General features: G+C 65.7%; 97 protein-coding genes, 8 pseudogenes and 1 other annotated feature (1 of these 106 running past the window's edge). Of the genes and pseudogenes, 55 read left to right on the top strand and 50 right to left on the bottom strand.

Translation table 11 applies throughout. From position 1 onward, the window contains the following. Positions 1 to 108 precede the first annotated feature (108 nt). From AC6CID_RS15535 to AC6CID_RS15555, 5 genes are all read right to left on the bottom strand, one after another. Entirely contained in the window at positions 109 to 1,065 is a 957-nt protein-coding gene (locus AC6CID_RS15535; protein WP_039957954.1) for a 3-carboxyethylcatechol 2,3-dioxygenase, read from the bottom strand. A gap of 136 nt (positions 1,066 to 1,201) precedes the next feature. Beyond that, positions 1,202 to 2,071: an alpha/beta fold hydrolase gene (locus tag AC6CID_RS15540; protein ID WP_006551096.1), complete on the bottom strand. Its 870-nt coding sequence runs from the start codon at positions 2,069 to 2,071 to the stop codon at positions 1,202 to 1,204. Further along, complete coding sequence (locus AC6CID_RS15545) at positions 2,068 to 3,963, bottom strand: FAD-dependent monooxygenase (protein WP_498354199.1); 1,896 nt, start codon at positions 3,961 to 3,963, stop codon at positions 2,068 to 2,070. Before AC6CID_RS15545 ends, AC6CID_RS15540 begins: the two co-directional genes overlap by 4 nt. Before the next feature lie 10 nt (positions 3,964 to 3,973). After that, positions 3,974 to 5,341: an MFS transporter gene (locus tag AC6CID_RS15550; RefSeq protein ID WP_064060776.1), complete on the bottom strand. Its 1,368-nt coding sequence runs from the start codon at positions 5,339 to 5,341 to the stop codon at positions 3,974 to 3,976. Positions 5,342 to 5,715: 374 nt separating this feature from the next. Beyond that, positions 5,716 to 6,456: a GntR family transcriptional regulator gene (locus tag AC6CID_RS15555; RefSeq protein WP_064060777.1), complete on the bottom strand. Its 741-nt coding sequence runs from the start codon at positions 6,454 to 6,456 to the stop codon at positions 5,716 to 5,718. 265 nt (positions 6,457 to 6,721) lie between these two features. Between AC6CID_RS15555 and AC6CID_RS15560 the strand changes: the two genes are divergently transcribed. The 3 genes from AC6CID_RS15560 (at position 6,722) to AC6CID_RS15570 (ending at position 9,842) form a co-directional block, all read left to right on the top strand. Next, complete coding sequence (locus tag AC6CID_RS15560; RefSeq protein WP_006551092.1) at positions 6,722 to 7,795, top strand: LLM class flavin-dependent oxidoreductase; 1,074 nt, start codon at positions 6,722 to 6,724, stop codon at positions 7,793 to 7,795. Between the two features lie 29 nt (positions 7,796 to 7,824). Next, positions 7,825 to 8,445, top strand: a complete 621-nt coding sequence (locus tag AC6CID_RS15565; RefSeq protein WP_039584661.1) for a cysteine hydrolase family protein — start codon at positions 7,825 to 7,827, stop codon at positions 8,443 to 8,445. A 113-nt stretch (positions 8,446 to 8,558) separates the two neighbouring features. Then, the gene (locus AC6CID_RS15570) at positions 8,559 to 9,842 is read left to right on the top strand and encodes an IS256 family transposase (protein WP_231413185.1); all 1,284 of its coding nucleotides are present in this window, start codon (positions 8,559 to 8,561) and stop codon (positions 9,840 to 9,842) included. A gap of 66 nt (positions 9,843 to 9,908) precedes the next feature. Here AC6CID_RS15570 and AC6CID_RS15575 read toward each other — a convergent pair whose 3' ends face one another. The 12 genes and pseudogenes from AC6CID_RS15575 to AC6CID_RS15630 all read right to left on the bottom strand — a co-directional run. After that, a complete protein-coding gene (locus AC6CID_RS15575; protein WP_174556302.1) occupies positions 9,909 to 10,349 on the bottom strand; it encodes a DUF1931 family protein in 441 nt (146 codons plus the stop codon). 13 nt (positions 10,350 to 10,362) lie between these two features. Then, positions 10,363 to 12,084 carry an FAD-dependent oxidoreductase gene (locus AC6CID_RS15580; protein ID WP_039584658.1) on the bottom strand — a complete coding sequence of 574 codons (1,722 nt, stop codon included), beginning with the start codon at positions 12,082 to 12,084 and terminating at the stop codon, positions 10,363 to 10,365. Beyond that, a complete protein-coding gene (locus tag AC6CID_RS15585; protein ID WP_072740546.1) occupies positions 12,062 to 12,328 on the bottom strand; it encodes a UBP-type zinc finger domain-containing protein in 267 nt (88 codons plus the stop codon). The genes AC6CID_RS15580 and AC6CID_RS15585 overlap by 23 nt, the downstream gene beginning before the upstream one ends. Further along, on the bottom strand, positions 12,325 to 12,777 hold the full coding sequence (gene trxA, locus AC6CID_RS15590; RefSeq protein ID WP_033097415.1) for a thioredoxin: 453 nt from the start codon (positions 12,775 to 12,777) through the stop codon (positions 12,325 to 12,327). The genes AC6CID_RS15585 and trxA overlap by 4 nt, the downstream gene beginning before the upstream one ends. 14 nt (positions 12,778 to 12,791) lie before the next feature. After that, positions 12,792 to 15,422 (bottom strand): ATP-dependent chaperone ClpB, encoded by a 2,631-nt coding sequence (clpB, locus tag AC6CID_RS15595; protein ID WP_498354189.1) that lies wholly within the window; start codon positions 15,420 to 15,422, stop codon positions 12,792 to 12,794. Next, the gene (locus AC6CID_RS15600) at positions 15,404 to 15,733 is read right to left on the bottom strand and encodes a chaperone modulator CbpM (RefSeq protein WP_039584654.1); all 330 of its coding nucleotides are present in this window, start codon (positions 15,731 to 15,733) and stop codon (positions 15,404 to 15,406) included. The genes clpB and AC6CID_RS15600 overlap by 19 nt, the downstream gene beginning before the upstream one ends. After that, complete coding sequence (locus AC6CID_RS15605) at positions 15,730 to 16,662, bottom strand: DnaJ C-terminal domain-containing protein (protein ID WP_039584652.1); 933 nt, start codon at positions 16,660 to 16,662, stop codon at positions 15,730 to 15,732. The genes AC6CID_RS15600 and AC6CID_RS15605 overlap by 4 nt, the downstream gene beginning before the upstream one ends. Positions 16,663 to 16,667: 5 nt before the next feature. Beyond that, the gene (locus tag AC6CID_RS15610) at positions 16,668 to 17,192 is read right to left on the bottom strand and encodes a nucleotide exchange factor GrpE (RefSeq protein ID WP_039584651.1); all 525 of its coding nucleotides are present in this window, start codon (positions 17,190 to 17,192) and stop codon (positions 16,668 to 16,670) included. A gap of 8 nt (positions 17,193 to 17,200) precedes the next feature. After that, entirely contained in the window at positions 17,201 to 19,081 is a 1,881-nt protein-coding gene (dnaK, locus tag AC6CID_RS15615; protein WP_039584650.1) for a molecular chaperone DnaK, read from the bottom strand. 3 nt (positions 19,082 to 19,084) lie between these two features. Beyond that, a pseudogene (locus AC6CID_RS15620) lies at positions 19,085 to 19,605 on the bottom strand (general stress protein). A gap of 441 nt (positions 19,606 to 20,046) precedes the next feature. Then, positions 20,047 to 20,154, bottom strand: a pseudogene (locus AC6CID_RS15625) (ATP-binding protein); the annotation flags it as partial. Beyond that, positions 20,142 to 20,590: pseudogene (locus AC6CID_RS15630) on the bottom strand (IS21 family transposase); the annotation flags it as partial. The pseudogenes AC6CID_RS15630 and AC6CID_RS15625, both read right to left, overlap by 13 nt. A gap of 145 nt (positions 20,591 to 20,735) precedes the next feature. Between AC6CID_RS15630 and AC6CID_RS15635 the strand changes: the two are divergent. The 4 genes and pseudogenes from AC6CID_RS15635 to AC6CID_RS15650 all read left to right on the top strand — a co-directional run. Beyond that, positions 20,736 to 21,023 (top strand): annotated as a pseudogene (locus tag AC6CID_RS15635) (transposase); the annotation flags it as partial. A 210-nt stretch (positions 21,024 to 21,233) separates the two neighbouring features. Beyond that, positions 21,234 to 22,283, top strand: coding sequence for an IS110 family RNA-guided transposase (locus AC6CID_RS15640; protein ID WP_064060056.1), 1,050 nt, complete (start codon positions 21,234 to 21,236; stop codon positions 22,281 to 22,283). Positions 22,284 to 22,289: 6 nt separating this feature from the next. Beyond that, positions 22,290 to 22,411, top strand: a sequence feature (AL1L pseudoknot). Between the two features lie 55 nt (positions 22,412 to 22,466). Beyond that, positions 22,467 to 22,847 carry an IS3 family transposase gene (locus AC6CID_RS15645; protein ID WP_161793619.1) on the top strand — a complete coding sequence of 127 codons (381 nt, stop codon included), beginning with the start codon at positions 22,467 to 22,469 and terminating at the stop codon, positions 22,845 to 22,847. After that, positions 22,844 to 23,323: an integrase core domain-containing protein gene (locus AC6CID_RS15650; protein ID WP_081263344.1), complete on the top strand. Its 480-nt coding sequence runs from the start codon at positions 22,844 to 22,846 to the stop codon at positions 23,321 to 23,323. The genes AC6CID_RS15645 and AC6CID_RS15650 overlap by 4 nt, the downstream gene beginning before the upstream one ends. Before the next feature lie 114 nt (positions 23,324 to 23,437). On the opposite strand, the gene AC6CID_RS15655 is transcribed toward AC6CID_RS15650, so the two are convergent. Next, positions 23,438 to 24,448 (bottom strand): carbon-nitrogen hydrolase family protein, encoded by a 1,011-nt coding sequence (locus AC6CID_RS15655; protein ID WP_039584647.1) that lies wholly within the window; start codon positions 24,446 to 24,448, stop codon positions 23,438 to 23,440. A gap of 391 nt (positions 24,449 to 24,839) precedes the next feature. Then, positions 24,840 to 25,163, bottom strand: coding sequence for a helix-turn-helix domain-containing protein (locus AC6CID_RS15660; RefSeq protein WP_072740548.1), 324 nt, complete (start codon positions 25,161 to 25,163; stop codon positions 24,840 to 24,842). Between the two features lie 141 nt (positions 25,164 to 25,304). Between AC6CID_RS15660 and AC6CID_RS15665 the strand changes: the two are divergent. Together AC6CID_RS15665 and AC6CID_RS15670 are read left to right on the top strand one after the other, a co-directional pair. Next, a pseudogene (locus tag AC6CID_RS15665) lies at positions 25,305 to 26,703 on the top strand (IS1380 family transposase). A 222-nt stretch (positions 26,704 to 26,925) separates the two neighbouring features. Further along, positions 26,926 to 27,273 (top strand): annotated as a pseudogene (locus AC6CID_RS15670) (transposase); the annotation flags it as partial. Positions 27,274 to 27,293: 20 nt separating this feature from the next. On the opposite strand, the pseudogene AC6CID_RS15675 reads toward AC6CID_RS15670, so the two are convergent. Next, a pseudogene (locus tag AC6CID_RS15675) lies at positions 27,294 to 28,519 on the bottom strand (transposase). 247 nt (positions 28,520 to 28,766) lie between these two features. Between AC6CID_RS15675 and AC6CID_RS15680 the strand changes: the two are divergent. Then, a pseudogene (locus tag AC6CID_RS15680) lies at positions 28,767 to 29,231 on the top strand (IS5 family transposase); the annotation flags it as partial. A 188-nt stretch (positions 29,232 to 29,419) separates the two neighbouring features. Here the strand turns inward: AC6CID_RS15680 and AC6CID_RS15685 are convergent. Further along, on the bottom strand, positions 29,420 to 30,409 hold the full coding sequence (locus AC6CID_RS15685) for a hypothetical protein (RefSeq protein ID WP_064060065.1): 990 nt from the start codon (positions 30,407 to 30,409) through the stop codon (positions 29,420 to 29,422). A 440-nt stretch (positions 30,410 to 30,849) separates the two neighbouring features. Here AC6CID_RS15685 and AC6CID_RS15690 point away from each other — a divergent pair, with 440 nt between their 5' ends. Genes AC6CID_RS15690 through AC6CID_RS15705 form a run of 4 tightly spaced genes read left to right on the top strand, consistent with a single transcriptional unit; the run spans position 30,850 to position 33,489 of the window. Beyond that, the gene (locus AC6CID_RS15690; RefSeq protein ID WP_033097545.1) at positions 30,850 to 31,674 is read left to right on the top strand and encodes an IclR family transcriptional regulator; all 825 of its coding nucleotides are present in this window, start codon (positions 30,850 to 30,852) and stop codon (positions 31,672 to 31,674) included. A 35-nt stretch (positions 31,675 to 31,709) separates the two neighbouring features. Then, positions 31,710 to 32,504, top strand: coding sequence for a 2-keto-4-pentenoate hydratase (locus AC6CID_RS15695; RefSeq protein WP_006551054.1), 795 nt, complete (start codon positions 31,710 to 31,712; stop codon positions 32,502 to 32,504). After that, positions 32,501 to 33,289, top strand: a complete 789-nt coding sequence (locus AC6CID_RS15700; RefSeq protein ID WP_037216937.1) for a 2-keto-4-pentenoate hydratase — start codon at positions 32,501 to 32,503, stop codon at positions 33,287 to 33,289. Before AC6CID_RS15695 ends, AC6CID_RS15700 begins: the two co-directional genes overlap by 4 nt. Positions 33,290 to 33,291: 2 nt before the next feature. Next, the gene (locus AC6CID_RS15705) at positions 33,292 to 33,489 is read left to right on the top strand and encodes a tautomerase family protein (RefSeq protein WP_006551052.1); all 198 of its coding nucleotides are present in this window, start codon (positions 33,292 to 33,294) and stop codon (positions 33,487 to 33,489) included. A 414-nt stretch (positions 33,490 to 33,903) separates the two neighbouring features. Here the strand turns inward: AC6CID_RS15705 and AC6CID_RS15710 are convergent, their stop codons facing one another. Both AC6CID_RS15710 and AC6CID_RS15715 read right to left on the bottom strand, forming a co-directional pair. Next, positions 33,904 to 34,929, bottom strand: a complete 1,026-nt coding sequence (locus AC6CID_RS15710; protein ID WP_039586527.1) for a helix-turn-helix domain-containing protein — start codon at positions 34,927 to 34,929, stop codon at positions 33,904 to 33,906. Between the two features lie 367 nt (positions 34,930 to 35,296). Continuing rightward, positions 35,297 to 36,295 (bottom strand): helix-turn-helix domain-containing protein, encoded by a 999-nt coding sequence (locus AC6CID_RS15715; RefSeq protein WP_039586476.1) that lies wholly within the window; start codon positions 36,293 to 36,295, stop codon positions 35,297 to 35,299. A 208-nt stretch (positions 36,296 to 36,503) separates the two neighbouring features. On the opposite strand from AC6CID_RS15715, the gene AC6CID_RS15720 reads away from it, so the two are divergent. Together AC6CID_RS15720 and nphA are read left to right on the top strand one after the other, a co-directional pair. Continuing rightward, entirely contained in the window at positions 36,504 to 38,009 is a 1,506-nt protein-coding gene (locus tag AC6CID_RS15720; RefSeq protein WP_139192999.1) for a 4-hydroxyphenylacetate 3-hydroxylase family protein, read from the top strand. Positions 38,010 to 38,037: 28 nt separating this feature from the next. Then, a complete protein-coding gene (gene nphA / locus AC6CID_RS15725) occupies positions 38,038 to 38,565 on the top strand; it encodes an NADH-dependent flavin reductase (RefSeq protein WP_039586529.1) in 528 nt (175 codons plus the stop codon). Between the two features lie 67 nt (positions 38,566 to 38,632). On the opposite strand, the gene AC6CID_RS15730 is transcribed toward nphA, so the two are convergent. The 5 genes from AC6CID_RS15730 to AC6CID_RS15750 all read right to left on the bottom strand — a co-directional run bounded on the left by AC6CID_RS15730 (position 38,633) and on the right by AC6CID_RS15750 (position 43,347). Then, positions 38,633 to 39,058, bottom strand: a complete 426-nt coding sequence (locus AC6CID_RS15730; RefSeq protein ID WP_064060057.1) for a tautomerase family protein — start codon at positions 39,056 to 39,058, stop codon at positions 38,633 to 38,635. 25 nt (positions 39,059 to 39,083) lie between these two features. Continuing rightward, positions 39,084 to 39,836, bottom strand: coding sequence for an SDR family NAD(P)-dependent oxidoreductase (locus AC6CID_RS15735; RefSeq protein ID WP_039586480.1), 753 nt, complete (start codon positions 39,834 to 39,836; stop codon positions 39,084 to 39,086). A gap of 87 nt (positions 39,837 to 39,923) precedes the next feature. Beyond that, complete coding sequence (locus AC6CID_RS15740; RefSeq protein WP_019290744.1) at positions 39,924 to 41,402, bottom strand: aldehyde dehydrogenase; 1,479 nt, start codon at positions 41,400 to 41,402, stop codon at positions 39,924 to 39,926. Positions 41,403 to 41,416: 14 nt separating this feature from the next. Beyond that, the gene (dmpG, locus tag AC6CID_RS15745; protein ID WP_006551042.1) at positions 41,417 to 42,472 is read right to left on the bottom strand and encodes a 4-hydroxy-2-oxovalerate aldolase; all 1,056 of its coding nucleotides are present in this window, start codon (positions 42,470 to 42,472) and stop codon (positions 41,417 to 41,419) included. Next, a complete protein-coding gene (locus tag AC6CID_RS15750; protein WP_006551041.1) occupies positions 42,469 to 43,347 on the bottom strand; it encodes an acetaldehyde dehydrogenase (acetylating) in 879 nt (292 codons plus the stop codon). Before AC6CID_RS15750 ends, dmpG begins: the two co-directional genes overlap by 4 nt. Before the next feature lie 222 nt (positions 43,348 to 43,569). Between AC6CID_RS15750 and AC6CID_RS15755 the strand changes: the two genes are divergently transcribed. Next, entirely contained in the window at positions 43,570 to 44,664 is a 1,095-nt protein-coding gene (locus AC6CID_RS15755) for a VOC family protein (protein ID WP_039586482.1), read from the top strand. A 399-nt stretch (positions 44,665 to 45,063) separates the two neighbouring features. Next, positions 45,064 to 45,246, top strand: a complete 183-nt coding sequence (locus AC6CID_RS15760) for a hypothetical protein (protein WP_138941515.1) — start codon at positions 45,064 to 45,066, stop codon at positions 45,244 to 45,246. A 602-nt stretch (positions 45,247 to 45,848) separates the two neighbouring features. On the opposite strand, the gene AC6CID_RS15765 is transcribed toward AC6CID_RS15760, so the two are convergent. Continuing rightward, positions 45,849 to 46,889, bottom strand: a complete 1,041-nt coding sequence (locus AC6CID_RS15765; protein ID WP_039586484.1) for an NADH:ubiquinone reductase (Na(+)-transporting) subunit F — start codon at positions 46,887 to 46,889, stop codon at positions 45,849 to 45,851. 97 nt (positions 46,890 to 46,986) lie between these two features. Continuing rightward, positions 46,987 to 48,201, bottom strand: coding sequence for a cytochrome P450 (locus tag AC6CID_RS15770; protein WP_024102186.1), 1,215 nt, complete (start codon positions 48,199 to 48,201; stop codon positions 46,987 to 46,989). Between the two features lie 1,341 nt (positions 48,202 to 49,542). Between AC6CID_RS15770 and AC6CID_RS15775 the strand changes: the two genes are divergently transcribed. Both AC6CID_RS15775 and AC6CID_RS15780 read left to right on the top strand, forming a co-directional pair. Further along, positions 49,543 to 50,514, top strand: a complete 972-nt coding sequence (locus AC6CID_RS15775; protein ID WP_019290753.1) for an LLM class F420-dependent oxidoreductase — start codon at positions 49,543 to 49,545, stop codon at positions 50,512 to 50,514. Positions 50,515 to 50,647: 133 nt separating this feature from the next. Then, the gene (locus tag AC6CID_RS15780) at positions 50,648 to 51,565 is read left to right on the top strand and encodes an alpha/beta fold hydrolase (protein WP_052227354.1); all 918 of its coding nucleotides are present in this window, start codon (positions 50,648 to 50,650) and stop codon (positions 51,563 to 51,565) included. On the opposite strand, the gene AC6CID_RS15785 is transcribed toward AC6CID_RS15780, so the two are convergent. Continuing rightward, positions 51,535 to 52,710, bottom strand: coding sequence for an MFS transporter (locus tag AC6CID_RS15785; RefSeq protein ID WP_039586490.1), 1,176 nt, complete (start codon positions 52,708 to 52,710; stop codon positions 51,535 to 51,537). The two genes, AC6CID_RS15780 and AC6CID_RS15785, sit on opposite strands and share 31 nt — an antisense overlap. 141 nt (positions 52,711 to 52,851) lie before the next feature. On the opposite strand from AC6CID_RS15785, the gene AC6CID_RS15790 reads away from it, so the two are divergent. From AC6CID_RS15790 to AC6CID_RS15855, 14 genes are all read left to right on the top strand, one after another. Next, a complete protein-coding gene (locus tag AC6CID_RS15790; RefSeq protein WP_039586493.1) occupies positions 52,852 to 54,249 on the top strand; it encodes an amidase in 1,398 nt (465 codons plus the stop codon). Positions 54,250 to 54,270: 21 nt separating this feature from the next. Then, complete coding sequence (locus AC6CID_RS15795; RefSeq protein ID WP_006551033.1) at positions 54,271 to 55,374, top strand: XdhC family protein; 1,104 nt, start codon at positions 54,271 to 54,273, stop codon at positions 55,372 to 55,374. Between the two features lie 54 nt (positions 55,375 to 55,428). Then, a complete protein-coding gene (locus tag AC6CID_RS15800; protein WP_033098441.1) occupies positions 55,429 to 57,132 on the top strand; it encodes a helix-turn-helix domain-containing protein in 1,704 nt (567 codons plus the stop codon). A 177-nt stretch (positions 57,133 to 57,309) separates the two neighbouring features. Then, on the top strand, positions 57,310 to 58,758 hold the full coding sequence (locus AC6CID_RS15805) for a uracil-xanthine permease family protein (RefSeq protein ID WP_006551031.1): 1,449 nt from the start codon (positions 57,310 to 57,312) through the stop codon (positions 58,756 to 58,758). An 87-nt stretch (positions 58,759 to 58,845) separates the two neighbouring features. After that, a complete protein-coding gene (locus AC6CID_RS15810; protein WP_019290758.1) occupies positions 58,846 to 59,760 on the top strand; it encodes an FAD binding domain-containing protein in 915 nt (304 codons plus the stop codon). Next, the gene (locus AC6CID_RS15815) at positions 59,757 to 60,428 is read left to right on the top strand and encodes a (2Fe-2S)-binding protein (RefSeq protein ID WP_006551027.1); all 672 of its coding nucleotides are present in this window, start codon (positions 59,757 to 59,759) and stop codon (positions 60,426 to 60,428) included. Before AC6CID_RS15810 ends, AC6CID_RS15815 begins: the two co-directional genes overlap by 4 nt. Next, positions 60,425 to 62,953 (top strand): aerobic carbon-monoxide dehydrogenase large subunit, encoded by a 2,529-nt coding sequence (cutA, locus tag AC6CID_RS15820; protein WP_064060064.1) that lies wholly within the window; start codon positions 60,425 to 60,427, stop codon positions 62,951 to 62,953. Before AC6CID_RS15815 ends, cutA begins: the two co-directional genes overlap by 4 nt. After that, positions 62,950 to 63,627: an SRPBCC family protein gene (locus AC6CID_RS15825; RefSeq protein WP_039586497.1), complete on the top strand. Its 678-nt coding sequence runs from the start codon at positions 62,950 to 62,952 to the stop codon at positions 63,625 to 63,627. The genes cutA and AC6CID_RS15825 overlap by 4 nt, the downstream gene beginning before the upstream one ends. A gap of 196 nt (positions 63,628 to 63,823) precedes the next feature. Then, positions 63,824 to 65,926, top strand: a complete 2,103-nt coding sequence (locus AC6CID_RS15830; RefSeq protein ID WP_039586498.1) for a hydantoinase/oxoprolinase family protein — start codon at positions 63,824 to 63,826, stop codon at positions 65,924 to 65,926. After that, positions 65,923 to 67,875: a hydantoinase B/oxoprolinase family protein gene (locus AC6CID_RS15835; protein ID WP_006551022.1), complete on the top strand. Its 1,953-nt coding sequence runs from the start codon at positions 65,923 to 65,925 to the stop codon at positions 67,873 to 67,875. Before AC6CID_RS15830 ends, AC6CID_RS15835 begins: the two co-directional genes overlap by 4 nt. After that, positions 67,875 to 68,723, top strand: coding sequence for an SDR family oxidoreductase (locus AC6CID_RS15840; RefSeq protein WP_039586499.1), 849 nt, complete (start codon positions 67,875 to 67,877; stop codon positions 68,721 to 68,723). The genes AC6CID_RS15835 and AC6CID_RS15840 overlap by 1 nt, the downstream gene beginning before the upstream one ends. 26 nt (positions 68,724 to 68,749) lie before the next feature. Beyond that, positions 68,750 to 69,565 (top strand): enoyl-CoA hydratase, encoded by an 816-nt coding sequence (locus AC6CID_RS15845; protein WP_498354190.1) that lies wholly within the window; start codon positions 68,750 to 68,752, stop codon positions 69,563 to 69,565. 57 nt (positions 69,566 to 69,622) lie between these two features. Next, positions 69,623 to 71,140 (top strand): acyl-CoA synthetase, encoded by a 1,518-nt coding sequence (locus AC6CID_RS15850; protein ID WP_064851683.1) that lies wholly within the window; start codon positions 69,623 to 69,625, stop codon positions 71,138 to 71,140. A gap of 40 nt (positions 71,141 to 71,180) precedes the next feature. Beyond that, the gene (locus tag AC6CID_RS15855) at positions 71,181 to 72,332 is read left to right on the top strand and encodes an acyl-CoA dehydrogenase family protein (RefSeq protein WP_006551018.1); all 1,152 of its coding nucleotides are present in this window, start codon (positions 71,181 to 71,183) and stop codon (positions 72,330 to 72,332) included. A 30-nt stretch (positions 72,333 to 72,362) separates the two neighbouring features. On the opposite strand, the gene AC6CID_RS15860 is transcribed toward AC6CID_RS15855, so the two are convergent. The 5 genes from AC6CID_RS15860 to AC6CID_RS15880 form a co-directional block, all read right to left on the bottom strand. Next, complete coding sequence (locus AC6CID_RS15860; RefSeq protein WP_033098434.1) at positions 72,363 to 73,202, bottom strand: alpha/beta fold hydrolase; 840 nt, start codon at positions 73,200 to 73,202, stop codon at positions 72,363 to 72,365. 75 nt (positions 73,203 to 73,277) lie between these two features. Continuing rightward, positions 73,278 to 73,877 (bottom strand): class I SAM-dependent methyltransferase, encoded by a 600-nt coding sequence (locus tag AC6CID_RS15865; protein ID WP_498354191.1) that lies wholly within the window; start codon positions 73,875 to 73,877, stop codon positions 73,278 to 73,280. A gap of 475 nt (positions 73,878 to 74,352) precedes the next feature. Continuing rightward, positions 74,353 to 74,862, bottom strand: coding sequence for an acyl-CoA thioesterase (locus tag AC6CID_RS15870; RefSeq protein WP_006551015.1), 510 nt, complete (start codon positions 74,860 to 74,862; stop codon positions 74,353 to 74,355). Positions 74,863 to 74,925: 63 nt separating this feature from the next. Next, complete coding sequence (locus AC6CID_RS15875) at positions 74,926 to 75,405, bottom strand: MarR family winged helix-turn-helix transcriptional regulator (protein WP_019290768.1); 480 nt, start codon at positions 75,403 to 75,405, stop codon at positions 74,926 to 74,928. A 43-nt stretch (positions 75,406 to 75,448) separates the two neighbouring features. Continuing rightward, positions 75,449 to 76,411 (bottom strand): DNA-3-methyladenine glycosylase family protein, encoded by a 963-nt coding sequence (locus AC6CID_RS15880; RefSeq protein WP_094979974.1) that lies wholly within the window; start codon positions 76,409 to 76,411, stop codon positions 75,449 to 75,451. Between the two features lie 125 nt (positions 76,412 to 76,536). On the opposite strand from AC6CID_RS15880, the gene AC6CID_RS15885 reads away from it, so the two are divergent. Next, entirely contained in the window at positions 76,537 to 77,055 is a 519-nt protein-coding gene (locus AC6CID_RS15885; RefSeq protein WP_033098456.1) for a ribonuclease H family protein, read from the top strand. Positions 77,056 to 77,067: 12 nt separating this feature from the next. On the opposite strand, the gene AC6CID_RS15890 is transcribed toward AC6CID_RS15885, so the two are convergent. The 4 genes from AC6CID_RS15890 to AC6CID_RS15905 form a co-directional block, all read right to left on the bottom strand. Beyond that, a complete protein-coding gene (locus AC6CID_RS15890) occupies positions 77,068 to 77,826 on the bottom strand; it encodes an iron ABC transporter ATP-binding protein (RefSeq protein ID WP_033098433.1) in 759 nt (252 codons plus the stop codon). Then, on the bottom strand, positions 77,823 to 78,833 hold the full coding sequence (locus AC6CID_RS15895; RefSeq protein ID WP_228044714.1) for an iron chelate uptake ABC transporter family permease subunit: 1,011 nt from the start codon (positions 78,831 to 78,833) through the stop codon (positions 77,823 to 77,825). Before AC6CID_RS15895 ends, AC6CID_RS15890 begins: the two co-directional genes overlap by 4 nt. Beyond that, a complete protein-coding gene (locus AC6CID_RS15900; RefSeq protein ID WP_033098431.1) occupies positions 78,820 to 79,788 on the bottom strand; it encodes an ABC transporter permease in 969 nt (322 codons plus the stop codon). Before AC6CID_RS15900 ends, AC6CID_RS15895 begins: the two co-directional genes overlap by 14 nt. Positions 79,789 to 79,888: 100 nt before the next feature. Beyond that, positions 79,889 to 80,872 carry an ABC transporter substrate-binding protein gene (locus tag AC6CID_RS15905; protein ID WP_052227353.1) on the bottom strand — a complete coding sequence of 328 codons (984 nt, stop codon included), beginning with the start codon at positions 80,870 to 80,872 and terminating at the stop codon, positions 79,889 to 79,891. A 191-nt stretch (positions 80,873 to 81,063) separates the two neighbouring features. On the opposite strand from AC6CID_RS15905, the gene AC6CID_RS15910 reads away from it, so the two are divergent. Then, positions 81,064 to 81,942, top strand: a complete 879-nt coding sequence (locus tag AC6CID_RS15910; protein ID WP_094979977.1) for an amidohydrolase family protein — start codon at positions 81,064 to 81,066, stop codon at positions 81,940 to 81,942. A 16-nt stretch (positions 81,943 to 81,958) separates the two neighbouring features. Here the strand turns inward: AC6CID_RS15910 and casG are convergent, their stop codons facing one another. Then, complete coding sequence (gene casG / locus AC6CID_RS15915; protein ID WP_183079250.1) at positions 81,959 to 83,596, bottom strand: steroid-24-oyl-CoA synthetase; 1,638 nt, start codon at positions 83,594 to 83,596, stop codon at positions 81,959 to 81,961. 304 nt (positions 83,597 to 83,900) lie between these two features. Here casG and AC6CID_RS15920 point away from each other — a divergent pair, with 304 nt between their 5' ends. The 5 genes from AC6CID_RS15920 (at position 83,901) to AC6CID_RS15940 (ending at position 89,430) form a co-directional block, all read left to right on the top strand. Beyond that, positions 83,901 to 85,295, top strand: coding sequence for an ABC transporter substrate-binding protein (locus tag AC6CID_RS15920; protein ID WP_498354200.1), 1,395 nt, complete (start codon positions 83,901 to 83,903; stop codon positions 85,293 to 85,295). Between the two features lie 65 nt (positions 85,296 to 85,360). Beyond that, positions 85,361 to 87,631, top strand: a complete 2,271-nt coding sequence (locus AC6CID_RS15925) for an ABC transporter permease (RefSeq protein ID WP_217579443.1) — start codon at positions 85,361 to 85,363, stop codon at positions 87,629 to 87,631. Continuing rightward, entirely contained in the window at positions 87,624 to 88,367 is a 744-nt protein-coding gene (locus AC6CID_RS15930) for an ABC transporter ATP-binding protein (protein ID WP_006551003.1), read from the top strand. Before AC6CID_RS15925 ends, AC6CID_RS15930 begins: the two co-directional genes overlap by 8 nt. Next, a complete protein-coding gene (locus AC6CID_RS15935) occupies positions 88,364 to 89,068 on the top strand; it encodes an ABC transporter ATP-binding protein (RefSeq protein ID WP_006551002.1) in 705 nt (234 codons plus the stop codon). Before AC6CID_RS15930 ends, AC6CID_RS15935 begins: the two co-directional genes overlap by 4 nt. Continuing rightward, on the top strand, positions 89,065 to 89,430 hold the full coding sequence (locus AC6CID_RS15940) for a hypothetical protein (protein WP_019290778.1): 366 nt from the start codon (positions 89,065 to 89,067) through the stop codon (positions 89,428 to 89,430). Before AC6CID_RS15935 ends, AC6CID_RS15940 begins: the two co-directional genes overlap by 4 nt. 71 nt (positions 89,431 to 89,501) lie before the next feature. Here the strand turns inward: AC6CID_RS15940 and AC6CID_RS15945 are convergent, their stop codons facing one another. Continuing rightward, a complete protein-coding gene (locus AC6CID_RS15945) occupies positions 89,502 to 90,815 on the bottom strand; it encodes a bifunctional o-acetylhomoserine/o-acetylserine sulfhydrylase (RefSeq protein WP_006551000.1) in 1,314 nt (437 codons plus the stop codon). Positions 90,816 to 91,193: 378 nt separating this feature from the next. On the opposite strand from AC6CID_RS15945, the gene AC6CID_RS15950 reads away from it, so the two are divergent. Continuing rightward, on the top strand, positions 91,194 to 92,033 hold the full coding sequence (locus AC6CID_RS15950; RefSeq protein WP_006550999.1) for an IclR family transcriptional regulator: 840 nt from the start codon (positions 91,194 to 91,196) through the stop codon (positions 92,031 to 92,033). A gap of 106 nt (positions 92,034 to 92,139) precedes the next feature. Here AC6CID_RS15950 and AC6CID_RS15955 read toward each other — a convergent pair whose 3' ends face one another. From AC6CID_RS15955 to AC6CID_RS15965, 3 genes are all read right to left on the bottom strand, one after another. Next, complete coding sequence (locus AC6CID_RS15955; protein ID WP_006550998.1) at positions 92,140 to 93,072, bottom strand: AurF N-oxygenase family protein; 933 nt, start codon at positions 93,070 to 93,072, stop codon at positions 92,140 to 92,142. Positions 93,073 to 93,190: 118 nt separating this feature from the next. Continuing rightward, a complete protein-coding gene (locus tag AC6CID_RS15960; RefSeq protein ID WP_039586521.1) occupies positions 93,191 to 93,619 on the bottom strand; it encodes a hypothetical protein in 429 nt (142 codons plus the stop codon). Then, positions 93,616 to 94,713 carry an adenylate/guanylate cyclase domain-containing protein gene (locus AC6CID_RS15965; RefSeq protein ID WP_039586522.1) on the bottom strand — a complete coding sequence of 366 codons (1,098 nt, stop codon included), beginning with the start codon at positions 94,711 to 94,713 and terminating at the stop codon, positions 93,616 to 93,618. The genes AC6CID_RS15960 and AC6CID_RS15965 overlap by 4 nt, the downstream gene beginning before the upstream one ends. Before the next feature lie 140 nt (positions 94,714 to 94,853). On the opposite strand from AC6CID_RS15965, the gene AC6CID_RS15970 reads away from it, so the two are divergent. Further along, positions 94,854 to 95,690, top strand: coding sequence for a DUF6319 family protein (locus AC6CID_RS15970; protein ID WP_064060875.1), 837 nt, complete (start codon positions 94,854 to 94,856; stop codon positions 95,688 to 95,690). 48 nt (positions 95,691 to 95,738) lie between these two features. Continuing rightward, positions 95,739 to 96,401 (top strand): chymotrypsin family serine protease, encoded by a 663-nt coding sequence (locus tag AC6CID_RS15975; RefSeq protein WP_006550994.1) that lies wholly within the window; start codon positions 95,739 to 95,741, stop codon positions 96,399 to 96,401. Between the two features lie 34 nt (positions 96,402 to 96,435). Here AC6CID_RS15975 and ilvD read toward each other — a convergent pair whose 3' ends face one another. Together ilvD and AC6CID_RS15985 are read right to left on the bottom strand one after the other, a co-directional pair. After that, a complete protein-coding gene (gene ilvD, locus AC6CID_RS15980) occupies positions 96,436 to 98,133 on the bottom strand; it encodes a dihydroxy-acid dehydratase (protein ID WP_064060861.1) in 1,698 nt (565 codons plus the stop codon). Beyond that, a complete protein-coding gene (locus AC6CID_RS15985; RefSeq protein ID WP_064060860.1) occupies positions 98,130 to 98,696 on the bottom strand; it encodes a TIGR03086 family metal-binding protein in 567 nt (188 codons plus the stop codon). The genes ilvD and AC6CID_RS15985 overlap by 4 nt, the downstream gene beginning before the upstream one ends. Positions 98,697 to 98,810: 114 nt before the next feature. On the opposite strand from AC6CID_RS15985, the gene AC6CID_RS15990 reads away from it, so the two are divergent. Together AC6CID_RS15990 and AC6CID_RS15995 are read left to right on the top strand one after the other, a co-directional pair. After that, positions 98,811 to 99,815, top strand: coding sequence for an aldo/keto reductase (locus AC6CID_RS15990; RefSeq protein ID WP_064060874.1), 1,005 nt, complete (start codon positions 98,811 to 98,813; stop codon positions 99,813 to 99,815). A gap of 40 nt (positions 99,816 to 99,855) precedes the next feature. Continuing rightward, positions 99,856 to 101,130 (top strand): MFS transporter, encoded by a 1,275-nt coding sequence (locus AC6CID_RS15995; protein WP_064060859.1) that lies wholly within the window; start codon positions 99,856 to 99,858, stop codon positions 101,128 to 101,130. Positions 101,131 to 101,145: 15 nt separating this feature from the next. On the opposite strand, the gene AC6CID_RS16000 is transcribed toward AC6CID_RS15995, so the two are convergent. Next, positions 101,146 to 101,946 carry a crotonase/enoyl-CoA hydratase family protein gene (locus AC6CID_RS16000; protein ID WP_064060858.1) on the bottom strand — a complete coding sequence of 267 codons (801 nt, stop codon included), beginning with the start codon at positions 101,944 to 101,946 and terminating at the stop codon, positions 101,146 to 101,148. Between the two features lie 181 nt (positions 101,947 to 102,127). Here AC6CID_RS16000 and AC6CID_RS16005 point away from each other — a divergent pair, with 181 nt between their 5' ends. The 7 genes from AC6CID_RS16005 to AC6CID_RS16035 all read left to right on the top strand — a co-directional run bounded on the left by AC6CID_RS16005 (position 102,128) and on the right by AC6CID_RS16035 (position 110,778). Beyond that, entirely contained in the window at positions 102,128 to 103,609 is a 1,482-nt protein-coding gene (locus tag AC6CID_RS16005; RefSeq protein WP_064060857.1) for an acetyl-CoA acetyltransferase, read from the top strand. An 83-nt stretch (positions 103,610 to 103,692) separates the two neighbouring features. Beyond that, entirely contained in the window at positions 103,693 to 104,010 is a 318-nt protein-coding gene (locus AC6CID_RS16010) for a hypothetical protein (RefSeq protein WP_064060856.1), read from the top strand. Continuing rightward, the gene (locus AC6CID_RS16015; protein WP_064060855.1) at positions 104,007 to 104,462 is read left to right on the top strand and encodes a Zn-ribbon domain-containing OB-fold protein; all 456 of its coding nucleotides are present in this window, start codon (positions 104,007 to 104,009) and stop codon (positions 104,460 to 104,462) included. The genes AC6CID_RS16010 and AC6CID_RS16015 overlap by 4 nt, the downstream gene beginning before the upstream one ends. Then, positions 104,459 to 105,652, top strand: coding sequence for a thiolase C-terminal domain-containing protein (locus AC6CID_RS16020; protein WP_064060854.1), 1,194 nt, complete (start codon positions 104,459 to 104,461; stop codon positions 105,650 to 105,652). Before AC6CID_RS16015 ends, AC6CID_RS16020 begins: the two co-directional genes overlap by 4 nt. 23 nt (positions 105,653 to 105,675) lie before the next feature. Then, complete coding sequence (locus tag AC6CID_RS16025; protein ID WP_498354192.1) at positions 105,676 to 107,136, top strand: aldehyde dehydrogenase; 1,461 nt, start codon at positions 105,676 to 105,678, stop codon at positions 107,134 to 107,136. 43 nt (positions 107,137 to 107,179) lie between these two features. After that, positions 107,180 to 109,603 (top strand): CaiB/BaiF CoA transferase family protein, encoded by a 2,424-nt coding sequence (locus AC6CID_RS16030; protein WP_064060853.1) that lies wholly within the window; start codon positions 107,180 to 107,182, stop codon positions 109,601 to 109,603. A 305-nt stretch (positions 109,604 to 109,908) separates the two neighbouring features. Then, complete coding sequence (locus AC6CID_RS16035) at positions 109,909 to 110,778, top strand: SDR family NAD(P)-dependent oxidoreductase (RefSeq protein WP_064060852.1); 870 nt, start codon at positions 109,909 to 109,911, stop codon at positions 110,776 to 110,778. A gap of 54 nt (positions 110,779 to 110,832) precedes the next feature. Here AC6CID_RS16035 and AC6CID_RS16040 read toward each other — a convergent pair whose 3' ends face one another. After that, positions 110,833 to 111,984 (bottom strand): acyl-CoA dehydrogenase family protein, encoded by a 1,152-nt coding sequence (locus AC6CID_RS16040; protein ID WP_064060851.1) that lies wholly within the window; start codon positions 111,982 to 111,984, stop codon positions 110,833 to 110,835. A 50-nt stretch (positions 111,985 to 112,034) separates the two neighbouring features. Beyond that, positions 112,035 to 113,204: an aromatic ring-hydroxylating oxygenase subunit alpha gene (locus AC6CID_RS16045; protein ID WP_064060850.1), complete on the bottom strand. Its 1,170-nt coding sequence runs from the start codon at positions 113,202 to 113,204 to the stop codon at positions 112,035 to 112,037. 203 nt (positions 113,205 to 113,407) lie between these two features. Between AC6CID_RS16045 and AC6CID_RS16050 the strand changes: the two genes are divergently transcribed. Further along, positions 113,408 to 114,400, top strand: coding sequence for a GNAT family N-acetyltransferase (locus AC6CID_RS16050; protein ID WP_064060849.1), 993 nt, complete (start codon positions 113,408 to 113,410; stop codon positions 114,398 to 114,400). A 274-nt stretch (positions 114,401 to 114,674) separates the two neighbouring features. Then, on the top strand, positions 114,675 to 115,343 hold the start of the coding sequence (locus tag AC6CID_RS16055; protein ID WP_064060848.1) for an aldehyde dehydrogenase. Its footprint extends 819 nt past the window's final position; 669 of the gene's 1,488 nt are visible here — the first part of the coding sequence; its start codon is at positions 114,675 to 114,677; the stop codon falls past the right edge of the window.

The raw sequence follows: 115,343 nt of genomic DNA on the forward strand, positions 1-115,343 counted from the left end.
GTGGGCCTGTAGTAGTGCACTGCTTGATAACCGCGGCGGTGCGGTTATGGTCGCGCTCAGTTGGACTTGTCGAAGACGGCAGACCTTTTCTTGGGGTGCAGCTGCCGGTCACTTCATGTGGTTCGAGGATCGAGTGAGGGCTGTCGTGATTCCGAATCCTGCTATCCACTCAGGTATTTCGCGGTAGAAGCTCGACGTGACCTGGTAGGGGCCGTTTGCGTGGAGCGCGGCGTAGGCGGCGATCCAGGTGCGCACCTCATGGGACGAGTGGCCGGCCTGCTCGACGAACCAGTCATTGGTCCACGTGTCGATTTGTTCGAGTTCGCCGGATGCCAGAATTTCGAGAAGATGCTGGTCCCAGTGGGGGTTCAACGGCTGAATGGTGGCGGTACCGGCAGCGAAGTCTCGACCTGCGGTGATGACGCGTTGTTCGCGGGCCTTGCGTTCGGCGTCGCTCGGATTGCGGCCGTCGATCAACCGTTCGCGCACCTGCTCAGGCGAGCTGGTGAACTGCGGAATCGGTGGGTCGTGGGAGAGCCCTCCGGATCCGACGAACAGGACGCGTTTGTCCAGTTTGTTGGCTGCTCGTCCGACAGCTTCGCCGAGCAGCCGAACTCGGCTGACGGGGCCGAGGGGTTCGGCGACGGAGTTGATGAAGATCGGCACGGTCGGTACTGCGATGATCGATCCGACGAGTAGTTGTAGAGCCTGGGCGAAACCGTGGTCGACGTGCATGCGTTCGGAGAACGCGGCGTCGATACCGCTGTCGAGTACTTCGCGCGTAATAGTGCGGGCGGCGTCGCGGTCGACGTCGAGGGGGCCGGCTTCGGTGCCATAGTCGCCGACGGACTGCGCGCCGGCTCCGATGCAGAACGGTGGCAGCAGGTCGTAGAAGACCCCGTTGTAGTGGTCGGGGGCGAAGATCACGATCAGATCTGGGGCGAAATCGGCGATGAATCGGCGCGCGTGGTCGAAGGCGGCGTCGACGGCGTCGATGACTTCTTGATCGGGGTCGTTGCGTCCCATCAGGGGGGAGTGCGACATCGCGCACAGCGCCACAGGCATCGCGGAGCCTCCTTTCTGGTACTTCACGGCCTCTGCCCGGATGGTTCGAGCGAGAGCGGATGAGGTTCGTCGGATGGGTGCGTCCGGCCGGTGCCGCCAGGGGTTTCAGGGGAGGGCGGCACCGGCTGCATCTGTGTCAACTGCGATCGAGGAGAAAATCCAGGTGCAGTTTGTTGAAGGTGTCGGGGTCTTCGTACTGGGGCCAGTGTCCGCAGTTCTCCATGACCGCCAGCTTGGCGCCAGGGATGTGGGAGGCGATGCGCTCTGCTTCGTCGACCGGACCGGAGGGATCTTTGGTGGTCCACAGAACCATCGTTGGCACGGTGATGCCTTGGAGGGTGGCATCGGTGATCATGTTCCGTTTGCGGGTTTCGAGGTCCTGCAAGGCCATGTTCATTTCGCATGCCTTGAGCCAGTCCGGTTGTTGGAAGATGGCCTGGCGGGTGCGGATGAGGTCGTCGGTGACCATGTTCGGGTCGGCCATGAGCCATTCGAGGCGTGCTTTGACGCGTTCCCAGCTCGGGTCTTTCGCCGCTTCCATCGACAGGGTGTAGAGCCGTTCCATTACCTGTGGGTTGGCCATGGTGCCGCCCATGGTGTTGAGCACGATCCGCTCGACTTTGTCCGGGTGGTCGTGAGCGAACTGGGCGGTGACCCATCCGCCCAGCGACTCGCCTGAGAAGGATGCCTTCTCGACGCCGATGGCATCCATAAGGTGCAGCACGTGGTCGATGTAGTGCTTGATCTCGAGGGGGTGATCGGGTTTGGCGGAGTAGCCGTGGCCGATGAAGTCGATGGCCCACACATTGAAATGCTCGGCGTGTGAACGCAGATTGCGGACATATGCTTCGGCGTGGCCGGTGATGCCGTGTAGGAGAATGAGTGTGGGCTTGGAGTCGTCCCCGGCGTGCAAATAGCGGGTGCGGTATGGGCCGGCCTGGATGAACCCCTGGCTGAACTCGACCTGGTTCAGATCGTCCCAGACGCTGGTGTACGGGCGGGTCATGCGTGTGCTCCCTCGATTGGTGTGATGCTGGCTGTGGAGGCTGATGTTGCGTCGTCGGCGGTGACGTGCGGGACGACGATCGGTACGGCGTGGATGCTGTACTGGGGCGTACCGCCGTTCCCGGCGGTTGGGGTCTCATGCGGGGCACGGTCGAGGACGATGCTGAGCGCGTTCTCGAGGTGGGTGAGTGCTTCGCTGTCGCCCCATACCGGAGCGCTGTACCGCCAGGCGACGTAGCCGTCGGGGCGCACGAGAAGAGCCCCGGCCTCATGGATTTCACGGAGCTGCCGCCAGTACCCGTACGAGTCGTTGATGCCCGCTTCACCGATGACTACGGTGCGCAGGAACGGTAGGTCCAATGTGGCAGCGGCACGTTTCCATGCCTGTCCGCCGATGCCGGTGAGTAGGGTCATCTGTCCCTTGCCGGTGACATCGAGGGTCGAGACCCGGGTACCGTGCGGGCCGACCAACCAGGCGTGTGGCAGCTTGGCGCCAGGACGAGTGGTGGCCTGCAGGTACAGTTCCCGGTCGCGTCCCCATACCTCCTCACCGGCTTCAAGGTCGGGGACCACCGCAGACGAGGCGTAACGCTGGTTGAGTTCGACGCCGTGGGCATTGAACTCGGTGTTCTTGACCTCGAGTGCCTCGTATAGGCGCTCACGCAGTGCCGCGCCTTCGGAGGAGGGAGCTTTGAGTTTTGCCAGGCCGGCGGTGACCGGGTCGTCGCTGGTGGGATCGAACCACTCGCGCAGACCGGCGTAGTCCTTGCGGGACTGGTTGGCGCGCGCGACGATCTGCCTGCCGACCGGAACCCGCTCGGGGGAGTAGGACTCGAGCAGTCCCGGTCCCGCGTATCCCTTGGCGGCGTAGGCGATCTTCCAGGCAAGGTTGAATGCATCCTGCATGGAGGTGTTCGAGCCCAGGCCGCTGCTCGGCGGATGCCGGTGTACGGCGTCGCCGCCACAGAACACCCGGCCGGATTGATAATGCTCGGCCCACTGCTGATTGACGTACCAGAACGAGCGCGACACGATGTCGATGGTCAGCTCAGGGTCGCCGACAAGGGTACGGATCTGTTCTAGCACAACGTCATCGGATATGTCGGGTTCACCTTGGGACATGTCGAAGCCCCATCCGGCGATCCACTGGCCCCAAGGTCTGATCGCCCGCAGCAGACCCATGCCGATCTCACCGAAACCGGCCTTGGAGTTGAAGATCCAGTGCAGAATGCTCGGCCGGTGAGCGACGTACTTGCTCAGATCCGCGTTGAACAGGATGTAGGCGGTGCCGGCACGGGCGAGCTCGCCTTCAAAGGGCAGTCCGATCTGTTCGGCGATCTTCGAGCGGGCACCGTCGAAGCCGAGCAGGAAGCGCGCTCGCTGGGTGAACTCGGTGCCCGAGCGCACATCCCGGAATCTCACCGTGACACCGTCCTTGTCCTGGCTGTGATCGAGGTATTCGGTGTTGAAACTGATCAACGCGCCGCGTTCGGCCGCGTTCTTGATCAGTACCGGTTCCATCAGGGGCTGAGGGATGTCGAGCATCGCGCACGGGCTGCCGGCGAGATAGTCGCCGTACCGGGCGCCGGTGCCCCATGTCTGCATCCGGACGATTTCTTCACCGGCCAGACTGGTGGTGAACAGGGTGTCGCCCATCTGGTCCCACGGAGTGGCGTATGTGCGGGCTTCGTCTTCGACGCCCAGGTCGCGGAGCACTTCTACGGCGCGTTGGTTGGTGATGTGCGCGCGGGGTGAGTTCGCCACCCAGGGGAACATCGAGACGGCGTGGACGCGCACACCGTAGGTGGCCAGGGCGAGAGCGGCTGTGCCGCCGGCGGGACCGAGTCCGACGATGATGACGTCGGTGTCGTACGTGGGGTCGTGGTCGTTCATGGTGGTCACTTCACTTGTCCAAGGTCTGCAGGGACTGTGCGGCGTCGGTGGTGGGCGGAGTCGAAAAGGATGCGGTGGCAGTTGCATTCGGTGTCGAGGTGCGCTTGTCGGCAACCAGTTGGCGTGTCGCGCCCTTGCGTCCCCAGCCGCCGGGCAGCAGGATCACCGAGACCACCGAGATGGCCGAGACGATCAGTAGGTAAAGCACGATCGAGTTGCTGGTGTTGGTGGAGGCGTACAGGGCGGTCGCAATGGTCGGGGCGAACGCCGAGCCCGCGACCTGGGAGAGCGTGTAGCCGATCGAGACGCCGCTGTAGCGCACATCCGCATCGAAGATCATGGTGAACAGCGATCCGGTTACTCCGGCGGCGGGGGCCATAGAGATGCCGAAGACCAGTACCTGCGCGGTCATGAAAAGCCAGGGGTTTCCGGTGTTGATCAGTGCGAAGGCCGGGCCGATCGCCACCCCCATGGTGACGGCGCCGAGCAGGTACATGGTCTTGCGGCCGAAGGTGTCCGACAAGGCGCCGAAGACGGGATAGAGGAGGACGGCGACGAGGCCGGCGACGAACACGCTGGCCAGGGCGAAGGTGCGGCTGATTCCGGCGACGGTGGTGCCGTAGGAGACGAGATACGCCATGCAGATGTAGGCGAACACTCCCTGGGACAGGTAGGTGCCGGCAATGAGGAAGATTTCTTTCCAGTGCTTGCGGAATGCGACGGCGATCGGCATCCGCACTACAGCACTGTTGGCTTTGATCTCGGCGAAGTCGGGGCTTTCGGTCAGGGACAGGCGGATGAACAGGCCGATTACGATCAGGACCGCGCTGAACAGGAACGGTAGCCGCCAGCCCCAACTGAGGAACTGCTCGTCCGGGAGTTGAGAAGCGGCGAAGAACGCCAGGGTCGCAATGCTCGTCCCGGCGGGAGCACCCATCTGTGAGAAGGAGCCGAAGAATCCTTTCTTCGCGGTGGGGGCATGCTCGACGGCCATCAAGGTGGCGCCACCCCATTCACCGCCTACGGCGAAGCCTTGAACCAGGCGCAGCAAGGTGAGCAGGATCGGAGCGGCGATGCCGATCTGGGCGTAACCGGGTAGCAGTCCCATCAGTACTGTGGTGGCACCCATACCGACGAGAGAGATGACGAGCATCTGTTTGCGGCCGACCCGGTCACCGAAGTGGCCGAAGACGATGCCTCCGAGGGGTCGGGCGAGGAATCCGACGCCGAAAGTAGCGAAGGACAACAGGATTCCGATAGCAGGTGAAGCATCGGGGAAGAACAAGGTGGGGAAGACCAGTGCGGCCGCAGTGCCGTAGATGAAGAAGTCGTAGTACTCGACGGTGGTCCCTACGAAGCTGGCCAGGGCGACCCGCATCGGGGAGGTCTTCGTTGCGGAAGTCGGCGCGGTGGTCACGGTGTGGTTCCCCCGCTGCGAGTGTCGGAGCAGGCTGGCACTGCGAACAATGCTGGGTGCGAGGCGGTCGTCATGGCCGCGCCTTTCGTCTGAGATTCGTCGGGATGTCGAAGAGGGCCGCCGCAGAAAGGGGCCGAGCAACTGGAATGCTAGACGTCTAGCTGCGAAGCTACTCCAGCGCGAATGGTGACGCAAGTCTCTGTCGGAGGAGGCTGGATCGCACTGTGGCGATCATTGTGATGCGGCGCTGCCTGAAGATACAGCGCCGCAGGCGGGGCGGAAGCCTGTAGGCCTGCCCGGTCGTGCAGAATCCGTTATAGGGAGCGGGCTCACCATCAGCGCGATGGCTGAGCACTCGATTCGTCGCGAATGACCGCAATCGTGCCGACGATATGGCGCTCCATCGCCTCACGCGCCGCAGCGGCATCGCGATTTCGGATCGCCTCGGCGATCTCGTGATGGTCGTGCTGGCGGTCGGGTAACGCACTCGCGAGCGGGTTGGTGATGCCGGCGGTGTTGATCAGGAAATCCGACAGATCCCACATCCGCTGACTGGTCTCCTCCATGATCCGTGAATGCGCCATCGCATGGATGGCGGCATGGAATTCCCTGTTGTGAACTCGGTATCCGTGGGCGCGGACCTCGGGGTCGTCGGAGGCGATCAAGGCATCGACGCGTGCAGAGATCAGATCCAGCTCCCGCACCTGCGCCTCGGTTCGCCGCGTGGCCGCCACCGCAGCAATGGCTCCTTCGAAACCACCGAACAGGGTGAAGAAGTCCTCGACCTCACGCGGGGTGTAGGAAACGACCTCGCACCCGACCTGGGGGACGATGTAGACCAGTTTGTCGCTCGAGAGGCGACGCAGGGCATCCATGACCGGCTGTTTGCTCACCCCGAATTCCTGCCGAATCGACTCGACGACGATCTTCTCGCCAGCTGTATAGCGGCCTTCGAGCAATCGGGTCTTCAAGATGTCGTAGAGCGCGGAGGACAGACGTGCCCCGGAGGTGCGGACGTGCGCAAGGAGGGCGGCAGCCTCGGTGCTAGCCGTCGGGCCGGGATCGGTCGAGGTCATCGGCTCAGGCTTTCCGTCGGTTATCGGGTGGTGCTGGGAGCTGAAGGCAGCGACTTGCATTCTAGTACTTGTGGTGTGAGTCACTGTGAGCTACGTTCATCTGGAACGCTAGCATTCCAGTTCGCGATCAGTGGGCAGCATCCCCGATTGCGGAATCCCCTCCGGAGGCATGCACACCCGTAGTGAGGCCGTCGGACACATCCCCGCTACGACGGGTAGGACGAGCCAAGTGCACACCCCTGGGCCCCGTGCAAGGAGAAAACTTATGGAATTCTGTATCGGCACCTGCGCCAAGATCGACCAGGTCGCGATGGTGAAGCAGGCCGAGGACCTCGGGGTCACTCACTTCGGTGTCGGCGAAGGCCCGTTGCTGTTCTCCGATCCGTACCAGTTCCTCGCCCTGGCTTCGCAGCAGACCACCGGCATCCACCTGGGCACCATGGTCACCAATCCATTGACCCGCATCGCCCCCGTCACCGCGAACTCCATGGCCACTCTCAATGCCCTGGCGCCAGGCCGAACCTTCCTCGGTATCGGTACCGCCAACAACGCGCTGCGTTCCATGGGTAACCGCACCGCGAAGATCTCCGAACTGTCCCACGCCATCGAGGTCTCCCGTGAACTGATGGCAGGCCACCGGGTCAACCACACCTGGCTCGGACAGTCCCGGGAAGTGGAGTTCCTCGACAAAGAAAGTGGCTTCTACAACGTCACCGACCACATCCCGATCTGGGTTGCTGCCGGCGGGCCCCGCGGTCTTGCCGAAGCAGCCAAATACGCCGACGCCGTCGTCTACTGCCTCGGACCGAACATCGACATGATCCAGATGATTCGTAGGCTCCTGGACAAAGCCGTCGCCGATGCAGGACGAGCCCCAGGCTCTGTCAAGCTCGTCTCGTTGTCCTGGTTCTACCAACTCGGCAACGGAGAAACCTGGGAAGACGGCGTCACCAACGGCTTCGGATCCGGACCGATCAGCTCATGCATCACCAACGCCGGACTGATGGACCAACACCGCGACGAACTCGGCGACTCGATCGTCGACGCCTCACTCACCGCCGCCCAGCAATACCTCGGCGACCCGAAATCCGCGGACCAACCGCACTATCTCGACGTCTGGGCGAAGTACCTGCGCGGCCTCGACCCCCGGCACCGTCCGATCATCACCAAGGAACTCGTCGACTACTGGTGCCTGTACGGCTCTCCTGCCGAGCTACGAGAAAAAACAGCCCTGATGCGCGAAGCCGGCGTCGACATCCTTCAAGTCTTCCTGTCCAACCCACGCACAGCCGCCCGCGACATCGACAACATCGGGCATTCGATCCTCGCCCACGTCTGATCCTTCCCCGTTCTGCCCAGGAGATACTGATGGAACTCGACCCGCGTACCACTGCGCTCGTGGCTGTCCACTGTCAAGGCGACGTCGTCGAAGCTACCGGCGCCTTCGCCGACTTCTTCTACCAGCAGGTGACCGAGCGCAAGGTCATCGACCGCATAGCCACGCTCATCACCGCCGCCCGTACCGCCCACACCACGATCGTCTACACCCGGGTCGCATGGAAGCCGGACTTGTCCGATCTCGACGCCAACTCGCCCCTACTCGGCATCGTCGCCCAATCCGGTTGCCTCAAGGAAGGCAGCGAACTCGCCGAGATCATCGAACCCCTCACGCCGCATGATGAGGACACCGTGCTCACTCACCAGCGCATCGGAGCCTTCGCCCGTACCGACCTCGATACCATCCTACGCAGCAAAGGCATCACCACCCTCCTCTTCGCAGGTGTGGCCACAAACGCCTCCGTCGAGGGAACAGCCAGGGTCGCAGGCGATCTCGGATACCGAGTGGTGATCGTCGAGGATGCATGCTCTGCGGCCACTCTCGCAGCGCATCAAGCCAGCATCGACTCCCTCGCGCTACTGGCCGAGATCAGCACCGTCGACGAAGTCCGCGCTGCTTTGGCTACGACGATCACCGGCACCCCGGTTTGACCGCCGACACCAGTTCTCGGGCACAGCGCGTCGATGCCTATCCGCCCTCACATTGCTGATCTCAGACGGGACTGTAAGAACAACGGTGTAACTCTGAAAGGAGATGCACCACCATGACCGATGTGATTGATCGTGAGGACGAATCGAACTCGGCACCTGTGGGTGTCAGCGATGCCCGGCTGCAGGAACTGGTGGATCAGGCGCGGGCCGAAGGCCTCCAGCTCACCGGCGAGGGCGGGTTGCTGGCGAAGTTGACCAAGCTGGTGGTGGAGTCCGCCCTCGAGGGCGAGATGGACGACCACCTCGGCTACGGCAAGAATGACCCGGCCGGCAGGGGCAGCGGCAACTCCCGCAACGGCAGACGCGCCAAGACCGTGCTGACCGAGGCCGGCCCGGTCGAGCTCGACGTACCCCGGGACCGGGAGTCCTCGTTCGAGCCGAAGATCGTGGCCAAGCGGCAGCGGCGGCTGACCGGGGTGCAGGACATGGTGATCTCGCTGTCGGCCAAGGGACTGACCACCGGTGAGATCTCTGCGCACCTGGCCGAGGTCTACGGCGCCGAGGTGTCCAAGCAGACGATCTCGACGATCACCGAACGGGTGATGGACGGCATGGCCGAGTGGCAGAACCGGCCGCTGGACCCGGTGTATCCGGTGCTGTTCATCGACTGCATCCACGTCAAGATCCGCGACGGCAACGTGGCCAACCGGCCGATCTACGTCGTGATGGGGGTGACTGTGGACGGCACCCGCGACATCCTCGGATTATGGGCCGGCGAGCACGGCGACGGGGAGGGGGCGAAGTATTGGCTTCGGGTGTTGTCGGAGCTGAAGAATCGTGGTGTGCAGGATGTGCTGATCGTCGTGTGCGACGGTCTGAAGCATCTGCCCGACTCGATCGGGCAGGTGTGGCCGCAGACCATCGTGCAAACCTGCGTGGTCCACCTCCTCCGCAATACCTACGCCTACGCCTCCCGCAAGGACTGGGCCGAGATCGCCAAGGACCTCAAACCGGTGTACACCGCGCCGTCGGAGCAGGCCGCGCTGGACCGGTTCGCCGAGTTCAGCGACAAATGGGAGAAACGCTATCCCGCGATCATCCGGCTCTGGACCAACACCTGGGCCGAGTTCGTGCCGTTCCTGCAGTTCGACAACGCCATCAGACAGGTCATCTACACGACCAACGCCATCGAGAGTGTCAACGCCCGAATCCGCAGGGCCGTCAAGGCCCGCGGTCATTTCCCGACCGAGGCCGCGGCCCTGAAATGCGTGTACCTGGCCATCATGAGCCTCGATCCCAAAGGCACCGCCCGCCAACGCTGGTCCAACCGCTGGAAGGCAGCACTGAACGCCTTCGAGATCACCTTCGACGGACGCCTGTCCGCTGGACGAAAGTAGCTACAGTTCAACCAGTTACACCGTTAACTTGACAGACCCCCATCAGTGCCCGGTCGCTGGCTGGGTTCAGAGGAGTTGATGGAAGATGTCGAGGGTGACGTTCCACTCGGCGGTCCCGGGGTTTTTGCGGTCCGGCTGGATAGTGACGAAAGTGCGCGCCAGCGCCACGCTCAAGCCGCCGGCAATCAGCGGTAGCCGCTGCTCGGTCTCCTCGGAGAGGGCTACGTCCAAGGGCGGTCGGGCCGCCAGTTGGTCGAGCAGAGGTTGAAGTTCGATCTCCTCGTCCAGCTTCTCGAATCGGTCGATGCTCTCCTGCAGCCCCTTGGTGATCGGCAGGTCCCACGGTTCGATCACGTCCCGCAGGTTTGCCTTTGCCGAGGCCTTGCCGATGAGGATCACGTCGTAGATCTTGTCGTCGATGAAATCCGTATAGCGCTTGAGGTCGTTCCGGTCGACGTGCAGTCCAGCCGCTACCCGGAAGAACCGCTGGAATTTCACGGTGCCCATCACTGGCATGTCGTCAGCTCCTCTCGAAGTATTCATGGATTTGGCGAACCGCCATCGCTCCTTCACCGACAGCGGATGCGACCCGTTTCACCGAGCCGCTGCGGACGTCACCCGCCGCGAACAGACCGGGCCGGCTGGTTTCGAGCGTCCTCGACAACCCGGCGCCGATCCGCCGGTCGCCGTCCCCTCGGGCGCGGACCGCGTCCAGGCCCGTGAGTACGAAGCCGTGGTCGTCGAGTGCGATCGCGTCGGCCAGCCACCCGGTATGCGGCATCGCCCCGATGAAGACGAACAGGGCGTGCACCCCGATCGTGTCCTGTTCCCCCGTGCGATTGTCCTCGACCACAATTTCTTCGAGGTACTTCTCACCGTGGACCGTACGAACCTCGGTATTCCGGTGCACGGTGACGCGCGGATGGCGCTCGATCTGGTCGACCAGGTATCGGGACATACTTTTTCCGAGGTCGTCGCCGCGGATGAGCAGGTGAACGTGGGAGACATGGTCGGCGAGGAAGACGGTGGCCTGTCCGGCGGAGTTTCCGCCGCCGACGATAGCCACCGGGTCGGTGCCGCACATCCGCGCTTCCTGATGGGTTGCGGCGTAATACACGCTCGTCCCCTCCAGTGCCTCGATTCCCGGAACCGTCAACTTGCGATATCGCGCCCCGGTGGCGAGCACGAGGGCCCGGCCGCGGATCTCGCCGCCGTCCGCCAGTTGGAGCACATGGTTCCCGGCCTCGGATCCCAAACCGGTCACCTCCGCCGACACGAGAAGGCGGGTACCGAACTTCCCGGCCTGAATCACGGCCCGCTCGGCCAATTCGGCACCGGAGATCCCCGCCGGAAAGCCCAGGTAGTTCTCGATCCGGGAGGAGGTACTGGCCTGGCCGCCCGCGGCGATCGACTCCAGTGTCACCGTGTTCAACCCGTCCGAGGAGCCGTACACGGACGCGGCCAGACCGGCCGGTCCCGCACCCACCACGACGAGGTCGCACACGTCCTGGGCCGCGTCCGGGACCGGGACCGGAAGCCCGACGATGCGGGCTAGTTCCGCATTCGTCGGATTGCGCAGCACCTTCTCGCCGTGCCAGATCACGACGGGAGTATCCTCTGGGGCGACACCCAGGCTGCGCAGCAGCTGCTCCGCCCGTTCGTCCCGCTCCAGATCGATCCACCGGTGGGGCAATCGGTTGCGCATCGCGAACTCCCGAAGCCGCAACGTATCCGGGGAATAGCAGGAGCCGATGATCCGGAACCCCGAACCGAGCCCGATCAGCAGGTGCCGGCGCACCAGGTAGGCCCGCAGGATCAGATCGCTGAGCACAAGATCGTGGGCCACCAGCGCGCGCACCCGCTCGGCCGGGACGACGAGCACCTCGCCGTCCTCGATCACCTCGGCGGTGAAGAACGCCACCTGGCCATCCAGCAGTCCGAGCTCGCCCAGGAAGCGGCCCGGGCCGTGCACGCGCAGTATCCGGCGTTCGCCGTCCACGGCGCCCTCGTCGATGACCGCGACCTTGCCGGAGAGGATGACGAAGAAGTCGTTGCTGGGCGCGCCCTCTCGGATCAGCACCTCGCCGGTGTGAACCGATCGACGCGTGCCGCCGACCTCGAGCGTCGCGACCTGGTCGTCCGTCAGCCGTGGGAAAGCACCTTCCTCGTCCGGAGTCTCGTCGTCGACCGGCGGACTGTCGGGGACGGGTGCGGCGTCCTCAGACGAAGTTCTGGTCGACATAACACCACCGCCAATCCTCGCCGGGTTCCATCGACTGGACGATCGGATGGCCGATGCTGTGGGCGTGCGCGCTCGCGTGCTTACCCGGCGAGGAGTCGCAGCAACCGACGTGTCCGCACGTCAGGCACAGCCTCAGATGCACCCACGGGGTTCCGAGGCGAAGACATTCCTCGCAACCCTGCGGAGTCCGGGGCGCCACGGGCCGGATCGCGATCACATGTGGGTCCGCGTGGGCAAAAGTCATGAGTTCGCCTCATTGCCTGCTTTTTCCGAGAGCGCCTGATCGAGCCATGTGCGCAGCTGGGGTACCGGAGCGGCGCCCGCCTGACGAGCGAGGACCTCACCTCGGTCCATCACCAGCAGCGTCGGTACGGCGCGGACGGTGAACCGTTCGGCCGTCTGGGGTGCAGCATCCACGTCGACCTTGACGAGCTTGATCTGACCTGCGCGTTCTGTGGCGAGCTGCTCGAGCGCGGGGCTGACCATGCGGCACGGAGCGCACCACGTCGCCCAGAGGTCAACGAGTACAGGCACCGAGGATTTCTCGGCGACCTCCGCGAAGTCGCCGTCCCCGGCCGAGGCGATCCAGGGCAGCGGCTCGTGGCAATTTCCGCAGCGGGGTCTCCCGTTCCCGGCCGCCGGTACCCTGTTGACCTTGCCGCAGTGTGGGCACTTCACCGTGTCGGATCTCATGACGACACCCCTTCTCAGGCCGCGATGGCGGGTTCCGTATATGCGACGGACAGTTCGCCGTCATCGACCGTGACATCGATGGTGCCGCCCGGTTCGATTTCGCCGCGCAACAGCGCACGACCTATCCTGGTTTCGACCTCATGGGCGATATACCTGCGCAGGGGTCGTGCACCGTAGACCGGGTCGAAACCGTGTTCGGCGATGAGCCGGCGTGCTTCCGGTGTGATATTCAAGTGTATCTGTCTCTCTGACAATCTGTTCCGAAGGTCGGTGAGTTGTAGCTCGACGATATGTTCGATCTGGGGCAGTGTGAGCGGGGTGAACAACACGATGTCGTCGATCCGGTTGAGGAACTCGGGACGGAAGTGCCCGCGCAGTTCCGCCAGCACCCGCGCCCGGGCGTCCGGCTTGATCTCGCCGTCGGCTGTGACTCCGTCGAGGAGATGCTGGGATCCGATGTTGGAGGTCATGATGATCACCGTGTTCCGGAAATCGACCTGCCTGCCTTGGGAATCGGTGATCCGGCCGTCATCGAGCACCTGTAGAAGGGTATTGAAGACGTCGGCGTGGGCCTTCTCGATCTCGTCGAAGAGCACCACGGAGTACGGCTTGCGGCGCACCGCCTCGGTGAGCTGACCCCCCTCGTCATACCCGACGTACCCGGGGGGTGCACCGATGAGTCTGCTCACCGTGTGCCGTTCCTGGTACTCGCTCATGTCCAGGCGCACCATGTTGTCTTCGCTGTCGAAGAGGGCACTGGCCAGCGTCTTTGCGAGTTCGGTCTTCCCCACACCTGTCGGGCCCAGGAAGATGAACGAACCGATCGGCCGGCGCGGATCGCGGATACCCGACCTTGCTCTGATTACCGCGTCTGCGACCAGTTGCACTGCCTCGTCCTGACCGATGACTCTCTCGTGCAGGATCTCGTCGAGCTTCAACAGTTTCTCCCGCTCGCCTTCCTGCAGTCGAGCGACCGGGATACCCGTCCATGCGGCCACGATCTCGGCGATCTCGTCTTCGGTGACCACCTCGCGCAGCAACGGATTGCGGCCTTGCCTGGTGGCCAATTGCTCCTCCGCCGCCTTGAGTTTGCGTTCGAGCTCGGTGATCTCGCCGTATCGCAGCTCGGCGGCCCGATTGAGGTCGTAATTGCGTTCGGCCTCCTCGGCTTCGTGGCGCAACCGTTCCAGCTCTCCCCGTAGCTCCTGCACCCGACGGATCGCTTGGCGCTCTGCCTCCCACTGCGCGTGCCGGGCGTCGGCCTCGGCCCGCAGATCGGCCAGCTCCTTGCGCAGCTCGTCGAGACGCGCCTTGCTGGCCGTGTCCGTTTCCTTGGACAGCGCGGCCTCCTCGATCTCCAGGCGGGTCACCTTCCGGGTGAGCTCGTCGAGTTCGGCGGGCATCGAATCGATTTCGGTTCGTAGCCGCGCACACGCCTCATCTACCAGATCGATCGCTTTGTCCGGCAGGAAGCGGTCGGTGATGTACCGGTGCGAGAGGGTCACGGCGGCCACCAGTGCGCCGTCCTGGATCTTCACGCCGTGAAACACCTCGAGGCGTTCGCGAAGTCCGCGCAGAATCGAGATTGCATCCTCGGCACTGGGCTCGTCGACGAGAACGGTCTGGAATCGACGCTCCAATGCTGCATCGGATTCGATGTGCTTGCGATACTCGTCGAGAGTGGTGGCACCGATCATGTGCAGTTCGCCGCGGGCGAGCATCGGTTTGAGCATGTTGCCGGCGTCGAGAGATCCCTCGCCGCCGACCGATCCTGCGCCGACGACGGTGTGTAACTCGTCGACGAACAACAGGATGCGCCCCTCGGCCGCTTTCACCTCGGACAGCACCGCCTGCAGCCGTTCCTCGAACTCGCCGCGGTACTTCGCGCCGGCCACCAGGGAACCCATGTCGAGCGAGAAGATCGTTTTGTCGCGTAGGCCCTCGGGCACGTCGCCGCGGACGATCCGCTGGGCGAGGCCCTCGACGATCGCGGTCTTGCCGACGCCGGGGTCGCCGATCAGCACCGGATTGTTCTTCGTTTTCCGGCTCAGGATCTGCGTTACCCTGCGGATTTCGGCGTCTCGCCCGATGACCGGATCGAGTTTGCCTGCTCGGCCCTCGGAGACGAGGTCGCGTCCGTACTTCTCGAGCGCCTCGTACGCACCCTCCGGGGTGGCCGAGGTGACGCGCTGGTTGCCGCGCACTGTGGTCAAGGCGGCGAGGAAGGTCTCTCGTGTGACCCCATGACTGGCGAGGACCCGTCCGGACGCACTGGCCGATCCCTCCTCGGAGAGGGCCATCACGAGATGCTCCACCGACACGTAGGAATCCTTGAGTCGCTTCGCCTCCCGTTCCGCGGCGTCGAGCAGCTTGGCCAGGCGCTGGGTGATCATCACCTGACCGGGCGTCGCGCCGGGGCCGCTGACCTTCGGCCTGCGCGAGAGTTCACGTTCCAGATCGGAGCGTAGGGCGTCGACGTTCGCGCCGGCCTGCTCGAGCAGTCGGGGTACCAGCCCGTCCTGCTGATCGACCAACGCGAGCAGCAGGTGCTCTCCGTCGACCTCGGTGTGACCCATTCTGGTCGCTACGTTCTGGGCTTCCTGCAGGGCTTCTCGTGACCTTTCAGTCAGGCTGCCGGTGTCCATGGGGGTGTCCTCCTTCTGCGGGACGCTGCTTCGAGTTTCTCGATTCGATCCAGCAGATCGAGCACGAGCCCGATTGCCGAGTAGTTCAGGCCTAGACCCGTCCGCAACCGTTGGATGCGGGCAGCGTGGGCCACTGCTGACGGTTCGAACAATATTTCGCCGCCGGGGTCGCGGCGTGCGTCGATCAGGCCGAGAGCCACGAGTTTTCTTGCCAGGTCGGGGTGCAGCCCGGTACGTTCGGCGAAGACATCCAGCGACATTCCGGTACGGCGAACCAATATGTACTGGGTGACCGGGGTGGGGGTGCTCATGGCTGTTTCCTCGGGTCGAAGTTCGATTCGGCGGCCAACTGTTCGAACAGCTCGCGTTCGCGTGCTGTCGGTTTCGATGGCACCATCACCTTGATTTCGGCGTAGAGGTTGCCGTTGGAGCCTCGCGGGTTGGGCATGCCTTCTCCGCGCAGGCGCAGCTTCCTACCTGTCGACGAGCCCGGTACGACTTTGACTTTCGCCTCACCGCCGGGAGTGGGAACGGCGACCGTCGCGCCGAGGGCTGCTTCCCAGGGGGAGACGGGAAGGTCGACGTAGATGTCCCGGCCCTGTACGCGGAACCGGGCATGCGGTTTGATCCGGACCACGAGGTACAGATCCCCGGGCGGTGCGCCGCCGTTGCCTCGGCCCCCTTGCCCGGCCAGCCGGATTCTTTGGCCGTCGAGGACACCGACCGGAATGTCGACGTCGTATCGTCGTCCGTCCAGACGGAGAGTGCGTTTGCCGCCCCGGTACGCCTCTTCCAGGGTCAGTTCCAGTTCCGCTTCCTGATCGGCGCCGGGAATCGGGCCGTACGCGCCACCGCCGCCGAACATCTGTCCGAAGAGGTCCTCGAAGTCGACGCCGCCCTCGCCACCGAAACCTTGACCGAAGTGCACCCTTCTGCCGCCGGCCCCGCCCCCGCCGCCGTACCCACCGCCGCCGTACCCGCCTGCGCCGGCCCGGACCCGTTCGTCGTAGTCCTCGGGTACCCGCCGGAAGTCGTCCCCGAATCGGTCGTAGCGTTTCCGGGTGTCCGGGTCGGACAACACATGGTAGGCCTCATTGATCTCTTTGAACTTGTCTTCCGCAGTGGGGTCTTTGTTGATGTCGGGGTGATATTTGCGGGCAAGTCGGCGGTAGGCCTGCTGGATTTCGTCGGTGTCGGCGCTGCGCGGGACCCCGAGCGCTTCGTAGTAGTCACGCGCCATGGCGCTCACTCCTCAGGTCGGCTGACGACCACGGTGGCGGGACGCAATTGCTGTCCGTTTTCTCCGTAACCTGGCCGCAAGACCTCGATCACGGTCCCGGAGGGAAGGTCGGGTTGGGCCACCACACTGACTACTTCGTGGAGTTCCGGGGTGAACGGCACACCGACCTCGTCGTGGCGCTCGAAGCCGAGCCGTGACAGCACCTGCACCGCCTGATCCCGGATCGCCTTCACACCCTCGACGACGGCCTGAGGATCGCTATCCGCATGGGCCAGCGCGAGCTCCAAGTTGTCCAGGACAGGCAGCCACGCCGCCGATACCCTCGCTGTCTCCGCGGCGCGTTCACGGTCGAGATCTTTGGCATACCGCTTGCGCAGGTTGTCCAGATCTGCGAGTGCTCTGCGCCAGCGGTCCTCGAGTCGAGCCAGCTTGGCTTCGGTATCGGTGTGATCAGGCCTCGTCTCGGTCTGGTCCGTGTCAGTATGGTCGGTAGCCTGCTCGGTCGTCGAATGATCAGCAGATCTGTCCATCAGGTGCCTCAACTCCGATCGAACTCGGCGTCGATCACGTCGTCGTCATCCGACGACGCAGCGTCTCTTCCGCCGGTCTGGTATCCCTCGCCGCCGTTTTGAACCGCTGCAAGCCCGTAGAGCAACTGCTGCAGCTCCGAGGTCAGTGGCTCTACCTCCGAGGGTGGAGCACCGTCTTCTACAGCCTTCCTCGCGTCGGCGATCAACATCTCGGCACGCGCTTTCTCGTGCGGTGGCGCACTGTCACCCAGTTCGGCAAGTCGCCGTTCCACCTGGTAGGCAACCGAATCGAGGGCGTTACGTGCGTCGACCGCCTTGCGCAGCTCCTCGTCCTCACGCCGGTTCCGTTCGGCCTCGGCGAGCATGCGCTCGACCTCGCTCTGGTCGAGGTTGCCCTGTTCGCTGATCGTGATGCTCTGCTCCTTGCCGGTGTCTTTGTCACGGGCGGTGACGTTGAGAATGCCGTTGGCATCGATATCGAATGTGACTTCGACCTGCGCCTCGCCGCGTGGCGCAGGTCGGATGTCTTCCAGCCGGAACCGGCCCAGCACCCGGTTGTCGGCGGCGCGTTCGCGTTCGCCCTGCAGGACTACGACGTCCACGGCGGACTGATTGTCTTCCGCTGTGGAGAACACTTCGCTGCGTCGGGCGGGGATCGTCGTGTTGCGCTCGATGATCTTGGTCATTACCCCGCCCTGCGTCTCGACGCCGAGGGACAGTGGGGTGACGTCGAGCAACAGTACGTCGGAGACCTCACCTTTGAGCACGCCTGCCTGGACCGCGGCACCGAGCGCCACGACCTCGTCCGGGTTGACGCCCATGTGGGGATCCTTACCGCCGGTGAGCCGGCGAACGAGTGCCTGTACCGCCGGAATGCGTGTCGAACCACCGACCAGGATCACCTCGTGGATGTCGTTGGCGGTGATCTTGGCGTCACTCATTGCCTGCTTTACCGGACCGAGGCAGCGTTCCACCAGATCTGCCGTCAGATCCTCGAACTTCGATCGCATGATCGTGGTGGTGAGGTGTTTGGGGCCGTTCGCGTCTGCGGTGACGAAGGGCAGGTTGACCTGGGCTTGAGTTACCGAGGACAACTCGACCTTGGCCTTCTCTGCCGCCTCGAAGAGTCGTTGCAGCGCTTGTGGATCCTTGCGCAGATCGATGTTCTCCGCGCTCTGGAACTCGTCGGCGAGGTAGTCCACCAGGCGCCGGTCGAAATCGTCTCCGCCGAGGTGGGAGTCGCCGGCCGTCGAGCGAACCTCGACTACTCCCTCGCCGACATCGAGCAGGCTCACATCGAACGTGCCGCCGCCGAGGTCGAAGACCAGTACGGTCTCGTGGGTCTGTTTGTCCATGCCGTACGCCAATGCCGCCGCGGTCGGCTCGTTGATGATCCGCAGGACCTCGAGGCCCGCGATCCGGCCGGCGTCCTTGGTGGCGTTGCGCTGCGCGTCGTTGAAGTAGGCCGGAACGGTGATGACCGCTTCCTTGACCTTCTCGCCAAGGAACTTGCTGGCGTCGTCGACGAGTTTGCGCAGCACCAGGGCACTGATCTCCTCTGGTGCGTACTTCTTACCTCGCACGTCGAATCGTGCCTCACCGTTGTCGCCCGGTACGACGTCGAAGCTGACCGCTTTGGCCTCCTCGGAGATCTCGTCGAAATGACGTCCGATGAAGCGTTTCGCCGAGTAGATCGTGCCCTTCGGGTTCAGGATCGCCTGTCGTCGGGCCAGCTGACCCACCAGGCGCTCGCCGCTATCGGTGAATGCCACCACCGACGGCGTCGTCCGCGCACCCTCGACATTGGAGATCACCACCGGTTCGCCGCCTTGCCAGCTTGCGATGACCGAGTTGGTGGTGCCCAAGTCGATGCCTACCGCAGTTGCCATGATTCATTCCTTTCGATTGGTCCGGCCGGTGAGTCGGCGGACGGCTTGGTCCGCGACTTCGACGTCGGCGAGGACTTCGGAGTGCCGTGGTTGTGTAGGGACATGGTCGTAAGGACTGGGAACGAGGTGAAGTCGCGCTGGCTGCCCTGTCCTGTGATGCGTGCATGAGCAGGCCGAACGGAGCGCCGACAACGGCACCGAAGATCGGCGCGTAGAAGCTGAGATCGAGGCGTGTACACGGCGGCCGGCCTCGGTGGAGTAATCCAAAGATCCAGCCTAATGGTGTAGCTGTCCACGCGCCCGCGGCGGCGCGGGCGCGGCCCAGCGGTAGTTCAGTGTGCCGATGACCTATTCGACCGGCTCGATGTCCTGGCGCGCGATGGCTAGTTTGCCTACTGCGAAATGCTGGCCGGAGAGGTCGTCGACGGCGTTTTCAGTTTCGGCGAAGTTGGCGAACGTTACTATATTTGAGGGGCAGATCGGTGCGGACGTACCGTGGTAGTCCCGCCACTGGACTCTGACATCACCTCCCTGCCTGATGGGTTGGCCGGCCAGAATATCTCCGTGTGGTGCCGCTGCCGCGGATGCCTGGGGTTTTGCGTAGGGGCAGTCCCAGTGTCATCCGATGCGGTTCGGCCGCAGTGAGAATTGTCGCGTCAGGATTGCGTGAGTCCTGCATGTACCTAGCCTCTACTCGGTCCGGGGCACTTCTCAGTATCGCCCAGAACGGTGCCTACCGTCATGGAATGGGGGAATCGACGCGGCGGGCTCAAGTATTGGTCGTAACCCTGCTGATTGGAGAGAAGTGTGCGGATGGGACGAAGAGAGCAAGACGGGAGTAGAGTGTCGACAACGCTTGAATTCGAGGCCGATGCGACGGTGGAGAACGAGAGCACCGTGTCGGTGTGTGGCTAGTCTGCCTAATTCTCCATTCTGATCCTGGGAAGACTGTCGATTCCGCGTCCTCAAAGGCGGTAGCTGGCACCTTTGAGCGTCAACACGTCGGCGTGATGGACGATCCGGTCGATCATCGCGGCGGCGACGGCCTGATCACCGAAGACTCGACCTGACCTTCGTCGCCCGGCGGGACCGCTCCGCGGGGCATCGTGGCTTTCGACGCCGCGACCCGTTCGGCGAATCGCGCCGAAATATAGCGACGCACAGTTGATTCCGATACCGGGACACCGTGGTCGTCGCGCAGTCGTTGGGCGATCGTTGCTACGGTCACCGACTCGTCGAGCTGGCCTTCGATCCAGGTGTGGTGGGCGGCGATCGCCGGCCAGGTCACCGCCCGCGCCGTTGGGTCCACCACTTAGGGGAACCAGGCCCCGATCAACTCGCGCCACAGGTTCTCGTCGAATCTGTGGCCGTCGCCGGGGGCAGCCCCGCCGCCAGTGCCAGGGCCAGGTACTTGCGGATGGTTTTGCGGTCGAGTCCCAGGGCTGTCGAGATCTGCACCTGGGAGCGGCCGGCATGCCAATGCCGGAACAACTCCGTCAGATCGGTCATCGTCCGCGTTCTCCTTGCCACCGCCGGGCCCCTTCCCAGGTCCTCGGTGGACCTCGGGAAGAAGCGAACCTGCAGCAGCACCCGCGCCCCGACTGAATCGCCCCGGGTCTGTCGGAGGCTCTCGAACCTGTGAAGGATGAAGAGCATGGCAGCACCACGGAAGTACAGCGTTGAGCTGAAGGAACGAGCAACGAGAATGGTCGTCGAAGCCCGCCAGGATCCAGCGACACGGCCGGGAGCACTCAAACGGATCGCCGATCAACTCGGTGTGCACCCCGAAGCGCTCCGGACCTGGGTCAAGCAGGCCGAGGTCGACGGCGGCGTGCGCCTCGGCACCACAACCAGCGATGCCGAACGGATCGCACAGCTCGAACGGGAGAACCGCGAGCTGCGGCGGGCGAACACGATCCTCGAGCAGGCCTCGGCTTTCTTTGCGTCAATGCCATCCTGAACAGGCCCGGCGGGACTCGCTCGTTTCTTTGCTGCCCCAACCTCGGTTGGTGGCTTATCCCGATGTGCGGCCCGCCGGGCCCCGGATGGTCGTCCGCGTGGCTTGATAGAAGCGTGCCGCTGATGCCCGATTGAGGCGTGCCCAATGACGACTGCCCGGGCGCCCCGTTCACCCACGGATCGGAGTCGTCAGTTGATCATCATCGGAGTCGATGCTCACAAATCCACCCACACCTTCGTCGCAGTCGACGAGGTCGGACGCAAACTCGGACAGCTGACCGTCAAGGCCACCACCGACGGTCACCTGTCCGCGATCGAGTGGGCCTCCCAGTGGCCGCAGCTGCAGTTCGCGCTCGAAGACTGCCGCCACGTCACCCGACGTCTGGAAGCGGACCTGCTGCGCCGCGGACACTCGGTGGTCCGGGTGAAGACCCAACTGATGGCGGTGCACCGACGCAGCGCCCGCGAACCGGGCAAGTCCGATCCGATCGACGCACACGCGGTCGCGATGGCCGCGCTACGGGAACCGAACCTGCCGATCGCACGACTGGACGGCCCCGCTCGCGAAGTCAAACTTCTGAGCGATCACCGGCACGACTTGGTATGCGAGAGAACCAAACTCATCAGCCGACTGCGCTGGCACCTACACGAACTCGACCCCGAACTACACATCCCGCTCCGCGGTATCCGACGGTACCGTGTGATGGACGAGCTTGCCGACCGGCTTGCACAGTTCACCGGTGTGGTCGCCCAGATCGCTGGTGAACTCCTGGATCGGTGTCGGCAGATGACCCGTCAGATCAACGACCTCGAACAACGGATCCGCGACCGTGTCCGCGCCTTGGCACCGTCGTTGCTCGACATCCCCGGCTGCGGAGTTCTCTCCGCAGCGGTCATCATCGGCGAGACTGCCGGCGCGCACCGCTTCCACTCCAAGGACGCCTACGCGAAGTTCAACGGCACCGCCCCGATCCCGGTCTGGTCGGCCCAAGAGCGGGTGCGTCTGAACCGGGGTGGCAACCGCACCGTCAATGCGGCCCTGCACGCCATCGCCATCACCCAAGTCGCTCGCGGTGGTCCGGGTAAGGACTACGTCGCCAAGCTACAGGCAGCCGGAAAGACTCGGCGGGAGGCGGTGCGGTTGCTCCGCCGCCGTATCTCCGACCGAGTGTTCCAGATCTTGCGTGCCGACGAAGCCGAACTCGGAAAGGTCGCGAACGCATCGATTTTGGCGGCGGCTTGACATAGAAGCATCGCGGAGATCGACCGCCCACAGCGCTGATCGTGGAATTCATCGCTGCTCACCGCGATGAACACGGAGTCGATCCGATCTGCGCGGCCCTGCGCGAGACAGCTGCCCAGATCGCTCCGTCCACGGTCCGAGCTCACCTGAGTCCCCAACGAACGGAATCGGCCCGTGCGGTGCGTGACCGTCAGGTTCTGTCCGTCCGAGATCCGGAAGGTTCATGCCGACAATCTCGGCGTGTACGGGGCCCGCAAGGTGCATGCGAGTCTGAAACGAAAGGGGATGGCAGTGGCCCGATGCACCGTGGAAAGATTGATGAAAATCGATGGGTTACAGGGAATACCACGATTGAAGGGTCGGAAGACCACACACAGTGACGGCGCCGAGACTCCGCGGCCGGCAGATCGAGTACAGCGGCGGTTCGTCGCCGACGCACCCAACGTGTTGTGGGTAGCGGATCTGACCTACATTCGCACGCACTCGGGGTGGGTCTACGCCGCATTCGTCCTCGACGTGGGGGCACCTCCCTGGACGAAGTCCTTGGGGGAGTCTCCCGGATGATCGTCGGTTGGCAGGTCTCGGCGTCGATGCGCACCGATCTGGCCCTCGACGCCTTGGATATGGGGTTGTGGGCGCGCCGACGGGCCGGCCAGGATGTTGCCGGGTCGATTCACCACAGCGACCGCGGTGTGCAGTATCGAGCGGTGCGCTACACCGAACGCCTCGATGAATGCGATGCGGTCTCTTCCGTTGGTTCCAAGGGTGATTCGTATTACAACGCGATGGCGGAGGCGTTCAACTCGTTGTTCAAGGCCGAGTGCATCGGCAACCCTGTGATGCGGCCACACGGGGGCTGGCGGGGCGTTGAAGAGGTCGAGTGGGCGGTCGCCGAGTACATCGACTGGTTCGATCACCGCCGCTTGCATGGCGAGATCGACCACGTTCCGCCTGCCGAGTACGAGGCGACCCACTGGGCGAATCACACGGCGGCTGACTACGGTGAGACACCGGTCCTCGCTGAGGCCGGAACCAGATAGCCGAGCCTCCGCCGAACTCGGGGCGATTCATATCACACCGAGCGCCTATACCAAAGAAAACAAGTCCGCCGGCCGACAATACGGTTTGAGTCTCGACAGGCAGACTCGCCACTGTTAGCGGACCACTTCAACCGATCCGACTCGATTCTCTGCCGCGGCATCAAGGCCGGCCCGTCGACCGGCACGACGGTAGTAACGCTTGGCACATATGTTCTGGTGGTGCCAGTATGCGCGTAACGCCAAGGGAAGCCTGGGCATCCAGAACGTTTCTTCGATGGTTTCTGTCGGCTGCTGCGCACCGATCATGATGTCAGCGACGACGATGCCGGCGCCCTCGGCGGTATTGCGCGAGGCCAGGATGTTTCCTTCGGCATCGACAATTTGTGTTGCTCCGACGTAGTTGGTGTCGTACGGAGCTGTCATCGATGTGCCAGGCAAAAGCATGAAGTCGGTGCGGAACTGCCCGCAATGGGATGCCTGCAGGACTGGAGCTCCGACTCGGCGGGCAAATTCGGTGGGAGCATTCTCCGAAAGGTACCTGTTGTATTGCGACAACGGACCAAACATGCGGTCGACGAGACCACCCCAATTGTTGGGGGTTGTCCACCAGTGTGTGCCGGTCATGACGACATCGACTCGGCCAACGAGCCTGCGGGCGGTCTGATTGCGGATCAGCTCCCAACAGACGGCCGCACCCATGCGGCCAAGGCTGGTTTCAAATGCTCCATCGTCGTTGCCGGGGCCGTAGAAAGCGTTCTCCCACATCGTGGGCAGATCTTTGTCGTGCAGATGGGTTGTGCCATCGGGCTCAAACAGGTGGTAGCGATTGTAGATGTTGTCGTCCTCGGCGATCAGCATTGAGCCACCAATGTGACAGCCATACCGTTTTGCCGCTGCCTTGAACATGTCGACGGCCGCGTTTTGGGGCGGGAGAACGCTTCGATGCGCTTCACTGCGAAACGGCAGCGGAGACGTAGCAAACTCTGGAACCCCAATGAGTTTAGCGCCCTTGCCGGCCGCTTCGGCGATCATCGCATCCAGTCGGCGCATGTTCTCCGCGACGTCGCCAGGGACCCCTTCGAACTGGATGGCCGCGGCCTTCGTGGGCTGCGCTGTGTCGCTCACCGAATCTCCTGAGGTCTATGACGGGATTGTTGAGTTCCCGGCAGGCACGTCGCTCCCCTTATCCTGCAGAAGCGAACTTTACCTTGCGATCATATGGTTGCTCGGCGTCGGCCTGTCAAGGAACCTTGGGATATGGAGCTATCGCGCTTGCCGTGATTCGGTTGGTGTACTTGTTCATACGCAGTGGATGATGCGCTTGCGGAGTAGGTCGGAGTGTGCACCGCTGCCATGATGAGCCCGCGAACTGCTGCGGAGCCGTCGAGAAGCAGCATGGCGGATTGCCTACGCTGCGTCTGCCTGAGACGGATTCAACCACATTCATCCGAGACGGATATTGCGGCCTGTGTCTCCACGGCATGCTCTGCACGCTCGGATCGTGGGGAGGATCTGTCTATGCGCGTGGAGCTTTGCTGGGCGCTGCTTGGTCGCTCTCTTGATCGGCGTTTGGTCCGGCATTCAATGCGTACAGAAAAGCCGCCGTGTCACGTGGACGCCGGACATCAAAACCGGTAAGTTCGCGTAGTTTCTCCAGCCGGTTCAGAACGGCGTTTCGGTGGCAGTAGAGCTGGTTCGCCACCCTTGACACTGTGCCGTCGCCGTTGCAGTATGCGAGCGCGGTTTCGATGAGGGTCGATGCGTCCGGGATACTTTGGAGGGCGCCGAACAACTTGGACGCCAAAGCGTTCACGACGAGCGGTGTCTGCGCTGCAGCCACTGCGAGCCACGCGTCTTTTAGCCTGATTCCACCGAAGGATCGGCTGCACAGCAGCGTGTCGAACTGAAGAAAGTGCCCCCTGAACTGGGAAGATTGGAGTTCTCACACAACAAATCCGCCAGTTCAGGAAAGGCACTTCCGGTGAAAGTGTCCCACAAGTTCATCGACGGCTCGGCCGTGTTCGACGAGGACAACCTCGTCTCGTGCGCCGGCCTGGTCCCGGTCATGGCCTTGGCCGAACACACCCGCCTGCCGGACCTGCTCGCCGAGAAGGTTTCGATCACCACCACGAAGGTCGCGTCCGGGGCGGCGAACCCGGGCCCGAAACTGCTCACCCTGATCGCCGGGATGTGCGCCGGCGCCGACAGCATCGACGATATCGACCTGCTGCGCTCGGGCGGCATGAAGCATCTGTTCGCAGGCGTCTATGCGCCCTCGACCGTGGGAACGCTGCTGCGCGAGTTCAGCTTCGGTCATGCCCGCCAGCTCGAATCCGTGCTCCGCGAACACCTGATCGCACTCACCGCCCGGGTCGAGATCCTGCCCGGCCTGGCCGAGCAGGCGTTCATCGACATCGACTCGCTACTGCGCCCGGTCTACGGACACGCCAAACAAGGCGCGAGCTACGGACACACGAAAATCGCCGGCAGACAGATCCTGCGCAAAGGCCTGTCCCCGCTGGCGACGACACTCAGCACGGCGGACTCCACGCCGATCATCACCGGGATGCGACTGCGCGCCGGGAAAGCCGGATCCGGTAAAGGTGCAGGTAGGATGGTCACGCAGGCCATCGTCACCGCCCGAACAGCGGGCGCAACCGGTGCCCTCGTGGTACGCGGTGATTCCGCCTACGGCACCCGCTCGGTCATCTCGGCGTGCCTGCGCGCGAAGGTGTGCTTCTCGCTCGTCCTGGCCAAGAACACCGCGGTCCAACGCGCGATCGACTCGATCCCCGACGAGGCGTGGACCCCGGTGAGATATCCCGGTGCCGTGCGTGACCCGGACACCGGAGCGTGGATCTGAAGATGCCGAGGTCGTCGAAACCGCCTACACCGCTTTCGCTTCGACCAAGACTCCGGTCACCGCCCGGTTGATCGTGCGTCGCGTCAAAGACGCCCGCTTCCCCGACGCGTTGTTCCCGGTGTGGCGATATCACCCGTTTTTCACCAACACCACTACCTCGGCCGCCGACGCCGATGTCACCCATCGCCGGCACGCGATCATCGAAACCGTCTTCGCCGACCTCATCGACGGTCCGCTGGCGCACATGCCGTCGGGGCGCTTCGGGGCGAACTCCGCGTGGGTGCTCTGCGCGGCGATCGCCCACAATCTGCTGCGCGCCGCCGGTGTTCTTGCAGGTGGTGGGCATGTTCGCGCCCGTGGGGCGACGCTACGCCGCAAGATCGTCAACCTTCCCGCCCGGTTGTGTCGACCGCAACGAAAACCGATCTTGCGGCTTCCCATGCACTGGCCCTGGTCGGGCGCATGGCTTCGATTGTGGACCAACACCATCGGTCACAGTCCGCCAGCTATCGCCTGAACACAGATCGACCCGCCGAGACGGCACGACCGGGACCGCATCGTGGAAAAGCTGGGCAGACCAGCGGTCACCGCATGCCCGCAACTGCTCATACATCCACTCGCCCGGCCGGAACGGGCTTCGGCATCACGTCGGTGGATTCAGGTTTAGGAGTCCAGGCGACGTTTGGTTGAGAGCATGTCTCTTATGGACTAGATCGTTTGTGCGGCATAATGCACTGTCGTGGTCGATGCGTTGTCTTCCCGGCTGGTGCCGGATGCGTTGTGGGAGATCGTCGAACCGTTGCTGCCCGGCTTCCGGGCGCGGCCGCAGGGCGGAGGCCGGGCGGCGATCGATGATCGGGCGGTGTTCACCGCTATCGTCTATGTGCTTACCAGCGGCTGTGCCTGGCGGCACCTGCCACCGTCGTTCGGGGTCAGTGTTCCGACCGCACACCGCCGCTTCACCGCCTGGGTTCGGGCCGGGGTGTTCGACGAGATGCACCGCCAGGTCCTCGATCGGCTCGGCGCCGGTGGGGACCTGGACTGGTCCGCCGCGATCCTCGACGCAGCGCACGTGCGGGCGAAGAAGACATCCCAGGAGCTTGGGTGTCAAGCAGCAGCCTTCTCGGCGTGATGCGCCCAGGCCGTCGTTTCGTCGTAGTGGGTGCGGGACTTGAGGCATCCGTGCAGGATGCCGACGAGTCGGTTGGCCAGCTGCCGTAGGGTGGGGCCGTGATCGAGTCCTCGGGCGCGTTGTTTGTCGTGGTAGGCACGGGCGCCGGGAGAGGCGTGCAGGGCTGAGAACGCCTGTGCGTTCAGCGCATCGACGAGCCGATCATTGTGGACGAACCGGGCCGCGACGACCTTCTTTTTGTCGGAGGCGCGGGTGATCGGACTGGTGGCGGCGTAGTTCTTGCGAGCCTTCGCGGTGGCATACCGTTCCGGGTCGTCGCCGAACTCACCGAGCACCCGGGGACCGAGCAACGATCCCAGCCCCGGTTGGGACAGGATGATCTCAGCGTCTTCGGTGTCGGCCACAATGGGCATCGACCTGCCCTTGCAACGCCTTGATCTCGTGATTGAGAGTGCTCAACACGGCGACGGCGGAGCGGGTGGTCGCGGCGTAGGCGGTGGTGATCACCGCCGCCCGGCCCAGGTGTTCGCCTCGCAGAGCTGCCTGGATCCGATCGGTTTTGGTCTCGATGTCGCGACGGCGGGCGTTCCGCAGCGCCGCAGCGATCTGGCCCCGCGTCAGCCGCGCCGCCGAGGCCGGGTCCGGTGCCTTCCCGAGCAGGTCGAGGGCATCGACTGCGTCGAGGTCGTCGAATGCCTCCAACGCGGCCGGGAAGTACTCGCGCAGCGCGTGGCGCAGCCGCTGGGTCTGGCGGGTGCGTTCGAAAGATCAAGGCCTTGTGCGCCCGGGCGAGGACCTTGATCGCCTCGGCTTCGGCGCTGTCGCCGGCCACCGTCCGCAGCTTGTGTGAATCGGTGCGCACCATGTCGGCCAGCATGTGGGCATCGGCGGCGTCGCTCTTGGCACCCGAAACACCGCTGCGTTCCCGAAAACGCGCTGCCTGCAACGGATTCACCGCGAACACTGTGTACCCTGCGGCTACCAACGCCGCCACCCACGGGCCACGGTCGGTCTTGATTCCGATCGCCACCTCGGACTCGTCGACATCGTCGCCGAGTTGTTCGCCGACCATCGCGTGCAAACGCGCGATCCCGACTACTCCTTCCGGGAGTCGCGCCTTGCTCAGCCTCCGTCCGGCCGAGTTCATCAGCTCGACATCGTGATGCTCTTCCGACCAGTCATCTCCGACGAACAACTGCATTGAGCTTCTCCCATCGTCCTCGAACTCGACCACGTTCGGCAGCGTGCGGAAGAACCATCTGCACCCTAATGAAGCAGTGCTCACGCCGGAGCGGGCACGACATCCCATCAGCGATTCCGTTCTCCCGGCGGACGGGCAGGGGCACGATCTTTTTCAGGACTCCACGTTGTCCAGGGGGAGAAGTGCTCACCTGCCCGCCGCTACCGGTGACGAGTCTGCCGTATGATCGTGACCCGCTGACTCTCATCAGGGGGGCTCTCTAACCGGTCCCAGCCCGGTCGATCGAGGTAAGAACGGCTCGAAGATCCACATCCTGTCCGACGCCGAGGGCATTCCCCTCGTCACGGCGGTGACCTCGGTGAACACCCACGACAGTGTCATGCTGCAGCCGATGGTCACTGCGATTCCGGCGGTGCGTTCGCGTCGTGGTCCGCGTCGTCGCCGGCCCGGCCGGTTGCGGGCGGACAAGGGTTACGACTATCCCGTACACCGCCGGTGGCTGCGGGCACGGGGCATTGTTCTGCGGATCGCCCGTCGCGGCGTCGGCAGCAGCGAGCGCCTCGGCCGGTACCGGTGGAAGATCGAACGCACCCTGGCCTGGCCCACCGGCTACCGCCGACTGACCATCCGCTGCGAGCGTCACGGCGAGCACTTCGCTGCTTTCCTCCAACTCGCCGCGGCGTTGACCTGCTTCAAGAAACTCGCCAAATGAGACATTCTCTGAGTCACCGGGCCGATTCCGGCCCGGGATTACGGAGGTCGCGTTCACGTCATTTCGTGAAAGTGGCCTCCGCGTATTGACGGTGTCCGGGTCAGCGGCCGCGGCGAGATCGACTAGCGCCCGCAGTCCGCGGTCGGTGGAATTCGATGCGGCGAGGATCTCCACCTCGGTCTCATCAGTTACAGCACGGCCCTCTGTCGGATCGTGGCGAGCACATGGTCGGCGGCCTCGGCGGCGTCGGGGCCGCCGGTGCGCAGCACATCGCCCGCGGTGATCGGGGGGTCGGCCAACAGTGCCGGTTCGCTGATCGCCGCGGTGCGCCACAGGGTCGGGTCGGCCGGGACCTGCACGGCCAGGGAGTGTTCGGCTTCGGTGGCGGGACTGAAGCCGGCGTCGGTCAGGTCGACGAATCGATCGGTGTAGAGCATCGCCCGGGTCGGCAGCCGCCACGGGGCGTACACATCGGCGGCGGGATCCCCACTGACCAGCACCGGCATACCTTGTCGGGTGCAGAATTCGACCGCGGTGGTGGCCTGTGCGATCACCGGGTCCAGGCCGTACCAATAGGTCACGGCACCACCGGGACCCGGATAGACGGCCAGATACTCTGCCAGCAACGCCTCGGGGGAGTCGGCGAGCCAGCCGTGTTCGGTACGGCGCACCGCCTGGAGCTGTTTGAGGGCATGCGAGACCGCCTGCTGGGAGACCCCCAGCAGCTCGGCGAGCCGGTGTTGGGTCTGCGCGGTGTCCGAGAGTAGCAGGGCGCGGGCGAGTGCCCAGCGCACCCACGGTTTCCGGCCCCTCGCAGCACGAACAGGGGCCGCCGCGGCGGACGCGGCATCGGTCACGTCGTAGCGCTCGCCGGCGAAGACGAGCAGGTCCTGGTTCACGGCGATCACATCGACTTCGCCGTTCGTTGCGAGAGTCCGCAGATGAGCGGTGGCGCGTGGGGTCACCACGAGTAGGCGCCGGGCCGGGTCCGGCTGTGCGAGCAGTCGGGTGAGGATCGTGGGGGTTGGTGGCCGCCGGGATGCCCGCATCCGGGTCGGCAACTCTCGGCCGTCGGGCAGGGTCAGGTCCCAGGCGTCGAGGGAACCGGAGGGCAGGCGGATGCCGGCGCGGCGCAGCAACGCGACGGCGTCGGAGAGAACCTGTGCTGTCTCGTCCATGTCGTCCCCCATTCCCTCGTCGCTGACGCTTTACAAGCGTAAGTGAAAATAGCACCTTATCTTGTATTGCCTGATAAATAGGTGACGTTCTCGAGTTCTATCCCGGCATTCGGCCGTGATAGGCGTGGCGTCGGTGGTGTCCTGCTCCTGAGATGGGCCACGGACGAGGATGGCGGTAGGCAACCGCAGCTACCACATGGTTCGATCCGGTCAGCGGAGACGAGGGAAGCGACACGCGGGCCGAGATATCTGTGCGCCTCGGGGGATCGAAGGTCGCGGTTGGTGGGCTGTCGGTCGTGAACTCGTGCGCTCGAGGTCATTCATTCGTGCGCTTCAGGACATGTTCGTTCTCTGCTCGGCCACCTAGTGTTCCACCTCACAGCGATGCGACGGGGTTGCTCAACCGTCATCCAGATGAACTTTGAAAGGTGGCTGTCGGCGTGGCTGGTCTGCAAACAGTGCAAAAGATTGGTCCGGTGCTCGATCTGTTCACAGTTCAGCGTCCGGAATGGGGTGTTTCCGAAGTTGCAGCGGCCATCGACGTGCCTCGGTCGAGTGCTCATGCATTGCTGGCCAGTCTCGTCGACACCGGGTTGTTGCAGTGCCGGAATCGCGGCCGATACCGGCTCGGCTGGCGCATCGTCGAATTGGGGGAAACACTCCGCAGCACTGTGGACGTACGTTCCTGTTCCGCTCCTGTGTTGGAAGAGCTGGTCGAAAACTATGGAGAAACGACACACCTGGCCATCATGGAACGCTGGAGTGTCCTCTACGTCGACAAGGTGATCGGTACGCACAACATCACCGTGCAGGGGGCTCGAGTGGGCACCCGGCTCGATGCCCACTCCACAGCTGTGGGCAAGGTCCTGCTCGCGCAACTCGACAAGACTGAATTGCAGCGGTACTTGACAGCGCGTCCGTTACGTCGATTGACACCGTCGACGACTACGAGTCCGCATGCGCTCGCCGATGCTCTCGAAATGACTCGCATGGCTGGTGTCGCGGTGGACATGGGCGAGACGGTGTCGGAGGTGCACTGTGTCGCCGCACCGGTACGAGACGACATGGGTTCGGTGGTTGCTGCAGTGAGCATAAGTGTTCCGGCCACCCGATTCGCTTCGCGGCGAGCTCAACTCGAGCGTGCTGTGATCGCTGCCGCCAACAAGATCACTCGCTCTATTGCCGAGGCGGCGGACATCGTTCCACTCGAATCCCGGAACCACCCATCGCTGGAGCCGGTCGGTAGCTGTCCCCGAGCGTCCTGACATCTGTATCAACCGCACGACACAACCGAGGAACTATGGATATTGCTGTTCAGAAGGCAGCGGATCGTCTGCTCGACGCGTATCGCACCGCCGAGCCGATCGCCCCGCTGACGCCCGAGTATCCCGACGCGTCCCTAGAAGTGGCATACCGCATCCAGCAGGCGCAAGTAGAGCAGTGGACATCGGCCGGCGATGTCGTCAAGGGACACAAGGTAGGCCTCGCGTCGCGAGCAATTCAGCGACAGATGGGGGTCGACCAGCCCGACTTCGGGCATCTCACCCAGAGCATGTTTCATCTGGAGCACCATCCCATCGCCAGCGGCACATTTCTGCAACCGCGTATCGAACCGGAGATTGCATTCGTCCTTGGTCGTCCACTGGTCGGCCCAGGCGTGACTGCCGCAGAGGCAGCGCGGGCAGTGGATTTCGTCCTGCCTGCGCTGGAGATTGTGGATTCGCGGATCAAGGATTGGAAGATCGGAATTTTCGACACCATCGCCGACAACGCTTCATCCGGCGGGGTCATACTCGGCAGTTGCCCGGTCTCGTTGGACCAGCTGGATCTGCGTCTGGCTGGCTGTAACCTGCACATCAACGGCGAGCTCGTCGCAACCGGTGCCGGTGGCGCAGTTCTCGGGTCACCGCTCAGTGCGCTGGTGTGGCTGGCCAACACGGTAGGTCCGCTCGGCGTGACCCTCGAGCCGGGGCACGTGGTGCTGCCCGGCTCGATGACCGGTGCGTATCCTGTCGCACCCGGCGATTCCATCGTTGCGACTATCAGTGGGCTCGGCACCGTCACCGCCGTGCTCGGCGGAAAGGACGAACAGTGACCGAGCAACTATGGAGCCCGGCCAAAGTGGCCGATGTTCTTATACGAGCGGAGGATAGCGGCGTCGCGCAGACGTCGATTCTCGCAGAATGGGACGGTCTCGATCTGGCCGCGGCATATGAGGCTCAAGATATTGCGCTGCAAATGCGGATCTCGCGGGGGGAGAGGGTCACCGGTGTCAAACTGGGTGTGACCTCCAAGGCGAAGCAGCGTCAGGTGGGAGTCGACTCGCCGTCGACGGCGTGGTTGACGGACGCGATGATCCTTCCGATCGGTGAGCCGGTGCCCCGGGAGAAGATGATCCACGCGCGTGCCGAACCGGAGATTGCGTTCGTCATGGGACGTCGACTCGAAGGGCCCGGGGTCTCGGCGGCGACTGCGCTCGCGGCGGTCGACCATGTGGTCGGTGCGATCGAAATCATCGACAGCCGGTTCTCGGGTTACAAGTTCTCCATGATGGATGCTGTCGCGGACAACAATTCGTCCGGCCGGTACGTCACCGGTCCCATCAGTGTGCGGCCGGACTCGCTGGACCTCGGTCTCGAAGCCTGCTTGCTCGAAGTGGACGGTGAGATCGTCGATTCGGCGACAGGAGCTGCTGTGCACGGCCATCCCGCGGAGGCGCTGGCTTTCGCGGCGAACACCCTCGCCGAGCGTGGCCTGGCGATCGAGCCGGGCTGGGTGATCCTCACCGGGGGGATGACGGATGCGGTTCCGGTCCGGCCGGGGGCGCGGATCGCTGCTCACTTCACTCATCTCGGTACCGTAAATGTGTCAGGAGGCTGATGATGCCGTTCATCGAGGTGACTATTTCCGCAGGGCGTTCGCCCGAACAGCTCCGCGCACTGATACATGAACTCACCTTTGCCGCCCAGCGGGCCGTGGACGCGCCGTTGAGCAACATTCGGGTGGTGCTGCGTGAAGTTCCGGCTACTCACTTTGCCGCCGGTGATGTGACGATTGCAGAACGATCTCCTGCTCAATGACTTTCGTTTGATTCTCCCGAACGATTCTCGTGTCAATGCAAGCGAGTCGGGACAAGACGATGAGTGCAAGGGACACGTAGACCGGAGTTGGGGCGGACTGCCCTGTTCCTTTTCTCGTTCGGGGAGTCGCTATGACGACGGCACGTCGTCGCCGGCAATGCCTTGACCGGGGACAGACGAGCAACGTCGCAGATGGCTGCGGTTGGACGTCGCAGGCGAGACCGTCGGAAATCTACGAGGGAGTCGGCGAGATTCAACGCTGGTGCTGGCGCGTCCGATTTGCGGACGCGCCAGCACGCCGGGTAGACGAGATTGCTCAACAGCTTACCGGCGGTTGCTGAACACCGTTGCGGGAGTTCGAAAACCGCTATTGAATACACGATGACGGCTACAGGTCAGAACGTGGCGGTCTGGTCACCCGTTGTCGCTGCTGGTGCTGGTGCCGAGTTGCTGCATGCGGAAATGCAGTGGGCTGGTCCCGAAGCGACGTCGGAACGCTCGACTGAAATGCGAGACATCGCGGAAACCTACGCGGACGCTGATGGTAGAGATCGTGGCGTCGGTGCTCAGCAAGAGTTTGCGAGCTCGCTCGAGCCGCTGTTGATTCAGCCATGTGCGTGGTGTCGTGCCTGCTGCGCTGAATAGTTTGTGGATGTACCGCACGGACATTCCCAGTTCGGCTGCAAGGTCGCTGATCGAGTAGTCGGGGTCTGTCATGTGTCGTTGCATTGCCTGCTGTATGACTCGAAAGTCCTTGTTGTGAACTCGTTTGGTGGTGTTGAACGGAGTTGTGCGTTCACTGATGGCGGATACGAGTAGGTCCATCGCGCACGCGGCAACGGAGGCTGAGGAGTTGGGCGAAAGAAGGGAGTCGTCAGTTGCCATGTCGACGAATAGGCGAGAGACGTATCGGCTGATGCCGCTGTGGCCGGAAAAACCTTCACCGGTAATCTCCGCTACGGCTTCCAGGGGAAGATGTGGCGCAAACACCGCGCGCGGCGCGCGGACGACAATCTGCTCGAACTCGGTCTGGGCGTCGACGATGAACGGCGCCGATGAGTCGAGGATTCCGAACGCCCCGCTTTCGAGCTTTGCGGACCGAGAGTGTTGACCGATGACCGCTGTACCGCTCGTGATCAAGCACAGTAGGTAGTCGTCGTTGGGATCGGACGAGATCATGTTCGGGGTGCGGATTACTGTGTGTGGGTCTGCGCGTACGACACTGACTGTGACGTCGACGAAGGGACGCACCGATAGTTCCGCCCCGAACGAGTCCGATATGTCAGGCCAGTCGACGTCGAGTTCGCAGTATGTCGAGTCGAGTGTGTCTACCCACCGCGAACGTACCTCGCTCGATTCGAGCTCGCGTGTGCTGATTACGACCTTGGCGCTGCCCTTGTCGGTGCAATCGGAGTCATTGTTCTGTGCACTGTCGGTCATGTCGCTGCTCACCTCCATATCCTAGTGTTGCAGATCACACCGGCTTCGAATATAGGAGGTATTCGCTCCCCGGAGTCACGCCCACAGCTTCCGCGTCCGCACTCGTCCCGAACGGAGTAGATCGTGACCCGCGCTGCTCCGCCTGGGGCGATTGGATCACCTGAAGGAGTGACACCGACCGGAACCCCATGACGCTCGACTTCGCCGCGAAGCACCCGTGTCCTACGTCCGCGTAGTCGGCATGCATCTGGTGTCGATCTCGCGAACTGTCTCGACGGAAGAGTTCGCGGTAGAGGGCGCAGGACCGGCTCGACTGTCGGCATGAGCCGCGGAGGTGACCCGGAGCGAATCGGGCCACCTGTGTAGGTCAGCGGTGTTCGGTTCGATAACGGCCAGGGCTGGAACCGTATGCGGCGCGGAATGTGCGGCTGAAATGGGACACATCGCGAAAGCCTGATTGCTCACTCACTTCGGCGACTGTCAGATCGGTGCTCAGGAGGTACTTACGTGCTCGCTCCACCCGTGTGCGGTACAGCCAGGCGCGAGGGGCCGTGCCTTGCTCACGGAAGAGGTTCTGAATGTGTCGCACAGACATCCCCACTTCTGCAGCGACCCTGGATAGTGATAAAGCGGGATCGTGTAGCTGTCGCTCGACGATCCGCTGCACTTCGGCCAGATCACGCGCGTGACTGATCTTCGTCGGGTCGGTCTCGGTGGCGCTGTCGGTGAGGGCGGTGACCAGCAGGTCGAGAGCGACGGATGATATCGAGACCGCTGACCTCGTCGGCAGTGTCCGGTCCTGTTCGGCGACGTCGAGGAGGAACCTGCTCACGAGTCGGCCCGTTCCCGAGATCCCACTGATGGGCAGCCCGGTTCCCTGCTCGAGTACTCGCTGGGGTAACCGCGCTTCGAGCAGGGGTCTGGGAGTGTCGATGACGACCTGACGAAAATTCGACTCGGCTTCGAATTCGAACGGGGCGGCGCAGTCCAGTAACGCGAACGATCCCTGCTCGAGAACTCCGCTGCGTCCGTTTTGGGTGACGCGGACGTTACCGTCGGTCACCACCAACACGAGGAAGTCTCCCGCGTCGTCCGAACGCACCATCGCCGGCGAACGGATGACCGAGTGGACGTCCGCGCGCATCGTGCTGACATGCAGTTCTCCGATGGGATGACCGCCCCATTCTGCGATGAACGGTTGGCGTGGATTGGGCCATGCCACGTCCGACTCGCAATAGAGGGTGCCGACTGTGTTCGCCCACAGATTACGGCCTTCCGTGGAGTCGAGCCCTCGCGTATCGAGAGATACCACAGTGGGTTTGGTGGATTTACGCGTGGAGTCACTCCATCGTTCGCGCTCAGTCATGTTTATCGGTACCTCCGGAATCTAGTGTTCCGTGTCACAGGGAGCTGGCTCTGTACGGACCGTCGAGTGCGGAATTGCCTCGGAGCGGCGCCTGGATTCGCATCGGCCGAGAACACCGTCTCGGTCTGAGCTCGACAACAGGAGTGAGCACGTGACGACGCCAACTATTCTCGAGACCTCCACCGGAACCCCCAACGATGTCCGGCCGATGACCGGCGCGGAGTACATCGAGTCCTTGAAGGATGGACGCGAAGTGTATTTCCGCGGAGAACGTGTCCCGGATGTCACGACTCATCCGGCTTTCCGGAATTCGGTTCGCTCGATCGCTCGGATGTACGACGCGCTTCATACCCCCGAAGCCCAGGGGGTGCTGGCGGTGCCGACCGATACGGGTAACGGTGGATTCACGCACCCGTTCTTCAAGACCGCCCACAGTTCCGACGATCTTCTTCTGTCCCGCGACGCGATCGTCGCGTGGCAACGTGAGGTGTACGGGTGGATGGGCCGGTCGCCCGACTACAAGGCCTCTTTCCTCGGGACCCTCGGTGCCAACGCGGACTTCTACGGTGAGTACAGGCAGAACGCACTCGACTGGTACAAGAAGGCGCAGGAGCGGGTGCTCTATCTCAATCACGCGATCGTCAATCCGCCCATCGACCGTGATAAGCCTGCCGACGAGACCGCGGACATCTGCGTACATGTGGTGGAGGAAACCGACGCCGGCGTGATCGTTTCCGGCGCCAAAGTGGTGGCGACCGGGTCTGCGATCACCAATGCCAATTTCATCGCCCATTATGGACTTCCGCTGCGCAACAAGAAGTTCGGGTTGATCTTCACTATTCCGATGGACTCGCCGGGCTTGAAGCTGTTCTGTCGGACGTCCTACGAGATGAACGCTGCAGTGATGGGCAGCCCGTTCGATAATCCCTTGTCGAGCCGCTTCGACGAGAACGACGCGATCATGGTGTTCGATCGTGTGCTGGTTCCGTGGGAGAACGTGTTTGCCTATGACGCGGACACCACGAACGGATTTGTGACGAAGTCCGGGTTCATGGCTCGGTTCATGTTCCATGGTTGTGCACGCTTGGCGGTCAAGCTCGACTTCATCGCCGGCTGTGTTCTGAAGGCGGTGGAGACGACAGGTACCAACAATTTTCGTGGTGTCCAGATGCAGATCGGCGAGATCCTCAACTGGCGCGATATGTTCTGGGGCTTGTCGGATGCGATGGCCAAGTCTCCCGATGAGTGGGTGAACGGGGCTGTGCAGCCGAACCTGAACTACGGTCTGGCCTATCGCACGTTCATGGGGGTGGGCTATCCGCGGATCAAGGAGATCATCCAGCAGACGCTCGGTAGCAGCTTGATCTACCTGAATTCGCATTCGAGCGACTGGGGTAACCCCGACATCCGGCCCTACCTCGACCAGTACGTGCGCGGGTCCAACGGCATCACCGCGATCGATCGTGTGCAGCTGCTCAAGCTGCTGTGGGATGCCGTGGGCACCGAGTTCGGAGGTCGGCACGAGCTGTACGAGCGCAACTACGGTGGCGACCACGAGGCCGTCCGCTTCCAGACATTGTTCGCCTACCAGGCCCAGGGACTGGATACCGAGCTCAAAGGCTTCGCCGAGAAGTGCATGTCCGAGTACAACGTCGACGGGTGGACACGTCCGGACTTGATCAGCAATGATGATCTGAAGATCGTGCGTGGTTGAACGGGACGCGACGATGACGAGCACGACCATGACCGACAACACCCCGAACGGCGGAATCGAGGTCACACCCCTACAGATGCGGAAGGCCCTCGGCCGGTTCGCCAGCGGCGTCACCATCGTCACCACCGCCGAAAGCGAGGACGACGCGTCGGTGCACGGTATGACGGCCAACGCATTCACCTCCGTTTCGCTCGACCCCCCGCTTGTTCTGATATCCATCGCGAACCGAGCCAAGATGAACGAGCGGATCAACAAGACCGGCAAGTACGGTGTTTCGATCCTGGCGACAGATCAGGAGCCGTTGTCACTGCACTTCGCAGGAGCTGCCCATCAACCCGATCTGGTGCGATTCGTCTGGCGCCGGGAGGTTCCTCTCCTCGAAGGCGCGCTGGTGCACCTGGCCTGTTCGGTGGACGCCTCGTATCCCGCCGGTGACCACATGTTGTACGTGGGCCGAGTGGAGCAACTGTGGTATGACGACGGACATCCGCTCGTCTTCTACACCGGTAGCTTCCGGTCGCTCGAGTTGCTGCGCGACGACCCGTGGGGGTTCTGAGTAAACCCCTCGGACAGGGGGTGGGATTGCCGAAGGTCGATCCCACCCCCTTGCGGTGTCGGGTAGATCAGATGGACGATCCGCTGTCCGCGCGAGCGGCGATCTCGTCGGCGCGTACCCCCGCTGCTGAGTGGCCGCCGATGAACCAGTTCGCCGGGTCCACCTCGATGATCCGACCACGGACGGCCGAACGCGGCACCCCGAGTAAATCGACGATCAGGTCGGTGAACCGGGCCGCGAGCTCCTCGCGCTGTGCGCGAGGACGACCCGCCAGCACGATGGCTGTAAAGTACGGTGCAGCCGTGCTGCTCTCGGAGGCAACCGCGCCGGCGACCGCGACATCATCGGTGGTGTAGCGGACGATGAAGGTCCGAACTCGCTCGAGCGGGGAGTCGAGAACCTCCGAATAGCAGTGGCTCGCCTCGACAAGCAGACGGTGCCGCTGCTCGACGGTGAACCGTCCGTCGAGCAGATGGAAATGTGCAACAGGCATGAGAGGGCCTTTCGGGAGTGGTGCTCTATTGGACGCCGTGGCGTGTGCCGGCGTCGACGTTGAGGACGCTGCCGTGCAGCACGCTCGCCTCGGGGGCGAGCAGCATCTCGAGGACCCAGCCGAGCTCGTCCAGCGTCGGTAACCGGCCGAGCGTGGTCTTGGCGCGGTAGCGCTCCCAAATGGTGTCGAGATCGCGGCCGGTCTCGGCTGCTTCGGTTTCGACGAATTTGCGGAGCCGTGGCGTGTCGACCGGGCCGGGCGCGATGGTGTGTGTGGTGATGCCCTTCGGTCCGTACAGGGCGCTGAGCTGGCGCATCAGATTGAACACTGCGGCGTTGACGGTGCCCGGCGCGGCGTCGAGCGGGCCGGGTTCGAAACCGAGCGATCCGGCGACGGCGACGAATCGCGATCCGGGGACCAGCTGGCCGCGGACTGCGTGCAGCAGCCGTACCAGCCCGCCGACCTTGATGTTCGCCCCTACAGCAAGCTCGCCGGGGCTGATGGTGTCGGCGGAACCACGTACCGGCAGACCCGCGGCGAACACGGCCAGCCGGATCGGCGCGTCGACATAGGCGGAGATCGCCTCGATCGCACTGTCGTCGCTGATGTCGGTGACACAGGGGATGATCAGGTTGTTTTCGGCTGCAAGGGTTTTGAGGTCTTCGGCGTTGCGCGCGACCGCGATCACGCGTAGGCCTCGACGGACCAGGCGTCGGGTGAACTCGGTGCCCATCGCACCGGTGGCGCCGACGACGACACACAACTTGGGGCAGGTCACGGGTGATTACTCCTCGGGGAGAAGCGGGGACGGCCGGTGCAGCACCTACTGCACCGGCCGCCCACGTGGATGAGTCGAAGGACCGGATCAGCCGCGCAGCCGAAGGGTCACGGCGCGCGGTTCGGTGAAGAAGTCGCGGGAGTACTGACCGCCTTCACGTCCCAGGCCGCTGGCGCCTTCGCCTCCGAAGGGGAGACGCAGGTCGCGTTCGAAGAAGCAGTTGATCCATACGGTGCCGGCCTTCCAGCGCGCGGCCATCCGGTGGGCGCGGTCGAGGTTCTGGGTGAACAGCATCCCGGCCAGGCCATAGCGTGAGTCGTTGGCGATGCGCAGTGCCTCGTCTTCTGTGTCGAAACCCAGGACGGTTTCGACGGGCCCGAAGATCTCCTCTTGCGCGGTCCGGGAGTCATTGGTCAGCCCAGTGATGACGGTGGGGGGATAGTAGAAGCCCTTGGCGTGGGCGTCGCCGGCCAGACGGGCGCCGCCGGTGACGACTTTCCCGCCTTCCTGCTGCGCGAGTTCGACATAGCCGTGGACTTTGTCGAGATGGCGTTGTTCGATGAGCGGGCCGATGAAGTTCGACGGATCCTTCGGATCGCCGACGCTGAGCTTGTTCGCCTCGTCGACGAACCGCTCGAGGAACTCGTCCATGATGCTGTTCTGCACGAGCAGTCGGGATCCGGCCAGGCACACCTGTCCGTTGCCGCCGAAGATCGCACGGATCGACATCGGTACGGCCACGTCGAGGTCGGCGTCGGCGAAGATGATGTTTGCGGACTTTCCGCCCATCTCGGCCGAGACCGGCGTGTGGTTGGGTGCTGCTGCCTGAAGGATCTTGACTCCTGTGGCACTCGACCCGGTGAAGGTGATCCGGTCGACTCGCGGATCGGAGGTCAGCGGGCCGGCGACGGCTTCGCCACCGAAACCGTGTACTACGTTGAGTACTCCGTCGGGCAGTCCGGCTTCGAGTGCGAGTTCGGCGAAGCGGTGTGCAGTCAGTGGGGTTTGGGGTGCCGGTTTGAGGATTGCGGTGTTACCGAACGCCAGGGCGGGCGCGATCTTCCAGGTGGCCAGCATCAGGGGTGCGTTCCAGGGGCTGATCGCCGAGACCACGCCGGCAGGCGGGTAGAGCACGTAGGACAGCAGATCCCCGTCGGGGTAGGCCTCGTTGGCGGCCATCGACGCGTAGTCGGCGAAGAACCGCAGGTTGTGCGCCACGCGCGGGATTTCGGCGTGCAGGGACTGGTTGATGCCCTTACCGCCGTCGCGGGTTTCGAGCTGGGCGAGTTCTTCGCGGTGCTCGTCGACCTTGTCGGCGACCGCGTGCAGGATCTTTGCGCGTTCCTTCGGCGACATCTGTGGCCAGGGCCCGCTGTCGAAGGCGTGGCGGGCGGCGGTGATCGCAGCTTGTCCGTCTTCGGCGGTGCCCTTGGGTACGACACCGAGTAGCGACCCGTCGTGCGGATCGATCGATTCGAAAGTTGCTCCGTCCGATGCGTGCTTCCATTCGCCGCCGATGAGATGACGGACCTGTGTGGTCGACGGTGCGTTGTGGGTGTGGGTCATGACAGTCTCCTGTGTCAGACTCCGGCGCGGGCCGGGAGTTCGTAGGTGCGGCCGGCGAGCTCGGAAGCGACGTCGATGATCATGTCCTCCTGGCCGCCGATGACACCGCGTCGGCCGAGTTCGATCAGGATGTCGCGGGTGGAGACACCGAATTTCTTCGCGGCGCGTTTGGTGGGGTGGAAGAATGTCGAGTAGACACCGGCGTAGCCGAGGATCAGTGCGGTCTCGTCGACGATCTGGGGTTCTTTCATCAGCGGCGCGACGATGTGCTCGGCGGTGTCGATGAGTGTGAACAGGTCGACGCCGGTGTCCCAGCCGGCTCGTTCGAACGCGGCGGCCAATACCTCGGTCTGGGCGTTGCCGGCGCTGGCGCCGAGCCCGCGCAGAGATCCGTCGATGAATGTCGCCCCGTTCTCCGCGGCGGCCAAAGCGTTGGCGATACCGACCCCGAGGTTGTTGTGGGCGTGGAAGCCGATGTCGGCGGAGATCGCCTGCCGCAGCGCGGCGACGCGCTCGCCGGCGTGCTGCGGCACCATGGCGCCGGCAGAGTCGACGACGTAGACGACGTCGGCGCCGTAGGAATCGAGCTTGGCGGCTTGCTCGGCGAGCGGCTCGGGGTCGAGTTTGTGGCTCATCATCAGGAACGTCATGACGTTGAGGCCGTGTTCTTTCGCCCATTCGATGGGTTGCTGGCCGCAGTCGGCTTCGGTGCAGTGCACCGCTACCCGGACGGTTTTGATGCCCGCGTCGATCGCTCTTTGCAGTTCGGCGAGGGTAGCGATGCCTGGCACGTAGAGCGCGGCGATGTCGGCGTTGTCGACGGCGTCGACCGCGGCGCGCACGTACTCGGGGTCGGTGGCGGCGGCGAAGCCGTACTGGATGGACGAGGCGCCGAGGCCGATGCCGTGGGCGACCTCGATGGTCGGGATGCCGGCCTGATCGAGTCCGCGGGCGATATCGGCGACGTTCTGCGTGGTGAACTGATGCGAGACCGACGACATGCCGTCGCGCAGTGTGGTGTCGACGAGGGTGACCTTGCGGGGTGTATCGGTGGTGGCGGTGGTGGTCACTGGATTGCTTCCTTGACGAGGGTGCGCTGGGCCATGACGTCGGCGACCTGCACGGCGGCGGCGGTGATGATGTCGAGATTTCCGGCGTAGGTGGGCAAGAAGTCGCCGGCGCCGACGACCTCGAGCATGACGGTGACCTGGTCGCCGTCGACGTCGACCAGGCGCAGGGTGTAGCCGGGGACGTACTGCTGGACCTTGGCGACCATGTCGATCACTGCGCGCTCGATCGCGGCCGGGTCGGGGTTGCGGACTTTGGCGTAGACCGTGTCGCGCATGTTCATCGGTGGTTCGGCTGGGTTGATCACCGAGATGGCCTTGGCGCGATCGGCTCCGGCGACCTGGGCAAGTGCCTTGCCGGTTTTCTCGCTGAACTCGCTGAGGTTCTGCCGGGTGCCGGGTCCGGCGCTGTGCGAGGCGATGGCAGCGACGATCTCGCCGTAGGACGCGTCGGCGACCTCGTTGATGGCATACAGGATCGGGATGGTGGCCTGGCCGGCGCAACTGACCATGTTCACGTTCGGCGCGTCCAGGTGCGTGCTGAGGTTCACGGCCGGCACCACGTACGGGCCCACTGAGGCAGGTGTCAGATCGATCGCGCGGATGCCGGCTTCGGCGTAGCGCGGGGCAGCGGCGGCGTGGACTTTCGCTGATGTCGCTTCGAAGACCACGTCGGGAAGGTCGGGCCGGTTGAGTAACCAGTCGATTCCCTTTGCGGAGGCCTCGAGGCCTTCCTGTCGGGCTCGTTCGAGCCCCTCGCTGGTCGGATCGATACCGATCATGTACATGGGATCGACGTGCTCGGATCGCAGCAACTTGTACATCAGGTCTGTTCCGATGTTGCCGGATCCGACGATCGCAGCTTTCAATCGACTCATCTGTGCGGCCTTCCCTGAACTCTCGGGTAATGGGCTCGACGCTAGGAAGGGGTTGCTGGTCGGAAGGCGGAAATCCCGTGGTCCTGAACATGTGCGCGGTCGGGAACGTCCCTGTTCGGTTATCCCGGATGTCAGCGACTGCCTGGTTTACATCGCCGCAAGCTCGTGGTCACCACCACAGCCCGGTGCAGCTCGCCCGGACAGCTCAGATCAGGAGTAGCCATGACCGAACTCACTGCTCGATTCGATATCGCGCATCTCGCTCGCACCGAACTGTTCACTCCCAAGCCGCAGGAGACGCTCGACTTCTTCACCAAGTTCCTCGGCATGTATGTCACTCATCGGGAGGGTCAGTCCGTATACCTTCGAGGCTACGAGGATCCGTACCAGTGGAGCTTGAAGGTCACCGAGGCACCCGAGGCAGGAATGGGTCACGCCGCGCTGCGCGCGAGCTCTCCGGAAGCACTCGAACGTCGGGTGGCATCGCTCGAGCAGGGCAACGTCGACGGTAAGTGGAGCGAGGACCAGTTCGGTTACGGCAAGACCTTCGAGTTCCAGTCCCCGGATGGACACAACCTGCAGTTGTTGTGGGAGGTCGAGAAGTACGTCGCCCCGACGGCACTGCAGAGCAAGATCCTTTCGCGTCCTTCCAAGAAGCCGCTGTCGGGTATTCCGGTCAAGCGCATCGATCACCTCAACCTGATGGCGTCGAATGTCACCGCGCTCAAGGAATCGTTCGAGCAGCACCTCGGGTTCCGGACCACTGAACGTGTCGTCGACGGCAACGTCGAAATCGGGGCGTGGATGAGCTCGAACCTGCTCGGTCACGAAGTTGCCTGTATGCGCGACATGACCGGTGGGAACGGCAAGCTTCATCACGTGGCGTTCTACTACGGCACCGGACAGCACCTGGCCGACGCGGTCGAGATGTTCCGTGACTATGACATCCAGATCGAGGCTGGTCCGGATAAGCACGGCATCACCCAGGGGCAGTTCCTGTACGTGTTCGAGCCCGGTGGAAACCGTATCGAGCTGTTCGGTGAAGCCGGCTATCTGCATCTGGATCCTGACGCTGAGACCAAGACCTGGCAGATGTCCGACATCGATACCGGTCTCGCTGTTGGCGGTGCGAAGCTGCCGTGGGAAACGTACTTTACGTATGGCACTCCCAATCCGCTCGCGCTGGATCAGCACATCGAGAAGTTCGCCCACTTCGGTCCCGGCGCGCCGATCGAGGATCCGGATGTGGCTGCTGCCGAGCAGGCCATCCCGGACGACATCGACCACTCGCGGGCGGTTTCCGGTTCGCCCGCCTGATTGGGATCGTGCACCCGCTCAACCGCAATCGTGTGATTGTTGTTGAGAGCCTGAGGTCTCCGATGTGGACAGCGAGTTGAACAACTCTCCACATCGGAGACCTTTGTGTGTACAGGAGCGCTTCCCATACAGAATTGCCGTTGGTGTAGTCGAATCGACGGACTGAGGGGCGATGTCCATCGGCGGGTGGTCTCGAATGAGGTCCGGGGCGGTCGAGTTCTTCCTCTGCTGTGAAGGAAATCGGTGTCGGTTCGGGATGACGGCATTGAGCGTCAACTCCAACCTGGGAAGGGATGCTGGCGCTGATGGCGAAGTTCGCAGGGATACCGTCGCAGCCCAGCTGGGTCCGTTGAGCAGTGCTACCAGATGTCTTGTCTCCCTATCCTGTCAGGAGATGTCATGGAATATCCCATTCGTTATCGAGTATCAGATTCGACGACCGAATCGGTGACCGCACGCGATCTCGAGGTAGTGCTGCAAGCGCTGACCGGTCGCCCTATGGAGGCCGTTGATATCGAGGCTGTCGAGTCTGCTCTCGACCTCGAGAGGATGTCTCGTGTGGGTATCCCGCATCAGTTGTGAAGACATACTGTCGAATTCGATGGTGCATTGCTCTGGTGCACAGTAGAACTGGCCTGTACGAGATGCTTGTGCTCGCCTAGAGCTGTGGCGGGCAGGGGTAGGAATGCGAAAAAGGCCGGCAGTCGCGATACCAAGGATTGTGACGAAGGCCGAGGTGATGGCCGCCCCTGGTTCGGGGGGCGATTCCCTGTGAACACGGTGGTCAAGACTGATGGACCGATGCCGTTGGTGAACTGCAGCAGAGCGCAGAGCGAGCTGCCGGGCGAGCCAGCCTCCTCGGATTACTCGGGCTGAAGGCAATATTTCCCGCCACTTGCCATGCTCGATAAATCGGGACTCGGAACATCCGAGGACGCGAGCTGGATACGGTGACGCCTAACCGCGCAGGACCGTGCATCCGCCGACGTCACTGAAGTCGCGCAATTGGGGTTCTTGCATGCTCGGCGGTTCACGGGGGCGGGGTTACAGAACGGCCTTCGGGTCCAGCTTTGCGGAAGATCTGCGGGTTACGTCCCCGGGCGAATGAACTGGCAACGAACAAAGTCTGGGGCAGCGAGTACATACGCGCTGCCCCAGACTCTTGTCGTGGTGGATCCTGAAGGTCAGAGCACTGCCGGCGCTGTGCTGGTTGCGGGCGTGATGGCGAACTCCTCGCGGAAGATCAATCGAGGAGCTATACGCCTGCGCTTGAGTGCCTTGACCGCCGCATCGACCATCGCGGGTGGGCCGCAAAGGAATGCGCTCATCCCCTTGCACGAGGGAAAGTCGCTGACCACGACATCGGTGACCAGCCCGGTTGCCCCTTCCCACTGCTCCTCGCTGAGAACGGGTCGGTAGTGGAAATGCGGGTGCCGGTGTTCGAGATCGCGGAAGAATTCGACATCGTAGAGGTCTTCCCGCCGGCGGCCGCCGTGGTAGAGGAACAGTTCTGGGACGAGGTCCTCGACGAGGGCGTGTTGGACGATCGATTTCAGTGGAGCCAACCCCGTCCCACCGCCGATCAAGATCGCCGGTTCATCCTGTTTCGCGACGAGATTGAACTGCCCGAGGGGGCCGCGCAGCGAGACTCGTTCCCCGAGCGTCATTGAGCGGAAGATCCACCCATCGGTCGACAACCCGCCCGCGGTGAGCTTGATGTGAAATTCCAGCCGCCGAGTCTCGGTCGGAGGATTAGCCATCGAGTACTGCCGCGCCCCTGCGTGCTCAGGAACGATGAGTTCGGCGTACTGACCGGCATTGAACTGCATCGGAGTGTCCAACTCGATCACCAGTCTGCGCGTGTTGGCAGCGATGTCGTCCAACACGACGACGGTGCCTTCATAGTCGCGTAGAGGATGACGAGGCACGCCGTCATCGCTGACGTTGCCGAGCGGCTCGACGGTCAAGTCCGAGCGGGGAGTGGCCATACACCCCAGAGCCAGTCCTTCGGCCCTTTCCTCGACGGTCAGGGTGTACTCCGGAGTCTGGCGGTGGTCGACCTCACCGCGCAGCACCTTGAGTTTGCATGTCCCGCAGGTTCCCTGAGTGCACGAGTGGGGCAGCCACTCGTTGGCCCGCAGGGCAGCATCGAGAATGGATTGGGTTTCTTCAACGGCAATGTCCGTGTTCTTTCCCTCTATACGGACCAAATATTGATCAGACATTTCCGGTAGCGCTCCAATTCAATATCGATAACCTCGGGTGTTCCCGATGCTCGCCGTATCTGTGCAGATGATTCAGGAGGGGTGAGGTCGAGGTCGCCTACACTTCCCATTCGACAAACAGCTGCTTGGGGCCGCGGAAACCCCATCCCCAAAAGTCCACCTCGTGGGTTTCGTCTCGTTCGATGTTCGGAATTGCCTCGAGCAATTCTTCGAGTCCGATTCGGACGACTGCATTGGCGAAATAGGTTCCGGCGCATGCGTGTTTTCCGCCGCCGAAGGTCATGTTCGGCACCAGGGCACGATCGAGGTCGTATTCGGTGGGGGCGTTGTACGCGTTTTCGTCCTGATTGGCCGAACCGTACGACAGCATCACGATTGAACCCTCAGGAAGCGTGACCCCGCCCACGGTAACTTCTCTCGCGGCGCGCTTGACCGCGGCGGACCAGATCGGGGCAACCCAGCGCATGCCCTCGGATGCGGCGCGGGGGATCAGAGTCGGATCGTCGATGACACGTTCGAGCTGGTCCGGTCGGCTGAACAGTCCGGCCAAGGTCGTGGCCATGGCATGACCGGGCTCCTGCATTGCTCCGAGCAGGAAGACATACAGGTTGGGGTAGATGACGTCGCGACTGCGGGTCTGGCCCTCCGGCATCCCGTCGTGCAGCCAGTGCGAGATGGCTGAATGGTCCGGTTCGACGATCCATTTGTCGATCTTCGGGTCGACATGCGCGATGATTTCCGCTTTGGCGCGGTCGCCGGGGGCGAACCCTTCGGGGTTGGCGAACTCACCGTTTTCGTCGACTGCCGCATTGGTGAACGACACGCTCAGATTGTGGAACCACTCGCGCAGTTTTTCGGTGCTGACATCCCCGAGACCGAGCAGGTCGCCCAGTGCGCGGACACTCACCGGCTCGCAGTAGGCGGCGACGATATCCGCGTGCCCGTCGTTCTCGAACTCGGCAATGCGCTGTCGCGCAAACGGTCGGACGAGATCGTCGATGTACTTGTCGACGGCTGAGGGCTGCAGGTGTGGTTCGACCATGTCCCTCAGATTGCGGTGCTCGTCTCCGTTGGTATTCAGCAATGCCTGAGGGCCGAAGGTGCGGCCGCCGGCAGCGGAGATCACCGCAGGCCAGGTTGTGTCGTCTTTGGAGATCTCAGCACACAGTTCTTTCGTCGAGACGATGTGCATGCCGAGGGCGGGAACGTAGGCAATGGGTGCCTCTTTGCGGAGGCGCTCGTAGAACGGGTATGGATCGGCCTCGAGCTCCTCGATGGTGATTTCGTCGATGAAGCTGCGGGTGGAAGTCATCATGCTCCTTCTGATTTCGGGTGCTTTGAGCCGGGAGGCGGGCTGAGGCGGCTGTGAGCTGCTTCGGTTGGCCAGGCGGAGGTGATCGTCGGGTCAGCGAAGCGCTGGTAAATGTCTGTGTGAGCTGGCCGCGACAAACGTCAGTTGGGTGTGCCGATTATCGGGATGTCTGATGGGGCCTGATCGCTAGCGTGTGCTGCGCTCGAGAGCGTCGAGAGAGCTGGTACGAAGTGCTGCACGGTCGAGTCGTATGTCAGGGGCCTCGTTCATCCTCGGACGTCACTGGCGCGGATCTTCGTAGCAGCGCAGACAAGCTGCTCGGACCTCACTATGGGGCCCCGTCCACGCCTAGAAACCGCGTAAAGACGATCTCAGTTCCCCGGGGTTGGAGGCTCAGTGGTTTCGCGTGCGCCAGAGATTGGATATCGAACCGGTCGCGGCGGTCACTCATGCGTCGTTCTCCTTCGTCACCTGCGGCGGAGTGAGAGGTGGTGTGGCGGCCGGCGGGTGGCGGCGCGCACACGAATAGCGTCGGGCATGAGCCCGCAGGATCCGGCTTCCCAACTTCACCGAACCGCGTCGGTTTGTGTCTGATGTCACGAGGATGGTCGGAATCGTCGGCTGTGCGTCGCACTGTTCGGGATAGCCGAACGGAAAGGGTGAATCGTCGGGACATTTTCGGCTGCACCGGAAATGAGACGTGTCAGGGATGATTCGGGGAGCATCCCTGAGCTTCGTTGTTGGGTCCGGTCGAAAAGTAAGCAGCTGGCCCCGAGGTGGTCGCACTCCATCGTGTGCGACACGCACCTACACATCTGGAGGCTGTGCCGTCGACTCGAGATGTCAATAGGGCGCGGGGCGGCGCCCACTGTCTGCCAAACCCCGACGATTCCTCGAGCTGTGTGCCCGCCGATAGGGCGTACGCACCGTCGCTCGACAGGTTGGAGCCCGACCTGCCGCCGGGGAGTTGGGCCGACGGCTAAATCCTCGAGTGGGACGGCAGATCGATCACGACCGTCGCCCCACTCGACCGCCTCGTCGTCCGCGAGATCAGTTCCCTCTGTCTGCCCGAAGACTAGCGGATCCAGATCGCGGACCTCCGTCGGGACGGCATCAGCGTGGTCGGAGCTGTCCGACTTCCGAGCGCCGTCAACAGGATTTAGCCTCAATGCACCGATCGGCTGATGCGGTCGTCGTGACTTCCTTTGCGCACCTTCGGACAGAGTCTGGACACAGCTGACCGGACACCGAGGACCGGAGTGGGCGCGGGGCGGGCTCGATCGCCCGGGGCGGGACACGCCCGGATATGACCTGAACCACAGTGTGGCTAGGGTGACGGTCATGACGGAGAACACGACACGACGATGGGGCCTGACCGTCCCGCTCGACGGCATCCCCCTGCCCGACCAGCGACGCATCATCGAAGAGCTCCCCGATCTCGGGTACACGGACGTGTGGTCGTCCGAGGCCGGCGCTGCCGATGCGTTCACCCCGCTGACCCTCGCGAGCGTGTGGGCTCCCGGCCTGCGCCTGGGTACCGCGATCGTCCCCGTCTACACTCGCGGCCCCGCGACGCTGGCCATGTCGGCCGCGAGCCTCGCCGCCGCCGCACCCGGCCGCTTCGTGCTCGGGGTGGGCACCTCCTCCGACGTCATCGTGGAGAAGTGGAACGGCATCCCCTTCGAGGAACCGTTCAAGCGTGCCCGTGACACCCTGCGGTTCCTGCGTGCGGCGCTGGCGGGGGAAAAGGTCTCCGAGAAGTACGACACCTTCGCCGTCGACGGCTTCCGGGCCGGCGTCGTACCCGACCCGGCGCCGCCGGTGCTGCTGGCGGCACTGCGCCCGGGCATGCTGCGTCTGGCCGGGCGTGAGGCCGACGGCGCCATCATCAACTGGCTGTCCGCCGACGACGTCCGCACCGTGGCGCCCTACGTCCACGAGGGCGGCGAGAACAAGGAGATCGTCGCGCGGATCTTCGTGCTCCCCGGCTTCGACACCGAGACCGCCCGCGCCATCGGCCGCCGCATGATCGCCGCCTACATGAACGTCCCCGTCTATCGGGCCTTCCACGAATTCCTCGGCCGTTCGGACGATTTCGCCGGCATGTGGAAGGCGTGGGCGGAAGGCGACCGCAAGGCCGCCCTCGAAGCGATCCCGGACCACGTCGTGGACGCCCTCGTGATCCACGGCGAACCCGAGGCCTGCCGCGAGCATGTGGAGCGCTACGTCGAGGCAGGTGTGACCACCCCGGCCATCGCCCTGGTGCCCTCGGGCGATCCCGCACCGATGATCCGGGCGCTCGCCCCGCGCTGACGACCGGACGTCACGATTCGATGTCGGCGGTTAACGGCACCCGAGGGCGACGCGACAACTCCTGCAGATGCGCTGTGCAGGAGGCGAGATGGCCGAGCCGACGTCGAGTACGGACCCGAACACGATCGCTCGTGTGACCGTGGTTGCCGACGACGGAGTGCCGTTGGCCACCACGGTGACCGGATCGCGGGATGCGGGTCTGACCCTCGTGTGCCTGCACGGCCACTGCCAGGACGCCGCGAGCTGGGATGCCGTCTGCGAATCGGTGGACCTGCCGGGTCTGCGCATCGTCCGCTACGACCAGCGAGGACACGGTCGTTCCGGGACCGGCGACGTCACGGCGTGCACGGTCTCCGGGATGGCCGACGACCTCGACGCGGTGCTCCGGACCCTCGCGCCGGACGGACCGGTGGTGCTGGCGGGATATTCGATGGGCGGCATGGTCGCACTGTCCTACGTCCGTCGTCACCCTGACGCCGTCGGCGACCGCATCGTGGGTGTCGGCCTGTTCGCCACCGCAGCATCGGGGCTCGCGGACGGCGGTATCGGACGCTATCTGCGGCATCCGGCCGCCTCCATCGTGCACCGGGCGGTGTCGCGTGCACCGCGCGTCATGGAGTTGTCGAAACGCGCCGGGGGCCGGGTGTGCACGGTTGCCGCACGCAGGCGCACGGAGGAATCGTGGCTGCGGGTGGTCGGATCGGCGCTGTCGAACGAGACCTCCGTCGTCACCTGGTCGCGACTGCTGGCCGACTTCGCGGTGCTCGACGAGTCCGCCGCCCTCGATGTGCTCGCCAGAGTGCCGGTGGTCGTCGCGGCGGGCACGGAGGACGTCTTCGTGCCCTTGTCGTTGTCGGAGATGATGACGGCGCGGCTGCCGCACGCGAACCTCGTGCGGTTCGTCGGTGCCGGTCACCGCGTGCTCGCCGACCGTCCCCAGGAGGTCGCCGGTGCGCTGTCGGATCTGCTCGGGCACGTGCGCGCCCTGGACCCCGTCGGCCTGGACCCCGTCGGCCTCGCTCAGCGCGAGCCGACGAGGGTCGCTTCCTGATCGGCGAGCAACTTCCGGGGGACGAGCGCGAGCACGAGCAGTGCCACGGCGACCGCGAAGCATGCGACGAACCCGACGTGGGGTGCGGCGAGCGAGATGACGAAGGGCACCGCGAAACCCAGATAGATCAGGCAGTAGAAGACGGCGACGGTCTGCGCCAGCTCGTCCGGCGGAGCGATGTGCTCGACGGTGACGAGACCGGAGACGAGCAGCATGCCGTAACCCCCGCCGAGAAGGACGGCGGTGACGAGGACGGCAAGCACCGATACCGGGCCGTCGACGAGCACTGCGACGCCGGCGGTCACGAAGCCCAGCACACCGAGACCCACCCCCGTCCAGACGCCACGGTCCTCACCGTGCCGGGTGATGCGCCGGGCCACGGGCTGGATCAACGCACCGGTGAGCAGGGTCAGGGCGGCGACCACGCCGGTGAACGCGACGGCCACGCTGTCCACGCGGCCCGAGACGATCGGCGGCATCGTGGCGAACGAGACGGTCGCGCATCCGAAGACCCACGGGGCCCACGGCACGACACCCCAGCGGAAGCGCGGGGACGACAGCGTCGACAGGCGCCACGAGCCCTGCACGGTGCGGGGCCGGTGGGCGTCGGGGACGGTCCACACCAGTACCAGCGCGACCACCATCAGAGCGATGTGCACGAGATAGGGCAGACGGTCGGGGGCGGGCAGCCACTGCGCGATGAGACCGGCGAACAGGGCGCCGCTGCCGAATCCCGCCGACAGTGAGACGGCGGCTCGGCGCGCTCCCACACCTGGACCTTCGCTCAGTTCCTTCATCCACGCGGTGCCGGCTCCGAACGCCATCCCGGATGCCGATCCGGCGAGGACCCGGCCGAGATACAGCAACGCCGGGATATCGGCGCCGAGAAGCAGGACGATCGACGACACGATGCTCACCGGGATCATCGCCCGGATCACCGGACGACGCCCGATCCGGTCGGCCACGCGCCCGAAGTAGAGCAGGGCGGGGATCAACCCGACGATGTAGGAGCCGAGCATGGCGGTGAACGAGTCGCTGCCGAGTCCCAGGTGGTCGCGGTAGACGAGCTGCATCGGAGCGAACTGATTGGCGCCCCAGCTCACCGCGAATACGGCGAACGCGAGACGAGCCCAGGACGGAATCATTCCCCGATCCTCTCAGGCCCGTTCCGGCGGGAAAGTATCAACTCTTCACACCGCGGCGACCGGCTTCCTGTGGAGTGTGGACGTAGGAGGGCCCCGGAGCCGGCCATAGCGTTCTCGTCGAACGCAGACCAAGGAGGGCCAGTGGCGGTAGACGGTCGATCCCCGACGCTCGACACCGAGCGCACCGGCACGTGGACCGGCGCCGACGCGCGGTCGATCGCCGCCGTGGTCCGCAACCGCGAGGTCACCGCCCGTCGGGTCGTCGAGGACCATCTCGCCCTGATCGCCGAGCAGAACACGCGCCTCAACGCGATCGTCACCGTCGCGGCGGAGAGTGCCCTCGCCGAGGCCGACGCCCTCGACCGACGCCTCGACCGCGGCGAGGTGGCCGGTCCGCTCGCCGGGGTGCCGTTCACCGTCAAGGACCTCATCGCCACCGCAGGCGTGCGCACGACGGCCGCCTCGAGGGCGCTGGCCGACAACGTCCCCGTCGTCGATGCACCGGCCGTCGCCGCGATGAAGGCGGCCGGCGCGATCCTCGTCGGCAAGACCAACACGCCCGAATTCGGGACCTCCGGGCTCACGGACAACGAGATGTTCGGACCGGCCGTGAACCCGCTCGGCAGCCCCGAGTCGCCGCGCTCACCCGGCGGATCCAGCGGGGGCGAAGCCGCGTCGATCGCGTCGGGCATGAGCGTCCTCGGATTGGGCACCGATTTCGGCGGGTCCGTGCGCTGGCCCGCGCACTGCACCGGCCTGTGCTCGATCCGCCCCACCGTCGGCCGGGTGTCCGCGGACGGCCAGTACCCGGGGGTGCTCGTCGGCGATCATGTACGTGCCAATCCGACGACGGTGCACGGCGCGCTGCAGACCGTCGGGCCCATGACACGGAACCTCGACGACCTCGTCCTCGCCCTGCGCATGATCTCCGAACCGCACGTCGCGTGGACCGACCCGGCGACCGTCGACGTCGACACGCTGACGATCACCTGGGCGCCCGGGGAGGGCACCGTGCCCGTCGACGAAGAGATCGAGGACGTCGTCCGCGAGAGCGCGCGGCGCCTCGGTGCCCGTGAATACCGCGGGTCGGCCCTGGTAGAGGGGAACGAGTTGTTCGGGCGGCTGAGGGCCACCCAGACCCACGCCGACATCGACGCGCTGGCGAGGACCGACCGCTTCGGTGCTGTCATCCGCGACCTGCTGTCCACGGCCGGTCGCGCCGAACATCGGGAGGTGGAGGGCCTCTGGGCGTGGCGCACCGCGCTGATCCATCGCCTGCTCGACGAGATGGGCGACGTGCTGGTGCTGCCGGTCGCGTCCATCGGGGCGCCTCCGCTCAGCGACGATCGTTTCGCTGTCGGCGACCGGCTGCTCACCTGGCAGGAGGCACTGGCGAGCTGCCGCACGATCAGCGTCACCGGCCTCCCGTCCGTCGTCGTCCCTGTCGGGCGGACGAGTGACGGCATGCCCATCGGCGTGCAGGTCGTCGCGCGCCCCTTCCACGACCACGTCGCGCTGGCCGTCGCCGCGCGTCTGTGACACACCGGTAAGGAGACCGCTGTGCGGGACATTCTCGACGAGCTGTCGCGATGGTTCGACGACGGTGAGACGTTCGCGCTCGCAACCGTCGTGCGCACCTGGAAGTCGTCGCCGCGCGAACCCGGCGCCGCGATGGCCGTCTCGCGGTCGGGCGAGGTGGTGGGCAGTGTCTCGGGAGGGTGCATCGAAGGCGCGCTGTACGACATCGCGGGTGACGTGCTCGCCGACGGGCGTGCACGGACCGAGGTCTTCCGCGTCACTGACGACGACGCCTTCGGAGTGGGTCTGACCTGCGGCGGCACCATCGAGGTGTTCGTGCAGCGGGTCGATGCCGCGACCTATCCCGAGTTCCCCGAGGTGGCACGGCGGATCGGGGCTGGAGAGCCGGTCGCCGTCGTTACCGATCGGGAGTCCGCCGACCATCGTGTGGTCACCCTCGACGGGGACGACGGCACCGACGTCGGGGACGAGGTGCGCCTGCGCCTGTCCTACGGCGATTCGGAGGTCTATGTCGACGAGGGGCGTGCGCAGATCGTGGCGATCTTCGCGCCGCGACCGAGGATGTACGTCTTCGGTGCCATCGACTTCGCGTCCGCCCTGTGCACGCTGGGGAAGTTTGCCGGTTACCGCGTGACGGTGATCGACGCCCGGCCCGTCTTCGCGACGCCCGCCCGATTCCCCGACGCCGACGAGGTCGTGGTGGCGTGGCCGCACGTCTTCCTCGAGTCGGCGCCGATCGACCCCACCACGGTCGTCGCGGTGCTCACCCACGACGAGAAGTTCGACATCCCACTGCTCGAACGGGCCCTCCGCTGCGAGGCCGGATACATCGGGGCGATGGGCAGCCGCTCCACGCACGAGCGCCGGGTCGCCCTGTTGCGCGAGGCCGGTCTGTCCGCCGACGAACTGGGACGGCTGCACTCGCCGATCGGACTCGACCTCGGGGCGCGCACCCCGGAGGAAACGGCCGTGTCGATCTTCGCCGAGGTCCTCGTGAGCACGCGCGGTGCCACCGGACGCAGCCTCGCGACACTGCGCGGACCCATCCACCGGGTCCCGGCGGGACGTGCTGCCCGACCTGCGGCTTGTCCGCCTGCGATTGACGGTGTTGCCACAGCCCTCTAGTGTCACGTGTCTCCCACGCAGGGGTGAACGACTGGCAGGTGGACGGGTATTGCTGTGACGGTGCGCAAGGCTGAGAAACCGGGGCCCAGCGCAGCCGAACCGGATCGCAGCGCAGCCGATCCGGAGGACAGCGCAGCGGTCGCATTCGAACCCTGCCCGCTCACGGACGTCGTCTCCTCGGGCTTCCTCGTCGCACCGACGGTGATCGCCGGTGACGTCTCCACGGCGCGAGCCGTCACCGGGGTCGCGGTGATGATGCTCCCCGAGATCGGTCCCTGGTTGCGTCCGGGACTGCTGCTCGTCACCTCCACCACCGTGCTCGCGCGACTCGCCGTGCCGATCGCCGACTTCCTGGCGCGGCTGGACCGGAGCGAGGTCTCGGCTCTGGTGGTCCGACTCGACACCGGACACCCGCTGCCGCAGGGTCTCACGGACGACGTTCCCCTCCCTGTGCTGACGACGCCGGAGGAGGTCGTCGCGGATCATCGTCTCGCGCGGGATCTCCGCGACATGGCTGTCGCTCAGGTGGAAGCGGTCTTCGAGGCGGATCACCTCCGTCGCGGGCTGCTCGAGATCGTCATGGCGGGTGGTGGGCACAGGGCGCTCGCCGAAGGCATCTCGCGCCGGCTCGGCGGGGCGGTTCTGATCACCACGCCCGACGGACGCCAGACCTACAGGGCCGGAAAAGAGTCCGATTTCGCCTGGCTGTCCTCGACGGCGGCTGTCGACGCGACTGGCCGGGTGCGGACCGATTCGATCGAGGGCGGGCTCGGTCTGCACCGATTCGGCAACGAGTACGTGGCGATCGCCGCGATCTCCGCCAATGGCATAGACCACGGCCGGCTCGTGTTCTTCTGTCCCGCACGCGATCTCTCCGCGCCGGATCTGTATCTCGTGGAGCAGGCGGCGACGGTGTGTGCGCTCGTCGTCAGTCGTGAACTCGCAGTGTCGGCGGTCGAGGAGAAGCACCGGGCCAACTTCGTCCGGGACCTGTTGCGCGGCCGCGCCGGTGAACCCGAACAGGTGATCGTGCACGCCCAGATGTTCGGCTGGAATCTCGACCGCCCGGTGGTGGTGGTCGCCGTCGAACCCGATCGCGTGGACGACGATTCCTCGGCGGCACCGGCGCGACTGCCCGTCGTGGAACGGCAGGCCCGCGCGTTCGCGGGTGCGCTCGCCGGCCGCGATTCCGGAGCGTCCGTCACGGCCCTGGCGACCGAGACCGTCGTGCTCATGGGTGAGGGCAGCGACACGATGACCCTCGTGCACGAACTCGTCGCCCAGGTGCGCGGAGCCGGTGGGGGAGGACGTCGCCCGTTCGGTGTGGGGGTCTCGCGTGCGTCGTCGTCCACCGACGACCTGCCGGTGCTCTACGCCCAGGCGCGCACGGCACTCGAAGTGGGGCGCAAGATCTCCGGGCCGTGGGCGGTGACCCATTTCGACGATCTGGGTGTGTACCGGTTGCTGAGCCTCGTCGAGGACACCGAGGAACTCGAGTCGTTCGCGCGCGAGACGCTCAAGGAACTGACCGACGGCACGGCCGAGGCGCAGGACATGTGCCGTACCCTCGAGGTGCTCCTCGCCACCAACATCAACATCGCAGAAGCCGCGCGCCAGTTACATTTTCATTACAACACTCTGCGCTATCGTGTGGCGAAACTCGAAAAGATCCTCGGTCCCTTCACCGAGCAGCCCGAACTGCGGCTGGACCTTTCGCTCGCCCTCAAGATCATCGCGATGCGCGGGATCGATTCCTGACGATCAACCACCGATCTTGCCAATTTCGGAAGGTCGCTCCTGGCAGATTCCTCCCACGCCGGGCCGGAGCTGCTCCGTTAGCGTTTGCGGCTACCGAAGTACACGTGTGATCGGCAACACAGGCGTAACGATCCACGTGAACGCTATCGGCACCCACACTCTGCTGAAAGGTCCGATATGCCCATCTGGACAGTGCACGGAGACGGCAAGAACATAGAACCGGGACAGGTCGTGGCGCCGATGGAGCGCCTGAGTTGGGGCCGCACCATCGGCCTGGGCGGCCAGCACGTGGTGTCGATGTTCGGCGCCACCTTCGTCTTCCCCATCATCATGGGACTCAACCCGCAACTCGCAGTCATGCTTTCGGGCTTCTGCACCCTGTTCTTCCTCGCTGTCGTCAAGGGCCGGATCCCCAGCTATCTCGGTACCTCCGCGGCCTTCGTCGGCGGCATCGCCGCGATCTACGCCCAGGGCGGCTCGCCGTCGGAGGTCACCGGTGCGATCATGGTCTCCGGGCTCGTGCTCGCCGCGATCGGTGTGGTGATCCACTTCCTCGGCGGCTCGCTGGTCTTCAAGATCCTGCCGCCGGTCGTCACCGGCGCGGTGGTCATGCTCATCGGCTTCAACCTGGCGCCGGTGGTGGCCGGTACCTACTGGCCGCAGGATCAGTGGGTCGCGCTGACGGTGATGATCGCGCTGATCGTGGGCAGTGTCGTGCTGCGCGGCTTCCTCGGCCGCGTCGCCATCTTCCTGGCATTGCTGTTCGGCTACGCACTGTCGTGGATCCTCGACCGGATCAGCGGACCGATCACCTCCTACGACGCCGGTGCCGACGCCGTCACCGAACACTTCCGCGTGAACTGGGACGGCGTCGCGTCCGCGCCGTGGTTCGGTCTGCCGCCGTTCACGGACGAAGCCGCCGGTGTCGTCGGCATCCATGCCCCGTCGTTCAGCCTCACCTTCATCGTGCTCGTGCTGCCCGGCGTCATCGCCCTGATCGCGGAGAACGCCGGACACGTCAAAGCGGTCGCCGAGATCACCAAGACCGATCTCGACCCCATGATGGGACGCGCGCTGGCCGGTGACGGTCTCGCCACGGCCCTCGCCACCGGTGTCGGCGGTTCCCCGACGACGACCTACGCGGAGAACATCGGCGTCATGGCCGCGACCCGCGTGTACTCGACGGCCGCCTACGCCGCGGCCGGTGTCATCGCGATGCTCCTCGGCTTCTCCCCGAAGTTCGGCGCGGTCATCTCCGCGACCCCCGGCGGCGTGCTCGGCGGCATCACCGTGGTCCTCTACGGCATCATCGGCCTGCTCGGCGCCAAGATCTGGAAGGAGAACGGCGTCGACTTCGGCGACCCGCGCAACCTCATGCCCGTCGCGGCCGGCCTGATCATCGCCATCGGCGACACCAGCCTCGAGTTCACCGACACGTTCTCGCTGAGCGGCATCGCGCTGGGCACCATCGTCGTTATCGGTCTCTACCACCTGTGCCGGGTCATCGCCCCCAAGGACATCGCCCCCGAGGATCCCGATACCCCCTCCGATCAGGGAGAACCGGTCCGGACGGAGCCCGATCCCGACGGGGAGAGCGGCGCCGGGAGGCTGAAGGAGTTCGCGTGACCTCTATTACATCTGACATTGTCGACCGGTGAGCTTTGTCACTTCTCCACGAAACGCCGATCACACTATGCGGGCAGGATCTGTTCAATGAAACCGTCGCCACTCACCTACCACCGACCGCGGTCGATCGATGAAGCCTGCGAGATCCTCGCGGGGGTCGCGCACGAGGGCAAAGTGCTCGCCGGCGGCCAGTCACTGATTCCACTGCTGTCGATGCGCCTGGCGGCACCGGCTCACCTCGTCGACATCGGCTCGATCCCGCGCCTCGACGCGATCTCCGCTTCACCGGAACTCGGCGTCACCTTCGACGCTCTCACCACCCACACAGCGCTCGAATCCGATTCGACGGTCGCGCAGGTCCAGCCCCTGCTGGGCCGCGCGCTCCGGTTGGTCGCACACCCGACCATCCGCAATCGCGGAACGACCGTGGGATCGATCGTCCACGCCGATCCGTCCGCGGAGATGCCGGCCGTGCTGTCGCTGCTCGGGGGAACGCTCACGGTTCGCTCCGTCCGCGGAGTCCGGCAGATCCCCGCCGCCGAGCTGTTCGCCGGGCCGCTCGAATCGACCCTCGAGGCCGACGAGATCGCCACCAGCGTGACGGTGCCGGCTGCGCGGCCGGGCACCGGCACCGCCATCGACGAGATCGCACGACGCCACGGCGACTACGCACTCGTCGGCGTGGTCGCGCAGGTGGAGGTCGAGGACGGCGCGGTGACGTCCGCCCGGATGACCTACGTCTCCGCGGGAGAACTCGGGCAGGTCGTCGACTACACCGACATCCTGCGCGGAGCCTCGGCGCACGACGAGCGCGACCCGCTCTGGCAGCAGGTCGCGGAGAAGGCACGCGAGACCGTCGAGACGGAGGCGGACATCCACGCCACCGACCGCTACCGGTCGCAGCTGGTGGCGGCACTGACCGGCCGTGTCGGCTTCGCGGCCGCGCAGGACGCGATCCGCGACGACACACGGGTACCGATGCACACGGGAGGAAGTCGATGACGAGCTCGATCCACAAGGGTGGTCGCGATGCCTCGCGGCGGACCGTCGCCGAACAGGTCGACGAGCTGCAGGCGGAGACCGGCGAGCACCACGTCGCCGTGACCTTCACCCTCAACGGCGTGACGCAGACCGTGGTGCTGCCCTCGCGCACGCTGGCATCGGACGCGATCCGTCATCACCTCCGCCAGACCGGGACCCATGTGGGATGCGAGCACGGTGTGTGCGGCGCGTGCACGGTTCTGCTCGACGGCAAGCCGGTGCGGTCGTGCCTCGTGCTCGCTGCGAGCCTCGAGGGCCGCTCGGTGACGACGGTCGAAGGGCTCGTCGAACCGGACGGCACCCTGCATCCCGTGCAGGAGGCGTTCGTCGACTGCCACGGTCTGCAATGCGGTTTCTGCACACCGGGATTCGTCACCACGATCGCCGCTTTCCTCGAGGAGAACCCGTCGCCCACCCACGAGGAGGCGACCGATGCGATCGCCGGCAACCTCTGCCGGTGCACGGGCTACCAGAACATCCGGGCGGCCGTGCTGCGCGCCGCCGAGATCAAGCGCGAACGGTCCGGAGGGTCACCGCTCGGCCCCGACAGCGAGGCGGCACGCGCCTCGCTCGACGCCAAGGTCCGCGGCGCCACCGCTCCGGTCGGAGGAAAGGCAGGACGAGCATGACCAGCGTCTCCGATTCGCCCGTCTCCACCTCGGTCTCGACGAGCACGGCAACCGACCTCGCCCCCGCCGACATCGGTGGTGCCACCGAGTCGGGCAAGTCGTTCGGCAAGCCCATCCCGCGTGTCGAGGACAACCGGCTCGTCAGCGGTAACGGCCGCTATCTCGACGATCTCGGGCACGGCGCGCTCGCCGCGGCCTTCGTCCGGTCGCCGCACGCGCACGCCCGCATCCTCGACATCGCCGTCGATGCGGCTCTCGAACTGCCGGGCGTGCACGCCATCTACACCTACGACGATCTCGAGGCCGACTCGCCCGAGATGGCCGAGAATCTCCCACTGCTCATCCCGCACCCCGCGATCACCGCTCCGCGCAACGGATATCCGCTCGCCAAGGACGAGGTGAACCATGTCGGTGAGGCGATCGTGATGGTCGTGGCCGACAACCGGTACATCGCCGAGGACGCCTGCGCGCTGATCGACATCACCTACGAGGCCCTTCCGGCCGTGGTCGGTGTCGACACCGCACGCAACGCCGAGCACGTCGTCCATCCGGATGTGCCCGACAACGTCGCGGCGCACCTCCAGCACGGGTTCGGCGACATCGAGGCGGAACTCGCCGCGGCACCGCACACGTTGACCCTCGACCTCGAGATCGAACGTTCGGCGTCGATGCCGATGGAGGGCAAGGGCGTCTACGCCCGCTGGGACGACGACGAGAAGGTGCTGACCTTCTGGACGTCCACCCAAACCTCGACGTCCGCCCGTGCTGCGATCGCCGCGCGACTGGGCATGGCGCACAACAAGGTCCATTGCATCGCCCCCGACGTCGGTGGTGGTTTCGGTGTGAAGATCGTCCACCCGTGGCCCGAGGAGGTCATGGTCACCTGGGCCGCCCGCAAGCTGGGGCAGGCCGGGATCTCCAGCGAGGTCAAGTGGGTCGAGGACCGGCGCGAACATTTCATCTCGAGCGCCCACGAGCGCGGGCAGGTCCACGAGGTCACCGTCGGGTTCGACGACGACGGCAGGCTGCTGGCCTTCGACTTCTCGATCTGGCACGACAACGGCGCGTACCTGCCGTACGGAATCATCGTGCTGCTCAACACCTCCACCCAGGTGCTCGGCCCCTACAAACCGCGCGCCTTCCGGGTGGACGCCTATTCGCTGTACACCAACACGGTCATCGTCACGCCCTACCGCGGCGCGGGACGACCCCAGGGCGTGTTCGCAATGGAGCGGGCGATGGACGCCATCGCCAAGCATCTCGGCAAGGATGTCCTCGAGGTCCGCGAGACCAACTTCATCCGCCCCGAGGAGATGCCCTACGACTTCCACCTGATCTTCCAGGACGGCCGTCCCCTCATCTACGACACCGGCGACTACCAGGCCGGAATGGACAAGCTCAAGAAGCTCATCGGCTGGGACGAGTTCGCCGAGTACAAGGAACGTGCCCGCGCCGAGGGCCGCCGCGTCGGAATCGGTGTTGGAGCGTACGTCGAGGGCACGGGACCGGGCCCGTACGAGGGCGCACACGTGCTCATCGAGACCTCGGGCAAGGTCAAGGCCGCCACGGGCCTGACCACCCAGGGCCAGGGACACCAGACCTCCTTCGCGCAGATCGTCGCGGACGATCTCGGTGTGCCGGTCTCCGATGTCGAGATCGTCACCGGCGACACCCGCCGATTCGGGTACGCGGTCGGCACGTTCGCCTCGCGCGGTGCCGTGATGTCCGGATCCGCATTCCACGTCGCCGCGCAGATGGTGGCGGAGAAGGCGAAGAAGATCGCCGCGGACCACCTCCACGCCGATGTCGCCGATCTCGAACTGCGCGAGGGGCACGTGTGCGTGGTGGGCACCGAACCCGGCGCGGAGGGCACCTCGATCCCACTCGGTGTCGTGGCCGTACTGTCGAACCCGCTCCGCTACGCCTTCGACGACGCATCCCGTCGCGCAACGGGATTCGCGAACGCCGAGACCGACATGTCGGTGCCGCCCGTCCTCGAGGGTGAGCAGCCCGGCCTGGAGGCGACCGGCTACTACTCGCCGCCCACCTCGACGTTCGCGTCGGGAATCCACGCGGCGATCGTCGAGACCGATCCCGTCACCGCCGAGATCCGGGTGCTCCGGTACGCGGTGGTGCACGACTGCGGCAACGTCATCAACCCGCGCATCGTCGAAGGCCAGGTGCAGGGCGCGGTTGCGCAGGGCATCGGCGGCGCACTCTACGAGAAGATCGTCTACGACGAGCACGGGCAGATGCTCAACGCGTCGTACATGGACTTCCTCATGCCCTTCGTGACGGAGATGCCCGACTCTCTCGAGATGGACCACACCGTCACCCCGTCCGCACTCAATCCCCTCGGGATGAAGGGCGCCGGTGAGGCCGGTGTCATCCCGACCTCGGCGGTGATCGCCGCGGCCGTCGAGGACGCGGAGGGTATCCCGATCACCAGCATGCCGATTTCCCCCTCGGAGTTGTTCGAGCTGCGTCTGACCCGCGCGGCGTCCCGAAACAAGGAGAACGAATGAGAATCGCCGGTACCGCGCAACTGCAGGCACCTCCCGACGTGGTGTACGACAGCCTGCAGGACGGCCGTGTTCTCGCGGCGACGATCCCGGGCGTGCAGTCGCTCGAGCAGATCAACGACAACCACTACAAGCTGTCCATCACCGCCGGAGTGGCCTCCATCAAGGGCACCTACGACGGGGAAGTGGTTCTGTCGCAGCAGAATCGCCCCGAATCGTTCGTGATGACGGCATCGGGATCCGGTGCCCCGGGAACGGTCAAGGCCGATGTGACGGTGCGTCTCGAAGAACGCGACGGCGGCACCGTGCTCACCTACGACGCGGACGCGGTCGTCGGCGGCATGGTCGGTGGTGTCGGACAACGGATGATCACCGGTGTCGCCAAGAAGATGGCCGGTGTGTTCTTCAACGGCATCGACGGTGTGATCGCCGACGGTCTGCCGGCGGCGCCGAGTGCGGCTGAAGCCGAAGTTGTCGCGGGCATGAACGGAGCCGAGGTGGCCGAGGTCGCCGAGGGTGCGGGTGTGAAGACCACCGCGCTGCCCGTGGCCGCTGCGTCCGCTGCACCGGTACCGGCCGGAACACCTTCGGTAGCAACCGTTCTGCTGTCCGCGGGAGTGGGCGCCGGTATCGCGCTGGCGGGCGTCGCCCTGGGAGCGATCCTCGCCCGACGCTGACCTTCTCGTCGAATCTCCACGGCACCCCCGGGCCATCACGGCCCGGGGGTGCCGTCGTCTGCAGGTGGCAGGTGCACGAACCCCGAACTCCAGGCGACGAGTTCGGCGAGATGTGACAAAGAAACACCGCCGCTCAGGGGGTGGAATGTCATCAGACGTCAGGTGGGACACCGGCGAGACGAACCCAGGAGGAAACATGGGATCCAGGAAGATTCGGGTCGGTATCGATACCGGCGGAACATTCACGGACGTGGTCGCGGTGGACGACGAGTCCGGCGCCATCGTCACCACGAAGACCCCGTCGACACCGCAGGATCCGGCCATCGGCTTCCTCGCAGGCATCGAGAAGGTCCTCGCGCAGCTCGGCGAGACCGGCGACGCGATCGACGCCGTCAGTCACGGCACCACCGTCGCGACCAACAAGCTCCTCGAGGGCAAGGTCGGCACCCTCGGATTCATCACCACCGAGGGCTACGAACACGTCCTCGAGATCGCCCGCCAGTCGGTCCCCGACGGCTACGGCAACTCCTACTTCTGGGTCAAGCCCGACCGCATCGTGCCGGCCGACCGTGTCCGCACCATCCGCGGTCGTCTCGCTTACAACGGCAGCGAGATTCGTCCTCTGAACGAGGACGACGTCCGCGCCGCCGCCCGCTTCTTCAAGGACCGCGAGATCCGCACCGTCGGCGTGTGCCTCATGCACTCTTACGCCAACCCCGAGCACGAGCGCCGCGTCCGCGACATCCTCATGGAGGAGTACCCGGAGGCGACCGTGAGCATCTCCAGCGAGGTGCTGCGCGAGTACCGCGAGTACGAGCGGTCCATCACGACCCTCGTCGACGCCGCGGTCAAGCCCAACATCCGCAACTACGTCAACAACATCGCGAACCGGCTCCGCGAGTTCTCCTCCGCCGAGGGCGAACAGCGCGACATCCCGTTCTACGTGATGAAGTCCAACGGTGGCGTGCTGTCGGCGAAGGAGGTCGTGCACCAGCCGATCACGACCGTGCTCTCCGGCCCTGCAGCCGGTGCCCTGGGTGCGGCCCTGATTGCCGGCGTCGCCGGTGTCGACCAGGTGCTGACCTGCGACGGTGGCGGCACCTCCACGGACGTCACCGTGGTCGTCGGCGGCGAGCCGGCACTCACCACGGAAGGTCGCGTGGGTGTCTACCCGTCCAAGATCCCCATGATCGACGTGGTGACCGTCGGCGCCGGCGGTGGCTCCATCGCGTGGATGACCCCCGAGGGCACCCTGCGCGTCGGCCCGCAGTCGGCGGGCGCCGATCCCGGACCCCTGTGCTACGCCAAGGGTGGCAACGAGCCGACCATCACCGACGCCCACGTCCTGCTCGGTCGCATCCCTCCCCACCTGCTCGGCGGTGAGATCCCGCTCGACACCGAACTCGCCCGCAAGGGCGTCGAGGAGCTCGCACACCGTCTCGGCCTCGAATTCGAGGCGTGCGCCACGGGCATTCTCGAAGTGTCGGCCTGGAACCAGGCCAACGCGCTGCGCCAGATCACCGTCAAGCGTGGTCTCGACGTCCGCGACTTCACCTTGGTGACCTTCGGCGGCTCCGGGTCGCTGCTGGCCTGTCGCCTCATCGACATCCTCGGTCTCAAGGACGTCCTCGTGCCGCTCGAGCCCGGCAACGTCTCGGCCTTCGGGCTGCTGACCGTCGATGTCCGCAACGACTATGTGCAGACGCACGTCAGCCGCCACGACCGGTTGGAGATCGAGGAACTACAGGCCGGACTCGACGCCCTCGCGGCCGAGGCCGAACGTGCCCTGGAGGACGAGGGATTCGGGCCCGATCAGCGGCAGTACGCCCGCTCGGCGGACCTGCGCTATTTCGGCCAGGCCTTCGAGGTGCGTGTGCCGGTCGGCGACGGCCCCATCACCCAGGAACTGATGGACGAGGCGGCCGAACGCTTCCACCAGGCCCATCGCGAGCTCTACGGCTACGACTTCCGCAACGATCCCCACCAGCACGTGGAATGGGTCAACCTCCGCGTCAGCGGTATCGGCCCCATCAAGCGACCGGAACTCGCCGAGATCGCCCCGGGCACGGGGGCGGACGACGCGCTCACCGGCACCCGTCAGGCGTACTTCGACGAGTGGGTCACCACCCGCGTGTACGACCGCGCCCGCCTCGGCGCCGGCGACGAACTCGAAGGTCCCGCCGTGATCGAGGAGTTCAGCTCGACCATCCCGGTTCATCCCGGATTCCGCGCTCGCATCGACACTTTCGGCAACATCCGCCTCAGCAAGACGTCCGACTCGAACGGAGCCACCCGATGACTGCGACTCTCGAACCCGCCGCGGCCACGACCCGCAAGCCCTTCCGGCTGACCGACGCTTCGGGTAGCGCTCCCGATCCGGTGCTGGTCGAGATCGTCGCCGGCTACCTCGCCAGTGTCGAGATGGAGGTGGAGACCTCCATCTCCCGGACCTCGCGCTCGCCGATGATCCGCGACGCCCACGACTTCCGTGCCGGCATCCACGACCGCAACCTGCGCAAGCTCACCGGTCGTTCGTACTCGGCGCTCGTGCATCCGGTGGCGCGGGACTTCCCGCTCGAGACGATGAAGCCCGGCGACGTCTTCTTCCACAACGACGTCTACCTCTCCGAAGGCGGCATCGGGCACCTGCCCGACCTGTGCGTCACGGTCCCGGTCTTCGCGACCCGCCCCGGCGACACCGAGCCTTCGGTGGTCGCGTTCGTGCAGGCCTTCGGCCACCACGACGACATCGGCGGTTGCTGCCCGGGCTCCATGCCCTCGGGTGCGACCACCGTGTACGAGGAGGGACTGATGGTCCCGCCGATCAAGCTGTGGGACCAGGGCGTTCCCAACGAGGCGGCGCTGCGGATCATGACCCGCAACTCCCGCATGCCCGATTCGCTCGCCGCCGACCTCGACGCCGAGTGCTCGGCGTGCCTCATGGGTGCGCGTCGACTGTCGGAACTGTTCGAACGCTACGGTGTCGAGACCGTCGAGGCCTGCTTCGACGCGATCCTCGACGCCACCACGGAGACCTACCGCCGCGAGATCCTCAGCAAGATCCCGGTGGGCACGTACACCTGGGAGGACTACGCCGAGCACGACGGTGTGGACGAGCCCATGCTGCACGTGCAGCGCATCACCCTCACCAAGACCTCCCCGGAGGACGAGGGCGGCGAGCGCCTGATCCTGGACTTCAACGGCACCGGTCCGCAGGCGAAGGGCCCGATCAACCACTGCGGTGACTACGCCGACGGCAACTTCCTCATCAAGTGGCTGGCGCCGATCCTCCGCAACCTGGCCGACACCCCGGACCGCATGGCGGAACTGGACGTCAACGAAGGTGTCGTGCCGCTGATCGAGATGAGGTTCCCGGAGCCGGGCACGCTCATCACGCCGATCTTCCCCGCTCCCACCAACGCTCGCACGTTCGTGATCCTGCGTCTGCTCGGTGTGCTCTCCGGTGTGGTCGCCAAGGCGGTCGACGGCAACATGCCCGCCGACCAGGAGACCATCCGCTACACCGGTGTGTACGGCGAGGACTTCGACGGCCACTCCTACCTCATGCGTGAGGTGCTCGGCGGCGGCTCCGGCGGCCGGCACTACGCCGACGGTGAGGACACCATCCACGTGGTGCCCGACTCGCGGAACCTGCCCACGGAGTTCACCGAGAGCCGTTTCCCGTTCATCGTCGAGAAGCTGGGTCTGGCAATCGATTCCGGTGGGGCCGGCCGCTACCGCGGTGGTCTCGGCTACGAGAAGCACATCCGCATGCTCAAGGATGCGAACTTCATGTCCATCGCGGACCGTTCGATCCTCGCCTGCTGGGGCGTCAAGGGCGGCAAGGCCGGCAAGCCGTTCTCCGTCACCCTCGATCCCGGCGGCCCGAACGAGCGCGAGTTCGACGCCCTCACGGACGCCGAGCCGATCAAGGCCGGCGAGGTCGTGCGCATCCGCACCACCGGTGGCGGTGGCTGGGGCGACCCGCTCGATCGTCCGATCGACGAGGTGGTCCGGGACGTGCTGTGGCGCAAGGTGTCCGTCGAGGGCGCCCGCGACGACTACGGCGTGATCCTGAAGGACACCTCGGCGGAGGAGCCGGTCGCCGACGTCGAGGCCACCGAGGCGCTGCGTGCGCAGATGCGCGCCGAGCGCGGCGAGGAAGAGCCCTTCTTCGACCGCGGTCCCGGTTACGCCCGCCTGTCGGGTGGTGCCGAGTTCGCCGAGTACGACTTCATCGGCAACTGATGTCGACGACGGCCACTTTCTCCCGCGGCACCGATCTCGCAGTGATCGGTGCCGCGGGGAAGACCGGAACGGCTGTCATCGCGGCGCTGGAGACAGCAGACACGACCCCCGTCCGCCGAGTGGTGCACACCGCTCGGCAGGCGGGGGATCGTGCTGTCGACCTCGAGACCGGTGCCGGGCTCGTCGACGCCCTGTCGGGCTGCCGTGGCGTCTACTTCATCGCCCCGAACATGCACCCCGACGAACCGGCGCTGTTCGAACGGTTCCTCGCGGCGGTGGCCGAGGCAGGTGTCGATCACGTCGTCTACCACTCCGTCGCCTGGCCGTACACGCCGGCGATGCCGCACCACCTCGACAAGGCGCGTTGCGAGGACATCCTGCACGCTTCCGGGGTGCGGTGGACCGTTCTGCAGCCCTGCGCGTACACGGAGAACTTCGCATCCGTCCTCGACGGCTCGGTCGATGCACTCGACGTCCCCTACGACCCCGACGCGCCGTTCTCGTTCGTCGCCCTGTCGGACGTCGCGACGGTGGCGGCCCGTGTCCTCGTCGAGGGTACGGACATCCACCACGGCGCCACCTACGAGCTCGGGGGACCGGACTCGGTGAGTGTGCGGCAGCTGTGCGCGGTCGCCGGGCGGTCGGTGGAGATCGAGCAGGTGTCCGTCCCGGTGTGGATGGAGCGCCACGGCCGCGACCTGCCCGCGGATACCCGGGAGCGTCTGGCGGCGATGTTCGACTTCTACGACGATCACGGCTTCGTCGCGGGAAGCGCCGTGACGGCGGCGCTGCTCGGTCGGGCGCCCGCCCGCGTCGCGGATCTCGTCTCGTCGATGCCGCGCCGGTAACCCGCCGGTGGTGTAGGAAAGGGAACGTGACGGATCGCTCTGCGGACGGCCCCGACGCCGTCGACACCCTGCCCCCGCCCGTGCTCATCGCTGTCGACGAGGCCAGCGGTATCGGGGTGCTCACCCTCGACCGCCCGGAGCAGCGCAACCCGCTGTCGGTGGAGACGATGCGCGAGGTCATCGCCGGTCTGACGGCGCTCGCGGCCGACACGAAGGTGATCGTGGTCCGCGCGGAAGGCCCGGTGTTCTCGGCCGGGCACGACCTGCGTCAGATGATCGGACGCACGCTCGACGAGGAACGCGCGATCTTCGAGACGTGCAACGAGATGATGCGGACCGTGCAGTCGATCCCTCAACCGGTGATCGCATCGGTGCAGGGCACGGCGCTCGCGGCGGGATGCCAGCTCGTCGCTGCGTGCGATCTCGCCGTCGCTGCCGGCGACGCTCGCTTCGGTACCCCGGGTGTGCGGATCGGGTTGTTCTGCTCGACGCCGATGGTCGCGGTCAGCCGCGCGATCGGCCGGAAGCGGGCGCTGCAGATGCTGCTGACCGGCGACACCATCGACGCGCAGACCGCCGCCGACTGGGGCCTGGTGAACTACGTCGTCGAACCGGAGACGCTGGAGACCGCGACCACTGAGCTCGCCCTGAAGATCGCCACGTCGTCCCCCGAGACGATGCGGATCGGCAAGGAGGCGTTCTACCGGCAGATCGATCTGCCGCAAGAGACGGCCTATGCCGCAATGGCGGAGACGATGGCGTCGAACGCGATGATCGACGACGCGCAGGAGGGGATGACGGCCTTCCTCGAGAAGCGGGCACCGGTCTGGATGGACCGCTGATCCCGAGCGATCGCTAGGTCTGGACTAGTTGGTTGGACGTCCTATAAAGTTCACTGCATGACCCCCGACCCGCGTCAGAGCACCGTCGACGGCATCCTCCACCGCACCGCCGCGCGCTATCCCGCCCGCGTCGCACTCCGCTTCGGCGACCGGCAGTTCACCTACCGGGAACTCGACGACGCCGTCACCCGTGCCGCTGCGCACCTGCTCTCGTTGGGCCTGTCCAAGGGCGACCGCGTGGCCGCCTACGGCACCAACTCCGACGGCTACGCGATCGGATATCTCGCCGCTGCCCGCGCCGGCCTGGTGCACGTGCCGATCAACTACGCACTGCGCGGCGAGGAACTGTCGTACCTGCTCGGTCAGTCGGGCGCGAAAGCCGTGCTCGTCGACCCCGTGTTGCGCGACAATCTCGACGCCGTCCTGGCCGACGTGCCGGCCGAGACCGTCGTCCCGCTCCGCGACGCCGACGACTCCCTGGTGACGGTCGCGCAGACCGGCGACGTGCCGACGCTCGACGTCGCCGTGGCCGACACCGACCTCGTCCAGCTCCTCTACACCTCGGGCACGACGTCGAAGCCCAAGGGCGCCATGATGACCCACCAGGCGCTCACCTTCGAATACATGTCGTCGATCGAGGCGCTCGACCTGTCGGCCGGCGACGACCCGCTCGTGTGCATGCCGCTCTACCACTCCGCGGCGATGCACGTCTTCCTCATCCCGTACTTCGCGGTCGGTGCGACCGTGCGGCTGCTGCCCGCACCCGACGTCGCCGAGATCCTGCGGCTGGTGGAGGAGGAGCGCATCGGATCGCTGTTCCTCGCCCCGACGGTGTGGGTGCCGCTGACCAACCATCCCGACCTCGACGAGCGCGACCTGTCGTCGCTGCGCAAGGCGCAGTACGGAGCGTCGATCATGCCCGTCACCGTCCTCGAGCGACTCCGCGGCCGCTACCCGGAGCTCGGCTTCTACAACTGTTTCGGCCAATCCGAGATCGGTCCGCTCGCCACCGTCCTCCGCCCCGAGGAACACGACGCGCGTCCCGCCTCGTGCGGCCGGGCCGTGCTGTTCGTCGAAACCCGCGTCGTCGACGCCGACGGCAACGACGTCCCCGACGGTGAACCCGGTGAGATCCTGTACCGCTCACCGCAACTGTGCCTGGGCTATTGGGAGAATCCCGCCGCGACGGAGGAGGCCTTTCGCGACGGCTGGTTCCACTCCGGCGACCTCGTCACCCGCGACGCCGAAGGCTTCATCACCGTCGTCGATCGCATCAAGGACGTCATCAACACCGGTGGCATCCTCGTCGCCTCACGTGAGGTCGAGGACGCGATCTACACGCATTCGGCCGTCGCGGAGGTCGCGGTGATCGGTACTCCGGACGAGAAATGGATCGAAGCGGTGACCGCGGTGGTCGTCCTCAAGGACGGTCACGAGCTCGACGAGCCCACCTTGATCGACCACGTCAAGCAGCGCCTCGCACCGTTCAAGGTGCCCAAGGCCGTTCGCTTCGCCGACGTCCTGCCGCGTAACCAGAGCGGCAAGCTCCTCAAGCGCGAACTGCGCGGATCCTGACCACTCCGACCGAACACTGCGAAAAGGAAATCCGAACCCGATGCCGAAGAAGCACGTCGCCTCCTGGTACGACGACGAGGTCTCTGCCGTCTACGATCTCGCGCGCGAGTTCTTCGATCGCGAGGTCATGGGCAAGGCCGAGAAGTGGGATTCGCAGCGTCGTATCGATCGTGAGGTGTGGCTCGAGGCCGGCAAACTCGGTCTGCTGTGCTGCTCGATCCCCGAGGAATACGGGGGTGGCGGCGGTACCTTCGCGCACGACCTCGCGGTGTTCGACGCGCAGGGCTACTCCGGCGATCTCGCGTTCGGCAACTCCGTGCACAGCGGCATCGTCGCGCACTACATCCTCGAATACGGCAACGAGGAGCAGAAGAAGACGTGGCTGCCGGGCATGGCCACCGGCGAGATCCTCGGTGCCATCGGCATGACCGAACCCGGCGCGGGTTCGGACCTCAAAGCGATCAAGACCACCGCGGTGCGCGACGGCGACCACTACGTCGTCAACGGCTCGAAGACCTTCATCACCAACGGTTCTTCGGCCGACGTCATCGTCCTCGCCGTCAAAACCGACCCGAAGGCAGGCGCCAAGGGTGTGTCGCTGCTCATCGTGGATCTCCGTGACGCCCCGGGCTTCTCGGTGGGCCGTGTGCTCGACAAGGTCGGCCAGCACGCCGCCGACACCTCCGAGCTGTCGTTCGTCGACGTGCGCGTGCCCGTGACGAACCTGCTCGGCGAATCCGAAGGTCTCGGCTTCGGTCAGCTCATGGCACAGCTCGTGCAGGAACGTCTGATCATCGGCGCGCAGGCCGCCGGTGCGATGGACCGGGCCGTCGAGGAGACCGTCCGCTACACCAAGGCGCGACAGGCGTTCGGGCACAGCCTGTTCGAGTTCCAGAACACGGCCTTCGAACTCGCCGAGTGCCAAACCATCGCCCGCACCTGCCGCATCTTCCTCGACCACTGCATCGAGCAGCACCTGAAGGGCCAACTCGATCCGTCCGATGCCGCGATGGTCAAGTACTGGCTGACCGACAAGCAGTGCGAGGTCATCGACCGGTGCGTGCAGTTGCACGGCGGCTACGGCTACATGCGCGAATACCTCATCGCGCGGATGTACGAGGACGCGCGCGTCCAGCGGATCTACGCCGGCGCGAACGAGGTCATGAAGCAGATCATCGCGCGGGCGCTGTAACCGCCGAGTCGTATCCGGATGCGGGACGTCTCAGCGTGCTGTGGCGGTCAAGAACTCTTCGATCGCCGCCGTGAGCTTCTCGGGCTGGTCTTCGGCCAGCAGGGTGTAGCTGTCGTCGATTTCGACCAGCCGCGCGTCGGGGAAGGCCTCGGCGAGGCGTCGCCCGTGATCGCGCGGCATCATGCGGTCCTCGGTGGCCCACACGACCAGCACCGGCCCGGAGAATTGCGCCGCTTTCGCAGCGATCTCGAGCAGCTGTTGCTTGGGCGGGGCCGAGAGTGCGTACTTGGCCAGATCACGCCGGATGTTCCGGTCGACGGTGGCCGGGCGGAACCAGGCGTCCATGACGGGGCCGGGTACCGGACGTTTGCTCATCCATCCCCAGGTGCCGGGGCCACGCCGGCCGAACTTCGTGCCGAGCACCGCCATGAGCAGGCGTACCCCACCCGGAAGCTTGACCAGCGGCAGGAGTCGTTTCACCGGGCCGGGAGGGTAGTTGTCGAATGCCTCGCACGCGGCGAGCACGAGTCGCGAGACCCGTTCGGGATTCGACACGGCGAAGAAGGCCTGGGCGCCGCCCCAATCGTTCTGGATCAGCGTGACGTCACGCAGGTCGAGAGCGTCGAGGAACTCCCCGATGAGATGGCCCATGCCGACGAGGGTGAGGTCTGCCTCCGGGCGCATCGGTATGCGGTGCGAGCCGAGAGGCCAGGTCGGCGCGATGCAGCGGTAGGTGCCGCGGAGTTGTTCCACGACGTTTCGCCACGCGGTTCCGTCCATCAGTAGACCGTGGATGAACACGAGAACCGGTCCGTCGCCACCGGTGTCCTCGTACTCGATCGTTCCTGCCGAAAGCTCGATGTCGAACACGCGATCCCCCTTCGCGTCGAGTCGTCGAGATACTTCCACAGTTCGACGCCGATCACCGGGATTTCACTGATTCCCTCAGAGGGGCTTGGTCCAGTCCAGCGTGTAGCGGTAGTAGAAGCGTCGATGGATACGGCTTCCGGGCAGCACCATCGCGGCCGCGCGACGGATATCGGCGAGTGACTCGCGGGGTTGTTCGGTCGTCATGCCGGGGTAGCCGGATTCGTGGTGGATGGTGCTCGCTACGCGAACGGGAAGAACAAGGGCCCCGGCGACGAGCCGATCGATCACGGTCTTGTTGGCAGACAGCCCCACGATGCGCAGGCTCCCTTCCGGGGCCAGAAGTTCTCGCATGCGTTCGAGCGCGATGATCAGCGGCATGTGATGGAGGGTGGCGACGCACGTGATCAGGTCGAAGCGCCGATCATCGAGTTCCGACGAGGTGAGGACATCTCCCTCGACGACGTGCGCGTCGGGGGTGTCGGCAAGGCGTGCGCGCGCTCGGGCGACAGCCGAGTGATCCGAATCGATGCCGGTGACCGATGCAGCTGCCGTGGCGAGTTTCCGAAGGAGAAGTCCGTCGCCGCAGCCGATATCGAGGACGCTGCTGTCACGGTGCGGAACCGCTGCGAGCAACTCCGAGTGGAAGGCCGTGTTGTGATTCCAATACTCGGTCACGATGCTCCTTTCTCGTCGTCGGGAACGTGTCAGGGTGCATGAGATCGGGTCCGCGGAATCGCCGACGGTATCGAGCGTGAACTCGACGCATCGGGCTGGGGCACCTGCCACATCGTCGGGAACTCCCTCCGTGGACAGGTCGGGTTCGAACTCGAACGCTATGGCCGTGCACGTTCGCCGGCTGCTGTCAGTCCGAGTCGCGGTCGGAAACGTTTCTCATGGAGGGAGTTCCGTATCGGCTTGTCGTTCATTGCGCAGTTTCCGTTGGCGGCAGCGGCGCGGGTGCTCGGTGAGCGGGCCTGGGCACGGCTCCAACGACCGATCCTCCGGAACGCGAGCCGGCGACTCGACGCCGTACCACCCGAGGATGCTGCGAATGTCGTCCGCGCAGTGTCCCACTGCCCGATCTACCTCACGAGGCTGCTCGCCGGCCTTCGCGACGGGCCGTTGACGGACCTTCACCGGGTGAAGGCACCTACCACGGCCGGCTCGTGGTGAGATACTTCGCCATCTCCTGACTCTGCGCGCGGTGCATGCGGCGGTGCTCCGCCCGCTCGTCACCGGACTCGTTCAGCTTGCGTTCCTCGTCGGATTCGGGCAGCACCGGTGGGACCTGCATGGTTCGACCGCCGTCGTCGACGGCGACGAAGGTGAGGAAGGCGGTGGCGGCGATGCGCCGCTCCCCGCTGCGCAGATCTTCGGCGGTGACCTTGACGAAGACCTCCATCGAGCTACGTCCGGTCCACGTCACGAACGACTCGAGGCACACCGAATCGGACGGACGGACGGGTTCGAGGAAGGCCACGGAATCGGTCGACGCCGTCACAACCGAGGCACGACTGTGACGGGTCGCCGAGATCGACGCGGTCATGTCGATGTCGCTCATCAGCTTCCCGCCGAACAACGTGTTGTGGTCGTTGACGTCGTTGGGAAACACCCTGCTGGTCTTGACGACTCGCGATTCTCGGCAAGGTTTGGCCTGCACGCCGATGGTCCTTTCGTAGATCGTGCTCACGGCGGGATCTACGCCGGATGCACCTCTACAAGCCTACGACTGCTGCGCGGAAATCGGCGCAGGCCTGGTGTGATACTCGACAATTCTGGTCAGCATGGCGGTGAGCTGTGCGCGTTCGGCCGCGTCGAGGGGAGCGAACGCCTCGTCCTGCGCCGCGGTGAGCATCCGGTCGAGATCGAACAGTCGCCGGCGCCCGCGCTGGGGGAGGGTGATGATGTTGCGTCGCCGATCGGTCGGGTCGGGTGCTCGTTCGACGAAACGCCGGTCGACGAGTGCGTCGACGGCGGCGGCGACGTCGCTGCGATCGAGTCCGCAGCGACGGGCGAGGTCGATCTGACTGGACGGACCGTGTACCTCGAGGGCGGCCAGGATCCGGTAGTGGTGACCTCGGGCATCGGCGGAATCGAGGCGGTCGAACACGACGCGATGCACGTGTCGCGCCGCCAGGGTCATCAGATAGCTCGGGAGGTGTCCGAGCCGATCGGGGCCGGCCGCGTCGTGGGTGGCGGACATGTGACCGAGTCTACGATTACGGGCCCTGTGGATCGAGACCCCGTCACCGCCGACGGTGGTCGGTGACGGGGGTGCGAGGGCCGTGTTTCGGAACCTGCGCGTACCCACCGGACTCCACGATCAGTCGAACCGCCCGATAGCGTTGCGGGCGCAGGGGTTCGAGGTACTCGATCATGCCGGGATCGTCGAGGGGCTTACCGAGCAGCGCCCATCCGACGACCTTCGCGAGGTGGTAGTCGCCGACGGAGAGCGCATCGGTGTCGCCGAACGCGCGCTGGGCGACCTCCGCGGCCGTCCACACGCCCACCCCCGGCACGACCCGCAACTTCCGTCGGGCGTCGGCGGCCGGTTCATGCACGAGGCGCTCGAGGGAGTCGGCGACCTGCGCGCACCGCACCACAGTGCGTGCGCGGCCGGGGTCGACGTTCGCCCGATGGAACTCCCAGGACGGCACGGTCCGCCAGGTCGCCGCGGAGGGCGGCACGCGCATGCCCTCCGGGGCCGGACCGGGCGCCGGATCGCCGAACCACGTGACGAGACGACGCCAGGACGCGAACGCCGCCACCCCGTGCACCCGCTGTTCCAGGATGGCCGGCACCAGGGATTCGAGCACCCGGCCCGTGCGGGTGATGCGCAGGGCAGGCATGCGTCGGTGCGCCTCGACGAGCAGGGGATGCTCGGGTACGAAGCCGGACGGGTCGTCGTCGGCGCCGAGCAGCGCCGGAAGCCGATCGACCAACTCGGATGCGCCCGGACCCCACGCCAGACACCGCGCGCCGTGCGGACCGTCCTGGGTGAGTCGGTACGTCACGGCACCGGTGTTCATCCGGGAGGTACGCCAGACGGCGCCGGCGACGACGCGATGACACGGATCCCACGGCCCGCGCTGCAGCGGGCGCAGGGTGCGCACCACGTCGACCGGCCACGGCACGCGCACGCGGGTGTCGAGGGGTGCTTCGTCCGCCACGCTCGCGATGCGACGGCCTCGCTCGTCGGACACGGTCACCGTCCTACCGTACTCTGTGCGCTGGAGCCGACTTTCGCGACTCTGTGCGCTGGAGCCGACTTTCGCGACTCTGTGCGCTCGAGCCGACTTTCGTGGTGTCGGAGGGTGCGGCTATGGTCGGGCGCATGATCATCGTGAGCACCGACGGATCCTGCCTTCGCAATCCCGGTGGCGCCATCGGGTGGGCGTGGGTCAATCACGAGGGGCCCAGCGCGTCGGGCGGTGAGCGTTCGGGCACGAATCAGATCGCCGAGCTCCGGGCGGTGCTCGAGGCACTGCGCGCGCATCCCGGCGCCGAGCCGATGATCATCGAATCCGATTCGCAGTACGCGATCAAGTGCGCCTCCGAATGGCTGCCCGGATGGAAGCGCAAGGGTTGGAAGACGGCCACCGGCGCGCCGGTGAAGAACCTCGAACTCGTGCGCGCCATCGACCGCGAGCTCACCGACCGCACCGGTCCGGTGCGGTTCCGCTGGGTGCGCGGCCACGTCGGCAACCACTTCAACGAGATGGCCGACACGCTCGCCGGCCAGGCCGCCCGCGAGATCGCGGCGCAGCCCGGACCGATCGAGGTGCCGAGCACGCCCGTGGTCGCGCACAAGCCGCCGAAGTGCGCCGACGACGCCGAATTGACCTTGTTCTGAGCGAAGTTCCGCTCAGCGCGCGTAGACCGCGGTGGGTTGCCCGTTGATCGCGTGGACGGTCACGGGGGTATCGAACACGTCGGTGAGGATCTCGTCCCGCATGATCTCGTCGGACGTGCCGCTGGTGACGATCAGGCCGTCGCGCAACGCGATGATGTGATCGGAGTACGCGGCGGCGATGTTCACGTCGTGGATGACGAGCACGATCGTCTTGCCCAGTTCGTCCGCTGCCCGCCGCAGCTGACGCATCATCAGCACGGCGTGCTTCATGTCGAGGTTGTTGAGCGGCTCGTCGAGCAGCACGTACTTGGTGTCCTGTGCCAGCACCATCGCCACGAAGGTGCGCTGCCGCTGACCGCCGGAGAGCTGGTCGAGGAAGCGGTCTGCGAGGTCGGTGAGGTTGAGGAATTCCATCGCCTCGTCGACGTGCCGCACGTCTTCCGCGGTGAGTCTGCCCTGGCAGTGCGGGAATCGACCGAAGCCGACCAGTTCGCGGACCGTCAGGCGCGCGGTGATGTGGTTCTCCTGCCGCAGGATCGACAGATGCTTGGCCAGCTCCCGGGTCTTCGTGGAATGCACGTCGAGTCCGCCCACGGTGACGGTGCCGCTGGTGGGTTGCAGCAGTCGGCCGATGATCGTCATGAGCGTCGACTTGCCGGCACCGTTCGGTCCGATCAGGGAGGTGATGCCGCCCTCGCGGATCGTGCCGGAGACGGGTCCGAGGACCCGCTTGTCCTGGTACGACATCGAGACGTCGTGGAACTCGATCACAGCGTTCCCTTTCTCAGGAGCATGAACAGGAACAGGATGCCGCCGACGAACTCGATGATCACCGTCAGGAACCCGCCCGCGTAGAAGATGTGCTGCATGAAGAACTGGCCGAAGGCGAGGGTGATCACGCCGAGCAGGAACGCCATGGGCATGACGTACTGGTGCTTGTACGAACCGGCGATCTGGTAGGCGAGGGTGGCGACGAGGAAGCCGAAGAAGGTCATGGGCCCGGCCAATGCGGTCGCGAACGCCACGAGCAGCGCGATGAGGACGAGCATCAGCGTCAACTCGCGCTTGTAGGCGACACCGATGTTGGTTGCGGTGTCGCGGCCGAGCAGCAGCGCATCGAGACGGTGGCGACGGCGCCACAGGATCACCCCCACGACGATGCAGATGCCGAATGCGAGGGGCAGATAGTCGCCGGGTACGGACGACAGGCGACCCATCAGCTCGACCGAGAGCATGTCGTACTCGGTGGGGGAGAGCACCCGCTGGATGAACGTCGAGAGACTGTCGAACGCCATTCCGAGTACGACGCCGACGAGCAGCATCAGGAACAGGCTGCCGAAACGGCCGGAGAACAACCAGCGATAGAGCAGCGTCGCCAGTGCCACCATGAGCCCGGTCTGGAGGACGAGCTTCGGGATGCCTTCGGAGGTCGCGATCGCGGTGGCTCCGAAGAAGAAGACCGTCAGCGTCTGCATCAGCGTGTACAGGGAATCGAACCCGATGATGGACGGCGTGAGGATGCGGTTGTCGGTGACCGTGTGGAACACGACGGTCCCCATGCCGTGCGCGAACGCCGCGACCACCATGGCTCCCAGGACGGTGAGCCGGCGAGGGAAGGTGAAGTCGAACGAGCCGCGGATGAACAGGAACAGATAGCAGGCGACCGCTACGGCGGCGATCGCGGCGACGATGGCCAGGCGCACTCCCGGCGACAGGCGACGGCGCTCACCCTTGCCGGTCGGGACGGCCCGGGCGCGTACGGAATCAAGCACTGACATGACGACGCTGCCTCAGAACGAGAGTGATGAAGACGACGGCGCCGACGACGCCGAGGACGACGGACGCGGGAATCTCCATGGGGGCGACGATCGTGCGGCCGACGAGATCGCACGCGAGAAGTAGTCCGGCGCCGATGACGGCGACCCAGGGCAGGTTCTTGTGCATGTCGTCGCCGAGCATCATCGACACGAGATTCGGGACGATCAGGCCGAGGAACGGGATGAAGCCCACCACCACGGTAGTGACGCCGGTGGCGATCGCGACGAGCATGACGCCGAGGAAGACGACCTGCTCGTACTTCAGCCCCACGTTGGTGGCGAGGTCTCTACCGAGACCGGCGATGGTGAACCGGTCGGCGAGGAGATAGGCGAGGACGGCGACGGCGAGCACCGCCCACAGCGGTTCGTAGAAGCCGCGAACCACGCTGCTGAAGCCACCCGAACGCCACGCCGACATCGACTGCAGCAGGTCGAAGTTGCCGGCGAGGAAAGTGGTGATCGAGCCGACCACGGCACCGAGCATGATGCCGACGAGCGGCACGATGATCGACGACTTCAGCGCGATCCGGCGCAGGACGACGATGAACACCATCGTTCCCGCGAACGCGAAGATCACCGAGATCACCATCTTGACCATCGGCGACGCGTCGGGAACGACGATCAATGTGGCCAGCAGGCCGAGACCGGCCCACTGCGCGGTGCCCGCGGTGGTCGGTTCGACGAACTTGTTCTGGGTGATCAACTGCATGATCACGCCCGAGATGCTCATCGCGACGGCCGCGAAGATCAGGGCGAGGGTTCGCGGCACGCGGGAGATGAAGAACATCTCGCGGGCCGCCGGGTCGTGGATCAGCGATTCGAGGGTGATGTCGTAGCCGCCGACCATCAGGGACGCCACGGTCAGTGCCAGAACGACCACCGAGATCACCGGCAGCAGCACTTTGTTCTTCGTCATGGGGGCTCGGATCCGGAGAAGGTGCGCTCACACACGCAGCCTGCCCCGGCCCGTGATTCGGGTCGGGGCAGGCTGCTGTGGAGCGTCGAACAACAGGGACTTACTGTGCCGACTGGTTCGCAGCTTCGAACGCGTCGGTGATCTGCTGGAACGCTTCGGTGTAGGACTCGATGCCCTCACGCTTGTAGAAGTCGCCGTCCAGGTAGATGATCTGGTCCTTCGTGGCGAAGGTGGTGTTGGCGAACGCTTCCTGCGCGTCGATCACCGCGGCGGCCGGCTGCGGGGCTTCCTCGCCCGGCACGGCGGTGGCGGAGTCGCGGTCCAGGACGATCATCCAGTCGGGGTTCGCCTGCGCGATGGTCTCGGGAGCGAGACCGGAATCGCCGTGGACATCACCGGCGTCGCCGGCGAAGACGTCCTTCAGGTTCACGCCCTCGAGGAGGCGACCGATACGGCCTGCACCGTTGTCGATCTTGCCGCCCGCGACGACCGCGAGGAAGACGCTCTCACCGTTCGTGGCGTCCTGGGCAGCTTCGGTGGCAGCCTCGAGCTCGGCGACGATCTCCTCGGCCTCGGCTTCCTTCTCGAAGATCTGCCCGAGCGCGAGGGCCTGATCCTTCAGTCCCTGGATGTAGCCGCCCTCGGAATCGTCCAGCGCGGAGACGTCGACGACCGGCGCGATCTTCGACAGTTCTCCGGTGAACTCGGTGAAGCGCGAACCACCGATGATCAGATCCGGCTCGGCCTCGCTGACCAGTTCGAGCTTCGGCTCGCGGTGCGTGCCGACATCGAGGATGGAGTCGTCCTCACGCCACTCGTCGAAGCCCGTGTTGGGGAGGAGGGTCTTCGGCAGGGCGACGGGCGTGATGCCCCAATCGCGCAGCATCTCGAACGACTTGTTGTCGAGGGCCACCACACGCTCGGGGTCCGTAGGAACTTCCATCTCACCGTTGTTGGTCTCGATGGTGACGGTCGCGCCGTTCTCGGCGTCGGCGCTGTCGATACCGCTGTCACCGCAGGCGGTCAGGACGAGCGCCCCGGCGAGGGCCGGTGCGAGGAGCAGGCGCTTGAGATTCAGTTTCACGGGTGACTCCGAGGAAGGGGCGGACGGCGTGCTGACATGTGCCAAGACGCTCGCGGATCGGTAATTCAAGTTTCACATAGTATTGGTAAGGCAAACCTTTGTCCTGCTGGGGGTATGTGACAACGATCTCCCGGAGCGAATATCAACTACTCACGTCACCCCTGCTGAGGGTCGCCGGATAGGGTCGCGGCATGAACGAAGTCGAGTCGGTCGCACGCTTTCGGAGCACCCACGGTCTCGATCACCTGATCGACGTCCACACGCACTTCATGCCCCGCCAGGTCATGGACAAGGTCTGGGCGTACTTCGACTCCGCAGGCCCGCTCGTCGGACGGCCCTGGCCGATCACCTACCGGCACGACGAGGAGGAACGCGTCGCGCGTCTCCGCGACTTCGGGGTACGCCGGTTCACCGCCATGCTGTACCCGCACAAGCCGGAGATGGCGGCGTGGCTCAACTCGTGGGCGGCTGACTTCGCGGCCCGGACCCCCGACTGTCTCCACACCGCCACCTTCTACCCGGAGGCCGAGGCGAAGGAGTACGTCGCGTCGGCGATCGAGGCGGGCGCGCGCGTGTTCAAATCCCACATCCAGGTCGGCGGTTACTCGCCGCTCGATCCGCTCCTCGACGACGTGTGGGGCCTGCTCGAGGACTCGGGCGTGCCCATCGTCGTGCACTGCGGGTCGGGCCCGGCGCCCGGCACGTACACCGGTCCGGCTCCGATGCAGGAACTCATGCGCCGGTACCCGCAGCTGACGGTGATCGTCGCGCACATGGGTCTGCCCGAGTACCGCGAGTTCCTCGACCTCGCGGAACAGTACGAGCGGGTGTATCTCGACACGACGATGGCGTTCACCGATTTCGTCGAGGAGGACACACCCTTCCCGAGGGATCAGCTGCCGCGTCTCGACGCGCTGCGTCGGAAGATCCTGCTCGGCACGGATTTTCCGAACATTCCGTACGACTATCTGCACCAGCTCGAGGTGCTCGAGCGCGTCGCGCCCGACAGCGAGTGGATCCGCGCGGTGTGCCGCGACAACGCCACGTCGCTGTTCGGGCTCGGCGAGTGATCGACGGGTTCGCCGGTCAGACGGTGATCGAGCGTCGGACGATCTTGCCGGTCGCGTTGCGGGGGAGCAGATCCTGCGTGATCCGCCAGACGGTAGGGACCTTGTAGTAGGCCAGTCGCTCGGCGCAGAAGGCTCGCAACTCGTCCTCGGTGATCGTGCTGCCGGGTCGCAGCACGACGACGGCGGCGATCTCCTGTCCCAGATCCTCGTGGTCCACGCCGATCACGGCGCTCTCGACGACGCCGGGGTGCTCGTCGAGGCACTGTTCGATCTCCGTGGGATAGACGTTCTCGCCGCCACGCAGGATGAGATCGGACCGTCGGCCCGTGAGCCGCAGACGTCCGTTCTCGATCGCGCCGTAGTCGCCGGTACGCAACCATCCCTCCGGGGTGATGGCCGCGTCCGTTGCGGCCGGATCCTCCCAGTAGCCGAGCATTACGTAGGGACTGCGGACGCAGATCTCACCCTCGGTGCCGTCGGGCACCCGTTCGCCGAACGGATCGCGGATCTCCATGCTCACCGTGATGATGGGGGAGCCGAGGGTTCCGGGGAAGGCCTCGATTTCCGGGGCCGTCGCCATGGCGATCGCGGTGCTGCACTCGGTCAGCCCATAGCTGTCCACCAGAGCCTGTCGCGCGAAGGGGAACTTCGCCTGCAGGCGTTGCTTGAACTCGGGGGAGGACGGAGCAGAAGCCAGCGCGAACGCAGTGAGCGAGCCGAGGTCGTACTTGTCGGTGTTCTCGTGCTCGAGCATGCGCGAAGCCATCGTCGGCACCGCACCCCAGTTGGTCACCCTCTCGCGCTCGATGAGCGTGAAGACCTTGTCGACGTCGAACCCGCCTTCCGTCATGACAGCGGCGCTTCCCGTTGCGAGTCGCGGCACCGCAAGGTTGTGCAGGCTCGCGATGTGGAACAACGGTGAGGTCAGGAGATACCGGTTGTCGTTGGGCACCGAGTCGTCATAGGGGCGCTGCTGCATCGCGGCAACCAGCGCGTCGGAGTATCGGTGATAGTCGACGACGGCGAGCACGTTGCGGTGGGAGTGCAGTGCCCCCTTGGGACGCCCACTGGTACCGCTCGTGAACAGGATGACCGCGGGATCGTCCTCCTCCACGTCCGCCGACGGCAGTTCGGCGCCGGACGCCGCGGCCACGATCCGGGGCACGTCCTGCTCGGTGGTGAGCAGATCGAACCCGGAGACCCCCGCTCTCGCCAGCAACGCGGCGCGTTTGGCGTCGGCGACGATCACTTTGGGCCGCACCAGGTTCACGCCGTACGCGATCTCGGGCGGCGTCCACCAGGAGTTCAGGCCCACTGCAATTGCACCCAGGCACTGAGTGGCCCAGAAGGTGATGATCCATTCGGGAGAGTTGGCCGCGAGAAGCGCGACGCGGTCGCCCTTCTTCACGCCGTGCTCGTCGCGCAGGACGGTCGCCAGGGCGGCGACGGCGTCGGCGTGCGCGCTGAACGAGAGGCGGCGATCGGCCGTCACGAGGTAGTCGCGGTCGCCCCATTGCCGGGACGCGGCGACGAGGTCGCCGATGCGGCGGTCGCGGTTGCGCATGACCTGCATCCGGTTGCCGCGCACGTCCTCTTCGACGATTTCGAATCGGCCACCGGGGCCGGTGAGCTGGGAAACGACCATCTGCAACATCTGCTGCAGATCTGCTTGTGCTGTCAAGGATTCGCCTTTCTCGGTCCCGCACGGTTTCGTCGCGCAGCAGGGCGTACACAGGGGGATCGGAGAACTGTTTCGGGTGACGTAGTGCATCGAACCCTAGGCGCTGTGTTCACTGTCACAGATTTGTCCCGGTGAGTGAGAGTGGCCCAGGTCTCACTCTGTGGGGTGGCTACCTTCGCGACACCCGGCCTACCGTCCGGCGCCCCGGAATTGCGCTTCAGCCCAGACCGAGACCAAGGAGTCCATCGTCGTGAAACTCAGCGCTGCCTCGAAATCGATGGCGGGTCTGTTCGCCGTCGTAGTGGCGACGTCCGCTTGTGCGTCGGACCGCGGCGCCGACCCGTCGGCGGGCGCCCTCGCTCCGGCGGCAGCCGTCGCAGCGGCGGCCCCCACGGCCGAGGAATCGTTCGGAACCCTCGCGTCTCCGTGCGGGCCGGGGGATGCGGCAGGAAGCACCGACCAGGGAGTGTCGGATACCGAGATCCGCATCGGATACGGCGACGACCGGGGCTACTCGAAAAGTCCCGGACTCAACAAGGAGATCGGTGACGCCGTCTCCGCGATGATCGACTGGTGCAATGCCCAGGGTGGCATCAACGGTCGCACGATCGTCGGTACCCACTACGACGCTGCGATGACGCAGGCCAACGCCGTGATGCAGAACGCGTGTGCGAGCGAGTTCATGATGGTCGGTCACGGCTTCGCCATGGACCAGACGTCCGAGCAGACTCGGGTCGCGTGCAATCTCGCCGCTGTCCCCGCCTTCACCGTGTCCCCCGACGCGGCCAACGGCCCGATGACCTACCAGGGCGTCCCGTTCCCGGTCGACTACGCGAATGGCTCACAGTGGTTCCAGATCGCCGAGATGTACCCGGACCTGGTCGGCGAGTTCGACGTCATCGACAGCACGATGCCCACGATCATCTCGGCGAGCACCAAGATCCGGTCCATCGCCGAGGCCGCCGGCTTCACGCTGAAGAACTGCGGTGTCACGCTCAACTACGAGGGCGAGTCGAGTTACGCGCCCTTCGCCGAGAAGTTCAAGCAGTGCGGCGTCAAGGGCCTGTGGACGTCCCGTTCTCCGGTGCCGGCCGAGTTCAACTTCGTGAAGGCACTCGACCAGGCCGGCATCGACCCGATCCTGCTCGGTGAGGCCACCTGGTACGGCAACGCCGCCCAGGCGTGGAACGGGGAGAGCGGTCTGCTCGACAACCTCCACGCCGGCATGACCTTCCAGATGATCGAGAACGCTGATGCCGTACCGGCCGTGAAGAAGTACGTCGAGCTGGTCACCGAGCAGGACGGCAAGACCGCGCTGCTCGGCATGCAGGCCACCTCTTCGTTCCTGTTGTGGGCGACCGCTGCGGACGCCTGCGGATCGGACCTGTCCCGTCAGTGCGTCATCGACGAACTGTCCCGAATCGACGAGTGGGACGGAGGCGGGCTGCACGCCGTCACCGATCCCGGGAACAACATGCCGGCAACCTGCGGGCTCGTCGTGAGGCTCACCGGCGCCGAATACACCCAGGCGTTCCCCACGGAGGCCGGCACCTTCAAGTGCGACGACCGCTACCGCGTCGCAACCGATCCGAGCACGTGGGGCACCGAACTCGGACCCGACCGCGTCGCGACGAAATACCTGAACCCGAACATCATCAGACCGACCGTCTGATCCGAGCGCCCGGTGCCGGCGAAGCCTGACACGCACTCGCCGGCACCCCGACCAGAGGTACTCGTATGGACACCTTTCTGACCTTCACGATCGTGGGGTTGGTGCTCGGATCGGTTTACGCGATCGCTGCATCGGGCCTCGTTCTCACCTACAACACGTCCGGCATCTTCAACTTCGCGCACGGCGCACAGGCGATGCTCGGTGCGTTCGCCTACTGGCAACTGCGCTACGGCTGGGGGCTGCCCACACCCGTCGCGTTGCTTCTCGTCCTCGGCGTCCTCGGCCCGATGACGGGCCTGTTGCTCTACGTCGTGATCATGCGCGGCATGCGTGACACCGCCGAGGTCACCAAAATCGTCGTCACCGTGTCGATCCTGCTCGGCATGGTCTCGGTGTCGCACTGGTTCTGGCATCCGGAGACCGCACGCACCATGACGATGTTCTTCGGCGACCAGGCAAGGATCGACCTCTTCGGCGTCACCATTCGCTACCACGAATTGATCTGTCTCGCCGCCGCGGTGCTCATCGCCGTGGGACTGCGAATCATGTTCGTGCGCACCCGCGTCGGAGTGGCGATGCGAGGTGTGGTCGATGATCCCGATCTGCTGCGCCTGAACGGGCACGACCCCGACCGGCTCGCCGCGCTGTCCTGGATGATGGGTTCGACCCTCGCGGTGCTGGCAGGTGTCCTCGTGACACCGATCAACGGTGGCACCCTCGAAGCGAACATGCTGACCCTGCTCGTCATCGACGCGTTCGCGGCGGCGATGTTCGGCCGGCTGCGCAGCATTCCGCGCACCTTCGCCGGTGCGCTGTTCCTCGGCCTGGCAGCCACATACGTGCTCGCCTACTTCCCGACCGCGTGGACGTGGACGTCGAATCTGCGGGTGTCCCTGCCGATGATCGCGCTGTTCGTGGTTCTCGTCGTACTGCCGCAGGATCGGTTGCGCGGTGCCGTCACCCGTACCAGGGAGCGCTACCACGTGCCGTCGGTGCGCAAGGCGATCGCCTGGGCGGTCGCGCTCGTCGTCATCGTCTATGCCATCCGCCTGCTCATGGTGACGTCGGCGGTCACGACCCTCACGATCGGCATGGCCTTCGCGATCATCGCGTTGTCGCTGATCCTGCTGACCGGATACGCGGGCGAGATGAACCTCGCGCCGGTATCTTTCGGTGCCATCGCGACGATCGTGGCGTTCCACTTCGGTATCTCCGGGAGCGGACTGGCTGCCCACCTGAACCTGTGGGGCGTGGCGTTCGGCGTCGCCGTCACGGCCGTGATCGGCGGGCTCATTGCGCTTCCGGCCCTGCGGTTGCGCGGCCTCTATCTCGCCCTGGCCACGATGGCGTTCGGTGTGTTCCTGTCGAACATGGTGCTGCGCGACACCACCCAGCACGAGCTGTTCGGCATCAGGTTCTCGCTGTTCACCGACGGCAACATCGCGATCCCGCCGTTGAAGGTCGGCCCACTCGACCTGCGGAACGAGACGGCCTTCCTCATGACGGTGACGGTGATCTTCGCCGTTCTCGGCGTGGGCCTCATCGCCCTGCGCAACAGCGGCTACGGCCGCCGGCTCGCAGCGATGAAGGACAGCCCCGCCGCGGCGGCGATGCTCGGCCAGAGCCTGGTGCGTCTGAAGCTCGGAGTCTTCACCCTGTCGGCGGGCATCGCCGGACTGGGCGGGCTGTTCATGTCGAGTGCGATGGGCTCGGTGTCGAACGAAAGCTTCTCGATCATGGTGAGCTTGTCGCTGCTGATGCTCACCGTCGTGGCCGGTATCGGTTACGTCTCCGGTGCGCTGTTCGGTGGTCTGATGTCGGGTATCGGCTTCGCCGTCATCATGGTTTCGTTCTCCGATCTCGCTGCGGGACAGCCGGAACTGGCCGGAATGTGGACCTTCCTCGGTCACGTCGCCGCAGTGAGCCCCGCGCTCATCGGTATCGGCGTCGCGGCCAACCCGAGCGGCAGCGTCCACCAGATGGTGGAGGGCTACCGTCACCTGAAGAACGCGGAGCCCGTGTTGGTCGGGGGTGCCGCGGTGGTGCTCGTGTCCTACCTGCTCGCGCTCGTCGGCGCGCTCGACAACTGGTGGTTCGCGTCGATCACCATCGCGACGGTGTTCATGCTTCCGGTCGTGGGACAGTGGCTGATGCCCGAAGCTGTGCTCGGCGCAGAGGAAGCGCAACGTCGCGCGCCGCTGGTTCCCGAACGGATCGGAATCGACGAGCCCTACAACGAGCAGGCACGGGACGAGATCGACCGTGAACTCGGCATCGACGAACTTCTGGCCGCACGTGCCACCGGGTCGGAGAAGGAACTGATTCCTCATGGCTGAGACACCCATTCTGGAAACACGCGGAATCACAGTCCGATTCGGCGGACATGTCGCGGTCAAGGACGTGAGCCTCGGAATCGAACCGGGAACGGTGACGGGCCTGATCGGACCCAACGGGGCCGGGAAGACGACCCTGTTCAACACGATCACCGGCCTGCAACGGCCGACGGTAGGCAAGGTCTTCCTCGATGGTCGTGACATCACGTCGCTACCGCCCTACAAGCGGGCCCGCATGGGTATGGCCCGCACGTTCCAGCGTCTCGAGTTGTTCGTGTCGCTGTCCGTGCGCGACAACCTCCGAGTGGCCGGGGACATCCACAATGCCAACGGACGCAACAAGATCGATCTGGACGAGGAAGTCGACCGGCTCCTCGAGCTGACCGGCCTGGCCGATATCGCGAGCACCGACGTCTCGGACGTACCCACCGGCCGCGCCCGCGTCGTGGAGGTCGCCCGCGCGTTGATGACCTCGCCGCGGGTGCTGCTGCTCGACGAACCCGCCTCCGGGCAGACGGAACAGGAAACGGAGGCGTTCGCCGCCCTGCTCCGCGATCTGGCCGATTCGGGTCTCGCGATCTGCCTCGTCGAGCACGACATTCCGCTCGTGATGAAGATCTGCTCCCGGATTCACGTGCTCGACTACGGCGCGGTGCTGGCCAGTGGCGTCCCGGACGAGATCAAGAACGATCCGGCAGTGATCAACGCCTACATCGGCACCGAGGAGGAAGCGGTATGAGCGTCGAACCGTTGCTCGAACTGTCGGGTGTCCGGGCCGGATACGGTGCGATCGAGGTGCTGCACAGCGTGGATCTCATACTCGAACCGGGCGCGGTGGTCGCCCTGCTCGGGCCCAACGGCGGAGGTAAGACGACGACCCTGCGCGTGTGCTCGGGTATCCATCCGGTCTCGTCGGGTGAGTTCCGGCTGGCCGGCCGTGTCGTCAACGGTGTGTCCGCAGCGGAATTCGCACGTCTGGGGGTGTGCTCGATTCCCGAGGGACGCGGCATCTTCCCCAACCTCACCGTCCGCGAGAACCTGTGGATCGGAACCGGCACCGGTGTTCCTCTCGCAGACCTCGAAGAGGTGGCGTACACGCGATTCCCCGTTCTCGGTGAGCGCCGATCACAGCTGGCCGGTTCGATGTCCGGCGGCGAACAGCAGATGCTTGCGCTGTCGCGGGCGCTCGGTACCCATCCCACGGTGCTGTTGCTCGACGAACTGTCGATGGGTCTGGCACCGCGCATCGTCTCCCGGATCTACGACATCGTCGGCGAACTCGCCGCCGAGGGGGTGTCGATTCTCGTAGCCGAACAGTTCGCGCGAGCGGTGCTCCCGATCGCCACCAGTGCCGCGCTGATGTTGCAGGGCCGGGTGGTGCGCACGGGCGATCCGGCGGAGATCGAAGAAGAACTTTCCACCACCTATCTAGGAGGATGACCATGACCGCACTCGCCGACGAGCGACGTGAACAGTTCAAGAAGGACGTTGCAGCGCTGGGTCTCGACGCTCCCCGTCCGGATTCGGGAGGAAAGGCCCGCATCGTCGGCCTGGCCCTGATGGTGATCGGCGCCATCGCGATCTTCGTCGTCTACATTGCGTCGCTGACCCTCTCCGATACCCGTGACCTGCTGTCCTACCAGTTGCTCGCTCTCGGCTTCGTGGCTGTCACTCTGATCGGTGTGGCGGTCCATCTCGCCGCCGCGGTCACTCGTGTCCTGCGTCTGTGGCTGGTCAGGCAGTTGCTCGAGAGCAGCACGCAGGCCGAGCGGATCGCGCAGGCGCTCGCACGCAACGACTGAGCGCACATACGCCGAACGCGGCGACGGCCCACCCCGAGGGATGGGCCGTCGCCGTTGTCGATGTGCCGGAATCAGCTGCCGGCAGCCTCGAGACCGGTGGTGATGTCGGCAAGGATGTCGTCGATGTTCTCGATGCCCACGGCGAGTCGCACGAGACCCGGGGTGACACCCGCGGCGATCTGCTCCTCGCCGGTGAGCTGCGAGTGGGTGGTCGACGCGGGGTGGATGACCAGCGAACGGACGTCGCCGATGTTCGCGACGTGGCTGTGCAGGGTCAGCGCGTTGACGAAGCGCTTGCCGGCGTCGATGCCGCCGGAGAGCTCGAACACCACGATCGCACCGGCGCCGCGCGGGGTGAGCTGCTGGGCGCGGTCGTACCACGGCGAAGACTTCAGGCCGGCGTAGGCGACGGAGGTGACCTCCGGGCGTCCCTCGAGGAACTCGGCGACCTTCTGTGCGTTCTCCACGTGCCGCTCGATGCGCAGACTCAGCGTCTCGATGCCCTGCGAGATGAGGAAGGCGTTGAACGGGGAGACCGCCGCGCCCATGTCGCGCAGCAGTTGCACGCGCGCCTTGAGTGCGTAGGCCGGAGCGCCGAGGTCGGCGAAGACGACACCGTGGTAGCTCGGGTCGGGGGTCGTGAAACCGACGTGGCGGCCCTGCGTCCAGTCGAACGTGCCGCCGTCGACGATGACACCGGCGATGGCCGTGCCGTGGCCGCCGAGGTACTTGGTGGCCGAGTGCACGACGATGTCGGCACCGTGCTCGAGCGGGCGGAGCAGGTAGGGGGTCGCGACCGTGTTGTCGACGATCAGCGGTAGCCCGTTCTCGTGGGCGACACCCGAGATGCCGGGCAGGTCGAGGATGTGGTTCTTCGGGTTGGCGATCGTCTCGCCGAAGAACGCGCGGGTGTTGTCGCGGACGGCCTCGCGCCACTGGTCGAGGTTGTCGGGATCCTGGACGAAGGTGACCTCGATGCCGAGCTTGGGCAGCGTGTAGTGGAACAGGTTGTACGTGCCGCCGTAGAGATACGGGCTCGACACGATGTGATCGCCGGCCTGCGCCAGGTTGAGGATCGCGAAGGTCTCGGCGGCCTGTCCGGACGCGAGGAGGAGGGCGGCGACGCCACCTTCGAGGGCAGCGATGCGCTGCTCGACCGCGTCCTGCGTCGGGTTCATGATGCGGGTGTAGATGTTGCCCGGTTCGGCGAGACCGAACAGCGCCGCGGCGTGATCGGTGTTGTCGAAGGTGTAGCTGGTGGTCTGGTAGATGGGCAGGGCCCGGGCCTTCGTGTCGCCGCCGGCGGGCTGTCCCACGTGGATCTGCTTGGTCTCGAAGCTCCAGTTCGCGCTGGGATCGGTTGCTTCAGGGGTGGTGTCGCTCATGGCTCTGCTCCGGATTCGGGATGTGTTCTGATCGTCGACATGCTGACCTTCGGGCCCCGCTACACGACATCACCGTACGGCGGTGTGGAGAGGGCAGGAACGGGTGCGGCGGTCAGCGGGCCAGGCACCCGCTGATACACGAGAGTTGGGCACGACGGTGCGGCGACCGGCTCGCGCGCTCGTACGTCTTGCTCACGGTCCCGACAATAACCTGTCCGCACGATTCCGACCAGACTCATAGGAATTCGCTCTCGCCAGGAAACTGACTCCGGAGTACCTACAGTCTGTGTGTACCCCTTCCGGTGTGACCTCTGTTACTGCTAACGTTCTGGAACAGATTCCAGTTTCATGAGGCGCGCAGGGTCGTGGCCAGGACTTATGGAGGTGCAGTTGACCGCCGTCGACTCCGCGCTCGAGCCCGTCGGAACCTCGTCGAAACGAGAACTTCCACCATCGATGGTCGATCGGATGACCCTCATCCTGGAGGCCTTCGACAGCCGCGGCGCACTCACTCTCGAAGAGGTCACCTGTCGCTCCGGGTTGCCCCGTTCGACGGTGCACCGCATCCTCGATCACCTCGTGCGTCGCGACTGGATCGAGCACGCATCCTTCGGCTACTGCCTCGGCCCGCGTGCCCTCGGTCTCGGTGGCAGCGACACAGGCCACCGCCGCATCCGGGAGGCCGCTGCGCCGCATCTCCACGACCTGGCGATGCAGACCGGCGCCGTCGTCCACTTGACGGTCCTCGAGGGCAACGAGGTGCTCTACCTCGACAAGGTTGGTGGACAGTTCGCGTCGAGCGTGCCGTCACGGGTGGGCGGTCGGTTCCCCGCCTACGCCACCGCGGCCGGCAAGTCCATCCTCGCGTGGCTCGAGCCCGAACGCATCGACGCGCTGTACGGCAAGACTCTCGTGCCGTGCACCGAGCGCACCATCCGCGATCACGTCGCACTGCACCAGGAGCTCAACCGCATTCGCAAGCGTCGTGGCGTCGCGTTCGAACGTGAGGAAGCTGCGCGGGGCATCGGATGCGTGGGCGTCGCGCTCCGCGGCGTCGACGGCCCGGTCGCCGCCCTGTCGCTGGCGGCGGACGCGCGTTCGACTCGCCTGGAGTGGGTGGCGCCGATCGTCGCCGATACCGCTCGAAAGATCACGCGCACGCTGTTCCCGGAGCAGGAGCGCGACGACAGCCTGCGGGCCACCGAGAAGGTGGGCTGACGCCTTTCGGTTTTCGCCACGAAGGACTGTGCGCAGTTCTCGTCGGAAATCCCTTGAGGAGATCGACGAGAACTGCGCACAGTTCGTTGTATGGCCGTAGGCCGTGTCAGAGCAGGTGGACCTTCTTGTAGAGGATCTTCGACGGTCCGCCGATGAGGCCGACGTTGTCGAGGAAGGTCATCAGCTTCGCGCCGGACTTGCGCACGCGATCGTGATAGTGCTTGTTGCCCTTCGCCTCTTGCAGAGCGCGCTCGCGATCGAGGCCTGCATTGGCGTAAACGTCGGGGTGGATCATGCTCTTGACGACGAAGAACACCACGAGCGCGGTGTTGAACCGCTCGAACGCGAGTCGCGTGCGGCTCGCACCGGCGAGTCGGCGTGCGACCTCCTCGCGGGCGAAGCGGATGTGGCGCGCTTCCTCGAGGACGTGGATCTTCGACACCGCGCGGGTGACGGGCTGCACCCGCTCGTCGCGCATGAAGTCACGCTGCATCATGTCGAGGATCTCCTCGGCAGCCATGACCGATGCATAGGCGTTGGCGCCCTTGAAGAAATGGCCCCACAGGCGACCGAGCTGGTGGATGTAGCGGGCCGGACCGTAGCCCGGCATGTTCAGCCGTTCGCCGGCGCGCGCGAACATCACCGAGTGGCGGCACTCGTCGGCGACCTCGGTGAGGGCGAACTGGACGTGACGCGAATGCTTGTCGCGGTCGTAGACGTCGCGCAGGAGCATCTGCATGAGCAGGATCTCGAACCACAGGCCGACGCTCGAAACGCTCGCGGCCTCATGCTTGGTCAGCTCGATGCGCTGTTCGTCGGTGAGCTCGTCCCACAGTGCGGTGCCGTAGAGCGTGCTCCATTCGGGGGTCATTCCGAACTTGTCGTCGGGGACGGGGGCTTCCCAGTCCACCTCGACGACCGGGTCGTACGACTTACGTGCGGACGAGGCGAGCAGTCGTCCGGCGGTTTCTTCGCGATCGGACAGTGCGACGCCGGGGATGAAGCCCTTGCTGGTCTCGCGGGTGAGCGATGCGGTCATGCCTCCACCTTTTTAGTGTGACGACTAGTAACTGTTATCCAGATTAGCGTGATCACGCGCACAGCACAATGCCCGCGACCTGCGTTGCGGGCATCGAGAAAGAAAAGAGAGGGGAGGGTTACGAGCGCCGGGGTGGCCAGAAGGCGGAGATCAACGCTCCGACCAGCAAGATCGCGGCGACTGCCCACGATGCCTGCTGCAAGCCGTCGAGGAAGGCGTTCTGTGCGAGTTCGGCGAGTTGCTCGCCCTGCGGACCCGCATGCTCGGCGACCTGTATCGCGGCGGCGAGCGAATCCTGCACGGCGGCCCGGGCCGGCTCGGGGATCATCGGCGCCACCGGATCGATGCCGTGCCCGTAGGCTGCGGCCAGGACGCTGCCCGTGATCGCAACACCGATCGCCGCACCGATCTCGCGGGTCGCGTCGTCGACCGCCGCATGGGGGCGGTACTTCGTGGTCTCCTCGAGGGCGAAGGAGGTCGGAAGAAGTATCAGTGGGTATGAGGGAGTATCGGGCTTCTCGTCGACTGTTGTCAGCCTGCCGGTCACAGACCCATGTCCTCGTCGTGCAGACCCTCCACGCCCACCGCCGCCTTCTTCTCCTCGCGCGGACGACGCAGGACGTACAGCCGCGAATGCTGGAAGTCCCGCAGCCGCAGCGTGCGCACCGTCTGGAAGCGGAACTCCTCGCAGTCGGAGAGGGCGTCGGCGAGGTTCTCGTCGACGAGGATCGTGCCCGGCCGCGCCGCGCCGGTGAGACGGGCCGCGATGTTGACGACCGAACCGAACAGGTCGCCGAAGCGCGGCAACGCCTGGCCCCACGCCAGTCCGATCCGCAGGTCCGGATAGTCCTTCTGGGACCTGAACGAATCCTGCAGTTCGAGGGCGATCCGTGCGGCGTCGACCGGACGTTCGGCCGCGAACATCACCTCGTCGCCGACGGTTTTGATCACCCAGCCGTTGTGCCGGGCGATGACGTCGGAGACCTCCGATTCGAAGTAGTCGAGCAGCTCGCTCAGCGCGGCCGCATCGATCTGCCGGGTCAACCGTGTGTAGCCGACCATGTCGGCGAAACCGACGACCAACTCGTGGAGCTCCCCGGAATCCTGCGGGCGCGCGGCGGCCCGGGCGGTCGTGGCCACCAGGTGCCGACGCCACATGTGGCTCTGGAGGCTCAGCGCGAGCTCGGTCGTGCGATCGACGATGTGGTCGATCAGCGCGCGGATCTCCTCTTCCTGCGGGGGAGTCTCCGTTTTCGCGTAGGCGGAGGCCAACTGGGTGAAGACGTGGGTGTTGAGCAGATTCAGTTGCCACTCGGTCAGCCGCGACATCGACTGTCCGATCGACCGGGCCGCGGGCACCTCGAGGCTTTCGTCGATCGCGCCGCTCGCGATGATGGCCGCCGTCGCACGCAGGGCCTCGACGTCGCCGTCGGTGAACATCACGACGTCGGGATCGGGATCGACGGTCAGACCGAGTGCCTGCCACAGCCGGCGCACCCGCGCAGGTGCGAGCCCGCACAACTCGGCCACCTCGTTCAGGGTGTAACGAAGAGGACCACCGAGCAGCGCGTTCTCCAGCTGTGACTGGATCACGGACAGCACGTCGGTTCCTGAGGCAGGTGCCGGATCGGACGGGGTCACTCTTCCATCCTTACCGTGCCCCGGGCCCATGCGCGCGGCAGGTCGTATCGAACAGGTGTACAGGCGTGTCGTACGGATGTGCGACAGTGACCGACATCGAAGCCCTGCCGACCCTTCGGCGAACCGAGAAAGGACGTCGCATGTCGCCCCGCAGACGCGCGGACCACCTGACGGAGGAACAACTCGGAGAGCTCGGTGCCGCTCTCGCCGAGGGGCGCCGCGCGACCGTCTACCTCGTCGAGGGCATTCCGAGTCTCGGCATCGACCCGGGGACGTCGGCGCGGGTGGTATCGATCAGCGGCAGCACCGTGATGGTGCGGCCGAAGGGCGTCGACGACGAGTTGCCGTTCGAGACCGACGAACTGCGCGCCACCCGCGAGCCGGCCGGAACGAAGCGCGCACCGACGAAGACCGCGCGCACGTCCGGTGGTGCGAAGCCCGCTCCGGCGAAGGCAGCTCCCGCGAAGGTGCCACCTGTGCAACCCGCGACCCCACGGGCTACCGCATCCAGGCCTGCTGCACCGAAGCCTGCCCCCCAGAAATCCGAGAGCCCAGCAGTCGCTGCGGTTCCCCGCGCCCAGGAGAAGAAGCCCGTGACCCAGACGACCCCCGCTTCGTCCGACACTCCCGCCTCCCGGCCGCCGGCACCGGCGAAGCCGAAGGCCCCGGCCCGCAAAGCGAAGAAGGCGCCGTCGATCACGATCACCGTCACGATCGACCCGGAGAACGAGTGGACGGTGGGGGTCGCGCACGGCACCCGCAAGGTCGGTAAGCCCGCAACGGTCGCACCCGACGCCGTCGAACGTGCGGTGAAGGAACTCGGCGATCCCACGGCCACCGAGGCCGTCCAGTCGGTGATCGAGGAGGCGCGTCGCGCGGCCGAGGAGCGGGTCGCGCAGCTCAGCCGCGAGCTCGAGGAGGCCCGTCAAGCTCTGGAAAGCTTGGGCGCAACCCGGAAATCCGGCGGAAACCTCTAGTACGCTCAGCCCGACGGCTGCCGGACGGCGCAGCGCAGGAGGGCCTCCATGTTCAGAAAACTGGTTGTTGCAATCGCGAGCGCGGTCGCGCTGGTCGGCGCGGGTTCCGGGGTGGCCGTCGCGGCTCCTCCGGTCACCCTCGGTGGCGGTTCGGGCATCACTCTCGGAGACAACGGGCAGGACATCTTCGACTGCACGCTCACCACGATCGGCAACGACGCCGCCGGACGCCTCGTGGGTCTCACTGCCGCGCACTGCGGCTCTCCCGGCATGACGGTGAAAGCCGAATACGACCTCGCTGCCGGCTCGGTGGGCCGCATCGTGTCGACCAACGAACGGCTCGACTACGCCGTGATCGAGTTCGACCGGAGCAAGGTCGTTCCGGTCAACCGCGTCGGCAACGTGACGATCACCGGCCTCGGTGCCCCCGCGGGCTTCCCGAACATCGCCTGCAAGGAAGGCCGCACCACGGGCAACACCTGCGGCATCGTCTGGGGCGACGTGTTCGGCTCGCAGGAGACCTGGACGCAGGTGTGCGTCATCGAAGGCGACTCGGGCGCACCGCTCGTGGTGGGCACGACGCTCGTCGCGATGGTCAACGCCTACCTGCTCGCGCCGTGCGCCGGCCCCGAGGTCGGAACGAACATCGACGTGATCATGGCCGACATCAACGGTCGGGGCGGGCCGGGCGCAGGTTTCCGTCCGATCTAGCAGCACCCCCGGAGCGGGAGGGTTCACCCGACCCTCATCCGCACACCGCACCGTTCGATGCGGAACCGACCAGCTTCGTGTACTTCGCCAGTACACCCCGGGTGTAGCGCGGCGGCAGTGGCTCCCAGCCCTGTCGCCGCGTTTCCATTTCCTTCTCGTCGACCAGCACGTCGAGCAGGCCGTTCGAGACGTCGAGACGGATCCGGTCGCCGTCGCGGACGAAGGCGATGGGGCCGCCGTCGACGGCCTCCGGGGCGACGTGCCCGACGCACAACCCGGTGGTACCACCGGAGAATCGTCCGTCGGTGAGCAGCAGGACGTCCTTGCCTAGCCCGGCGCCCTTGATGGCGCCCGTGATCGCGAGCATCTCGCGCATACCCGGGCCACCCTTGGGGCCCTCGTAGCGGATGACCACCACGTCGCCGGCGGTGATGGTGCCGTCCTCGAGCGCATCCATCGCGGCCCGTTCTCGTTCGAAGACCCGCGCCGTTCCCTCGAAGACCGACTCGTCGAAGCCCGCGGACTTCACCACCGCTCCGCCGGGAGCGAGGCTGCCGCGAAGGATCGTGATGCCGCCGGTGGGATGGATCGGGTCGCTCAGGGCGCGCAGCACCTTGCCGTCGGGGTCCGGGGGCGCGATGCCGGAGAGGTTCTCCGCGACGGTCTTCCCGGTGACGGTGAGGCAGTCGCCGTGTAGCAGACCTGCGTCGAGCAACGCCTTCATGATGACCGGGACACCGCCGATGTGGTCGACGTCCTTCATCACGTGCCGGCCGAACGGTTTGACGTCGGCGAGGTGCGGCACCCGCGCGCCCACGCGGACGAAGTCGTCGAGGCTCAGATCCACCTGCGCCTCGTGCGCGATCGCGAGCAGGTGGAGCACGGCGTTCGTGGATCCCCCGAAGGCCATGACCACCGCGATGGCGTTCTCGAACGCCTCCTTGGTGAGGATGTCGGACGCGGTGATGCCGCGCTTCAGCATCTCGACCACCGCCTGACCGCTGCGCCGGGCGAAACCGTCACGGCGACGATCCGTCGCGGGCGGTGACGCGCTCCCCGGCAGCGACATGCCGAGCGCCTCGGCCGAGGCGGCCATCGTGTTCGCGGTGTACATGCCGCCGCAGGCACCTTCGCCAGGGCAGATGGCGCGTTCGATCGCGTCGAGGTCGGTCTCGGACATCAGGCCCCGCGCGCACGCCCCGACCGCTTCGAAGGCGTCGATGATCGTCACGTCGCGTTCGGTACCGTCGGACAGTTTCGCGATGCCCGGCAGGATCGACCCGGCGTACAGGAAGACGGCGGCGAGATCGAGGCGGGCCGCGGCCATGAGCATCCCGGGCAAGGACTTGTCGCATCCCGCGAGCAGCACCGAGCCGTCGAGCCGCTCGGCCTGCATCACCGTCTCGACGCTATCGGCGATGACCTCGCGGGACACCAGGGAGAAGTGCATGCCCTCATGCCCCATCGAGATCCCGTCGGACACGGAGATGGTGCCGAATTCGAGCGGATAACCGCCCGCGGCGTGCACGCCCTCCTTCACCGATCGCGCGAGGCGTTCGAGCGGGAGGTTGCAGGGGGTGATCTCGTTCCACGACGACGCCACACCGATCTGCGGCTTGCCCCAGTCCTCGTCTCCCATCCCCACCGCACGGAGCATGCCGCGCGAGGCGGCCTTCTCCATGCCGTCGGTGACGTCGCGGCTGCGGGGCTTGATATCGGGTCGGTCCGTCATGACGCCTTCCTGGGGTCGCGGCCGGTGAGGGCGATGAGCCGGTCCTGCGGGGACGCGTCGTCGGGGACCGGGACGGGATCGGCGAACAGACCGCTCGAGGCGAGCATGTCCTTCTGCGGTTCGATGTCGGCGAGCACGGCGTCGACGAGGTCGGCGTCGAGCATTTCGTCGGCACCGATGGCCCGGGCGAGATCCCAGGTGTGCACGGTGATGTCCGCGACCTGCTGTTTCATGTAGTCGAGGCACGGGACGGTGCCGTAGGACAGGTGGACCTCCTGGGACGGTGACGTCATCGCCCACGCGGCGGTCGCCTGCTCGGCGAAGCGTGCCCATTCGGCGGCGAGATCGTCCCCGATCGGTTCGAGTACGGCCTTCGCGTCGTCGAGGGAACGGCCGGAGAGCAGCGGCTGGATCCAGCGCTGCTCGTCGACCATGTGCCACACCAGGTCGGTGACGTCCCACTCGGTGTCCGGGGTGGGTGCGTGCCAGTCGCGGATCTGCGCGACACGGTCGTCGAACTCGCGACGCGCGGTTCGTTGCAGGGAAAGCCAGTCGGTCACCATGGATCTCAGCCTAGGGCGCGGGCTGCTCGGATCACGGCGATTTCAACTCCTGCGATCATGCGCGGGATGCGGGACGATCGGGAGTCGCACCGTGTCGTCGTCGAGGAGAAGTACATGCCTGTCCCCACCGTCCAGCTCGCGCCCGGTCTCGTCGTCAGCGCCCAGGGTTACGGCGCGATGTCCGTCGCCCCCGCATACGGCGAGGTGAATCTCGACGAGGCACTCGCGACCCTGCACCACGCCGTGGATCTGGGCATCACCTTCATCGACACCGCCGACGTCTACGGCGACGGCACCAGCGAGAAGGTGGTCGGCACGCTGCTCGCCGACCGGCGGGACGAGGTCCAGCTGGCGACGAAGTTCGGTCTCGTCGGCGCGGTCGGCGGCACGGGCACCGCCAACCGTCGCATCAACGGCCGTCCCGAATACGCGAAGCAGGCCATCGACGAGTCGCTCGGGCGTCTCGGCGTCGACCACGTCGACCTGTACTACCTGCACCGCGTCGATCCGGAGGTGCCGGTCGAGGACACGGTCGGTGCCCTCGCCGAACTCGTGCAGGCCGGCAAGGTGCAGCACATCGGACTGTCGGAGGCCACGGGTGACGAGCTGCGCCGCGCGCACGCCGTCCATCCGATCGCCGCGATCCAGTCGGAGTGGAGCATCGTCTCGCGCGACGTCGAACGGCACGTGGTGCCCACCGCCGCCGAACTCGGCATCGGCTTCGTGCCGTACTCGCCGGTGAGCCGGGGACTGCTCACCGACGCCTTCGATCCCGGACAGGTTGCCGAGAACGACCTGCGCAAGCGCTTCCCGCGCTTCGACGCCGAGTCCCTGCCGACCAACCTCGCGGTCCGTGAAGAGGTGCGGGCGGTTGCGAAGGAAGCGGACGCGACCATCGCGCAGATCGCCCTGGCATGGCTGGATGCGAAGGGTCACGAGTTCGGGTTGCCCTCGGTGTCGATCCCCGGCACGCGCTACGCGAATCGCGTCACCGAGAACGCCGGTGCGCTCGACGTGACGCTCACCGACGAGCAGGTCGCGCGGCTGGACCGTCTCGCCGACAAGGTCGCCGGTCCGCGTGCGGCCGACCCGACGTGGGTGTCGCTCGGTCGTGAGTAATTAGCACCGTTAACAGACCGCCGCGTATCGTCCTTGTGACATGAGGGCATGGCTGGTCTGGGGTATCGGAGTCTTCGCCTACATCGTCGCCGTCCTCCATCGGACGGCGTTCGGTGTCTCCGGACTCGCCGCCACCGAACGCTTCGAGATCTCGCCGTCGGTGCTGTCCGGCTTCGTCGTCCTGCAGCTCATCGTCTACGCGGGGATGCAGATCCCGGCCGGTGTGCTGCTCGACAGGTTCGGTTCGCGAAGGATGATCGCGACCGGCGCCGTGATCCTCGCGGTCGGTCAGGCGATCCTCGCCGTCACCGAGTCGTTGCCGGTCGCATATCTGGCCCGGGTACTGGTCGGTGTCGGTGACGCCCTGACGTTCATCTCGGTGCTGCGGCTCGTGCCGGTGTGGTTCGCTCCGCGCCGGGTGCCCGTCGTCTCGCAGCTGACGGGCATCTTCGGCCAGCTCGGCCAGGTGCTGTCGGCGGTGCCGTTCGTCCTGCTGCTCACCGGCACCGGATGGACGGCCGCCTACGGCAGTGCCGCGGCGCTCGGCCTGCTCGCGTGCGTCCTGGTGTTCGCGATCGTGCGTGACACCCCGCCGGGAGAGGCGCGGGAGGCCACGGCGTCCGGGCTGCGGGAGGTGATCGGCGGACTCGGCACGGTGTGGCGGCGTCCCGGCACCAAACTCGGCTTCTTCACCCACATGGGCACGCAGTTCTCGGTGACGACCTTCGCGCTCATGTGGGGCGTGCCGTATCTGGTCTCCGCGCAGGGTCTGTCACCCGCGGCGGCCGGTTCGATGCTCACGGTCTCGGTGGTCACGGCCATCTCCGCCGGACCCATCCTGGGGGTGCTGTCGGGACGTTTCCCTACCAGACGCTCGTGGCTCGTCCTCATGATCATCCTGGCCAGCGCCGTGACGTGGTCGGCGGTGCTCGCCCTGCCCGGACCCGCACCGCTGTGGCTGCTCGTGGTGCTCGTCGTCGTCATCTCGGTGGGCGGGCCGGGGTCGATGATCGGCTTCGACTACGCCCGCACCTTCAATCCCGGGACCGCGCTGGGCACGGCCAACGGCATCGTCAACATCGGTGGCTTCCTCGCGACGCTGCTGGTCGTGCAGACGATGGGCATCGTGCTCGACCGGCTCGGTGGTTACACCTTCGACGCCTTCCGCGTCGCGTGGTTCGCGCAGTACCCGATCTGGGTGATCGCGCTCGTCGGCGTGCTCGTGACCCGAGGACGCGCCCGCCGCGAGGCCGGCATCGAAGCCCGTTCGTTGCGGGCGGTCGTGGTCGACCGGTTCGGTCGCGGCAAACGCTGATCCTCGGGGAACTCGTCAGCGACCCTTCCAGACGGGCTGACGCTTCTCGGCGAACGCGCGCGGTCCTTCCATCGCGTCCTCGCTCGTGAACACGACCTTCAACGCATTGCGGTTGGCGTCCCACGCTGCGTCCTCCCAGTCGGGACTGTTGGCGGTCCGGTGGATCATCGCCTTCGATTCGCGGACGGCCACAGGGGCGTTCGCCGCAATGATCTCGGCCAGTTCGAGGGCGACCTCCAAAGCGGTGCCGGCAGGGGCAACCCGGTTCACCAGGCCCAGCTCCTTGCCCTGCGCGGCGGTGATGGGTTCACCGGTCAGTGCGAGTTCGAGAGCGACCTTGCGGGGGATCTGCTGCTGCATCCGGATCACACCGCCGGCGGCCGCGAACAGTCCGCGCTTGACTTCGGGCAGGCCCAACTTCGCCTCCTCGTCGACGACCGCGAGATCGCTGGCGAGCACGAGTTCGGTACCGCCACCGAGCGCGAATCCGTTGACGGCGGCAATGGTGGGCTTGGCGCTCCAGTGCTGGGCGTACCCCGCGAAGCCCCATTCCGGATGACCCTCGGCAGATGTGTCCTCACCGGCAGCCAGTGCTTTGAGGTCGGCACCTGCGCAGAACGCGCGACCGGCACCGGTGATCACCACGACTCGCACCTCGTCGTCGGTGTTCGCCTGCTCGAGATGGTTGCCGACCGCGGTGGCCAGAGCGCCGTTCACCGCATTGAGGGCGCGCGGACGGTTGAGGGTGATGAGTGCGACGTTGCCGCGTCGCTCGTACAGCGCGGCGGGTTCGGGGGTGGTCGTCTCGTCGGACATGTCTCGCCTCTCGATCACACGATACGGTCTATTTAACGATCGCTAAATGCCTATCACGGGGAGTGGGGTCGGTCAATCGCCCCTCTCGGCGCACTCTCGGGCTTGAGCCATTAATCTAATGCCATTAGCCTAATCGCGGACGGCAGGCAGCGCGAGAGCGCATACCGAAAGTGGTGCAACGGTGACACTCGATCCGAGAACCCCCATCCTGGTCGGCGGCGGCCAGATCAACGAGCGCGACGGAGGGGTCGAGCCCGTCGACCTCATGGTGCGTGCGGCCCGCGCCGCCGCGGAACAGGCCGGCTCGACGCGCCTGCTCGAACTCGTCGACTCGGTCCGCGTGGTGGGTCTGCTCTCGTGGCGCTACCGCGACCCGGGTGCCTTGGTCGGGGAGCGGATCGGCGCGAACGTCCGCCACACCGGCTACTCCGGCAACGGCGGCAGCACCCCGCAGGTGATGGTCAACGCCGCCGCCGAGGACATCGCCGCCGGTCGTGCAGACGTCGTGCTCATCGGCGGGGCCGAGTCGTGGCGCACCCGCACCCGGCTCCGCAAGCAGAAACTGCGCCCGGAGTGGACCGTGCAGGACGAGACGGTGCCCGCCGCGGAGATCCTGGTGACCGACGTGCCGATGGAGGCCGAGAGTGAACGCCGCATCGGCCTGGACCGACCTTCGTTCGTCTATCCGCTGTTCGAGCAGGCTCTGCGTATCACCGCGGGTCGCTCGCCGCAGGAACATCAGCGGTTCATCGGTGAGCTGTGGTCGCAGTTCAGCGCGGCCGCGGCCGGTAATCCGCACGCCTGGGTGCAGCGCGAGTGCGGCGCCGACGAGATCGCCCTGCCCTCGTCCGACAACCGGATGATCTCCACGCCGTACACCAAGCTGCTCAACTCCAACAACATGGTCGACCAGAGTGCGGCCGTCCTGGTGTGCTCGGTCGAGACTGCAACCCGTCTCGGAATCCCCAGGGAGAACTGGGTCTTCCCGCAGTCCGGTACCGAATCGCACGATACCTACGCGATCGCCGAACGGGCCGCCCTCGACCGCTCGCCGGCGATCCGCATCGCCGGGGCGCGGGCACTCGAACTCGCCGGCATCGACCTCGACGACGTCGAGCACGTCGACGTGTACTCGTGCTTCCCGTCGGCGGTGCAGGTCGCGGCGAACGAATTCGGGCTGCCGCTGGACGATCCGTCGCGGCCGCTGACGATCACCGGTGGTCTGACCTTCGGGGGCGGGCCGTGGAACAACTACGTCAGCCATTCGATCGCCGCGATGCTGACCAGGCTTCGCGAGAACCCGGGCTCCTACGGTCTGGTGACGGCCAACAGCGGCTACCTGACCAAGCATGCGATGGGCGTCTACCGGACCGAACCACCCGCCGGCGGCTTCCGGCGCCTGGACGTGCAGGCCGAGGTGGACGCGGAACCGACGACCCCGGCTCTGGTCTCGTACGAGGGTGTCGCGACAGCGGAGTCGTGGACCGTGGTGTACGGACGCGACGGTGAACCGGAGCGGGCGTTCCTCGCCGCGCGCACGCCCACGGGGGAACGCATTCTCGGGGCCGGTACGGATGCCGCAGATCTCGCTCGTCTCGCGACGGAGGACGTCGCAGGTGAGAAGGTCGCGGTGACCTCGGACGGCGTTTTCCGCCTCGCGTGACGTTGACGACATTTATCTAATGCCTTAAGTTAAATGTGTCAGTCGGACGCACCGTGAGTGCGTCCTCGATTCGAGGAGTTCCCGTGTCTGTCGAAGACTTTCGTTCTCTGTACGAACGGCATGTGGGCCATATCGTCAGCGGAAACATGAAGGCCGCGCTCGCCGACATGGTGCCCGAGAACCTCCCCCAGGTCTTCGATGGTGTCGACACCCCCCGTGCGGAGGTGAGGTCCCACCGCATCGCGGACGTCCGCGCCGAAGGCGACCTGATGATCGGCGAGGCCGTCTACGAGCTCGACGACCGGACCATCGGGCTGCGCTCGTACTGGGAGCAGCGCGACGGGCGTTGGCTCGCCGGAAGACTCGAGAATTTCGATGTGGAGAAGGACGTCCGGGCATGACTGCGATCGAACCTGCAACCGAGCCGTGGGGACCCACCCCCGACGGACTGGACCTCCCGCACTGGGAGCGACTCGTCGAGGGTGAACTCCGGCTGCAGCGCTGCAGCGACTGCCGCACCTGGATCTGGGGACCGCAGGCGATCTGCGGTTCCTGCCACGGATTCGACATCGGCTGGGAGAAGGTCGAACCCGCTGGCACGGTCTACAGCTGGCATCGCAGCTGGTATCCCTACATGGACGAATACGCCGGTCGGCTGCCCTACGTCACCGTCCTGGTCGAGCTACCGGGCGCCGACGGTCGCCGCGTGCTGGGCCTGCTCGTCGACGGCATCGACGAGGATCCGCGGATCGGCGACGAGGTGGTGGGCGCGATCGAACTCGACGAGGGTGCCCGGTGGCCGCTGGTGCGCTGGCGTCGTGTCCGCGCCGGCTCGGAAGGAGAAACCCGATGAGCGGACGGGGAATGCGCGGCGCGGCCGCGGTCGTCGGCGTCGCCGAACAGCACTACCGTCGCGGTGAGGCGCCGCACGGCGAGAAGCGGATGACCCTCGAGGCGATCCTCGCGGCATGCGCCGACGCCGGTATCGATCCCCGGCAGATCGACGGATTCGTCTCCTACGCCGGAGGTTCCAACGACGGCGCGATCATCGGCGGCGCGTTGATGATCGACGAACTGCGCTGGTCCAACATGATGTGGGGTGGGGGTGGTGGCAGCGTCGCCGCGGCCATCACCAACGCCGCGGCCGCCATCGCGACCGGCCAGGCCGAGTGCGTCGCCGTCTACCGCGCGATGTCCCAGGCCGACACCGGTCGACTCGGATACGCCAAGTACCACTACGGAAGTCATTTCCTCGCCCATGGCGTCGGCTCTCCGGCGCAGATCTGCGCCATGCGTACCCAGCGCATGCTCGAACACGGGGGAGTACCGCGGGAAGCGATGCGGTCACTCGTGCTCGCCGCCTACCATCACGCCCAGAACAACCCCCCCGCACAAGGTTACGGGCGCCCGCTCGACGTGGAGACCTACGAGAACTCCCGTCTGATCGCCGAGCCGTTCCACCTGTTCGACTGCTCGCGCGAGAGCGACGGTGCGGTGGCCCTGATCCTCGTGTCCGCCGAGCGAGCCCGCGATCTGCGGCAGGATCCGGTCTACCTCCTCGCCGGCGCCCAGGGTGCGCCCGGCGGGTTCTCCGAACTGATCGACAACGACCTCGGCGAGCAGTACATGACGGCCGGCTTCGGTCCGGCCAACAACGGGAAACCCGGTGTCGCCGAGCATTTGTGGGCCGCAGCCGGACTCGGCCCGGACGACGTCGACGTCGTGCAGGTCTACGAGAACTTCAGTGGCCCGGCCGTTGCGGCGCTGATCGACCACGGCCTGTGCCCGCCCGGCGAGGCGGCCGGCGGGTTCATGACGGTCGAGAACCTCACCGCGCCGGGCGGAAAGCTGCCCGTCAACACCAGCGGTGGCAATCTCGCCGACTCGTTCGTCAACGGCCTCAATCTCGCCGTCGAAGCAGTCCGCCAGATCCGCCGCACCTCCCCGAACCAAGTCGCCGGAGCGGAGACCTCGCTGTTCATCGGTGGCCCCATGGCCCCGTTGGTGAGCTCGGTGCTGTTCGGCAACGAAGACACTCTCTGACACGGCATCCGAAAGGGTACGAGATGACCACTGCGCACGCTGAGATCGCAGACCGGGACGAGTTGTTCGTCGGCGGCCGCTGGGTGACACCGGTGTCCGGTGGTTCCTTCGACGTGATCGAGGCGGCCACCGAGAAGGCGCTCGCCCGCACGGCACTCGCCTCGAACGCCGACGTCGATGCCGCGGTCGCGGCGGCCCGCGCCGCACTGGCCGGACCGTGGGGTTCGATGAACGGTGCCGAGCGGGCCGATCTGCTGGATCGGTTCGCCGTCGCGCTGAAGAGCCGTGGCCGCGACACGGCCCGGCTGGTCAGCCGGGAGAACGGCATGCCGATCTCGTTGTCCAACGGTGTCAACGGGATCGGCGCGGCAGCGATGTTCTCGTATTATGCGCGTCTCGTCCGCGACGACTCCGGCGAGGAGGTGCGCCCCGGTGTGTTCGGGGGGCGCACCGTGGTCCGGCGCGAACCGGTCGGCGTGGTCGCGGCGATCACGCCGTGGAACTACCCTCAACCGCTCGCCGCGATGAAGCTGGCTCCGGCCCTGGCCGCGGGGTGCACGGTGGTGCTCAAGCCCGCACCCGAGACCGCCCTGGATGCCTTCGCCTTCGCCGACGCCGCTGTCGAGGCGGGGCTTCCGGTAGGCGTCGTCAACGTGCTGCCCGCCGGCCGCGAGACGAGCGCCTATCTGGTGGAGCATCCCGGTGTCGACAAGGTCGCCTTCACCGGTTCCACCGCGGCGGGCCGGGCGATCGGCGAGGTCTGCGGCCGGTTGCTGCGCCCGATCACCCTCGAACTCGGCGGCAAGTCCGCGGCGATCGTGACCGAGCAGGCCGATCTCGACGTGTTCGCCGGCAAGTTGCTCGAGGTCTCGCTGGTCAACAACGGCCAGACCTGCCACGCGAGCACCCGCATCCTCGCTCCCCGCGCGCGCTACGACGAGGTCGTCGAGGCCGTGACCGAGACGGTGCGAGCCCTGACGGTGGGCGATCCCCTGGATCCGGCCACGCAGATCGGCCCGCTGGTGTCCGCCGCGCAGCGCGAGCGGGTGCTCGGCTACATCGAGACCGGCCGCGCCGACGGCTACCGCGTCACCACCGGTGGGGGACGGCCGGCCTCGCAGGCGGTGGGCTGGTTCGTCGAGCCGACGGTCTTCGCCGATGTCGGCAACTCCGCGCGCATTGCGCAGGAGGAGATCTTCGGCCCGGTGCTGACGATCACCCCTTACACGGACGAGGACGAGGCGGTCGCGATCGCCAACAATTCGGATTACGGCCTCGGCGGCACGGTGTGGACCACCGACGAGCAGCACGGCCTCGAGTTGGCCGCCCGCATCCACACCGGCACCGTCGGCGTGAACCATTACGCACTCGACCTCGCGGCGCCCTTCGGCGGTGTCAAGGCCTCGGGTCTCGGTCGCGAACTGGGACCGGAAGGTCTGCAGCCCTACTACGCCGCGAAGTCGGTGTACTTCGGCACCCGCTGACCCCGGCAGCCGTCGTCACGAGCACAGGAGTTTGGAGCACAGGATGGCACTTCCTCTGCAGGGCGTCCGGGTACTGGACCTGACCGACGGATTCGGCGACACCGCCTGCCGTTTCCTCGCCGATCTCGGCGCGGAGGTCGTCCTCGTCGAGCGGCCCGGCGGATCGGCGTCCCGCTCGGCCCCGCCGATCCGGAACGGGGTGAGCATCCCGTTCGCGTTGCGGAACGCCAACAAGCTGGGTGTCGTCGTCGATCTGGACGACGAGGCCGGACGGGACCGGCTCCGCAGCCTCGCCGTGTCGTCCGACATCCTCATCGAATCGCTGCCCCCGGGCCATCTCGCCGCCCGCGGTGTCGGCTCCGCCGACCTACGCGCGGTGAACCCCGCACTGGTTGCGGTGTCGGTGACCCCGTTCGGACAGGATGGCCCGTATCGGGACTGGGCTGCGACCGAACAGGTGCTGTACGCGCTGAGCGGGGTGCTGTCGCGGTCGGGTGAACCCGGCGAACCGCCGCTCCTCCCGCCGAACGGGCTCGTCGCCGAGACCGTGGGTGCGCACACGGCGTGGTCGGCGCTGCTGGCCTACTACGACCGCCTGCACACCGGGCAGGGACAGAGCGTGGACATCTCGGCCTACGAGGTCGTCGTGCACGGATTCGACCCCGGTTTCGGCGTGCAGGGGTCGGCTGCGGCGGGCCGCTCCGAGGACTTCCCCCGGGGCCGCCCGGACGCCGCGAACTTCTATCCCGTCTACCGGTGCGCCGACGGGCAGGTACGGATCTGCCTCCTCGCCAAGCGGCAGTGGCGGGCGATGTTCGAATGGCTCGGGGAACCTGCGGAGTTCGCAGACCCGAAGTACGACACGATCCCGGCTCGGTTCGCGGCGGCCGACCGGCTCAATCCACTGATCGAGACCCTGTTCGCGCAGTACACCCGCGACCAGCTGGTAGCGGAGGGTGCGGCCCGGGGTATCCCCATCGGAGGGCTGAACGTGGTGTCCGAGGTGCTGATCACCGAACACTTCGAGGCTTCGGGAACGTTCGTCGACGCCGTGATCGCCCCGGGTCTCGAGGCACGGATCCCGTCCGGTTACGCCAAGATCGACGGTGCACGTGCGGGCTTCCGTTTCCGTGCTCCCGAACTCGGTGAGCACGACGAACTCGTCTTCGACTCCAGGCGGGACGAACCGTGCACCTCGATCCCTGCGCCTCGGCGGCCTGTCGGCTCGCGCCCGTTCGAAGGCCTACGCGTCCTCGACATGGGGGTCGTGGTGTTCGGCGCCGAACTCGGCCGCCAGTTCGCCGATCACGGCGCCGACGTGATCAAGATCGAGAACTCCGACTTCCCGGACGGATTACGGCAGTCCAAGCGCAAGGGCGCCCTCGCGGCGTCTGTGGCCTGGGGGCACCGCAACCGGCGCAGCCTGGGGTTGAACCTTCGTACGCCGGAAGGTGTGCGGGTCTTCAGGAAGCTTGCTGCCGAGGCCGACATCGTGCTGGCCAACTTCAAACCGGGCACCCTGGCATCGATGGGGTTGTCCTACGAGGAACTCGCGGCGATCAATCCGCGCATCATCGTCTCGGAGAGCAGTGCGTTCGGCAGCGTCGGACCGTGGAACACACGCCTGGGTTACGGTCCGCTCGTGCGGGCCGCGTGTGGGGTGTCGGCGCTGTGGCGGTACTCCGACAGTTCGGACGGACTGTGCGACGGCTCGACGGTCTATCCGGACCACATCGGCGGCCAGATCGCCGCAACCGCGGTGCTCGCCACTTTGATCGACCGGTTGCGGACCGGACGAGGCGCCGTAATCGAGATCGCTCAGGCAGACGTGGCGATCGTGGCGCTGGGAAATCAACTCGTCGCGGAGCACCTCCGGTCCGGATCGATCAGCGCTCCCGGCAATGCCGATCCGTATGCGGCACCGGCCGGCCTCTTTTCGGCGGCGGGGGACGACGAATGGTGTGTCGTGACCGTTCGCGACGATGCCGACTGGCGAGGTCTGTGCAGCGTGCTGAACCGACCCGAGCTGGTAGAGGATCCGCGTTTCGCGACTTCTGCGGCGCGCCTCGGATATCGGGACGACGCCGACCGCATCGTCGCCGAATGGGTTGCCGGTCGCGGCCCGACCGAGGCCATGCAGGCCCTCCAGGCAGGTGGTGTCCCGGCCGGCGTCATGCACCGCCTGCCCGAGTTGCTCACGGACCCCCAGCTCGTCGCCCGAGGCGCCTATACGGAACTCGAACACGACCGGCTGCCTGCGGCGCTGCCCACCGCTCGGCAGGTGGCCCACTTCGAGACCCTGCCGGTGTGGCCCCTGCGTCCGGCGCCGCTGCCCGGACAACAGACACGGGAGATTTGCGAGACAGTGCTCGGTATGAGTCCCGACGAGATCGACGGACTCGTCCGGGACGGTGTTCTGCAGCCGCCCGTCGACGATCCTGCCCAGCAGCTTCCGTCCCCCGCCTGATCGGCGGAGTCGACGTTCACGGAATCCTCTGCGGGGACAGAACTACCGGCATCGGCAGCCCTCCTGCCCATCTTCGGATGGGTAGGAGGGCTGTTTCGTCGGAGTCCATATTTCTTCCTTCTTTTTACAAAAATCGATTGACGTATCACGACTCATGTCTGTAACCTCGATCACAGCAACGTCGAGCGGACGCATTCTCGGAGTGCGGGGTTCCCCTCCCCGCAAGTCTCGTCGAACAACGTTGTCTTTCAAACCTTCCCACTGCACAGGTATCTCCCTGGAACACATCGAGCGAAGGAGCTCCCATGAAACTCGAAGGCAAGGTCGCGCTCATCACCGGCGCCGGCTCCGGCCTGGGCCGCGAGGCTTCCCAGCTGTTCGCGTCCGAGGGCGCGAAGATCGCGGTCGTCGACATCGACCCGGAGCGCGCCAAGGGCACGGTCGAACTCGTCGAGCAGCAGGGCGGTAACGCCGTCGCGATCACCGCCGACGTGCGCAGCGAACAGCAGGTGAACGACGCCGTTGCTGCAACCGTCGACGCATTCGGCAAGCTCGACATCGCCTGGGCCAACGCCGGAATCGTCTCGCGTGGCGGTGTTCCGTCCGTTGCGGGCGGTGAGCAGGTCGACTTCCAGGACCTCACCGACGCCGACTGGCAGGACGTCGTCGGCGTCAACCTGTCCGGCGTGTTCTACACGGCCAAGGCCGCCGTGCCCCACCTGCGTGCCAACGGCGGTGGCGTCATCCTCGCGACCTCGTCGGCCGCATCGTTCGCTGCGTACCACAGCATCGCGATGTACTCCGCCACGAAGGCCGGCGTCAACGGCATGGTTCGTGGCCTCAGCCTCGACCTCGGCAAGTACGGAATCCGTGTCAACGCCGTCGCGCCCACCCACGGCATGTCACCGAACTTCCTGGCGCCCGCCGGAACTCCGGTGGTCGGGCAGTCGTACGAAGAGGTCGCCGGTCCGTGGGACCCGGGCATCTCGCCGATCCCGCTCAAGCTGAACCGCCCACCCTCACTGGGTGACAACGCGCGTGCTGCGCTGTTCCTGGTGTCCGACGACGCCGCGTACATCACGGGTCTCACACTGCCCGCCACCGACGGCGGTACCCTGTCCCGCGTCGCGATGATGTTCCCCGAGGACGAGCTGAAGCCGACGCTCGAGTCCTGAGCCGAAAGGAGAAGGGGACCCGGATCACCGGGTCCCCTTCTCGTCTTCCCTATCTCAGGACTTCATGAGATCGCGATGGATGATCTCCTTCATGATCTCGTTGGTGCCGCCGTAGATGCGCTGGATGCGTGCATCGATGAACGCCTTGGCGACCGGGTACTCCATCATGTATCCGTAGCCGCCGTGGAACTGGACGCCGGCGTCGATGACGCGGCCCTGTAGTTCGGTCGCCCACAACTTCGCCTTCGATGCATCGACGGCGCTGAGTGTTCCCTTGTTGTATTCGCGGACGCACCGATCGATGTAGGTGCGTGAAACCTCCACCGCCGTCTGTAGTTCGGCGAGGGTGAAACCCATGCCCTGGAACTCACCGATCCGTTTTCCGAAGGCCGTACGTTCCTTCACGTAGTCGAGGGTCCATCGAATGACGGCCTCGGCGGACACCTGCGCTGCAATGCCGATGCCGAGGCGTTCGAGGGGCAGGCTCTGCATCAGGTAACCGAAGCCGGCCCCGAGTTCGCCCAGGAGATTCTCCTTCGGTACCCGTACGTCCTCGAAGAACAGTTCGGCGGTGTCCTGGGCGTGCAGCCCCACCTTGTCGAGTTTGCGTCCCCGCGAGAATCCGGACATGCCCTCTTCGACCACGAAGAGGCTGAAACCACGTGAACCCGCACTCGGATCCGTTCGAGCGAACACGATCACCAGGTCGGCGAGGATGCCGCTGGTGATGAAGGTCTTGGAACCGTTGAGCACCCAATGATCGCCGTCGCGCACCGCGGAGGTGGTGATGCCCCGCAGATCACTGCCGGCTGCCGGTTCGGTCATCGCGATCGCACCGATCGTCTCACCCGTGACGAAGCCTGGGAGCCAACGGCGTTTCTGTTCGTCGTTCGCGTGCCGGAGCAGATAGTTCAGGACGATGTCGTCATTGGTCGAGAAGCCCGACTGCAGCGCGGATGCGCCGACGCGTGCGATCTCCGACTGGATCACCACCCGGAAACGGTAATCCGTCTCCCCGGCTCCGCCGTATTCCTCCGGCACGGCGAGGCCGAGCAGTCCCTGTCGTCCGGCCGCGGTCCAGGTCTCGCGGTCGATCAGCCGGTCGGTGTCCCACTTCTCCACGTTGGGGACGACATATTTGTCCACGAATGCCCGGACGGAATTCCGGAACAGCTCGTGGTCCTGCTCGAAGAGATCGCTCTCCACAAATGCCTCCTGAGGCGGGCGCCCGTAGGCACCCGCCATGGTGTCGGTGGTCAGTCCTGGCCGACCAGTTTCTGGATTTCGCGTCGGAAGACCTGGTTGGCGACCTCGTTGCGGCCGAGGACCATGTTTCCGGCGTTGGCGCTGGTCATCGCGCGCTGCGAGTCGCGCAGAATCGGGAAGTCCTCGTTGTGCAGCACGGCGACGAGGATCTCGACGTTCTTGTCCCAGAGTCGGTTGTAGCGTTCCTCGGCCATCCCGCTGTTCTCGACCGTCGGGCAGATCAGACGGATCTCCATCCGGCACTGCTGCGGATCGGTCGGATGCGGGCGGAAGGTGAGCAGCTGGAAGTGATCCGGCTGCCGGAGCAGAGTGCTGTTGGGGCCTACGAAGTGGGTTTCGGTGGTGTGCTCGGCGAGGCTGCGGTCGCCGGGATCCTCTTCGATCCAGCGGTCGATCGTCTTGCGCAGGTTCATGAACCGGCAATGGTGACCGAAGTCCTCGAAGGACATGACGTTGGTGTGGATGTGCTTGGCCGCGGTGTTCGGATGCGCGTACTGGATGTGATAGCCGTCCAGGAAGGCGTCCTGCATGAGCTTCCAGTTGACGGGCTCCTCGAAGACCTGGACGCGCGTGGTCACGAGCGATCCGAGATCGTGCGAGGCCAGGATGGCGTCCATCTCGGGGCCGAGCCAGTCGGCGACGTCGATGGTCGCCTCGGCGTCGTCCACCACCCAGATGAACCCGTGTCGCTCCTCGGTGGGCAACTGCACGAGATTGCGCTTGTCACGGTCGGCCTCACCGAAGGTGTTGTCGCGGGTGATCGTGCGCAACGTGCCGTCGGTGTCGTACGACCAACGGTGGTACGGGCACGAGAACAGCCGGCAACGGCCCTTTTCCTCCTTCTCGACCATGGCGCCGCGGTGACGGCACTGGTTGACGAGGGTCTTGACGCTGCCGTCGCGCTGGCGGACGACGATGACGTTGTTCCGCGGCATCTGCAGGGTGAAGAAGTCGCCCGGCTTCGGGATCTCGGATCCGTGGGCGACGATCGTCGGAAGGCGGCCGAAGACGCGGTCCCGCTCGAGTTTCGCGACTGCCGGATCGACGAACTCGTTCGGTTCGAACCAGGTGAGGTGCTCGTACTCGTCGGTGGTGTCGTTGCGCAGATGATCGAGTGCGCGGCGAATGCGTTCCTCGGTGGGAATCCCGACCTCTGTCATGGGGCTGTCCTCCAGAGTCGTGCTGAAGCGTCGCCGGGTGGCCACGTCTTCGGCTGTCGTTCGGATCGTCGGCCTAAATCTAACTGATGTAGGTTTTAGTGTAAACCCTCGAATGCTTCCGGGAAGACCGTTCGAGGATTGCTCGAAATATCGATGACCATTAGATTCAGTGGTCACAGTCCGGTGTGTGAGGAGCGAACGGAATGATCTCGTATCAATGGTGTTCGGAGCTGGAACCGGAAGATCGGGACGAAGTCCTCGGCCTCGTCGCGGCGGCCGCTGACTTCGACGAGGAGGCAGGCTTCTCGAAGATTCACCCGGCCGACGTCACCGCCACGTCCGACGGGAGTGGGACGATCTTCCACCTCCCGGTCCAGGCGCGGCGCGACCTGAGCGCACGCGAGGACGCCCCGCTGGTTACCGTGGCCTATCTGCACCTGAAGGTCGACGCCGAGGGCTACGGCACCGTGCAATTCGTCGTGCACCCCGACTACCGCTCCCGCGGTGTGGCCACCACGCTCGTGGAGGAGATGGGCCTGGACGCCGCCGTCGAGGGTGGCTGGCAGGGGACCGGGGCGCACGCCCTCCGCTGCTGGGCGTACAGCACCCACCCTGCCGCCGACCGCCTCACCCGGCGGTTCGACATCCGGGCTGCCGGACGGTTATGGACGATCTTCCGGCACCTGTCCGGACCGTTCGCCCATTCGCTGGAGCCCGTCACGGAGTTCGACGACGCCACGATCGGCACCCCTCTCGCACTCGGGGACGCCGCGGCGCGCGAGGCGATCGATCACGTGCTCGACGCGTCCTCGCTCCCGGCGGTGCAACGCGAACGGCTCCTCGACGAGATCCGGCTCGGGAACGGGCATGTCGTCGTCGCCGAGGACGCGTCCGGCAAGCCCGCGGGATTCGTCTGGTACGACCCTGCGCTGTCGATGCATCTCGAACTGCGGGCCGCGTGGATCCGCGCGCTCGTCCTCGCCGACGCCGTCCGCGGATCAGGCCTCGGTGCCGGCCTGCTCACCTCGGCGCTCGGGGCGCTGCGGGGCGCCGGCGCTCAGGTCGGCCTCATGCGGATCGATCCGGACAACGCTGCGGCAGTGCGGATGTGCCGGCTCATGTGGTTCGAGCAGGAAGAGGAGCACTCCTGCTTCCAGGTGGGGGATTGGGTCGGCATTCCAGGCTTCCGGCGCTGACTGCTTTACGAAAAACGCTTTCTGTCAGGTGTTGACCTAAAGCTTGTAGGCGGATATCTTTGTGTTGCGGCTCACACACGCGGGTGGCCGGTCCGCACCGTTCCGGTGCGTTGTCTTCTCGGTCGCTCCGTACGTCGGAGCATGAGATCTCGTCGCGGAGAGGGCCCTCCACGGGTCTACTCGAAGGACGCCTCGCGCCCGCGTTACGTCACGGGAGTCCCCTTCCCTGTCGACGCCGGCTACAACATCCGCTGAACCGAAGGAGCTTTCGCACATGACCACTACCGAAGCGGCGACCCCCACGGTCCCGACGTTCGCAGACCGCGACAAGGTCTTCATCGGCGGCCGCTGGGTCGAGTCGACCGGCAGCGAGTGGGTCGACGTCGTCGACTCGTTCAGTGAGCAGCGTGTCGCCCGCGTCCGCACGGCCACCGCGGAGGACGTCACCCGCGCTGTCGTGGCTGCCCGCGAATCCTTCGACAAGGGCGAATGGGCGTCGAAGACCATGGAGGAGCGCGCCGCCGTCGTCGACGCGATCGCCGACGGCCTCCAGGCGCGGTTCGAGGAACTGACCGCCATCGGTGTCGCCGAGGTCGGCGTCCCGGTCGGCGTCAGCCATCAGACCCAGCAGATGATCGGCGGTCTCTTCCGCGCGGTCGCCGAGGTCGCCCGCAACTTCTCGACGTTCGAGGAACGCCCCCGGATGGGCGGTGGCGTCTCCCGCATCGTGAAGGAACCCACCGGGGTGGTCGCGGCGATCATCCCCTGGAACGGCCCGATCGGGAACATCGCGTTCAAGCTGGCCCCGGCTCTCGCCGCCGGCTGCTCGGTCGTGCTCAAGACGGCTCCGGACGCCCCGCTGTCGCCGTGCATCTTCGCCGACGTCATCGCCGAACTCGTCGAGCAGGGACGCATCCCCGAGGGCGTCGTAAGCGTGGTGTGC

Source organism: Rhodococcus sp. GQ147 (genome assembly GCF_059759155.1).

Excerpts from the sequence above, each read along its gene's own strand:
- AC6CID_RS15730 (WP_064060057.1), bottom strand. The coding sequence starts at position 39,058 with ATGCCTGTTGCACATTTCCATCTGCTCGACGGACGGTTCACCGTCGAG.
- AC6CID_RS15765 (WP_039586484.1), bottom strand. The coding sequence starts at position 46,889 with ATGTCTGATCAATATTTGGTCCGTATAGAGGGAAAGAACACGGACATT.
- AC6CID_RS15740 (WP_019290744.1), bottom strand. The coding sequence starts at position 41,402 with ATGACCCACACCCACAACGCACCGTCGACCACACAGGTCCGTCATCTC.
- AC6CID_RS15585 (WP_072740546.1), bottom strand. The coding sequence starts at position 12,328 with ATGACTTTTGCCCACGCGGACCCACATGTGATCGCGATCCGGCCCGTG.
- AC6CID_RS15950 (WP_006550999.1), top strand. The coding sequence starts at position 91,194 with ATGGAGGTGCAGTTGACCGCCGTCGACTCCGCGCTCGAGCCCGTCGGA.
- AC6CID_RS16020 (WP_064060854.1), top strand. The coding sequence starts at position 104,459 with ATGAGCGGACGGGGAATGCGCGGCGCGGCCGCGGTCGTCGGCGTCGCC.
- AC6CID_RS15695 (WP_006551054.1), top strand. The coding sequence starts at position 31,710 with ATGGATATTGCTGTTCAGAAGGCAGCGGATCGTCTGCTCGACGCGTAT.
- AC6CID_RS15900 (WP_033098431.1), bottom strand. The coding sequence starts at position 79,788 with ATGACGAAGAACAAAGTGCTGCTGCCGGTGATCTCGGTGGTCGTTCTG.
- AC6CID_RS15970 (WP_064060875.1), top strand. The coding sequence starts at position 94,854 with ATGTCGCCCCGCAGACGCGCGGACCACCTGACGGAGGAACAACTCGGA.
- AC6CID_RS15990 (WP_064060874.1), top strand. The coding sequence starts at position 98,811 with ATGCCTGTCCCCACCGTCCAGCTCGCGCCCGGTCTCGTCGTCAGCGCC.
- AC6CID_RS16030 (WP_064060853.1), top strand. The coding sequence starts at position 107,180 with ATGGCACTTCCTCTGCAGGGCGTCCGGGTACTGGACCTGACCGACGGA.
- AC6CID_RS15955 (WP_006550998.1), bottom strand. The coding sequence starts at position 93,072 with ATGACCGCATCGCTCACCCGCGAGACCAGCAAGGGCTTCATCCCCGGC.
- nphA (WP_039586529.1), top strand. The coding sequence starts at position 38,038 with ATGACCGACAACACCCCGAACGGCGGAATCGAGGTCACACCCCTACAG.
- AC6CID_RS15920 (WP_498354200.1), top strand. The coding sequence starts at position 83,901 with ATGGCGGGTCTGTTCGCCGTCGTAGTGGCGACGTCCGCTTGTGCGTCG.
- cutA (WP_064060064.1), top strand. The coding sequence starts at position 60,425 with ATGACCAGCGTCTCCGATTCGCCCGTCTCCACCTCGGTCTCGACGAGC.
- AC6CID_RS15605 (WP_039584652.1), bottom strand. The coding sequence starts at position 16,662 with ATGGCGCGTGACTACTACGAAGCGCTCGGGGTCCCGCGCAGCGCCGAC.
- AC6CID_RS15715 (WP_039586476.1), bottom strand. The coding sequence starts at position 36,295 with ATGACTGAGCGCGAACGATGGAGTGACTCCACGCGTAAATCCACCAAA.
- AC6CID_RS15850 (WP_064851683.1), top strand. The coding sequence starts at position 69,623 with ATGACCCCCGACCCGCGTCAGAGCACCGTCGACGGCATCCTCCACCGC.
- AC6CID_RS15885 (WP_033098456.1), top strand. The coding sequence starts at position 76,537 with ATGATCATCGTGAGCACCGACGGATCCTGCCTTCGCAATCCCGGTGGC.
- AC6CID_RS15855 (WP_006551018.1), top strand. The coding sequence starts at position 71,181 with ATGCCGAAGAAGCACGTCGCCTCCTGGTACGACGACGAGGTCTCTGCC.
- AC6CID_RS15835 (WP_006551022.1), top strand. The coding sequence starts at position 65,923 with ATGACTGCGACTCTCGAACCCGCCGCGGCCACGACCCGCAAGCCCTTC.
- AC6CID_RS15935 (WP_006551002.1), top strand. The coding sequence starts at position 88,364 with ATGAGCGTCGAACCGTTGCTCGAACTGTCGGGTGTCCGGGCCGGATAC.
- AC6CID_RS15570 (WP_231413185.1), top strand. The coding sequence starts at position 8,559 with ATGACCGATGTGATTGATCGTGAGGACGAATCGAACTCGGCACCTGTG.
- AC6CID_RS15895 (WP_228044714.1), bottom strand. The coding sequence starts at position 78,833 with ATGTCAGTGCTTGATTCCGTACGCGCCCGGGCCGTCCCGACCGGCAAG.
- AC6CID_RS15720 (WP_139192999.1), top strand. The coding sequence starts at position 36,504 with ATGACCGGCGCGGAGTACATCGAGTCCTTGAAGGATGGACGCGAAGTG.
- trxA (WP_033097415.1), bottom strand. The coding sequence starts at position 12,777 with ATGAGATCCGACACGGTGAAGTGCCCACACTGCGGCAAGGTCAACAGG.
- AC6CID_RS15760 (WP_138941515.1), top strand. The coding sequence starts at position 45,064 with ATGGAATATCCCATTCGTTATCGAGTATCAGATTCGACGACCGAATCG.
- AC6CID_RS15810 (WP_019290758.1), top strand. The coding sequence starts at position 58,846 with ATGAAACCGTCGCCACTCACCTACCACCGACCGCGGTCGATCGATGAA.
- AC6CID_RS15840 (WP_039586499.1), top strand. The coding sequence starts at position 67,875 with ATGTCGACGACGGCCACTTTCTCCCGCGGCACCGATCTCGCAGTGATC.
- clpB (WP_498354189.1), bottom strand. The coding sequence starts at position 15,422 with ATGGACACCGGCAGCCTGACTGAAAGGTCACGAGAAGCCCTGCAGGAA.
- AC6CID_RS15565 (WP_039584661.1), top strand. The coding sequence starts at position 7,825 with ATGGAACTCGACCCGCGTACCACTGCGCTCGTGGCTGTCCACTGTCAA.
- AC6CID_RS15535 (WP_039957954.1), bottom strand. The coding sequence starts at position 1,065 with ATGCCTGTGGCGCTGTGCGCGATGTCGCACTCCCCCCTGATGGGACGC.
- AC6CID_RS15545 (WP_498354199.1), bottom strand. The coding sequence starts at position 3,963 with ATGAACGACCACGACCCCACGTACGACACCGACGTCATCATCGTCGGA.
- AC6CID_RS15815 (WP_006551027.1), top strand. The coding sequence starts at position 59,757 with ATGACGAGCTCGATCCACAAGGGTGGTCGCGATGCCTCGCGGCGGACC.
- AC6CID_RS16000 (WP_064060858.1), bottom strand. The coding sequence starts at position 101,946 with ATGTCCGACGAGACGACCACCCCCGAACCCGCCGCGCTGTACGAGCGA.
- ilvD (WP_064060861.1), bottom strand. The coding sequence starts at position 98,133 with ATGACGGACCGACCCGATATCAAGCCCCGCAGCCGCGACGTCACCGAC.
- dnaK (WP_039584650.1), bottom strand. The coding sequence starts at position 19,081 with ATGGCAACTGCGGTAGGCATCGACTTGGGCACCACCAACTCGGTCATC.
- AC6CID_RS15910 (WP_094979977.1), top strand. The coding sequence starts at position 81,064 with ATGAACGAAGTCGAGTCGGTCGCACGCTTTCGGAGCACCCACGGTCTC.
- casG (WP_183079250.1), bottom strand. The coding sequence starts at position 83,596 with ATGTTGCAGATGGTCGTTTCCCAGCTCACCGGCCCCGGTGGCCGATTC.
- AC6CID_RS16025 (WP_498354192.1), top strand. The coding sequence starts at position 105,676 with ATGACCACTGCGCACGCTGAGATCGCAGACCGGGACGAGTTGTTCGTC.
- AC6CID_RS15805 (WP_006551031.1), top strand. The coding sequence starts at position 57,310 with ATGCCCATCTGGACAGTGCACGGAGACGGCAAGAACATAGAACCGGGA.
- AC6CID_RS15575 (WP_174556302.1), bottom strand. The coding sequence starts at position 10,349 with ATGGGCACCGTGAAATTCCAGCGGTTCTTCCGGGTAGCGGCTGGACTG.
- AC6CID_RS15610 (WP_039584651.1), bottom strand. The coding sequence starts at position 17,192 with ATGGACAGATCTGCTGATCATTCGACGACCGAGCAGGCTACCGACCAT.
- AC6CID_RS15770 (WP_024102186.1), bottom strand. The coding sequence starts at position 48,201 with ATGACTTCCACCCGCAGCTTCATCGACGAAATCACCATCGAGGAGCTC.
- AC6CID_RS15580 (WP_039584658.1), bottom strand. The coding sequence starts at position 12,084 with ATGTCGACCAGAACTTCGTCTGAGGACGCCGCACCCGTCCCCGACAGT.
- AC6CID_RS15750 (WP_006551041.1), bottom strand. The coding sequence starts at position 43,347 with ATGAGTCGATTGAAAGCTGCGATCGTCGGATCCGGCAACATCGGAACA.
- AC6CID_RS15705 (WP_006551052.1), top strand. The coding sequence starts at position 33,292 with ATGCCGTTCATCGAGGTGACTATTTCCGCAGGGCGTTCGCCCGAACAG.
- AC6CID_RS15540 (WP_006551096.1), bottom strand. The coding sequence starts at position 2,071 with ATGACCCGCCCGTACACCAGCGTCTGGGACGATCTGAACCAGGTCGAG.
- AC6CID_RS15600 (WP_039584654.1), bottom strand. The coding sequence starts at position 15,733 with ATGAGCACCCCCACCCCGGTCACCCAGTACATATTGGTTCGCCGTACC.
- AC6CID_RS15775 (WP_019290753.1), top strand. The coding sequence starts at position 49,543 with ATGACGGAGAACACGACACGACGATGGGGCCTGACCGTCCCGCTCGAC.
- AC6CID_RS15555 (WP_064060777.1), bottom strand. The coding sequence starts at position 6,456 with ATGACCTCGACCGATCCCGGCCCGACGGCTAGCACCGAGGCTGCCGCC.
- AC6CID_RS16050 (WP_064060849.1), top strand. The coding sequence starts at position 113,408 with ATGATCTCGTATCAATGGTGTTCGGAGCTGGAACCGGAAGATCGGGAC.
- AC6CID_RS16015 (WP_064060855.1), top strand. The coding sequence starts at position 104,007 with ATGACTGCGATCGAACCTGCAACCGAGCCGTGGGGACCCACCCCCGAC.
- AC6CID_RS15985 (WP_064060860.1), bottom strand. The coding sequence starts at position 98,696 with ATGGTGACCGACTGGCTTTCCCTGCAACGAACCGCGCGTCGCGAGTTC.
- AC6CID_RS15550 (WP_064060776.1), bottom strand. The coding sequence starts at position 5,341 with ATGCGGGTCGCCCTGGCCAGCTTCGTAGGGACCACCGTCGAGTACTAC.
- AC6CID_RS15945 (WP_006551000.1), bottom strand. The coding sequence starts at position 90,815 with ATGAGCGACACCACCCCTGAAGCAACCGATCCCAGCGCGAACTGGAGC.
- AC6CID_RS16035 (WP_064060852.1), top strand. The coding sequence starts at position 109,909 with ATGAAACTCGAAGGCAAGGTCGCGCTCATCACCGGCGCCGGCTCCGGC.
- AC6CID_RS15755 (WP_039586482.1), top strand. The coding sequence starts at position 43,570 with ATGACCGAACTCACTGCTCGATTCGATATCGCGCATCTCGCTCGCACC.
- AC6CID_RS15875 (WP_019290768.1), bottom strand. The coding sequence starts at position 75,405 with ATGTCCGCCACCCACGACGCGGCCGGCCCCGATCGGCTCGGACACCTC.
- AC6CID_RS15650 (WP_081263344.1), top strand. The coding sequence starts at position 22,844 with ATGATCGTCGGTTGGCAGGTCTCGGCGTCGATGCGCACCGATCTGGCC.
- AC6CID_RS15940 (WP_019290778.1), top strand. The coding sequence starts at position 89,065 with ATGACCATGACCGCACTCGCCGACGAGCGACGTGAACAGTTCAAGAAG.
- AC6CID_RS15925 (WP_217579443.1), top strand. The coding sequence starts at position 85,361 with ATGGACACCTTTCTGACCTTCACGATCGTGGGGTTGGTGCTCGGATCG.
- AC6CID_RS15975 (WP_006550994.1), top strand. The coding sequence starts at position 95,739 with ATGTTCAGAAAACTGGTTGTTGCAATCGCGAGCGCGGTCGCGCTGGTC.
- AC6CID_RS15685 (WP_064060065.1), bottom strand. The coding sequence starts at position 30,409 with ATGGACGAGACAGCACAGGTTCTCTCCGACGCCGTCGCGTTGCTGCGC.
- AC6CID_RS16045 (WP_064060850.1), bottom strand. The coding sequence starts at position 113,204 with ATGACAGAGGTCGGGATTCCCACCGAGGAACGCATTCGCCGCGCACTC.
- AC6CID_RS15995 (WP_064060859.1), top strand. The coding sequence starts at position 99,856 with ATGAGGGCATGGCTGGTCTGGGGTATCGGAGTCTTCGCCTACATCGTC.
- AC6CID_RS15830 (WP_039586498.1), top strand. The coding sequence starts at position 63,824 with ATGGGATCCAGGAAGATTCGGGTCGGTATCGATACCGGCGGAACATTC.
- AC6CID_RS15930 (WP_006551003.1), top strand. The coding sequence starts at position 87,624 with ATGGCTGAGACACCCATTCTGGAAACACGCGGAATCACAGTCCGATTC.
- AC6CID_RS15825 (WP_039586497.1), top strand. The coding sequence starts at position 62,950 with ATGAGAATCGCCGGTACCGCGCAACTGCAGGCACCTCCCGACGTGGTG.
- AC6CID_RS15560 (WP_006551092.1), top strand. The coding sequence starts at position 6,722 with ATGGAATTCTGTATCGGCACCTGCGCCAAGATCGACCAGGTCGCGATG.
- AC6CID_RS15785 (WP_039586490.1), bottom strand. The coding sequence starts at position 52,710 with ATGATTCCGTCCTGGGCTCGTCTCGCGTTCGCCGTATTCGCGGTGAGC.
- AC6CID_RS15710 (WP_039586527.1), bottom strand. The coding sequence starts at position 34,929 with ATGACCGACAGTGCACAGAACAATGACTCCGATTGCACCGACAAGGGC.